The organism is Agrobacterium sp. V1 (genome assembly GCF_030518355.1).
Lineage (GTDB): Bacteria > Pseudomonadota > Alphaproteobacteria > Rhizobiales > Rhizobiaceae > Agrobacterium > Agrobacterium cucumeris.
Genome location: NZ_JAULSF010000001.1, coordinates 1,026,196 through 1,139,846, shown reverse-complemented (window position 1 = coordinate 1,139,846; position 113,651 = coordinate 1,026,196). Strand labels below are relative to the sequence as shown.

Genomic DNA, 113,651 nt, shown 5'->3' with positions numbered 1-113,651 from the left:
GCAATGCCTTTTGAGAGGTTTTGGTCTGCCAAGGCGGCGCGGACGTCGTCGGCATGGTCTCGAACACCCCGTGCAATGGAGCGCAGATCATTACAGTTGCGAACAACGGGCTCATCCACGATACCGCCACCGAAGAGATGAATCTTGACGCCAGCGAGCTTCGAAATCCGCTTCACGAAATCTACTTCTTCCTCATTCAATGCGAAATGAACGAGAACCTCTTTTCCCCTGCCTTTGGTTATTGCCAGATCAGGATGGAATACGCCTGCACGTTTGTCATCCTGCCACCGTAGCGCTTTCGGGAACGATCTGAACGAAACCACGTCGCCGCTGAGATCAAGAAAAGGGCTGATTTCAGCAAGGAGATATCGGAGCGGGACTGTCTTCCCCATCTTGGTCGATTGAGTGAACGCCATTCCGTCAGTTACATCACTGATCCAGTCCCGGTCAAAGTCCTCTTCAGCGAAGTCCTCGACCGATATCACCGTGACACCGTTACTTGGATAGCGGGATTGAATCGTGGGTCTTGGATATTCTTCCCGCAGATGCTGCGCCGTGATCTTGACGTTCTGGCGACGGTCCCACTCATCATGCCATGTTGCTGGAATATCAAAATCGGTGGAGAGCAGGGCCTCGTTTATCCCATCAATGTCGAGGGCATCAGGATCGAAGTTGCGGCCATATCCGCACTGTTGCAGCCAATCGAGTGTCTCAGCATCGGCTTTTCCTTTGCGTAGGGCAGTAGCAAGATCGTTCCAATGCTTGGAGCCTCCACTATTCTCCACGATGAAGCCACCGGAGCCATCTACGAGAACCGGCCGTACAGGTCGGTCAAGACGTGGAATTTTGTCGGCGACCTTTATCATGTGTTTCCAGTTATCTCCGAAGTCGTAGAGATATTGAAACTTTGGAAAGAGATCGTGGACCTGATTGAGGGCGATCAATCGTTCATCAATCGCTTGAGAGTCGGAAATCGACCCCCCACTAAGCTCTTTGATGTTCCCTATGGTAAGACCACAATGGAACTCATGGAGATGAGCCCATCGCCATCCGAATATTGTTTGGATGGTGCAATGAAGGTCCGCAAACGTTGCATTCTCCGGGATTAGTATCTCACGCCAGATCAAGGGCCGGGTCCCGGTCAACTCGATACGCAGCCTAAGCATTTCGGGAATGTGCGGATTCGAAGCCTGTTGCTTCATTTTGCCCATCACAATTTCAAAGGGGCTCTCGCCGTTCGGAAACCGTCGCTCACCAGGTTGGACATCCTGCACGTTGACAATGTGAACTCCCCAACGATCATTGCGCTCTAGGGTTATCTCAACGCCGCGTCGCGCTAGGCAGGAGACAATTGCATCCTGAACCGCTGTTGTTGATAAAACTGATCCAACTTCGGTGCCATTGATTGATCGCAAGGAAACGCCAGAGAAGGTCGCCAAATCAGCCTGACTGATCCCAGCACCCGCACGTGCGACAGAGATAACGTACCCGAAGTCATTTTCAGACTGTTTGGGAAAAGTAACAAGTTGGTCGTCTTCATAGACAGTCACAGATCGCGTTGCGAGCGTTCGCTGTACCGCGATCTTACTGTCTTGATCTTTTCCTGCTTCCAATGCACGGATTATGCTAACGGGCAGCGCGCACAGTCTCGCCATTTCAGCCTTATTGAGGCGAGCTGCAACACGCGCTGCGGCGTAAATTTTTCCTGAACTCATCTGAATACACCCAAACAAAAGCGCATGATCGTGTTTAATATACGCAGCATTGCGTATTTTGCAAACGCCGTGGTTCAGTCAGCTCGTTGCGGAGTCGCGCATGGGCTTCCGAATGCAATAGAACGCGGTCAATTCAGTTCTTCACCATTTTCAAAAGTATTAAGTCATACTGTTGTTGCCATCCCCCTCTGGTTGAATTAGCGTCCGCTACAGGGCTAAGAGGTTGGTTTTGCGAATTTTGTACATATTATTCATGCTGGCGTTTGTCAGTGCGACGCATGCGGATGTGAGTACCCGCGTTGTCGACGGTGACACTCTCAAGATCAATGGAATTACATACAGGTTGCATGGGATCGATGCACCTGAGGCAAGCCAATTGTGCGATTTGCCAAAAGGCGAAAAGTGGGCTTGCGGTCAAAAGTCGACGGAAGAATTGCAAGACCTTATCGCCGGACAAACAGTGAGATGCGAAGATCGAGGCCACGATATCTACGGTCGCATTCTCGCTGCATGCTGGGCTGGCAAGCAAGAAATCAATGCGCACATGGTCAATGTCGGCCTTGCATGGGCGTTCCGCAGATACTCCTTGGACTACGTTGAACACGAAGGTGCTGCGCGCGAAGCTGCGATTGGCATCTGGCAGTTCGAGACCGAAACCGCGTGGGATTTTCGTGCACAAAAATGGAATGTCTCTGTAAAGAGCGGAGACAATGAAGATTGCCCGATCAAGGGTAATATCAACCGGAAAAATGAGCGCATTTATCACGTCCCGTGGTCAAAGGACTACAACAAGACCAAAATTGATGCCTCAAAAGGCGAGAAATGGTTCTGCTCTGAAGCGGAAGCTATCGCTGCTGGATGGCGTGCTCCCTTTTGAGGAAGTCAGTAACGCAGTAAGACCCTCCACACCGACATTTCAACACCTACAATCGTGAAATAAATGGCAAAACGCTTCGAAGCACTAAATCGCCTGATGGACAGTGTACGTGATTCAAATCACGACTTTCGCATCACGACTGATCCATTTCCTCCGCTTGACGCCGAGAAGGTGGAGAAAACACTCGATATCTCACGAAAAGGCACTGAGAATGGCGTTGAAAACAAGCCTGTACCATCTGCTAAATCTCGCGACGAGGCTGAACAGAGCATCGTTGCGCGCGTGGAGGCGGAGCGTGACGCATCGTATCAGATACTTGAAGACCAACTTCACACCTACAGCTCACGCATGCGGAATCTTGACTTCGATGGGCATTTCGGGCGCATCCGCCAGGCAAATGTTTCCTCGTTGACAGATTTCAAAGCCGACGTCGCTGGCGGAACCGACGTGCTTTTCGGATTTCGTAAAAAGCTCCGCGAAGCTGACGATGAGTTAGTTCATTTCAAGGATCGGAATGGGCTTCGGCGGGTCGCGCAGACCAAATCGCAGTTTGCGACCATCGTAAAGTGGCTTGTTATCGTCGCGCTCTTGATTTTCGAGACCGTGGTGAATGGTCTTTACTTGGCTAAAGGCAGCGATGAGGGTGTGATCGGCGGTATCGCTATCGCGATGGGATTTGCAATCACCAATGTTTTAGGCACGGTAGTGATTGCCTGGACGATGATACCGAATATCGTCCACAGGTCTTTTTTCCGTAAAATATGGGGCTTTTTGGGAGTTCTCCTCTGGCTGGCTCTGGCTATCGGCATCAATTTAGCGATGGCTCATTACAGAGAGGCCTCGACAGGTGATGACGTTCAAATAAGTGCTCTTGTCATGGACCGGCTGAAGACAGCGACCTTCAACTTCCAAGAAATTGATTCTTGGATGCTGTTCGGCGCAGGCTTCATGTTTTCCGTGATTGCGATGCTCGACGTCCTCAGCATTCGCGATATCTACCCCGGATATGGCGGCGTCTATCAGCGTTACGTGGATGCCGAAGAGAACTATGCCTTTCAAAAAGAAGACTTGATCGGAGAGCTGAAACTCATCCGTGACGACCATAACGATAAAGTTGAAATGATCATCCGTGATCTTTCCATTCGGCGTCGAGAGAGTGCATCAATTATAGAGAACCGAGCCAGGATCATACGACTGTTCAACGAGCAGCAGGATCGCCTTGAAGAGGTAGCTCGCACCCTAATCGGGGCCTACCGCGAAGCCAATCGGCAAGCTCGTACGAAACCTGAACCGAAATACTTTTCAAACCAATTCAAACTTGATCGACGTAAAGCGGTGATCTCCTCAGTAAATGAGTGGACTGACCAAGAACTTGCTGACCGTATCAAGCATGCTGAAGCAGAACTTGCGGACCAGATGAAAAAGATCGGCGATGAATTCGAGGCCGCTGTATCCGCCTACCGTCAGTTGGATGACCTTTTCCCGGAGGCTAACAATGGCAAGGCATAGATCGAGAAAAAAAGGACCTTCAGCAGGTGCTATATTGGGCGCTGTCTCACTCGTCCTTTGCATTATAGGTGCTGGGGGAGGGTTGCTGTACCTATGGAGTAAATCCGGGACGGGGGCTTTGGATGCTGATCTATGCTCAGTGACAGACGGTCCAACTTCAGTCACGGCAGTCCTGTTGGATGTTACTGACCCAATCTCCGATATCACGAAGGTGGACTTACAGCGGAATTTCCAGCGCATTGTGTCCACTGTGGAAAAAGGTGGTCTTGTTGAGGTTTACTCTCTTTCCGATGACTCGGGCGCTCTGAAACGGACCTATCGGGGATGTAATCCAGGCGATGGCGCAAGTGCGGATCAGCTGACCTCTAATCCCAAACGCATTCAGGAGCGGTGGGATAAGGCGTTTAATAAACCTCTCAAAGAGATTGAAGACCAAATGGGTGCTGCTGCAGAAGGCAAGCAGTCTCCAATAATGGCGGGCGTCCAGCGAATTGTAATCGAGAGTTTCTCCGATCTCCGGAATGAGAATAAGCCGAAAACACTGATCGTTGCTTCCGATATGATCGAACACACGTCTTCGTTCTCAATATACAAAAACGGCGTCGATTACGCTGCCTTTGAAAAAAGTGACGCTAAAGAGCGGTTCAGAACGCCACTGGATGGAATCAGGTTTGATGTTTTGGCGTTTGATCGTGAAAGCCCGTTGGAATTGGCGCGGTTGCCAGAATTCTGGCTGCAATGGGTTCGATCAAATGGTGGCGAATGGGGCGTTTACAAACGCTTGGTGGGAACGAAGTAAATGAGCACGCGAAATTTTGTCCGTAAGAACGGCCCAATTATCCTGTTTGCCCTTATGACATTTATCGGTGCTGCGATCATATGGTTTGGCAAGCTGTACGGAGTTGATACCGTCACGATCACGCTGATCCCGCTGGGAATGATGGCTCTCTACTTTGTGATTTCATTTTTTGCAGCGGGGCTTTCGCTGCACAATGAACAGGCAGGCGATAACCTCTACTACATGGGTTTTTTGTTCACCCTGACCAGCCTTGGCGTATCTCTCTACCAGTTCAGTGGTGAAGCCTCGATTGAGGACGTCGTGCGCAATTTTGGTGTTGCGATCTCCTCGACCATTGCAGGTATTTCGCTCCGTATTCTCTTCAACCAGATGCGTCGTGATCCCGTCGACATTGAGCGGGCAGTTCGGCACGATCTTGCTGAAATGACGAGGCGAGTTCGTACGGAACTCGACACTTCTGCAATGGAGTTTTCGACCTATCGAAGAACAAGTCAGCAGATGCTGCTTGAAGGTTTCGACGAAATCGCGAAGCAGGCTGAAAAGAGTGGCGATGCCGTGCGCGCGTCTATCGAATCCATGTCGCTACAAGCAACCAAAACCATTCAAGAAGCAGCTGACAAATTGTCAGCAACCTTGAGTACGACACATCAGCAGATCATCGAATTCGCGGCCCTAAATGCTAAATCCGTTTCAGAGATGAGTGAGAAGCTCAACGCCTCTGTTGCGACGGTACATGAGGGAACGACAAAACTTGGCCAGGCTGTCGAGGATGTTGTTGAACGCCTGAAAAACTCGAAGTCGCCCGATGAGTTGTTCGCGGAACAAGTTGCGCCCGTTGTAACGTCGCTGCGATCTATCATCGAGGAGCAGAATCAGGTCGCCCACGAAACTGCTGCTGCAAACCTTGATGTGACGAAGAGGGTCCTAACTGCGATTACACCGTTCAAACAAACGAACGCCACGCTTACAGTTTTGGCGGCCAAACTGGAAAACGTAAACGCCTCAGCAATCGGTTCAACAGACGTGATCAAATCCATGCTGGAGCGATGGGAGACTATTTCCGCAAATACTCAGTCCGTTGCAGACGCATCAATGGCTCTCGTTTCCGACATAAAGAATTACAGCGCAGTTTCGCAGGATGCGTCCAAGGCGCAAGTGGAAGCTACCACCAAGTTGTCGGAATCCCTTACTTTCCTCGCTAACCAATCGGCATCGATTGCAACGATATCAACCAGTGTGAAAGAGTTGGGAGTGGCCTCGACACGGCAGTCCGCCATGATTGAGAGTGTATTAGCGACTGTCAAACGCCCCAACGCTCCGACGGATACAGGTGGTGAGGGAACTACACGTGAGATCCGTGCCGAAAGTGGTATCAATGTTGAAGGCATCCCCCCCGTCACGACGGTGACATCGCCTGCCGAGGCTGAAAAGGTCAAACGGGGTTGGTTTAGATGACCAATCAAGAAACGGCGACGAAGTTAGAGCACAAAGGCTACAATCGAGGGCTCATTCTTGGGTTCACGATGGCGGAATCCATGTTGCTGCTCGTGTTTTGTTTGCTTCTTGTCGCCGGTGCAATCATTTCCAATGAACGTCTTAAGGCCACATCAGCCGTTGAAGAAGCAAAACGGCTGCAGGCTCAGCTAACCGAGAAGATAACTCAGGAGGAGGTGTTCAAGGCGAAGCTTGAGGCGCTCTCAAGTCAGTTGTCACTGGTCGATAAGCGAAAATTGGATGAAGACTGGCGTGAACTCGTTGAGGCGAGGGCGGCCGTCAAACAATTGGCCGACACTGGAATCGAAACGACGCAAATTGAAGGATTTGTCTCCAGTATAAAAATACTGAAAAAGTTTGGTCTTGATCCAACAAAACCAGTCGAACTTGAGGAAAAACTCGCTGCCCTGGCGGATGCAGGCAAAGCCCTAGAGCTATTGGCTCGTTTGGAGGAAAAATTAAAGGCATCAGAAGCCTCGACTACCGACCTCGCTGCTCGGCTGGCGGAAGCCGAAAACAAACTCATTGAGAGTGGGGCGTCGAAGCCGCATGAATGGCCTCCAATCATCAGCCTAAGTGAAGCCAGCGGATATTATTTTCGATCCGGCAGCGCTGAGTTGACTGATACCTTCACGAGCAATCTTAATGGTCCGGTTGCGGCCCAGATCGCAGATAGTCTGAAGCGGTACGGCGTCGATATCGTGGAGGTGATTGGGCATACTGATGAGCAACCATTAGGTCGTGGGGTGTCCAACATGGACAACATCTCACTCGATGTATTGTCTGCGAAGGCTCCAGTTAAACAGCTGGCTCCGGCTGACAACGCAGGTCTTGGGTTAGCGAGAGCGATTTCCGTTTCGAACATCTTGCGCTCAAACCCTGATCTTGAAGGGGTGAAAATTCTACCTCTTTCCGCAGCGCAACTGGTGTTACCCGGAGACGTAATTAGCTCCGGGCAGGCAGGGAACGTCGAAACACGCAGACGAATTGAAATTAGAATTCGAAGGGGCGAAAATTCGACAATTACGCAAAATGGGGTGACTGCCGGACAGTAATGGCAACCGTCCGTGAATGATCAGTTTAAGCGGGGAAGGCGTCATTCATTATGAAGAAACGAAGGCAAAATATGCCCGCAGGATGATGTAACATCATTGATACGCCTCAATCATCGACTTTGTGACATCACCAGCAAAGCATATGGGCGCATATCCACCGGGTTTCGAATATGCGCTCCTGTTACCACATCGACGACCACCGCGATCTGTGCTGTACGGGCAAGCACATGAACCAGGATAGCTGGCAACGGACTCTGCAATTATCCTTTGAATAATGATCGAAGGCGAAATCGAGGGTGTCGACTTGACGGTTTTTTCCGCTGGTTGTGTGGCACGTTCCTTTTGAGGTTGTTTGTCACTCAAGAAGCGGCTTGCGATCCAGCCTTCTTTCTGTGTCAGGCTGTCCCTGATCCGAGACCATTGGCCATTCTGTTCAAGTAGACTGACCTCTTTTCCTGCGTCCAATCTATCTTTGATCCCGGCCTTTGGGTTTGGCGCATCGCGGAGTGCGATCCGATTACCACTGATGAATTTTTTCTCCGCCGTTCCGTTCGAGCGCGAACCCGAAGAGGGCTGTGGCGCAACATCCTTTGGAGTGGGAGTTTCGATGGATTTTTCGGCGTCTGGTGCCCTAGGTTTTGATGCTGGTGTCACGCTTGATGGATAGCTGGGCGAGGGCGTTGCCACATCGGATTTTGACGGTGCGTCTCCGAGTTTGGAAATGCCGAACAAGATCAGCCCGCAAAGCAACCAGTACCGTTTTTTCATAGAGAGCCCTCGCCGAGCGGAATATTGCCGAAGACTCGCGTAATCGGCAAGTAACGCTTGCCAATTTCTCAACTTAACCGTTAACTGAGTGTAGGCTCCAGGGAGGCAAGAATGGTGAGTAGATGGGACAAAAATCCGGGACCGGACAACCACTATGCTTCCAGCCCGCCGTCCCGTTCAGGAGCACTTAAAGCAATAGGTGTTCTACTCGTTATCGTAACCGGATTTTTTGCATATCAGTATTATAGCTAAACCCAACTAGCGAACAGATGCGTCTGTTCTGTCAATTTTTTGGGCTGCGGTCAGGCTTTAAAAGGAATTCCGCTTTTGAAGAGCCTGAGCGCCGTTGTAGCTTCTTCATGCATGCCACCGAATACGTCAACGATCCCTGACAGCCCTCAGGATAGCAATTGCTCGGTTTAACGCAGTTTCAGCAGCATCAATTTCGAGAGAAACACCGGAAACGTCGCGTTTCGCCAGCGTGAGAAAAGCTTGAAAAACAGCATCCGAATTTTTGGCGAGTAAAACGAGTTGCGGGCCGCTGATTGTTCGCGTTCCGGCAAGCCAGTATTTTGCTGCTCTCTCACTTGAACCTGTCCATCCCATTATTGTTTTCGCGGACCGTGCGCTCTGGCCCAATTCCAGTTTGAGGGCAGCAGCGATTTCATTTGTAAAACGCGATCTGAAGCGTGTGCCGGTATGGTGAACAATTGTGCCTTTCATCTGAACCATATTTCCATCCTCCACGGCGTATAGTTCGGGCGTCGGCAACATTACAGAGATTGTATGACAAGCTATGGTCATCGAGTGGAGCCAGAAGGACAGTGGCAGTCAGATGCCACCCGTTTGTCTTAAAATTCCAGCGGCGACCTATGTGAGGATGTCAACCGAGCATCAGAAATACTCGACTGATAACCAGATGACGATAATCCAAAAGTATGCGGAAAAGAACGGCTTCGAAATCATTCGCTCATACGCAGACGAAGGGAAAAGCGGATTACGACTTGTTGGCAGAGACGCACTGCAAATGCTGCTCTCGGATGTCGAAAGTGGCGTCGCAACATACAAAGTCATCCTCGTGTACGATGTCAGTCGATGGGGTCGGTTTCAGGACCCAGACGAGGCCGCTGAAGTCGAACTTCGATGCAAGCGCTGCGGCATAACAGTTCATTATTGCGCAGAGCAATTCCAGAACGATGGGAGCATGGGCTCGTCGATAATCAAAACCGTCAAGCGGGCGATGGCTGGAGAATATAGTCGCGAGCTATCCGTGAAGGTTTTTAACGGCCAGGCCAACTTGATCCGCTTAGGTTATCGGCAAGGCGGAGCGCCAGGCTTTGGTATCCGACGACAGTTGATCGACCACAACGGAAATCCCAAAGGAGAGTTGGTCCGTGGTGAACATAAGAGTATCGCCACTGATCGTGTAATCCTGGTGCCAGGGCCCGACCCGGAAGTGCGCGTGGTGCGGAGAATCTATTCCCTTTTTGTCGATGAAGGGAAAAACGAAAAAGAAATAGCTACGATTTTAAACTCGGAAGGAATTCCTACGGATTGGGATCGGCCGTGGTCACGCGGTACAATCCATCAGGTACTCATCAACGAAAAATACGTCGGTAATAATGTGTGGGGCCGTACGTCCTTTAAACTCAAGCAGGCGCACTTTCGCAATCCAGAAACTGAGTGGATAAGGGCTGACGGTGTTTTTTCAGGAATTGTCTCGAAAGAAGTGTTCCAAAAAGCGAATGTCATTATTGCCGCGAGAGCAGAGCGTTTGTCCGACGACGCTATGCTTGAGAAGCTGGCCAGTGTGCTGCAGCGAGAAGGCTATTTGTCCGGCCTGATCATCGACGAGACCGAGGATTGCCCGTCTAGTGGTTCTTATTTCAGCCGGTTCGGAAGCTTGCTGCGTGCCTATGCACTGGTTGGCTTTATTCCAGATCACGATTACCGTTACCTGGAAATCAATCGAGCGCTACGTCGCATGTATCCCGAGCTTATTGCGGATGTCATGCTCGGTATTCAAGGCGTGGGTGGCATTGTGTCACGCGACCAAACCACCGACCTGCTGACGATCAACCACGAATTCACGGCTGCAGTCATCGTCGTCCGCTGCCTGCAGACCTTATCGGGATCGTTACGATGGAAGGTTAGGCTCGATACCGCTCTGAAACCCGATCTTACGGTCGTCGTCAGAATGAGCCCCGATAACATCCAACCGTATGATTATTACCTACTACCGCTTTTGGACATGCGCGAGGCCGTATTGCGGTTGTGCGAATTCAACGGTCTCTCAATCGATTCCTACCGTTTTGAAACCCTGCAACATTTCTTTCAAATGACCAGAAGAAGGTCTTTCGCGGAGGTCGTGTGATGGCTGCTCTACCTGCTCAAAAAGTCGAGATGATACCGATTTCAAAAATTACGGTCGTCAATCCTCGCGTCCGGAACAAGAAATCATTCAAGGAAATAACCTCGAATATCGAACAGATTGGATTGAAAAGACCGATCACGGTAACGCGCCGCATGGAAGCAAATGGTCCGTTTTATGATCTCGTTTGCGGTCAGGGACGTTTGGAAGCTTTCCGGGCTTTAGGACAAACCGAGGTACCTGCACTGGTCGTAAACGCGAACAGGGAAGATTGCTTGATTGCAAGTCTTGTGGAGAATTGCGCCCGGCGGCAGCACCGGGCAATTGATCTTCTATATGACATTCGCGGAATGAAGGAACGCGGCCATAGCGTCGGCCAAATCGCAAAAATGACCGGGCTCACTCCTGAATACGTTTACGCAGTGGCCCGGCTTCTTGAAAAAGGGGAGGAAAGACTTCTCCGGTCGGTTGAAGCCGGGCAAATTCCGTTTAGCGTTGCCGTCGAAATTTCTGAAGCTGAAGATCACGATATTCAAGCAGCACTACAGTCGGCATATGAGCGGAAACTTCTGCGCGGCAAAAAGTTGATGGTAGCAAAGCGCTTGGTGGAACTGCGACGACAGAGAGGTAAATCACTCGGGTCCAGCGCAAGCAGATCAACACCGCGTCCAGTTTCATCGGACGCTTTACTTAAAGCTTTTCAGGAAGACGTCGACAGAAAACGGATATTGGTGCGCCGCGCTGAAACGGTAAAAGCAAACCTGACCTTTGTGACGCAGGCCATTCGCAAGCTGTTTGCGGACAAACAGTTCACCGCGATCTTGGGGGAGGAGAGGTTAGTCTCGCTCCCAGAGGAGTTAGCAAAGAGAATCGAGGTCACTGGGAGATCGGCACCATGAAGCCGCCAGTAAACCGGTCGTTCGAAGACACCAGCGTTCGTATTCCGATTAACGAAATAATTCCTCTGAAACAGCTGTCACCATCACTTCTCAAATCGTCGAAGTACGCTCAAATAGCAGCTTCCATCGAAGAAATCGGCATTATTGAACCACCTGTTGTTATCAGAGACCGTCTTCAGCCTGATAGGTTTCATTTACTGGACGGGCATATCAGGTTGGATGTGTTGTTAAAACGGGGCGACGAAGAGGTGGTATGTCTGGTCGCAACTGATGACGAGGCGTTCACGTATAATCGTAGGATCAGCCGTCTCGCTACTATCCAAGAACACACTATGATTTTGAAGGCGATTGACAAAGGTGTCCCTGAAGACCGTTTGGCCAGAGCGCTTAACATCAATATTTCGAGCCTGAGACAAAAGAAAAGCTTGCTGGACGGTGTGTGTCCAGAGGCCGTGGAACTGCTTAAAGACAAACATGTCCCTTTCAACACGATTGGCCAGTTGAAGAGGATGAAGCCGATGCGCCAGATCGAGGCTGCACAGCTCATGATCGCGATGAACAAATATACCGTCACGTATGCCCAGTCGTTGGTTGCAGCTACCCCGGACACCATGTTGGTGAAACCAAAAACAAAGATTGGCGGGCTAAGCCAAGACCAGCTTGCCCGTATGCAGCAAGAAGCAGCTACTCTTGAACGAGACTTCAAGACAATTGAGCAAGATTACGGTACCGACAACCTCGAACTTGTTCTAACAATCGGCTACATTGGGAAACTGCTTGGTAACGCCAGGATCGTGCGCTATCTGGCCCAGTTTCATCCAGACATTTTGGCCGAATTTCAGAAGGTCACTGAACTGCGAAAGGCTGCATGAAGTGCATAAGCAGGCCGAACTGTTTGCCAGCGCCATGTCGACAGAATGGTCCATCTACCCTCACGTTGGATAGCCGAACTAACACCACGGCTGCCGACGCCCAGTCCATGTACGTGCCAGTCCTTCGGACACAAGGATATCGCCGAGGCTTCGACCATCGCGAACGAAGACGCGAAGCTTTCGTCCATATCTGTCTTCGTCTCTTCCTTCCCAGGCCTTCATTTCAAAGGGACCAGCATTGACAAGTTGTAACAACCGCTTGGTCGCCTTCGCCCCGAGTGCGGCCTCTGCTCCACACTTCGGATCACCAACCTCGGGCGTATCAATGTCCGCTATCCGAATTTTTGTGCCGTCATGCCAAATTGTATCGCCGTCAACAACGCAGTGGCGTCTGACCGATCCCGAGCAGAGGGTGTACGGTTTGGAATTCCTCAAAGCTTCGGAGATTGAGATTTTCGCGGTTGTTTGCGAGGTCTGGACTGGGATGCTCATGGGTGTCTGTGAAAAGCGCATATCTTTGTAATAGCTCACCCCAGCTCCAACCGAGAATGCTGCGACCATTCCTATCGCTACCACTTTTACAAACGACATCCGTCAACCTCCATTTATGGCATTATAGAATGCAGAGGTTGAAATCGGCAGAACCGGTTGAATCCAATTTTATGCATTAATGGCCTTGCTGATCCCGTGTCGATTTTCCCAGCACACCCCCGACTAGCGCCAGGATAACGGCTGCTAGCACACCTTTTACCGTGGCCCCGATCAGCGACCACTTGGTTTCTGCAGGTCTGGTTCTAGCGGCAGCAGACAGATTTCGTGCTCCCTCATGCATCTCTCTTTCATATCAGCGCACTCCTGACAGCCGCATGCCGCTCTGGGTACATGCAATTTCCGCGACCTGTGTCGCCGACGAACCGCTGACAAGAGGTCCCCACGATGGATCACTCTTGGACTTCAACATCCCATCCACGGTTTCGCCGCTCCCAAGCGTTCTCATCTGTCCACTGCTGCATTTAACTGCACGTGTCGTATAGACCCACCCTGACGCGTTCGAGTACCTCGTGTTAATGGATACTACTGATCCTTCAGGACCTTTGCCGAGTGCGACAACCACGTATGTAGCACGCGGTTCGATTGGGCGATCAACGAGGATATCTACCGCTCTCAGTGCGTTGACGCCTGGAATATTAACGCTTTTAAGGTCGATTTCATCGGCATACGCAATTGTAGAAAAGGTTGTTGCGATGATGGTGATGCAAAGTGTGATCTTCAAATTTAAACCCAATCCCCAATGTTCAATTACCGTGATTAAAACCATAGCAGAACCGGCAAGTCGCCCCTAGAGTGCGCCAGCGATTTGATTTAGGCATTCCTTACATGGATACAGTTGCTTTAGCTTTAGAACAAAAACTCGGCGACTTGTTCGACGACGCGGATTTCAACACTGTTCACCGGCAAATGTCACCGTTCAACCTTTTCGAAGCAGTTGGAGCTGTCAGAGCTGAGCTTCGTCATTCAAATTTTCTCGCATATCTGCTGTCTCCGAGCCGTCCACACGGCCTTGGACCGTTGCCGTTGATCGCCGTACTACGTTCTATTCTGAGCCGCATTCCATCGAATGAGCGGCCGATCATGGCCTTGGAGCTTGTTGCAGGTGACCTTGATGACGCAATTGTCTATCGGGAGCGAGACGATATCGACATCATCGTTGAACTCCCGTCGCTCAATTTTGTGGTCGCGATAGAAAACAAAGTTGGCAGCAATGCAGGAGATGGACAACTGGAGCGATACGACGTCTGTCTCAAAAAACTCTACCCGGACCATCGACGACTGATGGTATTTCTTACACCGGATGGCACCACCCCAGACCATGCCGGATACGTTGCATATGACTACGGTGGGATCGTGGAAACGCTGGAGAGCATAATTACCAATCCGCTGGAGCCACTTCCATCGGAGACAGTGCTCATCATGAATCACTACATCGACCTCGTGAGGAAACACATCGTGACCGATGAAAGACTGCGATCACTTGCCGTCAGGCTCTACGAACGGCACAGAGAGGCTTTCGACTTCATATACAATTGCCGACCCGAGCCAAGAAATTTGCTTGCAGTGGTTCGTGAGCGAATTGAGTCCGTCGAGGGGCTAACCATTGAAAGCACAGGCAGCAATTTTCTTCGTTTCACTCCGGATGTCTGGGATGCCAAACTCCAGTTGATGAAAGGTGATCCCACGAAATGGACGAAGACCGGTAGGGGATTACTTTTCGAGGTGAAGACATATCCAAATGCTCCGGGCCGAGTAAACCTATCTCTTATTCTTGGGCCGGGCGACAGTGCCATGCGATCCTATGTTTATCAGGCTGCGATGGCAAATCCCAAGCTTTTCCAAGGCGTCGTGAAGCACATGGGAGCGCAGTTCGCAACGATATTCAGCCGCGATTTATTAACAGCCACTCAAGCGACGGGAACCTCTATCGAAGGTCAGGAAACGAATGTTTCTTTGGCTTGGTCGAGCTTTCAAAGCGATCAACTTCGCAGCCTCATACCCGCGATCCTGGAGATCGATCAACAGCTTCAGGAAAAACAAAGGTCGGAACTCGCATGAGAAGGCCGTAATCTGAGGATTCGATGCATGCAAATGGACGCAGAAAGATATTGACTCTCCTGCGGGTGTTCTTTATTTGTTCCAACCATGAAAAAGATAGCTCTGCGCCTCATACGAATATTCCGCTAATCCGCTGCCTCTTCTGGGGCTGTGATTAATTGCGTTTATTCGAGTGTTGCAGATGAGCATCCAGTTGCCTTCCCCAAACGGGGCTTCGCAAGTATTTCACCCAAATCAGTTTATTAGATGTGTCGGACCTATTCGATTCCGAAGCCAATTGGCACGAGACATTTCATGCCTTCTGGATTTTGAAGACACGGCCTCTGCCTGGGCGTGTCAATCGTTGGAATTCCGAGGTTGCTTTGATACCCACCGCCCTGACTTCGTCGTAGAGCGCGATCACGATATTCTGGTCATTGATGTAATCATCAGAGGCACTCCACCACCATGGGTCGCCAACGTCGTCCGCGCTGAAAACTACACTTATCAAACATGGTCGCGCGGAGATATCGATCCAATCCGCCTGAGAAATTGCAAAGACCTGCTTCGTTACGCAGGAACCGAGGTCCGTCTCGGTGATCGTATTAGGTTGCTCGCTGCTCTTGAAGAGCAGGGCAGACTCACGCTTTCAGAGTGCTTGCAGTTGGTGCGCGAGGGCCAACCGATATGCACGGTGGCAAATATGATTTTAGCCCGATTTATCGAGATCGATCTCGATACCGCGCTTCTCGGGCCTGAAACCAGCGTCCGCAAATTCTCCCGATAAATCTGTTTTCTCCGCGTTACATCGCCAAGGTGAACCGTTATGTCACGTAGCAAAAAGCAAACCCGTGCGCCCAAATCTATGCGCAAATACGTTTTCGATAGCATCATCATCCGAGCCCTCAGGGAGCACTCTCTGTTTGCAGCAGGAGGCCCTGGCTTTTTGGTCCTCGTGACTCCTGACGGCTATCTGCCGTCCGAGTTTAGATCGTCTGTTATTGACCAACTTTATGACGACGACAGATTCTACAGAAGCGATAGTGTAGGTTGTGTTCTAGTTGCCCTTAAAGACAAAACGTCGAAATTCGAAGATGAGTATTCTGAGTGCAGTAAGAGGGAACGCGTGATCGCTGTGATCGAAAAAGGCGTTGAGTTGCCTCCGACCATCCAGCTCGCTGCAGACTTGGTAATTCACATTCCTCCGATTACGCCAGACGATCTGAAGGCTGCAGCCAGAGCAGTGGTACGCCGTCCTATGACTGATGAAGAAGCCCACACTGCACTCAGTTATCCTCGGGAACATCTCTGGGCGGCTTTCCGTCCAATGCGCTCAATCAGTGAATCGATGCGACGTTTGGGGGAGGTCCGGGTGCCTCTACTGGCTGAAGAAGTGGATGAAGTTAAGATGCGGTCAGCGCCCGAAACTCCTTTGCTTGCAGACATGCACGGCTATGGTCCAGCAAAAGAATGGGGCACCCAGCTCGCAACCGATTTGGCTGATTGGAAGGCTGGTACAATTGATTGGAGTGATGTTGATAAAGGCATCGTACTCAGTGGCCCCCCGGGGGTTGGAAAAAGCATTTTTGCCAGAGCGTTGGCAAAACAGTGCGATGTTCTTCTCGTCGCTTCATCGCTTGGGCGTTGGCAAAGTAGAGGGCATTTGGGTGACCTGCTGAAGGCGATGCGCGCGGACTTTGACCGTGCCCGTAACAACGCGCCGTCTATCCTTTTCGTCGACGAAATCGATTCCTTTGGATCGAGGGAAAGTTTCTCCCATGACAATGCGAATTACAGCATCCAAGTTGTGAACGCGTTGCTCGAATGCTTGGATGGCTTAGATGGAAGAGAAGGCGTCGTGGTAGTCGGAGCGACCAACAACATTGATCGTATTGACCCAGCAATCACTCGCGCCGGTCGCCTTGACCGACATGTCGAAATTCCACTGCCGTCAGTTGCAGATAGGATTGCGATCCTTTCCCAACTGACAGCACATTCTATCCCGGTGTCGGACCTGCTGCCGCTGGGACCGCTTACTAGAGGTTTGACCGGTGCAGATTTGGCAAAAGCCGTCCGCGATGGACGTAGACTTGCGAGAAGGGAAAGGCGGCAGTTAACTTTAGAGGACTTGAAAACCGGACTGCCGGAAGGAACAAAAATTTCTGGTGAACATCGTTGGGGCATTGCCGTGCACGAGGCTGGGCACACCATCGTTGGTACTCACCTCGGATATGGTACGTACCTCGGCACCAACATCGCAGATGTCGTGCGGCCGGACGTGAAAAATCAGCCGGGAGGAGCTGCGTATTTTGACATTCCGCGCGTTGCTCGTCGCGACCGGCAATTCTATCTGAATTGCGTTGCAGTGATGCTGGCTGGCCTGGCTGCAGAAAAACTCTACCTTGGTGACTTTAGTGATGGGGCAGGAGGAGGTGAAGAATCCGATCTTGCCGTCGCAACACGTATTGCCACTTTCTCGGAAGCTAATTTGGGAATGGGAGCGTCATTTCTACACAGCAACGCACAAACCGATCAGGAACTCGAAAAGCTCAGACTGAGCGATGACCGTCTGAAAGACCGAGTAGAAAAAATCCTCACAGACCAATATGAGAGAGCGAAATGCATTCTGCAAAGTAGACGAGTGCTGCTTGAGATGCTGGCTACAGAATTGGACGCGACCGGTTTTCTCTCCCCTGACCGCTTTACCGAACTGGAGAAAAACCTCGCCGTTTCATCTCCTTTGGAATCTCAAATAGTTTGATTGCGGTGGCAGCTGCTCAATCGACAGCAACTATCTCGGGAAAAGCAACTGTTGGGCTAGCGACATGCCATGTGTCTGTCTGGGGATTGTATACTCCTGGGAGCGAGTAGCAGGCGTGAATCAGAAGGAAGTCTTTGGTATTGAAAGTTGCAATTGGTGTTCTATGTACCAACGCAGCTGCGGCAACATGGAGGTCCTGCCCATGCCTGAGACGTTTTGCACCGGGATGAGAAACGATGAGATTGCGTAGTCTTGGATCGGCCGCTAATGTTCCCCAAGCTTCAGCTACCTCTTTTCCTGTTTCCAGGATGGGTATGCCCAACGCGATTAGATTTTGGTACCAATGCGTTAGTCGTACCGCTCTCACCGGGTCACGGGAACAAAGCTGCGTAATGCCTTGTTGGAACTCCATGATCGCGGCGGCCGGGATAAATAGATTTGAGGCGGTCTCAATGAAGCGGACCACACCTGGATGAGGTTTGATCCTGCTTGTTTCGCTTAGGACGCATGTGTCGAGAATATATCCTGCAACCATGGAAGTACGCTCACCTGAAAATATGAGTACGCTCCATATTTACGGTTAATTTCAAGTAAACGAGCCTTGCTAATTTCAGTGACGATAGCGGCTTATCTGGGAAAGCAAAATGACGGAAGACGAGCATTTCTCGCCATCGGACGGCACCAAGGGCAACATAGCCGGTGAGGAAATCACTATTCCTGCCGAAGGAGACCTTCGACATTTTTTTGAACTACTGCGCGAAAAAGGTGAGGTTACCGTCATGGCGAATGGAGACCATTACACTGTCAGGATAGCGCAGAAGCGCATTTCTGGCGATGCCAGGAAATTTCTCGCGAGGGGAGGGCCTGCATACTAAGTTGTGAAAAGAGCGACTGCGGGAACATGTGTTTGCTGCTCTATCAATTTCCGAGGAATTTTTTATCGCACGGTGTTTTTCGCATAGAATAAATATGAGTGTCATCAACCTTACAGAAACTGAAACCCTCGCCATTAAATCAATTGATGAACGGCAATTGGACAAGAAAATTGACTTGGCGATACGCGAAGAGAATCTCGACGGTCTCCCTCGTGAGGTTTTACTAAAATCGGGTGACTATATCGTATCGCAGTTGCGCTCATTCCAGGATGCATTGTCTCGATACAGACAAGCTAAATCTGCGCAAAACAGAGAAAACAAGTTCTCTGAGGCCCACCGTTACGGTCATCGTTTATTGTCCGCCGTCAGACAAATGAAGGATCGGGTGGAGACAGAGGAAAAGCAGCGACAGCTCTTCTACATTCATGACAACGGTTACCCACCATTCCGCTTCACAAACGACCTCACAGCAACGGTTTCGTACCGGTGGCGACAAAGGGTGGAAGACGATTGGACATCGGGACAGACCACCTTCAGACATAGGGTTATCCGCGATCACTCGTACGTCCTTACGAAGCCTAGGCGGAAGCTGAGTGCTGCCAGGCAGGCGCAATTAGATGAGAATGAATTGGTCTCCACCTGGGAAGGCATGGTGAGCACCATACTCTGCACATTGCGCGATTATTTTGCCGATGGAGGAGATGGCAACGCCATACCCGAGAACTTTTTGCTCAAGGTGGACCGCTTCGGCCGATTAAACAACTTCAGTGCGCGGTTTTGGGATGATCAACACGGCAAAAAAACGGACCCTTAGGTGGAGTGCGGTAGCTTCCAGCTTTTGGCTTAAATCTCGTTCATTTGCTTGTCGAAACGGCGCACTTCACTCAAGCTTGCGGTGACTTGGCTGACAAAAAATCCATCCAGTTCATCATCGACGAAAATTGCAGCGGCGATTTTGTCAGTACGGTAAGACCCCACGTCGAGCGCTACGCGATTTTCATATATTTCGGGCAGGGTGCTTCCTGTGATCGTATGTCCGTGCACAACGATCTTCTCCAATACTTTTGTACTGTCCAGAAAACCTTTTCTGATCCACATCAGAACATGGTTGTCCTGTTCCGACAGAGGCACAGATGGGTCCACACCAGCATGCGTAAAAAAATACCTCTGGGTTTCGAAATGAGAGCGCGCACTTCTAAAGAGCGACATATGTCGTGGATGTGAGCCGTTGAATTTCTTTCCAGAATCGATCAGATCGGCAGGATCAAGACCGTAGGAATTGAGCGTGGTCTTTCCTCCTAAACACATCCAGGTGGCGGATTCGTCACGAGCAATCGAGAGGTTGGACATACAGTCCATGTACATGTCGTGATTTCCACGAATGCAAATTGATCCCGGGTAATGGTCGGTTATATCGCAAACTAGATCGACAGCTTGTAAGGAATTCGGCCCGCGATCAATGAGGTCGCCGAGGAATATGAAGCGCGTACTTTCCGGCTTAAATTCCATCGTCAGAGTAGAGAGAAGCAGTTCCAGTGTTTCTGCCATTCCATGGATGTCACCAATTGCGATCAGGTTTTTCTTCATTTAGGTCTGTTTTCCTTTTGGTAATCAAAGGTAGCGGTGGGCGGCCGTACCGTTACTCTCGCAACAACTGGTCATCGACGGATGATCGTGTTGCTAGAGTAACACAACCTATTTTTCAACCTGTGCTACTCGACGCCTGCTTTTGCGTCAGCCAAAGTACGCGAGAGGGGTGACTGGTTTCTCCAGTTGTCAGAGTCGGGGGACTTGACCGCTGAAGCAGATAACGTAGCGGTTGTATTATAAGGGTACTGTATTTATGACCGATATGAAGTTTAGCTCTCGCTACCTTGCATCGATCAGGGCGGGAGCCATCGAAGCCAAGTGGAATGCCGCCAATACCAGAATACTCCGTTACATGGTCGATTTCTGGCAAAAGGACCTTGGCCTTCATAAGCAGGTTAGTGCGCCAGAGATTTATCTCCTGAAGATAAAGGTCCAGGAGTTGATGAACCGCTGGGACAAGATGGCTGATGACCATTTCCACAAATCACGGCTCGCGGCTAGCAAGGAGGCGTGTGACGCTCTCACGGTCGAAGCCGTTTCAAAGTTGGACTCGCTTCGAAAAATCCTCGTCAAAACCCTTACTGTCGACGACAGGGTGGATTGGGAAACCCTAAAGGACAAGTCGCCTTATCAAGGGAACTCGAACTTCTCTGAACCTGCACCAAAACTCGCCTCGACAGCGAAACCGATTTACATCGAACCCGTAATTGGCTTCTGGGCGGGTTTGTTTGGGAAGAGGGCGGCAAAATTGGCGGAGGCCAGGCAGTTCCATGAAGGCAAAGTGCTTGAGTGGGAAAAGTCCGAAGGGAATAGTCTGAGTAAATACGGCCATGCTTTAACTGAATGGAACAATCGCAAAATCAAGTTCAAGCTGGAATATGAGGCTACAAAAGCTGGCTTCCTGGCTCAACAAGATGTGCAAAATTCGAAAATCGACGAACTCGCCCATGGTGTTAAAACTGGGGACGTTCGCTCAGTGATCGAACATGCCAATTTGGTGCTCGACGCCTCAGACTACGAGGGCCTGTTCGAGAAATCCTATGAGATCGACTACCAAGCCGATCCGAAGCTCCTGCTGGTGGAATACGAGCTGCCATCACCGAATACGATGCCAACCTTGAAAAGCGTTCGTTTCACCGCTTCGACGGGCGACGTGAAGGAAACGTGCATTTCTGAAAAGGAGCAAAAGAGTAATTTCGATTTGGCGTGCTACCAAATCGCCCTTCGAACGCTCCATGAACTGTTCGAGGCCGACGAAGCCGGAAATCTCGACGCCATTTTGTTCAACGGTTTCTCGACGGCCATCAACCCGGCCAACGGGAAAAACACGCGTAGTTGCATCATGTCCTTGCTGGCAAGGAAGGCTGAGTTCCTTGAAATCGATCTGTCTCGCGTCGATCCTAAGTCTTGTTTCAAATCATTAAAGGGTGTGTCAGCTTCGTCGCTCGCAGCACTAGCTCCTATCGCGCCGGTCATGGAGATGAACAAGCAGGACAAAAGGTTCATTGACGCCAGAGAGGTGATCGCGGGAATCGACACTGCGACGAACCTCGCATCCATGGACTGGAGCGACTTCGAACATCTCATTCGAGAACTCTTCGAAAAAGAATTTGCCGCGCGGGGAGGGGATGTAAAAATTACTCAAGCCAGCAGTGATGGTGGCGTTGATGCCGTGGCCTTCGACCCCGATCCAATCACAGGCGGCAAGATCGTCATTCAGGCGAAGCGGTATACGCGCACTGTCGGCGTTTCCGCAGTCCGCGATCTCTTTGGTACTGTCCAGCATGAAGGGGCTTCCAGAGGTATCCTGATCTCAACGGCCGACTACGGTCCGGACGCCCATCAGTTTGCGGCGGGGAAGCCTATTAGCCTCTTTTCTGGATCGCATCTGCTGCATCTGTTGGAAAAGCACGGTTACAATGCGAAAATCGATCTTCACGCAGCAAGGAAAGAGCTGAACCTAAGATGACCGAAATGAATTCTGTCGTCGATTCGCACTGAGTAATTAACGAGCATTTCCTCGAAGGGCAGGTGGTGCCCCAAGGGAATTGCTGCTGTGAAAACTCGAAACATACTCAGGTTTTGATCGATAATTTGAGGGTTCGCATATCACTCCTGTATGCGGTCGGCGATGTTCATGGCCGCGCCGATCTGCTTGAAAAGCTCATCGAGGCAATCATAAAGGATACTGCCACAGTCGGTTCGAGGCCTTCATTTCCTTTGATACTATCGACCGTGGACCTGATAGCCGACAAGCAATGGACCTCGTCTATTAGGCGGGGACCAGAAGTAAAAAACAACTTAGAGAGACATATGAAAGCGATTTGCAACTAATTTGAAATCCATTTGGGTTACATCGGCAGCCACTATCAACTTTCTTTCAAATTTGGAGAGACTTCGTGCAACTCAGTCCGATGCATCTAACGTCAGCAACGCTATTTTCTGGTCGCTTATTCAGGATACCTGAATATCAACGAGCGTATGCTTGGGGCAGCCGTCAGCGAGCTGATCTATTCGGAGACATCTTGGACATACATCGGTCCGGACGCGAACACTTTATGGCGACAGTGGTTGCATTAGCACGCGACGCACGAGTTATCGGCGCGGAAAAGTACACAGCCGTCGAGATCGTCGATGGCCAACAACGGATCACAACTCTTGTAATTCTTCTCAAGGCAATTGAGAAAAGTCTTGTTACTGGGAGCAAGGCACATCGTGACATCTCCGAACTGCTGGTGAAAGATGATGATCGAACCCTTTTGCTCCTTCAGACAAACCACGACAGCAGCAGTGTCTTTACGCGATACATTTTGACAGGTGATATTGCGGAAAATGAATCACAGACTGCAGCGGACCGCAATGTTCTAGACGCGGCAGTCGAGTGTGAAAAGTTTGTTGAGGACTGGAAGGTTCAATGTGATCTTATCGAGTTAGTTAGCATAATTCGAAATCAACTTTCATTCGTGTACCACGAGATTGCAGACGAAGCGACTGTTTACCGTGTGTTTGAAGTCCTCAACAGTCGCGGACTTGAAGTGAAATGGATAGACAAACTAAAGAGCCAGTTAATGGCGCTTCTTTTCGAGCATATTGAAGAAGGGTCACGCTCCGAAGCCGTCAAGGAGATGCAGAGAGTATGGGGTGATATTTACCGCACGCTGGGTCTGGATAGCAAGCTGGGCGACGACGCGTTGAAGTTTGCAGGAACGTGGGCGCAAAAGACACAACCAAATCGTGTTTCGTCGCAAGAAGATGCAGCGGTAGTCTTAACAGAACTAGCTGGCACTAAACTTAATACGATAATGGAGTCTGGGGAACGGCTCAAGTTAGTCGTCGGAGCAATCAAAGAGCTTGACGAAAACGTTCGCCTCAGGACCGTCACAAAAATTGCTCACGCACGGTTCGTTGCTACTGCGATATTGCTCCGCCGCTTTGACGCTACAACTCGTGAAAGGCTTCTCGGAGCATGGGAAAGGGTGACATTTAGAATTTTCGTGTTAGCCGAAGCCGACACGCGCCACAAGGTCGGAGAATACATTCGCCTTGGATACGCGATATTTTCGGCCAATCTTGATGCTGACGAAATTGAAAAGCGCCTTTTTAAACTAGGGAGCGATTACAACCTCGCTGAGAAGCTTAATCAACCTAATTACTGGAATAATTCCTACGAAGGTTGGGCGGAACCTCTCCGTTACATATTGTTCCGTTATGAAGAGCATCACGCAGAAACCATTGGACAGAAGCTAAACAAGTCGCAGTGGAATAAAATCTGGGCCGAAGAACCGTCGAAGTCAATTGAGCACATTGAGCCTCAGAGTAGTGGAGCTTCATACATACACCACCTCGGCAATCTCACTATGCTGCCGCCAGGAGTAAATTCCTCATTGAAAGACAAGCCTCCAGTTGAAAAAGCTGAACGCTATCTCACCAGTGGTTTGACTATTACAACGCTTGTCGGCAAAAATATCGCAGCGAAATCAGCGTGGACGGAGGAAGATATTCTTGCCCGAGGCAAGGATATTGACGCTTTTGTCCGCAAAGAGTGGGGCTAAAAATCCATTGATTAAAGAGCAAGGCAATACATAAACTGATAAACTTCGATTTTCGGGTGGATAAAGGTCCACCCGAAGGTGGGCATTTATCGACGAGACGTTGCTTGAGAGTTCGAACCAGTATGTTTGCATAATCAAAAAAGCCTTTTGGCCTTTGGAACGAAGCGTTCAAGCTGATCGTCATAAACGGAGCAGTTTTGATAATCTGACAGAACGTTGCCGATTATGGAGTGACCATAAACCACGATTCTGGTGATCTTGACGGGCGAAGTTTACACCACAATGCCAAACCTTGTGGACGGTATCATTCTACTAGAAAAGTCGTTTTTTCTTCCTCCATGAGGTTTGGGCCACGTTACGTTCAGTTTTGGGCCACGAAAGCCCGGTTTGGGCCATACTTGGTTCGGTTTTTACACCGGACCGCCGTCTCAATCGCAATTTAGTTCCATAATCTATCTTATGCGATCAACGTATGTAAGGCTCACCTTGTAAATGTGACACTCGGGCCGCCGAAATCCGGCCCTCTCCTTGCACGACGCTGGTCAATATCAACGTTGGAACTTGCCGGTACGCAATTCCGGTTGCCGGACGGATTTTATGACCGATCCGGAAATCATTGCAAGACGGCAAAAGTTCGTGTTTGCGAATACATATCAAAGCCGGTTTTACCGGGAATGTCGCAGGGCCAATCTGCGCATTTGTGCAGTATCGAATGGGCAGATTTAATGGTTTCTGTCGCGCCGCAGACATCCGGGCCTTTGGCGCTTCGCCGGTTGTCCGCCCCGATCCCGGCACAGCCCCTAGAATTCGACAGCAGAACAGCCTTGGAACAGAAAATCAATTCTCACTTGTCTCGCAGATCACTGCTCACCCTGGCCATCAGTTCATTTCTGGCTGCAGGTTGCGAGCAGGTTCCCAAGACGAAACTCGAAGTCGCCGCGGCTACCCTGCCCGAACATACGACGACAGCCGCGAAAACATCGAAGGATAACGGGCCAAAGCCTGCGGGTACCGGTTTCGCTTACGACGAGATTTATGCTGCGCTGACGGATGGTGGATTTGACGTTCCAGCTGTCAATTACCGCGCCATCGACCCACAATATCTCCGACAGGAGGTTGAATACATCACCGCAGAGCCCGCCTATTCAATTGTCGTAGATACAAATGAGAGGTTCCTTTACTGGGTTCTCCCCCGTGGCCGAGCCATACGTTACGGCGTAGGGCTTGGAACTCAGGGCCGATCATGGAAAGGGCGCGCTGTCGTTCAATGGAAGCAGAAATGGCCAAGGTGGAAGGCGCCGGACGATATGATCGCCCGTAATCCTGAACTCAAGCCATACGGTGTTGAAGCAGGCGGAATGGCCCCCGGCCCCCGGAATCCTCTCGGTGCGCGCGCCATGTACATTTTCCAGAACGGCAAGGATACGCTCTATCGTATTCATGGATCACCGAGCTGGAGAACCATAGGTAAGAATTCTTCCTCGGGTTGCGTCAGGATGCTGATGCATGATGCGATCGATCTTTATGACCGAGTGAAGGGAAAAACGCCGCTTTTGGTCATCTGATAGCGTCAATCTGAGCGCGCAATGACTAGGAATAAGCGCTGCGGGTCAAATTTACGCCATAAATGGCACCATATCTCGCGTCGTTCGGTTTAGCGGATCTAGGGCCTTTCGGTCTTGGAAACGCCAGATCACAGCGCTCCAAACCTCGCGACAGAGGCATGGGGCAACACATATCGAGCAGCGGGAGAGACCGATATCTCCCGACATCGGCGCCGACGGAGCAACCACCCCGGAAACTCTCAGGCAAAAGGACCGCTGCAAGATCATACAAACTCTGAAAAGCGAGCTGATGCTCGCGCCGATGGTGTAAGTTCGCCCAAACAAGGTGAGCGAATCTCTCAGGCCAATGACAGAGGGGGTGCCAAAAGCCCAGAAAAGGGGCAAGGAGCACCTATGGCTGGAAGTCACCCTTCCCTACCGACAGTCGATTGCGTTGACGCGTTTTCAAGACCATTTTCAGTGTCGATGACGGCAATGGCATTTGCCCTACACAGCCTTGACAGGCGTGGCGTATTCCGGCGCGCCGTCGCTCGTGTCAGCCGGCTTCAGCTGAGGCATTTCACCCCGGTCCCCTTCAAAATTTGAACAGCTCCACGCGGTTTCACCGGGCAACGGCGCTCGACAGGTGTGGTGCAAGCACCTCGCGACCCGCCTTCTCGCGGTGAGACCGCTAAGCGGTTCTTGTACGAACACTACCTAATTCAGGAAATTTAAAATGGTCGATTGGGAAGATTTGCGATTTTTCTCCGCCTTCGCTCACCACGGCTCCATCACGGCAACCGCCAAGGCGCTACGCGTCGATCATACGACTGTCAGTCGGCGCATCACATCGCTGGAAACTTCGCTTTCGGTGAAGCTCGTGGATCGCAGGCCACGATCATATGTACTGACCGATATGGGCCGCGACGTCGCGAACTTCGCCGAGGAAATGAGCAGGTCTGCATTTGCTCTGAGCCGTTGCGCCGGTTCCGGCCAGAACGGTATCGAAGGTGATATCGTGGTGTCCGCCCCGCCATCGTTGCTCTACAGCTTCATTGCACCGCAAATCTCCACGCTGCAATCTCAGCATCCTGACGTAAGGCTCCGTCTTGTCGGCACCACGGAGGCCATGTCCCTCTCCAAGGGAGAAGCGGATATTGCCATCAGCCTCAAGCGGCCGAGCGAAGCCACACTGGTTGCGCGCCGGCTTGGACAATTGTCCTATTTCCTCTATGCCGACCCTGCCTACCCAACGAGAAATGGCCCCCCTCTTTACATCAGTTACGACGATACCATGCGGGAGTCGGATCACTATCGATGGCTTGATGACAGGCTTTCGGCCGACGAAGTTTTCATGTGCAGCAACGATCTGCGCATACAGGCCGCCGCCGCCGCCGGCGGGTGTGGAGTGGCACTGCTGCCCGCCTACCTCGCCGCCGAACATGGTCTTGTGAGATTCGATCCACTCGATCCAGGCGTCAGGATCGACGTATGGCTGGTGATCCACGAAGACGTGCGCGACACGCCACGCATACGTGTTGCCATGGACTTCATAAGTGAAAGCCTCAAGCCCTTGTGGCGTTCCTGATTATGCGCAGATCAAGCCTGCGCCATTGCCGAATTTTCCGGGATTTGGCGCGGTGTAAAATGCCGCGTGACAGGGCCTGTCCTGCACGCGTGCAGTGACCGGTTGGACCTGCCCGCCTTCCCACCCTATTCCCGATGCGTGAGCGTGGAGTATTTTCATGTCTTTGATTGCTCGTTACAGGAAAGGTACCATTGGATACCTTGTTCTTCCTGCAAAAAAACGCAGCGTAAAGTCTTCCACTCGAAATCGTCAGCGGGTGGGACTGCTCATCGTGGCATTCGCGATCGGTTATGCCGCGATCGCAGTCCGCCTTTTGCAATATGGCTATTTTTCCGAGAGCGAAGCGACGGCGAGCATTCCACGATCACCCAGTATAGTCGCCTCCCGCCCCGACATTCTGGACCGCAACGGCCAGCTTATCGCAACGGATATCAATCTCATCTCGCTTTATGCGGAGCCTCGTCGCGTTGTTGATGCAAATGAGGCCATCGAAAAGCTCGCCTCTGTTGTTCCCGATCTGGACTGGGCTGATCTGCACAGAAAACTAACGTCTGACTCCGGTTTTCAGTGGATCAGGAGACAGCTTACGCCCCGCCAGGAGGCTGAGATCATGCGCCTTGGCATTCCGGGCATCGGATTCAGACCGGAAAAGCGGCGTTTTTATCCAGGCGGCCCGGTGGCGTCCCACATTGTCGGGCATGTCAATATCGACAATCAGGGGCTGGCGGGCATTGAGCGCTATCTCGACAGGCAAGGTCTGGCAGACCTGCGTGGCGTCGGCCTTACAGATCCCACCCAGCTTGAACCGGTCCGGCTGTCCATCGATTTGCGCGTTCAGAGCATCGTGCATAACGTCGTTGGCGATGCCGTGAGGAACTATCAGGCGGAAGCTGCAGGTGCCGTCATAATCGATGTCGACACAGGCGAGGTTCTCGCGATGGCATCCGTCCCCGACTATGACCCGAATGAACCTTCGCGCCGCCTTGCCGACGGCACGATCGACAGGGACTACGAAAAGGGATGGTTCAACCGCATGAGCAATTCAGCGGTTGAAATGGGCTCGACCTTCAAGGCGTTTACCCTTGCCATGGGGATTGATGCGGGCGTCGTCACTCTGAACTCGGTCGTGGATGCCTCCCGCCCCCTGAAAATGGGTGGTTTCATCATCCGGGATTTCCACGGCCGAGGAAGGCCGCTGACAATCCGGGAAGTCTTTCGCTACTCATCAAATATCGGCACGGCAAAGGTCGCTGATCTCGTTGGCCTGGAAAATCACCAGCAGTTTCTCTTCAGACTGGGCCTGTTGTCAAAGATGCAGACGGAGTTGCCGGAAATAGCTTCGCCCACGGCGCCAAGGAACTGGAAAAAGATCAATTCCGCAACGATTTCCTTCGGTCACGGTCTGGCCACGACGCCGCTACAGACGGCTGCGGCTGCGGCGGCCCTTGTCAACGGCGGCATGTTCCGGCAGCCGACTTTCATTGCCGACAGTGGGAGGCGTCACCAAATCACCGGCAGGCGTGTCCTGCAGGCCTCGACCAGCGCAAAGGTCCGCGAGCTGTTCTGGTACAACGGCACCCAAGGTTCGGGCCGAAACGCCCAGGTGGCCGGTTTTGATGTAGGCGGGAAAACCGGAACAGCGGAAAAGGTTATCAATGGCAAATACGCGAAGAACCTGAACTTCAATACATTCCTCGCGGCATTCCCCATGCACCGCCCCCGTTATTTGGTGCTGTCGATCATTGACGCCCCGCTTTCCGGTGAGCGCGGCGGGCGCCTGGCGGCCTTCAATGCCGCGCCGATGGTGCGCGATATCATCGAGCGCGCCGCACCGCTTCTCGGGGTTCGCCCGTCATTCGGGAACCCGCAGGCATCTCCTTTGATGAACTACTGAATAGACAATGAACCCATGTCATTCGCAGATACTGAATTTTCAGGTTATTCGATGATCTTTCCCCCGACGAGCGACATTATCCATATCCTCTATTTCGTTGCGATTGTCGCAGAAGCCATGACAGCCGCCCTCGCCGCCGGCCGTCGCGAAATGGATTGGATCGGCGTATTTCTGCTTGGATGTATTACCGCCCTCGGCGGTGGAACCGTGCGCGATGTTTTTCTGAACCACTATCCGCTGTCGTGGGTCGAAAATCCCAGCTATCTCCTCGTGACGGGATTATCGGCTCTGGCGACGATACCCATCGCCCGATATATGTATCACCTGCGCAAGATGTTCCTTTTTCTCGACGCGATAGGACTGGTCGTCTTCACCGTCATCGGCTGCCAGATTGCGTCAGGCCTCAACCTGCCGCTGGTTGTCGTGGTGGCGGCTGGCGTGCTGACCGGATGTCTGGGCGGCGTACTTCGGGATATCCTGTGCAACGAAGTACCGCTCCTATTTCGTTCGGAACTCTATGCAACCGTCTCAGTGTTTACGGGCCTGATCTACTTGCTCGTGCCCCTTCTAGGTGTCTCCCACGCGGTATCCTCGCTCGTCGCAATGGCCCTCGGCTTGATGCTCCGGCTCCTTGCAATACGCTTCAACTGGTGTGTACCGACATTCGTTTACACGAAAGATCCTCATTGAGGAGCGAGTGCGCTCTTCCTTCAGGGGTGGACGCGCGCGATTGTTCATGATTGGCGTATCGGTCTCGCCCGGCAGGATGGTAGTCGCCCGGATACCCTGGATAAGTCCGGTTCAGAATCGACACATATGGATGTAGAACCACTCTCGGGCGCCAGGCGACACTGTCGTGGCGCGACGATGAGGAGATGTCGATGAACCACCCCGCCTATTCAGTCGTGGCAAGAAGCCCTTCCGTCGAGGAGTATCTGCATCTGCGCGCCGTGGCAGGGCTTAGCCCGTTCTCGCGGGAGGCGGCAGAGAAAGGCTTGCGGGGCACCGTTTTTTCCGTGCTGGTTCTGCACGAGGATTCCGCCATCGGCATGGGCAGGATTATCGGTGACGGCGGCTGCTTTTTTCAGGTGGTGGACATCGCCGTCAAGCCCGAGCATCAGGGCCGCGGGCTGGGCAAGGCGATCATGAATACGCTGATGGAGCATGTGAAGAGCGAGTTTCCCGCATCAGCCTATGTCAGCCTGATCGCCGATGTGCCGGCTAATAAATTATATGAAAAATTCGGCTTCAAGGAGACCGCGCCCCGGTCGCTTGGAATGGCATATCGCGTCAATGTATCGGAGTGAGACGGTCAAGCATTCTGCGCCGCTTTGAAAACCGCCAGCTGATCGGCGAAAGCCCGCTTATAGGCGGGACGCGCTTCACCTCTGGCCACATAAGCTGAAAGGTTCGGATATTCGTCAAGAATGCCTGAACTTATGATCCTTTGCAGGACCGACACCATCAGCAGATCGCCGGCGCTGAACGCGCCATCGAGCCAGTCGGCGGCGCCCAGGCGGCGGGACAATTCACCGAGCCGCCTGCGAATGCGTTCATCCACCATTCGAAGGCGTTCATCATGCCAGCTTTTGTCCCTTTCGAGAAAGCCGGTGACAAAGTGCTCGACGATTGGCGGCTCCATGGTGCTGAGGGCCGCGAACATCCAGCTTATCGCCCGCGCCCGGGCTCCCGCTTCTTCTGGCAGCAAGCCGGCATGGCTCTCGGCTATATGAAAGATGATGGCGCCGGATTCGAACAGGACGAGGCCGCCTTCTTCATAGGTCGGAATCTGTCCGAAGGGCTGAAGCATGAGATGTTCCGGTTCCTTCATCGCCTTGAAGGAGAGAAGGCGCACATCATATGGCTGGCCCACTTCTTCCAGTGCCCAACGAACACGCATGTCACGGGCGAGACCCTTGCCGCCATCGGGTGAGCGTTCAAAGGCGGTAATCGTGATCGTCATCGGTATTCTCCATCACATCGGGTTTGGAGACGGCGTGGTGATGCCGCGCCAGAATAGGCGTTTCAAATAGTGAAAACAATCTTTTCGCGCCTTATCGGGCTAAGGCGCTTCCCCGGCGGGATATCCAGATCAACACCGGCAATGCCGCGCAAGACAGCGCTGCGCCCAGGATGAAGGTGCCGAACGATCCGTGGATATCCCACACCAATCCGGCGATGACATTGCCGAGGAGCACCGCCACACCCATCATCAGGTTAAAGACACCGAAGGCGGTGCCCTTGAGATTTGACGGCGCCGTTTCTGCGATGAGGGTGGCGAGCAAACCCTGCGACAGGCCCATATGCAGGCCCCAGAGAAGAATGCCGATCAGGAACAGCGGAATGGAGTTGGCATAAGCAAGCACGAGATAGGAGGCTGCCAGCACCACCACGCTTGAAGCGAGAATGCCCGACTGGCCGATGCGGTCTGAAAGCCGGCCAGCTGGATACGCCGTCAGGCCGTAAACGGCATGCATGATGACCATGGTGATGGGTATCCAGGCCGGCCTGAACCCCGCCTCCTCCGATTTCAGCAACAGGAACGCCTCGCTAAACCGAGCAAAGGTCAAAAGCGACGCCCCAAGGATCACCACCCAGACCGCAGGATTGAGCTTTGCAAAATCGGCGATCCGGAACGGCTTGTCCGATTTCGTTTTCGCCGGCGCATCCGGCTCTTTCACGCCGATCATGAGGATGAAAACGGCAAGGAATGCGGGAATGACCGCGATCCAGAAAATGGCGAGAACATTTTCGCTCAGTGCAAACATCAGCGCGATCGCCGCCAGCGGCCCGATGAAACCGCCGACCGTATCAAGCGACTTTCTGAGCCCGAATGCCGCTCCCCGGATTTCGGTGGGCGTCACATCGGCAATCAGCGCGTCACGCGGTGTTCCGCGAATGCCCTTGCCGACGCGATCCACCGCCTTGGCGGCGACAATCCAGCCTAGCGAGGTGGCGAAGGGAAAAGCGAGTTTGGAGATCGCCCCAAGACCATATCCGATCACCGCAAGCATCTTCCGTCGTCGCGTCCAGTCCGCGATAATCCCGGAAAACAGCTTGGTGGTGGTCGCGATGGCAACCGACAGGCCTTCGATGAAACCGACGGTGACGGCAGAAGCGCCAAGGCCCGATACGAGATAATAGGGCAACAGCGTCTGTACCATCTCCGAGGAGATATCCATGAGCAGGCTGACGAAACCAAGGACCCAGACTGTGGGCGGTATGCGCGCCCGAACGGCCGCTGAAACCGGCGCAGAAGATGTTGTCATGAATGGCCCCCGATCCACTCTGGAATAATGGCGGCACCTGCGACATTCAACCGGTCTCGCCAATGATTTTCGCTCTCCTGCCGCCGCCTTAGGGGATGAAACGTCATCTGCATTCGGCTCTCCTGACCTATATCAGTGTGGAAAAACAACCGATGGCACCTCCCTGCCCGTTCCCCTAGTCGCGCCCCACGGCGCTTTTGGCGGCGTGGCCAAAGGTCGCATAAGCTTGCCGCAAATTCAGCAGATTCTCCTGTCCGTATCACGCGTGTCAGAAATTGTCGGACTGGCCATAGCCGCCATGGAGCGTCATCAAGCTTTTGCGGGAATTTTGCAAACTTCTGCTGCTCGGCAACGTTACCGCGGCGCGATGAAAAGGCTGGCCATTTCGCGCAGACACACTAAGCTTCGGCGCCGGATACGGATTGCCGAAAATCATCAGAATTTCAGTTCAAATCATTAGGGAGAAACTATCAGATGAGCCTGCGTATCAACGACATAGCACCTGATTTCACCGCCGAGACCACCCATGGGCCGGTAAGCTTTCACGACTGGATCGGCGACGGCTGGGCGGTGCTGTTTTCGCATCCGAAGAATTTCACGCCGGTTTGCACCACGGAACTCGGCGCGATGGGCGGCCTGCAGCCGGAATTTGAAAAACGCGGCGTCAAGATCATCGGCATTTCGGTCGATCCGGTCGAAAGCCATGAAAAATGGAAAAACGACATCCGCACCGCGACAGGTTTCAATGTCGATTATCCGCTGATCGGCGACAAGGACCTGAAGGTCGCCAAGCTCTACGACATGCTGCCGGCCGGTGCTGGCGACAGCTCCGAAGGCCGCACCCCGGCTGACAACGCCACCGTGCGTTCCGTTTTCGTCATCGGCCCCGACAAGAAGATCAAGCTGGTCCTCACCTACCCGATGACCACCGGCCGCAACTTCGAGGAAATTCTTCGCGCCATCGATTCCATCCAGCTGACGTCCAAGCACCAGGTGGCAACGCCCGCCAACTGGAAACAGGGCGAGGATGTCATTATTACCGCCGCCGTCTCCAACGAAGATGCGATTGCCCGTTTCGGCTCCTACGACACGGTTCTTCCCTATCTTCGCAAGACGAAGCAGCCCGGCTGATTTGAAATCTCAATGGAGGCGATGAACCTTCATCGCCTCTCTTTTTCAGCCCCTCGCAGCGGCGACCTCTGCCAACCCTAGGGCTTTATCGTTCCACCATGATAGTCGAGCCGATAAACCTCGATATCTTCGCGATAAATCCTCTCCACCCCGGTAAAAGATCGGAATTCGCCTTCATTGGCGTCCACATAAATCAGCTCCTCAAGCTGATGGGTGAAACCACCGAGAAACCGCCCTTCCTTATAAAGCCTTGAGAGGGAGTGCTGGATGACCCTGCCCGCCATCCCGGCGTCGATCATATCCGGCCTCAGGATGCGACCATAATAATTCATCGCCCATAGCGCGACACCCTGATGCCAGACCACCTCCTGCCCGATGAAATCGGTTCCGCCGAAGTAGCTGTCGATATAGTGCCAGTCGCCTTGCCGATAGGTGAGATCATGCGATCCCTTTCGGGTGGAAATCGCGGATTTATCGCCGCCGCCGACATAGGTGGCAGACTTGGCCTGAACGATGAATTCTTCCAGCATCCGACATCTCCAAACAACAGAACATAAAGAGAACATACGGAAGTCTCGGCGTTGTCGCAAGCCCATTCCCGTGCCTTGTCAAGCCAGCATTTCGGCGACGACGGTCTTGGTAATCGCTGCATTTGCCCGTAAAAGCATCGCAAGAATTATCTGCGAAGAGTGCCCATGTCGAAAAACCCACAAATCTATGTCGATGCCGATGCCTGCCCGGTGAAACCGGAGATCCTCAAGGTGGCCGAGCGGCATGGGTTGGAGGTGACCTTCGTCGCCAATTCCGGCCTGCGCCCCTCGCGGGATCCGATGGTGAAGAATGTCATCGTGTCGGCCGGTTTCGATGCGGCTGACGACTGGATTGCCGAACATGCTGACGAAAACGATATCGTCATCACTGCCGATGTGCCGCTGGCCGGGCGCTGTGTTGCCAAGGGCGCGCTGGTGACGGGACCGACGGGCCGTGTTTTTGACCAGGCCAATATCGGCATGGCCACGGCAATGCGTGATCTTGGCGCGCATCTGCGCGAAACCGGTGAGAGCAAGGGATATAACGCAGCTTTTTCGCCGCGCGACCGCTCCGCCTTTCTGGAGACGCTTGACCGCTTCTGCCGCCGTGTCAAAAAATGATGCTGCAAACAGAAAGGTGCCGCTCATGACCACGGCCAAACCAAAAAGCTCCGCGACGACCGGCAGCAATGCCTTTCGCCGACATCAGCCTTTCGTCTTCGCTTTTTTCGCCGGTGCTCTTGGTCTTGGTCTGGCATTGGCCTTGGCGCCATCGCTTGCCATAGAAATCGCAGCCGTTCTGTTTTTCCTGACCTATCTGACGCTGGTTGCCTTTCGGCTGCCGGGATTGACGGCGCAGCATCTGAAGGCCCATGCCGATAGCGACGATCTGCCGGCAATCGCCATCATCGCCGTCACGCTGCTTGCGGTGGCGGTTGCCGTTGTCTCGTTGTTTCAGGCGCTCAATCATACGGGCGAAACAGTGTGGACCCTGCTCATCGCCTTCGCCTCGGTGATTTTCGGCTGGCTGACGATCCACACCATGACGGCCCTGCACTATGCGCATTTATACTGGCGGCCGGCCACGGTGGATGGCAAGCGCCAGCATCGCGGCGGCATGGATTTTCCGGCGACGAAGGAACCCTGCGGTTACGACTTCCTCTATTTTGCCGTGGTGATCGGCATGACGGCGCAGACATCTGATGTGGGGGTGACAACGACCGCCATGCGCAAGGTCACGCTGCTTCACTCCATCGTTTCTTTCTTTTTCAACACCGTTCTGGTGGCGGCGGCGGTGAATGCCGCTGTCTCGCTTGCGGGCTGAACCGGAAAACTTTTCTCAAAGGAATGGCTTCATGAACATCATTTCACAAAATACGGCTTTTGACGGCATGCAGGGCGTATTTTCGCACACATCCGAAACCCTGAAGTCCGAGATGACCTTTGCGGTCTATGTGCCGCCGAAAGCGGTCCATGAGCGCTGCCCGGTTGTCTGGTATCTCTCCGGCCTCACCTGCACCCATGCCAATGTCATGGAAAAGGGCGAATATCGCCGCATGGCTTCCGAACTGGGCCTGATCATCGTCTGCCCCGATACCAGCCCGCGCGGCAATGACGTACCGGATGAGCTGACCAACTGGCAGATGGGCAAGGGTGCCGGCTTTTACCTCGATGCCACCGAGGCACCGTGGTCTGAGCACTACCATATGTACAGCTACGTGACGGAAGAGCTGCCTGCCCTCATCGGTCAGCATTTCCGCGCGGATATGAGCCGTCAGGGCATTTTCGGCCATTCGATGGGCGGCCATGGTGCGATGACCATTGCGCTCAAGAACCCCGAGCGTTTCAAGAGCTGCTCCGCCTTTGCACCGATCGTGGCGCCCTCCTCCGCCGACTGGTCCGAACCGGCGCTGGAAAAATATCTCGGTGCGGATCGGGCCGCCTGGCGTCAATATGACGCCTGCTCACTGGTTGAAGATGGCGCCCGCTTTCCCGAGTTCCTGATCGACCAGGGCAAGGCCGATAGCTTCCTTGAGAAAGGCCTGCGCCCATGGTTGTTCGAAGAGGCGATCAAGGGCACGGATATCGGCCTGACATTGCGCATGCACGATCGCTACGACCATTCCTATTATTTCATCTCCACCTTCATGGATGACCACCTGAAGTGGCACGCCGAGCGGCTGAAATAAGAACGAAGACAGGGCTGGCGGCGCCCTGAGAGCGCCGCCATTTCAGGCCCGGCCCGACATCATGGGATTCGGGCTATGACCTTGATCTCGAAATCGAAACCGGCGAGCCAGTTGACACCGACGGCAGTCCAGTTCGGGTAAGGCGATTTGCTGAAAATCTCCTGTTTGACCTTCATGATGGTTCCAAACTGGTTTTCCGGATCCGTGTGGAACGTCGTCACGTCGACTATGTCGTCAAAGGTGCAGCCTGCCGCCTCAAGCGTGGCTTTCAGGTTCTCGAAGGCGAGCCGGACCTGCTGTTCAAAGTCCGGTTCAGGCGTTCCGTCGGCACGGCTGCCAACCTGCCCGGAAACGAACAGAAGGTCACCGGAGCGAATGGCTGCGGAATAACCATGTTCCTCGTAAAGCGCGTGCCTGTTGGCAGGGAAAATCGCTTCGCGTTCGGTCATTTGCATCTCTCTTTTTGGTTGAGTGGCAATGGACGTCGAAGCACTGTTTTCAAAGCTTCGAACGTCACTTCACATACGTTACGTATGCGAGATAGTGACGTACGCAGCGTATGTCAATTAAGATACGCAACGTATGTGAAACTCAGAACGCTGAGGCTCATTTTTTGAAGCAGTGGATCCACAGCAAAGGGACCAACGGCTTTCGTATGCCCGCCTCGCGTCCTGTTTATGGAAAAAGCGCCGTTGCCAGTGTCGTCGGGCCGGAGCGGTTCAGCCGGAATTCGCGGATCACTCGTTCAGCGACGCCATAGGCAAGTTCCTGCTCGATGGACTGATTGTCGAAGCTGACGACGGTGGCGGTGAATTTGGCCTCGGCGATCACCTCGCCGGTTGCCACGGCCGCGGCACGGACGATCACCTTGGCCGAGGCCCGCTCCCCGAACAGGAACGGCGCGCGCGTGACGGATGTGAGACGGATGGTCAGCACAACGCGTGGTCTGGTCTCGCCACGCGCCGTCGTCCTGATAGCACTCTGTACCTGAGCATGGATGGATTGCATCAGCGCCGGTGCGACATCCGGGCGTGCGGCCACGAATGCGCCGCGCACATCGTAAAGCAACCGGTCGGCATTGGTCGCTTCCGGTTCCAGCCTGAAAGACATGAGCGTGAAACACGCCAGCAAAACAATGCCAAGGCGTTTCAGCGTGGTGTTCATGATCAGCGGCTCCCCTAACGTGAGGTAACCGCATATTCGATCATCAGGGTTAGAAAACCGTTAAGAGACGCTCTTCAGCAACTCCAGAACATGGAGTGCCGCGCGCATATCGATGAGCCTGACGGCGCGGCGTTCCAGCGCCTCCTCATCCTCACCCCATTGTTCGGCGGTCCAGTCCTCGTCGAGATGGGCGAGCGCCCAGGTCTCCTCAAGAGTCAGCTCGCCTTCCGCCAGTGCAAGGGCCAGAATGGCGGAGCCGGTCAATGACGTCATGGTGTGAAGAGCAGCAAGTGCGATCGGCGCATCGTATTTCCGCAGCGTCACCGCGAAGGCAGCGATGGCTTCGCGCGGCTGGTCACGGTGCATGACACCTTCGACGAGAATAAAGCGGGCGCCAAGCACATTGGCGGCCCAGTCGAGCACCGGATCCCAATGGTCAGTCTGACGTTGAACCAGCGCTTCGGGATCGCCGGCGCGATAACACAGGAGATCGGAGGACGAGAAACGCAGGATGTCTTCGAAAACCGCCTGGGTATCGCTGGCGATGCCATCGATGGCGGTGTTCACGTGCCGAGACACCGGCATGACCACCGGGTTCACCACTTCCTTCTGCGCATCCCATTCGTCGCGAAGCAGGCCTGCGAGCGCCTTCGTCGGCACGATCAGCGGCTTCTTGGCGGGTGTGCGCAGCGGCTTGCCATCAAGATGGATGGTAAATCCGCCCTCCTCCACATCAGCGACGGTCACGTCCTTGTAGAACCGCTTCGGCAAAGGCTTTTGCATCTGGATTTGCGCACGCAGGATCGGGTCGGGGTGGCTCAGGCCCTCCGAAAGGTCGTTCAGGAGATCACGCATGGCACGTCCTCATCAGTCAGGTAGAAGATTATTCAAATATCGGCCGGAACATAGGCCGGGATTTCACGCGGGTGGCTGACGACTGCATCGGCGCCGGCCTTCCAGAGATCGTCGACCGAGGCATAACCCCAGGCAACACCGATGGCTTTCGCGCCGGCGGCCTTGGCCATCTGCATGTCATAGATCGCATCGCCGATGACGACAGTGTCGGCCGGAACCATGCCGGTTTCATGGCAGCATTCCATCACCATGGCCGGATGCGGCTTGGAGGGGCAATCATCCGCCGTGCGCGAAACGATGAAGTGATCCGTAAAACCGTGGGTTTCGAGAATATGGGTCAGCCCGCGCCGACCCTTGCCGGTGACGGCGCCGATCAGCACGTCATCCCGTTTCGAAAGCGTGTCAATCAAAGGCGCGATGCCGTCGAAAAGCGGTTCGATCATGCCCGGGCGCTCCCGGATCGGGTGATAGATTTCACGATAACGCGCCGTCATCGCAAGCGCCTCGTCATCCACGTGCGTCTTGCCGAGCATGCGGGCTATGGCGATATCGAGCGTCAGGCCGATGATCGCCTTGGTCTGCGAGATATCCGGACGCGGCTTTCCGAAATCGGCAAACGTGTCGGCCATCACGGCATGGATAAGGCCGGCGCTGTCCACCAGCGTGCCGTCGCAATCGAAAAGAACCAGTTTCATCTGATATCAATCTTCCCTATCGCCATCGGCCACGTCGAGGCCGAGCAGGTTCCAAGTCTGCACCATATGCGGCGGCAAAGGCGCGCTGACCCGAAGCCGGCCGCCATTAGGGTGCGGTATGTCGATATGGCGCGCATGCAGGTGCAGGCGCTTCTGGATACCGCCCGGGAAATCCCAGTTCGGATCGTCGATGTAATATTTGGGATCGCCGATGATCGGATGTCCCATATGCAGCGCATGAACGCGAAGCTGGTGGGTACGGCCGGTATAGGGTTCCATTTCCAGCCAGGCGAGGTTCTGCGCGGCGGTATCAATGACACGATAATAGGAAATGGCGTGATCGGCCCCCTCCTCGCCGTGTTTGGCGATGCGCATGCGGTCGCCATCCATCGTCTGCTCTTTAACCAGCCAGGTGGAAATCTTGTCCTGATGTTTGCGCGGCACGCCCTTGACCAGCGCCCAGTAAGTTTTCTTGGTATCGCGCTCACGGAAGGCGGCCGTCAGCTTCTGCGCCGCACCTCTTGTGCGGGCAACCACCAGCACGCCTGACGTATCGCGGTCCAGACGGTGCACCAGGCGCGGCTTTTCACCCTTCGGGCTCGTCCATGCTTCCAGAAGCCCGTCAATATGACGGTTGACGCCGGAGCCGCCCTGCACGGCAATGCCGGCCGGCTTGTTGAAAACGAAAACCTTGTCGTCTTCATGCAGCAGCATGCGCGCCAGAAGTTCGGCGTCTTCCGAATGTTTGAGGTCCCTGGAGCCAATCGGGCCGGTTTTGACCTTCAGGTCGGAATCAACAGGCGGCACACGCACCATCTGCCCCGGCTGCACCCGCGCATCCGTCTTCACCCGGCCGCCATCCACGCGCACCTGGCCGGAACGCAGCAGCTTCTGCAATTGGCCGAAACCAAGGCCCGGATAATGAATCTTGAACCAGCGATCCAGGCGCATACCGGCCTCGTCGGCCTCGACCTTGATATGCTCGATACCTGCCATGAAATTTCCAGTCTTTCTGTCTTGATCGCGCGCTCTGTTCGTCGACGCGCCGTTTGGATCAAGCCTTTAGAACAAACTGCGGCCCAAGGCCAGCCCGGCAAAAACCGCAGCGATGGAAACCACAAGGCTTGCAAGGATGTAAACGGCCGAAAGGCCGAGCGCGCCGCGTTCGAAAAGTGTTACCGCATCAAGCGAGAAGGACGAAAATGTCGTGAAGCCGCCAAGCACGCCGGTGACGAGAAACAGGCGCATTTCCATCGAGGCATTCAATCGCCGCGCCACCAGTTCGACCAGAAGACCGATCAGGAACGATCCGACCACATTGACCGCCAGCGTTCCCCAGGGAAAATTCACCCCCGCCAGCCGAACGCTCCAGACGCCGACCAGATAACGAAAAACGGAACCGATTGCGCCGCCGGCGGCGACAAGAGCGATATTCACCATGGGGATTATGTCTCCGGAGGAAATGGCCGGACCGGGCAGTCCGACGCAGTTTTAGACCATCATAATCGCGGGCGAAAGTCCTCTGCCCGCCGCTTGCGTCCACTAAAATACGATTAAATTGCAGCCCCGCGATTTAGCCTTCCAACAAGACGCGGATGGTATTCTCCAATTTTCAAGGGTCGCGAAGATGGCCGGAGGTTGAATGACACAGGTTCTTTCCGTTTCTGCGAATACGGCAGCCTATGCGCTGGAAGCCGTCAAGCCGTCGCAGCGCGTGCCGCGCAAGAGCGAGGTCGAAGAGGCCATTCACGAACTGGCGCGCAAGGCCGAACATGGCGACGACTTTCAGCTGCGAGCCCTGATGACGGCCATCAAGCCGCCGGCGCTCACCCTCTATTTTCTGACCGCCGCCAGCCAGCGCCACGAACCGCAGGCGACGCTCGAACAGGCCGTGGAAGCCTATGAGGAAAACAACGCCAAAACTCGATCTGAAAATAACAATATAAATCAGACTGATATCTGAATATTTTAATTTTATGTCTGAATAAAGGTACGCGATCGGCAGGCCTTCGGCATTCAGGCTGGCGTCAGGATGATTTTCTAAATATTTACAACCGAATGCCGGAAAAATCACGGAGGCGATGGCCATCACGCCTTTTCCGCCACGGCGCTAGAAACGAGATACAATAATAAAAAAGCTTGCGGCTACCGGACCTGTCACGCGTTCCGGTAGCCGCTCTTTATTGATCAATTGTGCTGGTGGTCGCCACCGTTGCCCTTGGCCGCGCTGGCGGCGGAGAGTACGATCTCGACCTTGCCGGCCTTTTCGAAGATCAACGTTACCGGCACTTTGTCGCCTTCGGCAAAGGGCTTCTTCACGTCGAAGAACATCATGTGCAGGCCGCCGGGTTTCAGTTCCACCGTCTGGCCGGCGGGAATGACGATGCCGTCATCCAGCTTGCGCATCTTCATGACGTCGTTGACCATAGCCATCTCGTGGATTTCGGCACGACCGGAAGTGGAGGATTCGACGCCGATCAGCTTGTCGTCGCTGGTGCCGGCGTTCTTGATCGTCACGTAGCCGCCGCCCACTGGCTGGCCCGGCAGCATGGCCTTGGTCGCACCGCCGGAAACCTCAAGGCTGCCGGCCTTCACGACATCCATATCCATGGCGCCATGATCATGGCCGCCGGCAGCATGGGCCGCCTTTGCGGCAACGCGAATGGTTGGGGCGGGGCTTTTCAGCGAGTGCGGATCGACACCGGCTGCCGCCACCTCATCCCAGGAAACCTTTCCCTTGTCGCCACAAAGCTGCGTTACCTTGAAGGGCAGGTCCTGTCCGGCTTCAATGCCGGAGATTTTGCCCTGTACCGCGAAGGTGTCGTAAAATTCATCCGGCAGATTGCCACCCTTCCAGCGGATTTCGACCGGGCCGCTTTTGATTTCCTTGCCGTGGTTCTTGTAGGCCTTCTGGTAGTCACCCTTGATGACTTCCAGTTCCCAGCCGGCCTTGGGCTGCGGCTTGGCGGAAATGAAGCCTTCCGGCAGCTTGATCTGCACTTCTGTCGTGGCAAGTCCGCCGTCGCAGCCATGCGGCACCTGCAGCGCGGCGACGACGGTGCTTTCCTGTTCGGCCGAGCCGTCAACAAAAGTGGCGTGGGCGAAAGCCTGCGCTGTCGAAACCGAGGCGACGAACAATGTGCAGGTGATGATTTTGGTGGTCTTCATGTCTCTTGTCCCTTCGACTGCATCCCTTAAGGGCCGTGGCAGTCGCTCCGTGCCGCCAGCAGGCGGCGATGATTCCGTAAAACGAAAAATCAGGCGGACGGGGATGGAGGCCCACGCGCTGCGGGTTTCTCAATCGTCAGGACAGAGCGGAAGCTCCAATTTGCGCTCAGGCGATTGTCGAGCCAGGAGAATTCGGTCTTCAGCCAGCCTTCGGTATCGGGTATCGGCAGAAGAATGGATGAGGCCAGCAGGCAGGCCTCGCAAAACAGCATGGCATCGCCGGAATGGGCCGGATCGTCCTTGCCATGGGAAACATTGACGCCATCGCCGTGGCCAAGGCAGATTTCCGCAAAGGTGCCGTCCGGCAGCCGGTAGCTCTCGTCCAGAGACACCGTCGGCGCTGCGGCCAGCACGGGCTTGTGGGCAAAACCGAGCGACAACATCAAGGCCGCGCAGAAAATGCGAAGCATTCTCTCCATCCCTGTCAGTCGTCGGTTTCGATTTGCATCCATGACCTCATGCGATATCCCGCTTTCCTGCCGATTTCAAAGGGGAATTTTGCCGCATGCTTGACGTCTCGCAAGGGAACAATCGTCGCAAGGCGGCATTTCCCTGCTGAAACCATCGTTTCAAAGGAGGCAGACATGCCAGCCAAATCAAAAGCCCAGCAGAAAGCGGCGGGTGCAGCACTGGCCGCCAAACGCGGCGACATCAAGAAATCCAGTTTACAAGGTGCTTCAAAAAGCATGGAGAAGTCCATGACAGAAAAGGAACTTGAGGATTTCGCCTCGACGAAACGCAAGGGCTTGCCGGAGAAAAAATCTGACTAATATTGCCTGACATTCCGACTGTTGAACGCATCTTGCGCTGCCGATGGCGCAGATGGAGCAAGAATCTGTTCAGATGCGTCATTTGGTCCTTGCCAACAGCGGGGCTTCGAAGATAATGAGCGTCGCATCATCGTTGGGAGAAGCCGCTTCACTGCGGTGCCGAAGGAGCAACCGCCCCGGAAACTCTCAGGCAAAAGGACCAGCGGTGACGACGGAACTCTGGAGAGAAGCCACCTTGATCTAAAGGACGGCTCGCCGAAGGGATAACAATCTCAGGCGACAAGGACAGAGGGGGCTCTTGAACCGGCGCGTCTGCGCCATGACCTGAGCCCGCGCGATATTTCGCGCAACCCTGGAGGCGTCCTTGGACGATACCGTCGAGCTTAAAACCACGCCGCTCCATTCCCTGCATGCTTCGCTCGGCGCCCGCATGGTGCCGTTTGCCGGTTACGACATGCCGGTGCAATATCCGGCCGGTGTGCTGAAGGAACATCTTCAGACGCGCACCTCCGCCGGTCTGTTCGACGTCTCCCATATGGGACAGGTGATTGTGAAGGCTAAGTCCGGCGACAATGCCGATGCCGCACGCGCGCTTGAGACGCTTGTGCCGGTCGATATTCTTGGCCTCAAGGAAGGCCGTCAGCGTTATGGCTTCTTCACCGATGACAACGGCCACATCCTCGATGACCTGATGATCACCAATCGCGGCGACCATCTTTTCGTCGTCGTCAATGCGGCCTGCAAGGATGCGGATGTCGCCCATATGAAGGCGCATCTTTCCGACGCCTGCGATATCACCCTTCTTGACAACCGCGCGCTGATCGCGCTGCAGGGACCACGCGCCGAAGAGGTGCTGGCGGAACTGTGGGCTGGCGTGTCCGAAATGAAGTTCATGGACGTGCAGGAAGTGCCGCTGCATGACGTGCCCTGCATCGTTTCCCGTTCCGGCTATTCCGGTGAGGACGGTTTTGAAATCTCCGTACCCGCCGGCAAGGCGGAGGAAATCGCCAAAGCCCTGCTCGAACATCCCGATTGCGAAGCCATCGGGCTTGGCGCGCGCGACAGTCTGCGTCTCGAAGCCGGCCTTTGTCTTTATGGCAACGACATCGATACCACGACGTCACCCATCGAAGCCTCGCTTGAATGGGCAATCCAGAAGGCGCGCCGCACCGGTGGTGATCGCGAAGGCGGTTTTCCGGGGGCTGAGCGCATTCTCGGCGAACTCAAGGATGGCACCTCGCGCCGCCGCGTCGGTCTGAAGCCCGAGGGCAAGGCGCCGGTGCGTGGCCATTCGAAGCTTTTCGCGGATGCCGAAGGCAAGACGGAGATCGGCGAAGTCACCTCTGGCGGTTTTGGCCCTTCGGTCGAAGGCCCTGTTGCCATGGGGTATGTGCCCGTGCCCTACGCGGCTCCCGGTACGGCGATCTTCGCCGAAGTGCGCGGCAAATACCTGCCCGTTGCCGTCGCTGCCCTGCCCTTCATCAAGCCCACCTATAAACGATAATTTCATCCCATCTCCGGAGAGAACACGATGCTGAAATTTACCGCAGAACACGAATGGCTGAAGTTCGAAGGCGATATCGCCACCGTTGGCATTACCAGCCACGCCGCTGAACAGCTCGGCGATCTCGTCTTCGTCGAACTGCCGGAAGTGGGCGCAACCTTTGCCAAGGATGGCGACGCTGCAACCGTTGAATCCGTCAAGGCCGCCTCCGACGTCTATTGTCCGCTGGATGGCGAAGTGGTCGAAATCAACCAGGCGATCGTTGACGATCCCTCGCTGGTCAATTCCGATCCGCAGGGTGCCGGCTGGTTCTTCAAGCTGAAGCTTTCCAACGTGGCGGATGCCGATACGCTGCTCGACGAAGCAGCCTACAAGGAGCTGATCGCGTAATGACGACGCCCACCGAATTCCATTTCACCGACTATCAGCCCTATGATTTCGCCAACCGGCGTCACATCGGGCCGTCGCCGTCGGAAATGGCAGAGATGCTGAAGGTCGTCGGCTATAAGAGCCTCGACGCGCTCATCGATGCCACCGTTCCCGCCTCCATCCGCCAGAAGGTGCCGCTCACCTGGGGTGCGGCGCTGACCGAACGCGAGGCGCTGGATCGTCTTCGCGAGACGGCCAACAAGAACCAGGTCCTGACCTCGCTGATCGGCCAGGGCTATTATGGCACCATCACGCCGCCGGTCATCCAGCGCAATATTCTGGAAAACCCTGCTTGGTACACGGCCTATACGCCCTACCAGCCGGAAATCAGCCAGGGCCGCCTTGAGGCGCTGCTGAACTACCAGACCATGGTCTGCGATCTCACCGGCCTTGATGTCGCCAATGCATCACTGCTCGATGAAGCGACTGCCGCTGCCGAAGCCATGGCCATGTGCCAGCGCGTTGCCAAGTCCAAGGCAACCGCCTTCTTCGTGGACGCCAATTGCCATCCGCAGACCATCGCGCTGATCGAGACCCGCGCGGCCCCGCTCGGCTGGAAGGTGATTGTCGGCAACCCGTTCACCGATCTCGATCCGGTAGACGTGTTCGGCGCGATCTTCCAGTATCCCGGCACCCACGGTCATGTCAGCGATTTCTCCGGCCTGATTTCCCGTCTGCACCAGACAGGCGCGATTGCCGCCGTCGCTGCCGATCTTCTGGCGCTGACGCTTCTGAAATCTCCCGGCGAAATGGGCGCTGACATCGCCATCGGCACCTCGCAACGTTTCGGCGTTCCGGTCGGTTATGGCGGTCCGCATGCGGCCTACATGGCGGTCAAGGACGCGCATAAGCGCTCCATGCCCGGCCGTCTGGTCGGCGTTTCCGTCGATGCGCGCGGCAACCGCGCCTACCGCCTGTCGCTGCAGACCCGCGAACAGCACATCCGCCGCGAAAAGGCGACGTCCAACATCTGCACCGCGCAGGTGCTGCTTGCCGTCATGGCTTCGATGTATGGCGTCTTCCACGGCCCGCAGGGCATCAAGGCGATTGCCCAGCAGACCCACCAGAAGGCCGTGCTGATGGCCAAAGGACTGGAAAAGCTTGGCTACACCATCGAACCGGAAACCTTCTTCGACACGATCACCGTCGAAGTCGGCCACATGCAGGGCGTTATCCTGCGCTCGGCCGTGGCGGAAGGTGTCAATCTGCGCAAGGTCGGCGCCACCAAGATCGGCATGAGCCTTGACGAGCGTACCCGCCCGGCAACGCTCGAGGCCGTCTGGCGTGCTTTTGGAGGCAATTTCTCGATCTCGGATTTCGAGCCGGACTATCGTCTACCGAAGGAATTGCTGCGCACCAGCCAGTACATGACGCATCCGATCTTCCACATGAACCGTGCCGAAAGCGAGATGACCCGTTACATCCGCCGTCTTTCGGACCGCGATCTGGCGCTCGACCGTTCGATGATCCCGCTCGGTTCCTGCACCATGAAACTGAACGCCACGGCGGAAATGCTGCCGATCACCTGGCCGGAATTTTCCGACATCCATCCCTTCGTACCGGCCAATCAGGCGCTCGGTTACAAGGAGATGATCGATGATCTCTCGGAAAAGCTGTGCTCGGTCACCGGTTACGATGCCTTCTCCATGCAGCCGAATTCCGGTGCGCAGGGCGAGTATGCCGGGCTTTTGACCATCCGCAACTACCACCTTGCCAATGGCGACACACATCGCGATGTCTGCCTCATTCCAACCTCGGCGCATGGCACAAACCCTGCCTCGGCGCAGATGGTCGGCATGAAGGTAGTGCCGGTGAAGGTGCGGGATAACGGTGACATCGATGTCGATGATTTCCGTGCAAAAGCAGAGCAGTATGCGGAAAACCTCTCGTGCTGCATGATCACCTATCCCTCCACTCACGGCGTGTTCGAAGAGACGGTTCGCGAGATTTGCGAGATCACCCACAAGCATGGTGGACAGGTCTATCTCGACGGTGCCAACATGAACGCCATGGTTGGCCTTGCCCGTCCCGGCGATATCGGTTCTGATGTTTCGCATCTCAACCTGCACAAGACCTTCTGCATTCCGCATGGCGGCGGCGGTCCGGGCATGGGGCCGATCGGCGTCAAGGCGCATCTTGCTCCTTACCTGCCTGGCCATCCGGCGACGGACGGTCGTGAGGGTGCGGTGTCTGCAGCTCCTTTCGGTTCGCCGTCGATCCTGCCGATTTCCTGGAGCTACTGCCTGATGATGGGCGGTGAAGGGCTGACGCAGGCGACCAAGGTGGCGATCCTCAACGCCAACTACATCGCCGAACGGCTGAAGGGCGCTTACGACGTGCTCTACAAGTCCGAGACCGGTCGCGTGGCGCATGAATGCATCATCGACACCCGCCCGCTCGCCGACAGCTGCGGTGTGACGGTGGACGATGTGGCAAAGCGCCTCGTCGATTGCGGTTTCCACGCTCCGACCATGAGCTGGCCGGTAGCCGGCACGCTGATGATCGAGCCGACGGAATCCGAGACCAAGGCGGAAATCGACCGTTTCTGCGATGCCATGCTGGCGATCCGCGAGGAAGCCCGCGATATCGAGGAAGGCCGCGCGGACAAGCTCAACAATCCGCTAAAGAACGCGCCGCACACGGTGGAAGACCTCGTCGGCGAGTGGGACCGTCCCTATAGCCGCGAAAAGGGCTGCTTCCCGCCCGGCGCCTTCCGCATCGACAAATACTGGTCGCCGGTCAACCGCATCGACAATGTCTATGGTGACCGTAACCTCATCTGCACATGCCCGCCGATGGAGGATTATGCCGAAGCGGCAGAGTAAACTTCGTTTCACTCAAGACAAAAGCCCGGATCGCTCCGGGCTTTTTTTATGTCGGCGCATAGATAATCAGTCTTGAAATCAATTATTTATCATTTTTCCTGGTTCGCCTCGAAACTTCGGGGAAACGGCTTTCGTCTCTTTAATCGCTACGGATGACCGATAGCGGCCGCCGGAAGAACTGCCTTTCGGGGTTTGGAAGTCACCAAGGAGGAATAACGATGTACAACGTTTCTGTTCGTGCCCTGACGCTGGCCGCAGCTCTTTCCATCGGCATGGTTTCCGCTTACGCGGCGAACCCCAAAGTTGGCGGCGCCGCAATGTTCGAGGACAAGAATATCGTTGAAAATGCGATGAACTCGAAAGACCACACAACGCTTGTCGCAGCGGTGAAGGCAGCCGGGCTTGTCGAAACGCTGCAAGGAAAAGGTCCGTTCACGGTGTTTGCGCCGACCAACGAAGCTTTCGCTGCCCTCCCGAAGGGTGCGGTCGACGATCTTCTGAAGCCCGAGAACAAGGCGAAGCTGGTCAAGGTACTGACCTGCCACGTCGTCGCCGCCAATGCACTGTCACCGGCCATCGAAAAGATGATCAAGGACGACAAGGGGGAGCATGACGTGAAGACCGTCGGTGGCTGCGTGCTCAAGGCCAAGGAAAGCATGGGCAAAATCACATTGACAGACGAGAATGGTACGGTTGCCCATGTAACCATCACCGACGTCAAGCAATCCAATGGCGTCATTCATGTCATCGACAAGGTGTTGCTGCCGAAGATGTAGTCAGCGCTGCCTGACACAAAATCTCCGAGTAAGGCATTCGGCTTGAACCTGCATCAAAGGCCCGGAAACATCCGGGCCTTTGTCATCAGGGCGACGACACCCCCACACACCGAAATCGCGGTACGGATTGATCGCCAGCGGTTCCATGCTAAACGGGATCATGCAATTCCGCGGCGATGGAGTGTGAATGCGTCTGATCTGCCTGAACGGCTGGGGCGGGAAGCTCCATGACGAGCTTGTTCCCTATCTCTCCTTTTCCGATCCCGATATCCTGTGTCTGCAGGAAGTGGTGCATACACCTGCTGCCACGCAGGACTGGCTGTCCTATCGCGATCACGGCATCGACCTGCCGCAGAGGGCGAATTTCCTGCGGGATGTCGCAGACGCCCTGCCCGATCACTTGGCGGTTTTCTGCCCGGCAGCGCAGGGTGATCTCTGGGACGGTGACATACGATATCCGTCGCAATGGGGGCTGGCGACCTTCGTGCGTAAATCCATTGCCATTGTCGCGCAGGCGCAGGGTTTCGTTCACGGCACCTTTTCAGCCGATGGATATGGCGACCACCCGAGATCGCGGACCGCCCATGCCATTCGTATTTTCGATTTCACGACCGGCCAGCCCGCCGTCATTGCCCACATGCACGGCCTGCGAGACCCCGAAGGCAAACACGACAGCCCCGCGCGTCTGGCCCAGGGGAAGCGCCTCGTCCAGCTGGTCAGAAATATCGCGGAGGCTGGTGACCGGATCATCGTCTGCGGCGATTTCAATGTTTTGCCCGACAGCGAGACTTTTGCCGTTCTGAGAGAACTTGACCTCACCGAGTTGGTCACAACGCGCGGCTTTAACGACACGCGGACTTCGCATTACATCAAGCAGAACCGTTATGCGGATTACATGCTGGTCAATCCGACTGTGAAGATCGACCATTTCGACGTTGTGGCGCAGCCGGAGGTTTCGGATCATTGCCCGCTGCTGCTTGAATTCAGATAGACAAGCTGGCGCTACATTATCGCTGCTCGTCAGCGCACCAGCCGGATGTCGCTCGTCACCACCGTCTTGCCGGTTCTGCCGTCCTTATCAGTGGTGCGCAGCCGCAGTCCGTTGGCTCCAATCTTTTCGATGGTCATGGCGGCAACCCGGTCGCCGTTTATGTCGCGGTTCCAGCGGACCGTCAGGTTGATTGCGTTTCCTCGCCTCGTGCCGGAAAGGGCCGATGGTCGGCCAGACGGGCCAGTATAGGCCCCGCTGTAGCGTCCGCCCTTTTCTGAAAGATCGGCCGCTATAGCGCGCCTTACCACAAGAAGGCCGCGGCACGTGCCAGACATGTTGAGCGACGATGCCCCCGCATTGGAATTCAGCGTACAGCTTACATTGATCGGCGGAGTACCGATCCGCGTAATCACGGTCCCCTTGCCGGCCCATGTGCCTTTCAGCGATGAGAGGAATGCGCGTTCATCCGCATGTGCGGGCTGGCCACCGAGCAATACAGCCGAAAATAGAAGTGCTAAAGCATGGGTTTTCATGGCGAGTAATCCGTTTTTCCACGGAGACTAACTCGACAGTACGGTCAAACGTTCCCTCAGCCTATTCTGCGGCGATCAAAAATGTCGAGAGTTTTATGTTTATCTCTCGCCGATGCAACCAAATGCAGACACAGCTGTTTCTCGCCAGCCTTGATCAATTTCCCATTACTCGCGCATGTTTTTCGGAGCGTATTTCATGACGACTATTGGCGTTTCGACTCCGCATGGTGGTCTTCCTTCGGGCGGTCTGCCGCGCAGCGGTGGCATCCCAGACCGCACGCTTTTTGCCCTTGCAGCGTTGAATTTTTTCCTCGCCGATGCCCGCGACGGTCTCGGTCCGTTTCTGGATGCATTTCTGGCGACAAAGGGCTGGTCTTCGCTCTCGCTGGGCATGATCGCCACGGTGGGTGGCCTTGTCGGTCTGCTTGCGACACCGCTCTGCGGTGCCCTTGTCGATGGCACAACATGGAAGAGGATGCTGATTGCCATCCCTGTCGTTCTCGTGACCATCGGCGCGCTGATCACGCTGATCTTTCCGGATGCCTGGATCGTCTGGACCGGGCAGATCATGACGGCGGTCGTCGGCGCCGTGGTCGGCCCAGCACTTGCCGGCCTCACACTGGGTCTTGTCGGCGAGCGCCTGTTTTCCCATCAGATCTCGCGCAACGAATTCTGGAACCACGGCGGCAATTTCGCGTCGCTTTTTGCGACCTATGTGGTCGTCACCTTCTTCGGCATGAATGGGATTATTGGCCTGATGCTGCTGACCGCTGCAGGCGCTCTGGTCGCGACGGCGGCGATTGATCCTGACAGGATAGATCACAAGGCTGCGCGTGGTCTTGCCGAAGACAAGGGAGAGCCCGGGCCATCCGGAATAAGGGTTCTGCTGCACGAACGCGGGCTGATCTTTCTCGCCATCATTCTGCTCGTCTTCCATTTTGGCAACGCGCCCATGGGTCGATTGATCGCACAGGATTTCGCCATCGAATTGCAAACGCCCTTCCGCACCACAGCCATCATCACCGGCGTCGCGCAATTCGCGATGATTTTCGTCGCTGCGATGGCGCCGTGGTTGATACGCCGTTTCGGTCTTTCGACGGTGTTTATCATCGCTCTCGTCGCCCTGCCCATACGTGGCCTTCTCGCTTCGGCCTTTACGGATTTCTGGGTCGTCTTTCCGGTGCAGTTTCTTGACGGGGTTGGCGCCGGTCTGCTCGGCATCGTCACACCTGTCGCAGTGGAAAGAATCTTGAAGGGGACCGGCCGTTTTAATGTCGGCCTTGCCAGCGTCATGATGGTTCAGGGCATTGGCGCATCATTTAGCAATGTCGTTGCAGGCTGGCTGGTGACGAAGGGTGGTTATTCGCTGTCGCATCTCGTCGGCGGCGGCATCGCGGCGATCGCTATCGGACTTTTCGTTCTCTATCGCAACGAAATCGCGCCGAAACAGGATGATGACAGCGTTTCTCGATAGCTAACACTGAAGGTGCAAATAAAAAGGAGGCCTGACGGCCTCCTGAAATCTCGTCGTCTTATGCGTTCAGCCGACGAAAGCGCGCTCGATCACAAATTCGGCGGGCTTGTTGTTGGCGCCTTCATTCAAGCCGGCCTTTTCAAGCAATTCCTTGGTGTCCTTCAGCATGGCCGAGGAACCGCAGATCATGCCGCGATCAATTTCCGGATCAAGCGCCGGCACGCCAAGATCAGCAAACAGCTTGCCGCTCTCGATCAGCGTGGTGATACGGCCCTTGAAGGGGTAATCCTCACGGGTCACCGTCGCATAATGCTTGAGCTTGTCGCCGACGATTTCGTTCAGGAATTCGTGGTTGCGGATTTCCTCAACCAGATCGAAGCCGTATTTCAGCTCGGCAACATCACGGCAGGTATGGGTGAGGATGACCTCTTCAAACTTCTCATAGGTCTCGGGGTCACGGATCAGGCTTGCGAAGGGCGCAATGCCGGTGCCGGTCGAGAACATGTAGAGCCGTTTGCCGGGTGTCAGCGCATCCAGAACCAGCGTGCCTGTCGGCTTCTTGCGCATCAGAACCGTGTCACCGGGCTTGATTGCCTGAAGATGGGAGGTCAGCGGACCGTCTGGAACCTTGATCGAGAAGAATTCCAGTTCCTCATCCCAGGCGGGGCTGGCGATCGAATAAGCGCGGTAGATCGGCTTTTCTCCGACCATCAGGCCGATCATGGCGAACTCACCGGAGCGGAAACGGAAACCAGCAGGACGTGTCATGCGGAAACGGAACAGGTGATCCGTATAGTGCTCCACAGATAAAACCGTCTCGGCGTAAACACCATCAGGTATCTTGATCGCGAAATCTTCCGTCTTGGCTGGCGCGTTCATTTCAGGTTCCGTCCATTCTTATTCGATAAGCGACATTCTCCAACCGGGCAATTATACCATTTTTGCCGAGGTTTGAAGGCATGAGAATATCACAACTGCTATGTGCTCAGGAAATATGTATCAAAAAATCATATTTCCGCGCAACGTGTCACAGGGACGCACGCCGACGCCAGCTATAAGCCTCGCCGCCCGCCGCCGGCCGGGCCGTCGGCTGGTAATAAACCGGGATTTCCGGCAGGCGATTTTCGGACAGGCGGCGGATCGCCGTGCCGTTCGTCACTGCAAAACTGGTAAAGCCAGTGCGCAGCATCGGCGGCACCTGGTCGATCAGCACGTCGCCGACCGCCCTCACCTCGCCTCTAAAACCGAGGCGGTTGCGCAGCAGCGAAGCGTGGCTGAACCCCCGGCCATCGTTGAAGGCCGGAAAACTCACGGCCACGAGGTCGATACGGTCAAGGTAGGGCTCAAGGCGGGTGACATCGTCAGCCGGCGCAATCAGCACGCCCAGGCCTACATCGTTGCTTTCCGCCGCACGGATGAGGAAATCGGCGAGCGGCAGCAGCGGCTTTTGCGCGGCTGTCGCTTTCACCTCTTCCGTTTCGATCACCCAGGGATCGTTTTCCACGAAGCCGTCGCGGTTCCAGATTTTCGTCATGACACTCTCCTCAGGCGGCTTCGGCGGCGGAACCGTAGAGCGCATCCTTGAAAGGCTGCGGTCCGACACGGCGATAGGCATCGAGGAAGATTTCCTCTTTCGACAGACGAAGCCGCAGATAGGTATCGACGATGGTTTCAATGGCGTCGGTTACCCTGTCCGGCTCGAAACCACGGCCGATGATCTCACCGATCGAGGTATTTTCGTCACCCGATCCACCGAGCGTGATCTGGTAAAGCTCGGCTCCCTTTTTCTCCACGCCCAGCAGGCCGATATGGCCGACATGGTGATGGCCGCAGGCATTGATGCAGCCGGAAATCTTGATCTTCAGCTCACCAATTTCCGCCTGACGCTCCGGAGCGCCGAAACGGGTAGAGATTTCCTGCGCCACTGGAATGGAGCGCGCATTGGCAAGCGCGCAATAGTCCAGCCCGGGACAGGCAATGATATCGGTGATCAGCCCGGCATTGGCGGTCGCAAGGCCAGCACCCACCAGTGCACGATAGACCGGTTCCAGATCGGCCAGCGCTACATGCGGCAGGATGATGTTCTGCTCGTGGCTGATGCGGATTTCGTCGAACGCGTATTCCTGGGCGATATCAGCGACGAGTTCCATCTGCTCGTCGGTCGCATCACCCGGAATGCCGCCGATCGGTTTCAGCGAAATCGTCACCATGCCGTAATCGGGGTGCTTGTGCGGCTGGACGTTCTGGTCAACGAAACGGGCAAAACCCTCATCCGCCTTCTTCCAACGCGCCAGGCTTTCCCAGCCTTCTGGGCGGTTCCTCAGTTCCGGCGGCGCGAAATAAGCGGAAATCGCCGCGATATCGGCATCCGGCAGCTTCAATTCGGTGTTTTTCAGCTCGGCGAACTCGACTTCGACCTGGCGGGCCAGTTCTTCCGCACCGGTTTCATGCACGAGGATCTTGATGCGCGCCTTGTATTTATTGTCGCGGCGGCCGTGCAGGTTATAAACGCGCATGATTGCCGTGGTGTAGGACAACAGGTCCTCTTCCGGCAGGAAATCGCGGATTTTCTTGGCGATCATCGGCGTGCGGCCCTGCCCGCCACCGACATAAACGGCAAAACCGACCTCGCCCTTGTCGTTCTTTTTCAGATGCAGGCCGATATCATGGACCTGAATGGCGGCGCGATCGCGCTCGGCACCCGTTACCGCGATCTTGAACTTGCGCGGCAGGAACGAGAATTCCGGGTGCACGGAAGACCATTGGCGCAGGATTTCCGCATAGGGGCGTGGATCGGCGACCTCATCGGCAGCCGCACCGGCGAAATGATCGGCGGTGACATTGCGAATGCAGTTGCCCGACGTCTGCAGCGCGTGCATTTCCACGCTTGCCAGTTCAGACAGGATATCCGGCGTATCTGATAGCTTCGGCCAGTTATACTGGATGTTCTGGCGCGTAGTGAAGTGGCCGTAACCCCGGTCATATTTGCGGGCGATATGGGCCAGCATCCGCATCTGTTGCGAATTCAGCGTACCGTAGGGAATGGCGACGCGCAGCATATAGGCATGCAACTGAAGATAAACGCCGTTCATCAGGCGCAGCGGCTTGAATGCGTCCTCGGCCAGTTCGCCGGACAGCCGGCGCTCGACCTGATCGCGAAACTGCGCCACGCGGCCTTCAACAAATGCGTGATCGAACTCGTCGTAACGGTACATATTCTTCCTCAGACTGCGATAAATGCTGCATCGGCCGGCTTGAAGCCGGTGGCATAGTGCACGGTGGGGCCGGCAGCGCGGATACGCTCGCGAAGCCGGGTCGGCCAGAGCTTGCCATTCTCCTCCACCACGTCAACGATGGCCACATCGACCACCTTGTTGGCGGAAAAATCACGCTTGCCGATTTCCTCGAACGAAGCGACGGCCTCCGGATGGCGGGCAACGATGGCGCCCTGCAGGTTCTCCGTCCAGTCACCATTGGCGTCGAGCCAGACGGCGATACCATCGCCCAGACGATTGGCGGTCAAAACCTTGTCAACCATTTACGTACTCCCGTTTGAAATCCGCCGACTGCACTGACAGTGCAAGCGCCTCGGACCTGTCGAAATTGGCGCCCGCCACCGCATCACCGATGATGACCATGACCGGGCCGGTCAGTTCATCGCGATGTTCGAGGTCGGGCAGATCGTTCAATGTGCCATGCAGCAGGCGACGATCCGCGCGGCTGGCGTTTTCAATAACGGCAACGGTGGTTTCCACACCCAGCCCCGCTTCGATCAGCCGCGTCGCCACCGAGGCGGCAACGCTGCGGCCCATGTAAACGGCGATTGTTGCGCCGGAAACGGCAAGACGGGCCCAATCGGGCAGGACATCGCCGGTCAGATCGTGGCCGGTGGTGAAAATCAGCGACGAAGCCACACCGCGTAGCGTCAGCGGCAATTCGAAATCCGCAGCGGCGGCGAAGGCGGAGGTGATGCCAGGCACGATCTCGTAACCGATGCCGGCATTGCGCAGCGCCGCCATTTCCTCGCCTGCGCGGCCATAGACCAGCGGATCGCCGGATTTGAGGCGCACGACGCGTTTACCATCCCGGCCAAGACGCACCAGCAGACGGTTGATCTCCTCCTGCGACTTGCTGTGGCAGCCCTTGCGCTTGCCGACAGACAGCCTTTCGGCATCGCGGCGGCCCATATCGACAATCGCCTGCGGCACCAGCGCGTCGTAAACGATCACATCGGCTTCCATCAGCACGCGCTGTGCACGCAGCGTCAACAAATCTTCCGCACCGGGACCGGCGCCAACAAGCCAGACGCGACCTTCGCTGCGTTCCGGCGATTGCAGCAGGCGATCTGCGGCATGACGGGCGGAAGAGGTGTCCCCGAGAGCGACAGCATCCGCAACCGCACCCGAAAAGAACCGCCGCCAGAAATTGCGCCGCAACGCGCCCCTGGGCACATTCTCCTCAGCCGCATCACGATACTGCACCGCAAGACGTGCGAGTTTCCCAAGCGACGGCGACAGCATCTGGTCGATGCGGGCGCGGATCATCTGGGCAAGCACCGGCCCTGCCCCTTCCGTGCCAATGGCGATGGCGACGGGCGCGCGCGCGACAATCGCCGGGGTGAAGAAATCGCAAAATTCCGGTTGATCCACCGCATTTGCGGGGATTTTCTTCGCACGCGCGGCGGATACGATTTCGCGGTCGAGCGCCTCGTTTCCAGTGGCGGCAAAAACCAGCGTCGCGCCTTCGATCAGCTCAGCGGCGAAAGCCAAAGCACGATGATCGATGCCATTTTCGCCGATATAGCGGGCAAAATCCGCCTCCGGCTGATCGGCGTAAGCAACGATATGCGCATTGGTGTTGGCGAGAAGCCTTACCTTGGCGAAAGCCTCGTCTCCATTTCCAAAGACGGCGACCAGCCGCCCCTCAACCCGGAAGAAAGCGGGGAAGGTCGAAAGGCGATCGCCAGCTGCGGAAAAATCATGTTCGTTGTGCATTGGACATATATCCCGCATTGCGGCGCAAGATTGAAGAAACAGAAATTCAAGCCTTTCCAGCGCTTGGATTTTTATTTCTCGAACACCCCTGTTTTTGAGGAAAACAAACCGGCACCCCCGTTTTGCACCGGTCACGACGCCCTCAAACCCATGAGAATCCCTTGACAAACCGGGTCCTCGCGCCGAACAAGGTAGGATCATTTTCTGTCGTTTTCTCCACGCGAATACCGCTTTCTTTAAAGCGGCACGAAGGATCAGACCCTTGACCAGCCACAGCCTCGCTTCCCGCCTTCTCGCCGTCATCGAGCATGATATCCTGCCCTTGACGGCCCGCGGTGTGAGCTTGGGCAACAAGGTTTTCGGTGCGGCTATCCTGCGCAAATCCGACCTGTCACTGGTGGTCGCCGAGACGAATAACGAACTCGAAAATCCCCTCTGGCACGGCGAAGTGCATACGCTGAAGCGGTTTTACGAGCTGGGAGAAAAGCCAAATACCAAGGATCTGATTTTCCTTTCCACCCATGAACCCTGCACCATGTGCATGTCGGCCATCACCTGGGCCGGATTCGACAATTTCTATTCCTTCTTCAGCCATGAGGATTCACGCGATGCTTTTGCGATCCCGCATGATCTGAAAATCCTGAAGGAGGTATTCGGGCTGGAGCCGGGCGGTTATCGCCGCAACAACGCGTTCTGGAACTCTTTCTTCATCGCCGATCTGGTTGAGGGCGAGGACGATCCGTTGAAAACCACGTTGAAGGCTCAGACGGCCCGTATCAAGGCAACTTACGATGATCTCTCCACCAGCTATCAGTCATCGAAGAGCGACAACGATATTCCGCTGAACTAGGGCATTTTCGTTGAGGGTGCAGTGCGGATTTCCGCGCGGAAAATGCGTAAAAACAAAGGTTTGAGACATATGGAAGCCTCGAAGGATATTTCCCGCCTGATCGAGATCATGGAGGCGCTCCGCCAGCCGGAAACCGGTTGCCCGTGGGATATCGTTCAGACCTTCGAGACGATCAAGCCTTACACCATCGAAGAGGCCTATGAAGTTGCCGATGCCATCGAGCGCAAGGATACGGACGATCTGTGCGACGAGCTGGGCGATCTTCTCCTGCAGGTGGTTTTCCATGCCCGCATCGCAGAGGAAATGGGCGAATTCGCTTTCGGTGACGTGGTGCATGCCGTCACTTCGAAGATGATCCGTCGTCACCCGCATGTTTTCGCCGTCTCCAGTGCCGACACACCGGAAACGGTCAAGCTGCAATGGGACCAGATAAAGGCTGAAGAAAAACGTGAGCGTGCGGAGCGCCGTGCGCGCCGGGGTATTACCGAGGATTTCAAGGCCGGCTTTCTGGGCGGCGTACAGCGCAGCCAGCCGGCGCTGACCGAGGCTTTGAAGTTGCAGGAACAGGCGGCGCGCGTTGGTTTCGACTGGTCGGACCCGGCGCCCATTCTCGACAAGATCGAAGAGGAAATCGCCGAGCTGCGCGAGGCGCTGGCGGAAGGCAGGCCGGAGAAGGTTGCGGACGAGCTTGGCGACCTGATCTTCGCGCTGGTCAATATCGGGCGCCACGTCAAGGCTGATCCGGAAAATGCTCTGCGCGGCACCAACACGAAATTCCGAAGACGTTTCAATCACATAGAAACATCGCTCCACGATAATGGCGAGACGCTTCAAGCGGCGAGCCTCGAGAGGATGGAAGACCTCTGGCAGGCGGCAAAACGCATCGAGCGGTCGCTTGATGTGGTTCCGTCCTGATTACGACGAACCTCGCCAAACACTCTGCCGTCATCCTCGGGCCTGTCCCGAGGATCTGCCAACGTCTTGATTTTATTCGACGTGTTTAGATCCTCGGGACAAGCCCAAGGATAACGTCGAATGTGAGGGAATGCCGGCTTTCTTACAGACCGTTCAGCGCTCCCAGTCCTCGCGCTCGCGAATGGTTGCTTTTCCAAGCTTCCGCTCCAGTTCCACAGCCTGCGCTTCCGACAGGCGCACATCAAGCGCAACCGATCCGTCCTCATGGTCTTCGCGGTTATCGACGATGGAGTTGCTGTAGACCCAGGAAATCAGCGGCAATTGCTCGACAGACAAGACAACAGTCGTTTCCGTCAGTACACCGGACAGGCGCTTTGAAATCTCTTCCATCAGGGCATCGACGCCCTCACCCGTGATCGCCGAAACGGCACGGATATCAGAGCGGCCTTCGGCGCGCTGCATGATGGCGTCATGCGCTTCCGGCTCCAGACGGTCGACCTTGTTCCAGACCTCGATAATGCGCTTTTCGGCTTCTTTCTCGTCGATGCCGAGATCGCTGAGAATGCGCAGCACATCCGCAGACTGGGCGGCATTGTCCGGATCGGACATATCACGCACATGCAGAACGAGATCGGCTTCAAGCACTTCTTCCAGCGTCGCACGGAAAGCCGCGACGAGATGGGTCGGCAGGTCGGAAATGAAACCGACGGTATCGGACAGGATAACCGTGCGGCCATGCGGCAGTTTCATGCGCCGCAATGTCGGGTCGAGCGTGGCGAACAGCATGTCCTCTGCCAGAACGCCTGCCCCGGTGATGCGGTTGAACAGCGTGGATTTTCCGGCATTGGTGTAACCGACGAGCGCAACGATCGGATGCGGCACCTTGCGGCGCTTGGCGCGGTGAAGCTGGCGGGTACGCACCACCTGCTCCAATTCCTTCTCAAGCTTGACGATGCGATCCTGCAGCAGGCGTCTGTCGGCCTCGATCTGGGTTTCACCCGGACCGCCCATGAAGCCCGCACCACCACGCTGGCGTTCAAGGTGGGTCCAGCTTCTGACGAGGCGACCCTTCTGGTAATTCAGATGCGCAAGATCAACCTGCAGCGTGCCTTCCTTGGTGGAAGCGCGACGGCCGAAGATTTCAAGGATCAGGCCCGTCCGGTCGATGACCTTGGCATTCCATTGCTTTTCGAGATTGCGTTGCTGCACCGGTGTCAGCGGATGATCGACGATCACCAGGCCGGAATTGGTTTCATCCAGAAGATGACCGATTTCCTCGATCTTGCCGGTTCCGAACAGGGTGGCGGGGCGCGGTTGATTGACGGAAACGATGAGACCCTGTGTTACCTCGAGCTCGATGGCAAGCGCCAGACCCTTTGCTTCCTCAAGCTTGGCTTCGACGGAGCGGCCGGGAGCAACTGGTGCCGCCGCATCGCGATTTTCGCGCTGTTGCTTGAGGACCGGCACGAGGACCACGGCGCGCATGTCGTCGCGGCGCTTCTCCTGCTCCGGAATGATCGATTCGTTCGAGGTGTCGCGCGTCGAAATGGGCTCAGCCTTATCAAGAAAGAACATTGCGGCCGACCGCATCCGCGCGGACGGCCATGGAGATTAACCTGACGAGACCGGAAATGTTCCGATCCGGGTCAGTTTATATCGAAGATACCGTCAGAGGGAGCCTGATCAGGCTGCGCCTTCTTCGCTTTCGAACATCTGCATCGGCTGGCCGGGCATGATGGTCGAGATCGCATGCTTGTAGACCAGCTGCGAATGACCGTCACGGCGCAGAAGCACGCAGAAATTGTCGAAGGAAGTGACAACGCCCGTCAGCTTGACGCCGTTGATCAGAAAAATCGTGAGCGAAATCTTTTGCTTACGAACGGTATTGAGGAAAAGATCCTGAAGATTTTGAGAACGTTCCGCCATGGCGCCGCTTCTTTCTTTATTGCCGGCAGGGACACCGGAAAATAATCAATCAATAATAAACCGGCCGAGTCTAGTCCCCCGCTTGGCCAGCCTGCAACTCTGGTATCAAATCATGTCCCATTCCGCAACGGCGAAAACGGCCTGACGAGTACGAGTATTGACCCGCTTTTTCGATTCGAAACAGTCAGAAATATTGTATCGAAACCCGGAAAAGCTGCTCCACGTCGCGCACCGCATCCGCCGAGGCAAACAGCACGACGCGGTCCTTCGCCTTGATCTTCGTGCTGCCATCCGGGCGGATCACCACGCCGTCGCGATAGATCGCGCCGATGCGTACGCCGTCGGGCATGTCGATATCACGGAAGGACTGGCCCACCAGCGGCGAGGTTTCCAGCGCTTCAGCTTCAATCACCTCCGCCGACCCGCGTTGCACGGCATAAACCGAGCGGATGCGGCCTTTGCGCACATGCTGGAGAACGCGGGAGATGGTGACGGCGCGAGGGTTGATATAGGCATCGAGACCGAGCGAACCCGCCACATCGTGAAAGGACGAACTGTTCAGCAGCGCAAGATTGGACTTGCAACCCAGCTGCTTTGCCATCACGGCAGCCAGAATATTCGTCTGGTCGTTATTGGTCAGCGTTACGATCAGATCCGCATCCTGAATATCGGCCTGCATCAGAATTTTCTGATCAAGCGCCGAACCATGCATGACGATGGTGTTGCTGAGCTGCTCCGATGCGGCAACAGCCCTGTCGCGATCCGCCTCGACGATCTTCAGCCGGGTTTTCGGCTGCATCTCCTCGATCTTGCGGGCAACGAAGTGGCCGATATTGCCGGCGCCGGCAATCACGATGCGCTGCGCTTCCTGCTCCTCATGGCCAAACAGGCTTAAGGTACGGCGGGCGTGCTGGCGCTGACAGATGACATAGGCAAGGTCGCCGACCCTCAACTGTTCGGAGGAATGCGCCACCTTGAGGATGCCGTTACGGAAAACACCGACAACCGTGGCGATGAGGTCCGGAAAAAGGTTGGAAAGCTGGTGTAGCGGCGTATTGATTACCGGGCAGTCCTCCATACATTCAATCGCCAGCATGTATATCGTGTCATCCGCGAACCGCACGACGTCGGTGGCGCCTGGAAAGGCGATGCGGCGCAACACCATCTTGCCGACTTCCACTTCCGGGGAAATCGTCACGTCGATCGACATGTTCTCGCGGCTGAAGAGATCGGCATATTCCGGCTTCAGATAACTCTGGTCGCGGATGCGGGCGATCTTGGTCGGCACACTGAACAAGGCATGCGCCACCTCGCAGGCAACGATGTTGATCTCGTCATGCAGTGTGACGGCGATGATCATGTCCGCCTGATCGGCACCCGCTTTCGCCAGCATGTCCGGATGCGCGCCATGGCCGACATAACCGCGCACATCGAGCGTCTCGGTGATGGCGGAGATGAGCGGCGCGGCGGTATCGATCACCGATACCTCGTTATCCTCGCGCGACAATTGTTCGGCTATGCCGTAACCCACCTGCCCTGCGCCGCAAATGATGACTCTCATGCTGTCTCTCTGACGGAATATCGGTTACGGCAATGCGCCTTCTGTCCTTATACGCCGAGAGATTTCAGTTTGCGATGCAGTGCCGATCTTTCCATGCCAACAAATTCTGCCGTGCGCGAAATATTGCCGCCGAAACGGTTTATCTGGGCTACCAGATAATCCCGTTCAAACATTTCACGGGCTTCACGCAGCGGCAGGGTCATGATGTGCTGGTCTCCCTGCGCCGAAATCTTCGGCAGCATGTCGCCGATATCTGATGGCAGCATGTCGGCCGAGATCGGTGCTTCGCCGCCTTCGGGACGCGCGAGAATCATCAGTCGCTCGATATTGTTGCGTAGCTGGCGGATATTTCCCGGCCAGTCGTGCGTCTGCAGGACTGCCATGGCGTCGTCGCCGATCTTGCGCGGACGAATGCCGGCCTGCTCGGAAATCTGCCGCATGAACATGTCGACGAGGAAAGGAATATCCTCGCGCCGTTCGGACAGCGCCGGCACCTTCACGGGCACGACGGCAAGGCGATGGTAAAGATCCTCGCGGAACTGGCCTTCCGCGATCAGGCTTTCGAGGTGATGGGCGGTTGAGGAAATGATGCGCACATCCACCTTCACCCGCTTGCCGCCGCCGACACGCTCGAACTGCTGGTCAACCAGCACACGCAGGATCTTGTTCTGGGTTTCGCGCGGCATTTCACCGACTTCGTCGAGATAAAGAACACCGCGATGGGCCTCTTCCAGCGCGCCGACCTTGCGCGGCTGACCCGGCAGCCCTTCGGTACCGAAGAGCGCGATTTCCATGCGGTCCGGCGTGATCGTCGCGGCATTCAACGCCACGAAAGGCCCGGTGGCGCGTGAGGATTTCTTGTGCACCATGCGCGCCACCAGTTCCTTGCCGGAACCCGAGGGGCCAAGGATCATGATGCGGCTGTTGGTGGGGGCTACCCTGTCGATGGTCTGACGCAGCTGCGAGACCGCAAGGGAAGCGCCGACGAGTTCAACCGCGTCACCCGTGCGCTTCTTGAGTTCCTGAACCTCGCGCTTCAGCTTGGAGTTCTCCAGCGCCCGCTCGGCGATCAGGATAAGGCGGTCAGCCTTGAACGGTTTCTCGATGAAATCGAAAGCGCCGCGCTTGATAGCGTTGACGGCGGTTTCAATATTGCCGTGACCGGAAATCATGACAACCGGAATTTCAGGATGGCGGCTCTTGATCTCGTCTAACAGCGCCAGACCGTCGAGCTTCGAGCCCTGCATCCAGATATCGAGGAAGATCAGGCGCGGCACGCGCTCCGAAATCGCGGCCAGCGCACTGTCGCTGTCGAAGGCCATGCGGGTTTCGTGGCCCTCGTCGGACAAAATGCCCGCCACGATTTCGCGAATATCCGCCTCGTCATCCACGACCAGAATATCAGACGCCATATGCTGCTTCCTTGTTATTTTCGCCGCCGACCGCCTCGATATAGGGCAGCAGCACTCTGATCATGGCGCCGTGGCCGTGATCGAACTCCGGCGGGGCATCGTGGAGTTCCAGATACCCGCCATGCTCTTCGATGATCTTCTTGACGATGGCGAGGCCGAGACCGGTGCCCTTGTCGCGCATCGTCATATAGGGTTCGAGAATGCGATGACGGTTCTCGACGGGAAGGCCGCGGCCATTGTCGATGATGTCAGCCACGAAACGGGAGTTGGCCTCGTCGAAAGAGGCGCGCACGAGGATTTTCCCCGGCCGCTTTTCGCCTTCCACCGCCTCGATGGCTTCCGTCGCATTCTTGATGAGATTGCCGAACGCCTGTCCCAGCATGCGGGCATCAAACATGCCCTCCAGCGCGACATCGCCCAGTTCGGTGGAGAATTTCGTGTCGGCGGCGCTGATTTCCCGCAGGAACGCCGCGTCCTTCAGGATCGAACGCAGGTCCGACTTCTCCTTCGTCGGCTTCGGCATGCGCGCGAAAGCCGAGAATTCATCCACCATCCGGCCGATATCACCGACCTGCCGGACGATGGTGTCCGTACACTGGTCAAAAACGGCGCGGTCGCTTTCGTCGATCTGCTTGCCGAAACGACGCTTGATGCGCTCGGCGGAAAGCTGGATCGGCGTCAGCGGGTTCTTGATTTCATGGGCGATGCGGCGCGCGACATCCGACCATGCGGTGGAGCGCTGGGCGATGACGAGATCGGTGATGTCGTCGAGAGTAATGACGTAGCTGTCGCGGCTGTCGCGGGCATCCTCACGGGTCACCTGCACATTGAGCGTACGCTCCTTGCCACGTCGCATGATGTTGATCTGTTTGCGGAAATTGCCGCGCGACCAGGTGTTGGCCTCAGTCACCACCTGTTCGATCTCAGGCGCGATCTCCGACAATTGCGCGCCGATGAGCTGCTCGGAGGTCTGCGCCAGGAATTCTTCACCCGACGGATTGACGATGGTGATCTTGCGGTTCTCGTCAACACCGATGACGGCGGCTGTAACGCCCGACAATACGGCCTCGATGAAGCGGCGGCGATCGTCGATATCGTCCTTGGCCTCGATGATCTGCTCCTGCTGGCTGCGCAGTTCCGAGACCATCTTGTTGAAAGTGCGCGACAGGCGCCCGACGTCGCCATCGACGGCGCGGACGGGCACCAGAACATGCATGTTGCCGGTGGCGACACTGTCTGCGGCACTGATGAGCAGGCGGATCGGCCGCACGATACGGTCGGCCACCGCAATAGCGGTCCAGATGGCGGCCAGAAGCACGATCAACGCAAAACCGAGATAGAGGATGGCAAAGGCGATCTGCAGCGGCGCGCGGCCTGCCTCCATCGCCTTGTATTCAGCGCGGTTCTCCTCCATCAGCCGCATCGCACCCATCACCTTGGGATCGACGGCGCGAACGGTGTAGAGGAAAGTGCCTTCGATGCCTTCGAGCTTGATGATGGCGCCGACAAGGTTGGTAATGCCGGGCGGGATCAGGGTCGGCTGGCCGGCGGCGGCCTTTTCCAGCGCATCGTGCGGAATGGCGGGAAGCGGTTTCTCCGTCTTGATGTTGGCCTGGGCGACGGCGTCGCCATCTTCCTGCACCAGAAACGCGCCAAGCAGGCCGCGGCCCTTGGCCTGACGGGTCATCAGATCGACGAAGCCCGTGCGGTCGAGATAAAAAAGCGCGCGGTTGCGATCAAGGTCGGTGGCCATCGACAGGGTCTGTCCCTGAAGGTAGCCGGCATTTTCCATCATATAGGCCTGAGCGATATTGCTGGAGGAATCGACGATCGACTGGGTTCTAAGCGAAAACCAGCGATCGAGACCGACATTCAGCGTCAGACTGGCGAAGATGGCGACAAGCACGGCCGGCGTGATTGCCACTATGGAGAAAAGCACGACGATGCGCACATGCAGACGGGCCGCCGCCCTGCCCTTTTTGCGCGCTTTCAGCAGACGGTTGATTTCGCGGCCGATCAAAAAGATCAGGCCGATCACGAAGATCGAATTGATGACGACGGAGGCAATGACGACATTGGATGTCGGTGCAATCGGCGTGACGCCGAGAAGCACGAAGAGTGTGATGATGGCGCAAACGAGGGCGACGCCAGCGAGCACCAGCCCCGGCAGAGCGAAAGACATCCTGCGATCGGCAACCACCATGCCCGCTGCCTCATCGGCAACGGCGTGTTCAGCGGCGGGTTTCCGCATGCACTACTCCCAATCGCTGGCCAGCCAGCACCACATTCCTGAAGTCAGGCGAGAAACGCTTGAGACCAGCGAATCTCTCTCCCTCCTAGTGTTTTCCAAGCAACACAATGTGGCGAAAATGCAACGACAAGTGCGGCCTTGTCAACATTCTCAGGTCGGGCGGGAGCTGCGATAGACCGAAACGCCAAGCTCGCGGATCTTTTTGCGCAGCGTATTGCGGTTGAGGCCGAGGAGATCGGCGGCCTTGATCTGGTTGCCACGCGTCGCCGTCAGGGCAGCGAGAATCAGCGGATATTCGAGTTCGCGCAGCACGCGGTCGTAAAGGCCTGGAGGAGGCAGGCCGTCGCCGAAGCTCGCAAAATAATCCCGCATGTTCTCCTCTACCGCCTGCGAAATGCTCAGCGTGCCGGTGCGGACCGCCATCTTGTCGAGCGGGCTGTCAGGAACATCCGACTGCAATTCCTGCTCGATGATCTCGCGAGTGATGACTTCCTGCGGATAAAGCGCCATCAGCCGGCGGATAAGGTTTTCCAGCTCGCGCACGTTGCCCGGCCAGGCATAGGCCTTCATGACCTCAAGGGCTTCGCTCTCGAAACGCTTGCCTTCCAGGCCTTCCTTCTCGCCTGTCTGGATGAAATGACGCACCAGATCGGGAATATCCTCGGCGCGGTCACGCAGCGGCGGCAGGCGCAGCGGCACGACATTCAGGCGATAATAAAGGTCTTCGCGGAAGAGGCCCTGATTGATCGACTGTTTCAAATCCTTGTTGGTGGCGGCAACGATGCGCACATCGGTGCGGATCGGCGTGCGACCACCCACCGTCGTATATTCGCCCTGTTGCAGCACACGCAGCAGGCGCGTCTGGGCATCCATGGGCATATCGCCGATTTCATCGAGGAACAGCGTGCCACCCTCGGCCTGTTCGAAACGGCCGGTCGAGCGGTTCTGCGCGCCGGTGAAGGCGCCTTTCTCATGGCCGAACAGTTCCGATTCGATGAGATCACGTGGGATCGCTGCCATGTTGATGGCGACGAAGGGACCGTTGCGGCGCTTGCCATAATCATGCAGTGCCCGCGCCACGAGTTCCTTACCGGTGCCGGACTCACCCGTAATCATCAGCGTCAGGTCGGTCTGCATCAGGCGGGCGAGAACACGGTAGATTTCCTGCATCGCTGCCGAGCGGCCAACCAGCGGCATGCCGTCCTGCATGTCGTCATCCAGCTTGGCCGGCTTGCGCTTGGGCTCAGAAAGCGCGCGGCCGATGATGGCGATCAGCTCCGTCAGATCGAAGGGCTTGGGCAGATAATCATAAGCGCCCTTTTCCGAGGCCTTGATGGCGGTCATGAAAGTGTTCTGGGCGCTCATGACCAGAACCGGCAGGTCCGGCCGGGCCTTCTTGATGCGTGGCAGAAGATCAAAGGCGTTTTCGTCCGGCATCACGACATCGGTCACGACAAGATCGCCCTCACCTGCCGAAACCCAGCGCCAGAGCGTTGCGGCATTGGAAGTGATGCGCACATCGTAACCGGCGCGGCTGAGCGCCTGGTTCAGAACCGTGCGGATCGCGGCATCATCATCGGCGACGAGGATCGTAGCTGTCATGGGTCATTTCCTGTCGTGTTCGGCAAAGAGCTGTCGTCGAGCGCCATTTCCGGCGAGACGGGCAACAATACGCGGAAAGTCGTGCGGTGGTTCTGGCTGTCACATTCGACGATGCCGCCATGCGCGCCGATCAGCTTGGCAACAAGTGCCAGGCCGAGGCCCGAACCATTCGTCTTGGTGGTAATGAAAGGATCGAAAAGATGCGGCAAAAGATCGGCCGGGACGCCCGGACCATTATCATGCACGCAGAATTCGAGCGGCAGCGAGATGCGCTCACGGCTGCCGGCGACTGAAAGGCGCATGCCGGGACGGTAAGCGGTGGTCAGCAATATCTCGCCATCCGGCTGGTTGCCCACTGCTTCCGCCGCATTCTTCACCAGATTGAGAAACACCTGCACAAGCTGGTCGCGATTGGCATAGACCGGCGGCAGCGAAGGGTCGTAGTTTTCGGAAATCTTGATGTTGCGGGCAAAGCCGGCCTTGGCGATGGCCTTCACATGATCGAGCACCGAATGGATGTTGACCGGCACGCGGTCCACCGGCCGCTCGTCGGAAAATACCTCCATGCGATCGACCAGCGAGACAATGCGGTCGGTCTCATCGCAGATCAGCCGCGTCAGCGCCCGGTCCTCGTCGGCAACCGATGTTTCCAGCAGCTGGGCGGCGCCACGAATACCGGAAAGCGGATTCTTGATCTCATGCGCCAGCATCGAGGCGAGCCCTGTGACGGAACGAGCCGCCGCGCGATGGGTCAATTGCCGATCGATCTTGTCGGCCATCGACCGTTCCTGAAAGACGACGACGACCGATCCCGGCTCACTGACGACAGGCGCGACGTAGAGGTCGACCAACTTGTCCTGTCCGAGACGCGGAGAACTCAGGTCAACACGATATTCATTGACCGGCGCACGACGTTCCCGCACCTGATCGATCAGCGCCAGAAGCGGGCTACCGAAGGGAATGAAGGTGGAGACGCGGTAGCGGGCAAGATGGGAGGCGCTCGCCCCGAAAAAGGCTTCGGCTTCCCAATTGGCGAATGCGATAAAGCCTTCGGCATCCACCAGAATGACGGGGTTCTGCACCGCGTTCAGAACCGCCATGGCGAGCGGGTTTGCATCTGCCGGGCTGTGTTTGTCAGCGCTCATGCGGCCTTCCTTGCGGCTTCTTCGCCCGCATTTTCGCAAAGGGCGGAGCGCAGCAGATCCGCCACTTCCGCCGTGTCACGCGATGTCATGATTTTAGCCTTGTCGGGCGCGGTAAAATCCGGTGCAAAACGGTCGAGATACCAGCCCAGATGTTTGCGGGCATGCCGCAGACCGGCTTCCCTTCCGTAAAATTCCAGCATCATCTCGTAATGCTCGACGGCAATATCAGCGATTTTGGCGCGTTGCGGTGCTGAATGTCCGGCCAGCACCGCCGGCAGCCAGGGCTGCCCCTGCGCACCGCGACCAACCATGACGGCATCAGCACCGGAACGACGCAGGATTTCCCGCGCATTATCAGCGGTCTCGACATCGCCATTGGCGATCAGCGGCACGGAAATCACCTTGCGCACGGCGCGGATGGCATCCCAGTCCGCGCGGCCTTCGTAAAACTGCATGCGGGTACGGCCGTGAATGGTGATGAGCTGAACCCCTGCCGCTTCGGCGCGGCGGGCAATCTCGGGCGCGTTGATGGTGTTTTCGTCCCAGCCAAGCCGCATCTTCAGCGTGACGGGCACATCGACTGCGCCAACCGTCGCCTCGATAAGCGAGAGCGCATGATCGGGATCGCGCATCAGCGCCGAACCGGAATAACCACCCGTCACCTTCTTGGCCGGGCAACCCATGTTGATATCGATGATGCCGGCGCCGTTATCCGCGGCAATCCTGGCGGCTTCCGCCATGAAATGCGCCTCGCGCCCGGCAAGCTGCACCATATGCGGAACCATGCCGGCATTTTTCAGCCGTGCCCAGGATTCACCCCTGTTAGCCACGAGTTCGCGGCTGGCGACCATTTCCGTCACGACTAGACCCGCGCCATAACGCCAGGCAAGCTGCCGGAACGGCAGATCCGTCACGCCAGACATGGGCGCCAGCACCGCACGATTACGGATCGTTACTGAGCCGATGCTGAACGGTTCTGACAATTCCGGAAGGGACAACTGATGATCTTTCATGCAGAAGGGTTATTTGCATTATTTTTAGACAGTGTTTGCGCAGTTGCCAAGCACTTTTAGAAGGTTGCACCTTTTATTTGCGGGGCGGCTGCCTGCCTGTTTTGCGGTCGGTGGCAATTTGTGCAGGTTGCGACGCGCAATGACAGACGATCCTGCGGCGTGCAGGATGAATGCGCGTCTTATCGGGCTGGCCATCCCGGTTTTGAAACGCTAGAGCAGGACTGTCAACCGCTAAGGGTTGCGCGCAAAGCATATGACCAATGCAGGAAAGTACTATGAAACTCGGCATCGTCATCGTCGCCGCCGGACGCGGTGAAAGGGCAGGCTCCCCCGAGGAGGGGCCAAAACAATATCGCCCGATCGGCGGCAAGGCCGTGATCGAGCATACATTGTCGACCTTTCTTGACTGGGACGGCACCTGCCCGATCGTGATCGTCAGCCATGCCGACGATGCCGCACTGTTGTCACCGATCCTTGAGCGGGTTGATGCCGGCGAGCGGATCATCACGGTGACCGGCGGCGCAACGCGCCAGCAATCGGTGCTGGCCGGGCTTGAGGTGCTTTCCTCGCACGATCTGAGCCATGTCATGATCCATGATGCGGTGCGGCCTTTCGTCGCCGCCGAGATGCTGGAGCGTATCGTGACGCTGCACCGGGAAGGTGCTGTCGGCGTTCTGCCCGCCCTGCCCGTCACCGATACGCTGAAGCGCGGGTCAGATGATCGTGTCGTGGAAACGGTTTCCCGGCAGGGGCTTTATGCGGCGCAGACCCCGCAAAGCTTCGGCTTTGGCGATATTCTCACCGCACACCGCGCCGCTGCCGCTTCCGGAAAGACCGATTTTACCGACGATGCGTCGATTGCCGAATGGGCGGGACTGCCGGTGACGCTGACCGAAGGTTCGGTCGACAATGTCAAACTCACTCTCAAGCGGGATATCACCATGGCTGATGAAAAGCTCTCTCATGCATTGCCCGACGTGCGCACCGGCAATGGCTACGACGTGCACCAGCTGGAGGCCGGGGATGGCGTGACGCTTTGCGGCGTGTTCATCGAACACGACCAGAAACTCAAAGGCCATTCGGATGCCGATGTGGCGCTGCATGCGTTGACGGACGCGCTGCTCGCCACCTGTGGTGCGGGCGATATCGGCGATCACTTCCCGCCATCCGATCCGCAATGGAAGGGTGCAGCCTCACGCATCTTCCTCGAACATGCGGCCAAGGTGGTGCGCGACAATGGCGGCACGATCATGAATGCCGATGTTTCACTGATCGCCGAAGCGCCGCGCATCGGCCCGCACCGCCAGGCCATGCGCGAAGCGCTCTCGGATATGCTCGGCATTGCGCTGGAGCGCTGCTCGGTGAAAGCGACAACCAATGAAACCATCGGCTTTGTCGGCCGCCGGGAAGGCATTGCGGCCATCGCCACCGCTACCGTCGTTTACAGGGGCAGACCACAATGAGCCTTTTTCCCGCTGACATAGAAGAACTGGCGCAGCGGATCATCTCCGATTTCACCGCGCGTGGCTTCATGGTCTCGACCGCCGAAAGCTGCACGGGCGGCCTGATCGCCGGTTCGCTGACCGAAATTGCCGGCTCTTCCGCCGTCGTTGATCGCGGTTTCGTCACCTATACGAACCAGGCCAAGATGGACATGCTGGGGGTTGGCGCCGAGACGCTGACGACCTTCGGCGCGGTATCCCGGCAGACGGCGCTGCAGATGGCGCATGGCGCACTGTTCCGCTCGCGCGCAGATTTTGCCGTGGCCGTGACCGGCATTGCCGGCCCTGGAGGCGGTTCCCCCGACAAACCCGTTGGCCTGGTGCATCTGGCCGCCAAGGCACGCAGCGGCAAAATCCTGCATCATGAAATGCGTTACGGCGAGATCGGCCGCACCGAAATCCGGCTGGCAACCGTCAGAACCGCACTTGAGATGCTTGTCGCCCTCAGTCAGGTCGGGTCGGCGTAAATCTTGTCCGCGCGGGTCTCGAAGGCTTCGGCGAACATGCGGAAGGCCCGATCAAACATCGACCCCATGACGGCGCCGAGCAACCGGCTCTTGAATTCATAATCGATGAAGAAATGAATGGCCGAGCCACCATCTTTCGATTCTTCGAAACGCCAGCGATTGTCGAGATATTTAAACGGCCCATCAATATATTTTACATCGATGGCGCGCTCGGCCGGGTTCAGCAGCACCTGCGTGGTGAAGGTCTCGCGAATGGCCTTGTAGCCCACCGTCATATCCGCCACCAGCAGCACCTTGCCATCCCGCTCCTTGCGCGAGCGAACGGTAAGCCCTTCGCAAAGGGGCAGAAACTCCGGATATTTCTCCACATCGGCGACAAGGTCGTACATGCGGTCGGGTGAGTGTTTGACGTGGCGATGCGTTTCGAACTGGGGCATAAGCGGCAGTTAATCGCCGATAACAAGAAGATCAAGAAGGCGGCGAAACTGTTTTCGGCTTTTCAGCTGGAATACCGGCACATCCTGACCATAAAGAGCGAAATTCTGCTCGAAAATCGGAGTATGGCGGCGCTCGAAGTTCCAGATATAACGCAGGAAATCGGCGTCTATCCTTTCCGGACATCCCTCCGCCATTTCCGGCCGTGCCTTGCCATAACCCCTGATCGCCCGGCTGATGGCGCCCCACAGGCAGAGCCAGCGCGGCATTCTCACCCAGAGCACGATGTGAGAGCGCGGCATGCGCATATCAAACGACGACGGATTGCTGCCATCCATCAACCAGCGCTCCTCCATGACCATGGCGGCTATCCTCCGCCGCTGTTCTTCGCGCGGGCGCAACTGCCAGCCGGGCAGCCAGAAAATTTCGCGATCCATGGAGATATAACGAAGCCCGAACTTGCGCGCGAGTTTCTGCGAGAGCGTCGACTTGCCGCCCCCGGAGCAGCCAACGACCATGATGCGTTGCGCCCGAACGATGATTGCAGCCGCGTCTTCCACTGTCTCGAGATAGTTCGGCATCCTATACCCTCGTCATGACCGGAAAATTGCCTGACGCAAGAACACCCGCATTCAAGCGATATTGTCGTCGCGCATGGCAGTTACGGAAAATTGACTATTGCAACCCCCTCACAGGGATTGCTATTTATTTGCCACTAATATTACACCCACTGGATGCAAACGCGCCGGGCGCTCCCGTTTTTCCCACGCGTATTCATCTTTGGGTTCAGACCCGATACATAACCGCTTTGAGCCACTGAGTGAGCCGATGGACGATTTTTCCAACATCATCAACCTTCTCGAATCCGCCAAGCAACTCGCATCGATGAACGGCATGCCCGTGCTTGCCTACCTTATCGACGTTGCAAAATGCGAGGCGAGAGAGAACAAGCCGGTTCTGCGCAAGCGCAAACGCGGCGAATCGACCGCCAAGGAAGACTGTTAATTGCCGTTTCGTATGGCCCACCGATAAAGCCGGCTGGCCCAACCTTCAAGACAATGTCATAATCAGACAATGAAACTGGCCGCTTTTTTTCGAGGCGGCCATTTCTTTGCACAATGGAAACGACAGCGTCATGACAGTCGCATCGGCAGATATCAGAACCTACCGGCAGGAAAGACCTAGGGAACGGCACGGTTTCGTGCAGATCGTTCTTCCAGTCTCCGGCTGCCTGCGGATTGATGTGGGCGGACGGCAGGACGAACTGTCGATCGGGCGCGGCGTCTTCATCCACCGTGATGCGCCACATACGCAGGAAGCGACGGTAATCAACCATTCGCTGGTGGTCGATATCGATGAAAGTGCCGTTTCCGAACAGACGCTGGAGAGATTCTCCCGCGTGCCGTTTCTCGATATTGCGCCTGATACACGGCAATTGATCGCCTATATGCGCAGCCTCATCAAAACCGATGGCCGGCGCGACGATATCGCCGCTCTCTGGGCGCCCCTGCTGGTGGACAGCCTCGCGCCTGAAAAAGCCGATATTCGCCAGCGCCTGCGCAAACTCAGCGCAGTTGTCGGGGCGGAGCCGTTCTTTCCCTGGACGATCGACATGCTGGCGGCCTGCGTGACGATCAGCGACAGCCGCCTGCACGCGTTGTTTCTCGAAGAATTCGGTTTCCCGCCTCACCGCTGGCTTGCCGGGTTGCGGATGGACAAGGTTTGCACGCTCCTCAACCAATCCAGCCTGCCGATTGCCGAAATCGCGCTCAGGGCCGGTTTTTCCGACCAGACGGCGCTGACCCGCGCCATGCGCAATGCGGTGGGTGAAACGCCGGCCACCTATCGCCGGAACCGCGGCATCCATTAGATTTGAGCTTTCAGGAGGTTGTGCGGTCATAGTGGATCGAGGTGGGTGTGGTTTACCCCCTCTGCCCTGCCGGGCATCTCCCCCACAAGGGGGGAGATCGGCAAGACGTACTCCCGCCGCCTCATTCTCGAACGTCAAGATGGGCGAGACGTTGCCACAGATCGATCTCCCCCCTTGTGGGGGAGATGCCCGGCAGGGCAGAGGGGGGTAAACCACACGCGCCCTCCGCCCGCTATAAACAGACAACCCTCTGCCCCCCAATCATTGCGGCGGACAAATCCTCAGGAGTTTTTGTCAAGACAGCCGCAAAGGCCTGTGGCACATCGCAGGCAAATGTGAATGCGGATGTGACATGACATGAACAACAAAACGGGTCTCGGTGTTTTTTACGGCGTGCTGGCGGGCGCGCTCTGGGGTGGCATCTTTCTCGCTCCGAAACTCGTGCCTGATTTTTCGGCCCTGCAATTATCGACGGCGCGTTATCTCACCTATGGGCTGATTTCCCTCATCATCATCGGGCCGCGCCTGAAACGGGTATCGGCGCATTTCGGCGCGCGGGAATGGTTTGCGCTCGGCTGGCTGAGCATGATCGGCAATATCGCCTATTATGTCTTCATATCAACGGCGGTGAAGCTGAGCGGCGTTGCTTTCACTTCGATCATCATCGGCTTCCTGCCCGTCGCCGTTACCATTATCGGCAGTCGTGACCATGGCGCGGTGTCGCTGAAGCGGCTGTGGCCATCGCTTGTCTTCGGCGCAATCGGCATTATCGGCATTTCCTGGCAGTCGCTGACGGAAAATGATGCGGGGCTGGATGTCTCCCGCGTCATCGGTCTTGCCTGTGCTCTGGGCGCGCTGGCCTCCTGGACGGCCTTTGCTGTCGGCAATGCCCGCTGGCTGTCTAGTCTTCACGATGTCAGCGCCGATGACTGGAACATGATGACCGGGGTCGTGACCGGCGGGCTTGCGCTGCTACTCGCCATTCCGGCCTTCGGCTTTGGCGGAGAAAGCCACAATACGGGAGACTGGCTGCATTTCGCCGCCATCGCCGCTGGCCTCGGTTTCACCGCCTCCATTCTCGGCAATGCATTCTGGAACCGCATGAGCCGCATGCTGCCACTCACCCTGGTCGGACAGATGATCCTGTTCGAGACGCTGTTTGCGCTGCTTTACGGGTTTTTATGGGAAGGACGCGGGCCGACCATTGTCGAGATCGTGGCGATCTGTTCGGTGGTGTTGAGCGTCGTGCTGTGCATGCGGGCGCACCGGCCTGAGAAAGTTGTGGCCTAAGTGGGATGGTGGGGCTTTCTGGACATTCTTCTTCCGTCATACCGGCCCTGAGCCGGTATCCAGCCAGCCCAAGTCCTTGGGCTGAAAAGACTCTCCCAGCCGCGCAGACGCGCGTCGGCTGGCAACTGTATTAATGCATGTTGTTTTAAGCTGCTTCGAATGTGGTTTTATCCCTGAGAATGGCATTTGCAATGACGAGCAGTTTGCGGGCGATGGCGATGATCATGACCTTGAACGGTTTGCCTTTGGCCTGCATGGCTTGAACCATGCGGGCGAAGGGCGACTTTAGCCGGTAGGCCACCAGCGCCGCCATATAGAGGGCATCGCGCACGCGCTTTCGTCCGGCGCGGATATGGCGCTGGCCGCGATGAATGCCGCTATCGGCATTGAAGGGGGCAAGGCCTGCAAGCGCCGCCATGCTGCCTGGCGAACTGTCGCCCAGTTCCGGCATGTGGGCCATCAGGGTGAACGCCGTGATCTGGCCGATGCCGGGGATCGAGCGAAGTCTGGTGCTTTGCTCGTTCAGCGTCACATTTGTCCGTACAAGCAACTGGCACTGTTGTTCGATCGCGGCGATTTCCGTATCGAGCCAGCCGAGGTGGCGCGCGATGCTGTCGCGCTCCGACGGATCGGCCGTATGAAGGCGCGCACGTTCCTGCTGGCGCATGGCAACAAGCTGATCACGCCTTGTATGCAGGCTTTCCAGCTGCTGACGGACCGGGTCGGGTGGTGTCGTAACGGGTGGTGAAAGTGTTTCGCCCATGCGCGCCAAAAGTCGCGCATCGATGGTATCGGTTTTGGCAAGCTGGCCGGTGGCTCTTGCAAAGTCGCGGGCCCTGGCCGGATTGACCCGACAATAGGGCCGCCGCCACCTTTCGAGCGCCGAGCACAACAGCCGGTCATAACGTCCGGTCGCCTCCAGAACGACCTGCGCCTCGCGTCCATCAAGGGTGGCAAGCCATTCATCGATGGCGGTGCCGGTATTGGCGATGCGGACGGCTTTTTGTGTTGCGGCATCGAAAAGATCCAGATGTGCCTTTGAGACGTCGCATCCGATGTAAACAGGGTGTACCATGGCAAGCCTCATCCTGTGCTACGAGGTCCGCGCTCACGGCCTCCATCAACTGTTCAGGTTGGGATTATCAGAGCGGGCGGAGGTCCAAAAGCCAGCAGGCGGTCTCTAACGACCAGGATTCCGACGGCCTTCCGCCCGCACTCTACATAGCACAAATCCAATACACAGGATTCCGGCTCAAGGCCGGAATGACGGAGGTAGGTAGATTGCACCACGTGGGCGCAATTCAATCGTCCTAACGCCTACTTACTCCGCAGCCGCCAGCAGCTTCTTCTCACGGGCAGCACGCAGGCGCTCGAAATCGTCGCCGGCATGATGCGACGACCGCGTCAGCGGGCTGGAGGAGACCATCAGGAAGCCCTTGGTATAGGCAACGGTTTCGTAGGACTTGAACTCTTCCGGCGTCACGAAGGCCTCGACCTTGTGGTGCTTGCGGGTCGGCTGCAGGTACTGGCCGATGGTCAGGAAGTCCACGTCGGCGCTGCGCAGATCGTCCATCAGCTGCAGCACTTCGTTACGCTCTTCACCGAGGCCAACCATGATTCCCGACTTGGTGAACATGGTGGGGTCCAGTTCCTTGACGCGCTGCAGGAGGCGCACGGAATGGAAGTAGCGCGCACCGGGACGGACCGTCAGATAATTGCCCGGAACGGTTTCCATATTGTGGTTGAAGACATCGGGCTTGGCGGCCACGACACGCTCCAGCGCACCGGGCTTCTTCAGGAAGTCGGGCGTGAGGATTTCGATGGTCGTGTTGGGAGACGCAGCACGGATCGCCCAGATGACCTTTTCGAAATGTTCAGCACCACCATCGGCGAGATCGTCGCGGTCCACCGAGGTGATGACGACGTGCGAAAGGCCCATCTGCTTGACGGCCTTGGCGACATTCTCGGGCTCGTCCATATCAAGCGCGTTGGGCTTGCCGGTCGCGACGTTGCAGAAAGCGCAGGCGCGGGTGCAGATTTCACCCATGATCATGAAGGTCGCGTGTTTCTTGTCCCAGCATTCGCCGATATTCGGACAGCCGGCTTCCTCGCACACCGTTACCAGCTTGTGGCTGCGCACCAGTTCGCGCGTCTCGTGATAGCCCTTGGAGGTCGGCGCCTTGACGCGGATCCATTCCGGCTTGCGCATGACCTCGGTATCGGGCCGATGCGCCTTTTCCGGATGGCGGATACGCTTTTCGTCGGACGACGTTCTGTCGAGAATAGTGACCATTTAAAACCTGCTTCCATCGCCTGTGGCGATCTAAACACCTGTTGGCCGGATGCTTTAGAACAATTCCAGAAAAAGCGTAAGCCCTTTCCGGTCACGAAGCATTTTCAGCGCCGTACCAGCTTTGCCAGGAACAGCAAAAGGCTGGCACCGAGGAAAGACGTGACGAAATAACCGAGCCTGCTGTCCTGCACGAAGACATCAAGAGTGCGAAGGACGGCGACGGCGACAACCGAGCCGACAATGCCGAGAATGATGTTCATGAAGATGCCGAAGCGCATATCCATGAGCTTGCCCGCAAGCCAGCCGGCGAGACCGCCGATGATGATTGCTGCAATCCAGCCTACACTTTCCATTCCCACGCTCCCTGAAGAACAGTTCCCTTGGGGAACCGGCGTTGAGACATATGGGACACCCGGCAAGATTAGACAATGCCGGGCATCACGCGGCACTTATGCGTTCAGCACACGCCCATAGGCGTCGAGCACGCTTTCCTTCATCGATTCCGAAATGGTCGGATGCGGGAAGATCGTGTGCATCAAATCTTCCTCGGTCGTCTCGAGATTCATGGCGACGACGAAGCCCTGAATGAGTTCGGTGACTTCCGCACCGACCATATGCGCACCAAGCAGCTCACCGGTCTTCTTGTCGAAGATGGTCTTGACCATGCCCTGGTCCTCGCCAAGCGCAACGGCCTTGCCGTTTGCCGCAAAGGAGAAGCGGCCGACGCGGATGTCGCGGCCCTGTTCCTTGGCCTTGGCTTCGGTGAGGCCGACCGAGGCAACCTGTGGATTGCAATAGGTGCAGCCGGGGATCTTGAGCTTGTCCATCGGGTGGACATTCGGCAGACCGGCGATCTTTTCGACGCAGATGACGGCCTCATGCTCGGCCTTGTGGGCGAGCAGCGGCGGGCCGGCGACATCACCGATGGCGTAGATGCCAGGCACGTTGGTCTTGCCGTAACCGTCGATGACGATGAAGCCGCGATCGGTCTTCACGCCAACGGCCTCAAGGCCGATGCCTTCGACATTCGCCACGACGCCAACGGCGGAAATCATCCGGTCGGCGGTGATCTTCTCGGAAGAACCGTCCTTCTTCTCAAGCGTCGCAGTGACGGAGTTTGCAGCCTTCTCGACCTTGGAAACCTTGGTTTCCAGATGAATCTTGATGCCCTGCTTTTCCAGCTGCTTCTTGGCGAAGGCGGAGATTTCCGCATCTTCGACCGGCATGACCTGGCTCATGATTTCGACGACGGTGACGTCAACGCCCATGGTGCGGTAGAAGCTGGCGAATTCGATGCCGATGGCGCCCGAACCCATGACGAGCAGCGACTTCGGCAGCTCTTCCGGCTTCATCGCCTCGAAATAAGTCCAGATCAGCTTGCCATCCGGCTCGATGCCGGGCAGCGCGCGCGGACGGGCGCCGGTGGCGACGATGATGTGCTTGGCAGTGTAAGTGCCCTCACCCAGCGTGTTCTTCGGAACCGGACCCTGCGGCTGAACCACCGGCTTGGTGGATTTGCCAACGACGATTTCGCCCGGCTTGGTGATCTTGGCTTCACCCCAGATGATATCGACCTTGTTCTTCTTGAACAAGAAACCGACGCCGTTGTTCATGCGAGCGGCAATGCCGCGCGAGCGGGCGACGATTGCCTTCACATCCGGCTTGATCGAACCTTCCAGCGTCAGGCCATAATCCTTGGCGTGGGTGGCGGTGTGCATGACATCGGCGGTACGCAGCAGAGCCTTGGTGGGAATGCAGCCCCAGTTGGAGCAGATACCGGCAAGGTGCTCGCGCTCGACAACGGCGACCTTCATGCCGAGCTGGGCGGCGCGGATCGCGGCAATATAACCGCCCGGTCCCGAACCGATGATGATGACGTCATAAGATTGAGCCATTGGAAATCCTGCCTTGTCTTAATTCGGATGACGGCACGCCGTTCCGAAACGGAATTATTGTCAAAGTCCGAGCATCATACGGACGACGGGCTCCAGCCCACGCCCGATGGCCCGCGTGTTTTCAGCATCGAGATGAACGCCATCCACCGGCGTCGTGCGGGCAACGGACCCGGCATCGAAAAAGCCGCAATCGAGTTCGTCGGCCAAATCCCTGTAGACGGAAGCCAGCATCGCCGATTCATCGATAGCATCACGAAAGATCGCGCCCATGAACGGATTGGCCGTTTCGCATAATTGCGGCGGCGCGACGATCAGAACGTCAGGCGCTTCCCAGTCCGGCACCTGCCAGACGTGGTTGCGCGTGAGTTTCACCAGCCGCTCGACACCCTTCATGGCGACAATGGCCGAACCATGGATCGCCGGTTTCATGTCGTTGGTGCCGAGCATGATGATGACCAGATCCAGCGGCGCGTGGCTGTGCAGCAGCGTCGGCAGCAATCTGGCGCCATTGCGGTCACAATCGGCGGTGTGGTCGTCATAGGCGGTGGTGCGACCGCCCAGCCCTTCGTGGATCACATGCACGTCAGGCCCGAGCGCCTTTTGCAAGACGCTCGGCCAAAGATCGTCATGGCTGTGCCGGCCACCCGTTTCCGCATTTGATCCCCATGTGAGGGAATCGCCAAAGCAGAGGACCGACTTCACCATGTCACTCTCCGATCAAACCAGCATGCCCATCGGGTTTTCGATGTAGCGCTTGAAGGCGCCGATCAGCTCGGCTCCCAGCGCGCCATCGACGCAGCGGTGGTCGGTGGAAAGCGTGACCGTCATGACGTTGGCGATCTTGATCTCGCCGTTCTTCACGACTGCCCGCTGTTCGCCCGCGCCGACCGCCAGGATGGTGGCATGCGGCGGGTTGATAACGGCGGAGAAGCTCTTGACGCCCATCATGCCCATATTGGACACGGCGGTCGTGCCGCCCTGATACTCTTCAGGCTTCAGCTTGCGCTCTTTCGCACGCTTGCCGTAGTCCTTCATCTCGTTGGAGATGGTGGAGAGCGACTTTTCTTCCGCCTTGCGGATGATCGGCGTGATCAGGCCACCCGGAATGGAAACGGCAACGCCGACATCCGAATGCTTGTGCTTGACCATGGCGCTTTCCGTCCAGGAGACGTTGGCATCAGGTACATCACGCAGCGAAAGAGCCAGCGCCTTGATGACCATGTCGTTGACCGACAGCTTGTAGGCGGGCTTGCCGTCCTTTTCGGGGGCAGCCGCGTTCAGCTGGGCGCGCAGTGCCAGAAGCGTATCCAGTTCGCAATCCACGGAGACGTAGAAGTGCGGAACCGTCTGCTTGGATTCGACCAGACGCTTGGCGATGACCTTGCGCATGCCGTCATGCGGCACAAGCTCGTAGGAGCCCTGTTCGAACAGCTTGAGAACCGCTTCGTCCGACTGACCCTTGGCAAGGGCCGGAGCCGGTGTGCCTGCGGATGCCGCGGCGGCGCTCGGCGCAGCCTTTGCACCGCCGGAAGCGGCAGCCTTTTCCACGTCGGTCTTGATGATGCGGCCATGTGGGCCGGAACCGGAGACGGCCGAGAGGTCGAGACCAGCTTCCTTGGCGAGACGGCGAGCAAGCGGCGAAGCAAAGATACGCTCACCGGACTTTGCAACCGGCGCCGGCGTGGAAGACGCGGGCGCCTGATCGGCGGCCGGCTTTTCAGCCTTGGCAGGTACTGCTTCTTCCTTCGGCGCTTCGGTCTTAACGGCTTCCTGCTTCGGTGCTTCGGCCTTTGCTTCCGCCTTGGCAGGAGCGGCATCGCCGCCCTTTGCCGCCTCGGCCACGTCCTCGCCTTCGGCGGCGAGGATGGCGATCAGGGCGTTGACCTTGACGGCTTCGGTGCCGGCCGGCACAACCAGCTTGGCAACCGTGCCTTCGTCCACGGCTTCCACTTCCATGGTCGCCTTGTCGGTCTCGATCTCGGCGATCACGTCACCGGGTGCGACCTTGTCGCCTTCCTTGACCAGCCACTTGGCCAGATTGCCCTCTTCCATGGTGGGAGAAAGGGCAGGCATGGTGATGTTGATAGGCATGACTAGGCCTCCCCCCAAACGAGATTAAAATCTTCCAGGTCTTCAGGATGTTCCATGAGCCAATCCACCTGTGACGGTGTAATCTCGATGTATCCGGCAACGTCGACGAGCCATTCGCCGACTGCACCGATAACGCCGATATCCTCACGCGGAACACCGGCGACAACATCGCCATCACCGTCGTTGACGACGGCCCAGAAGATTACCCGCTCGAACAAAGGCGCGTCTTTGGTACCTAAAACACGGTACCAATTTTCGGTTGCCGGGAGGATTTGTTTTATGACACTCAAAATCATCTCCCCTTATTTGTAGCAGACGGTTTTGACGGCCTGAACAACTTCATCGACGTTGGGCAGAGCCAGTTTTTCGAGGTTTGCCGCGTAAGGCATCGGAACGTCCTTGCCGGCAATCGTCAGGATTGGCGCATCGAGATAATCGAAAGCGGCGCGCATGACCTGGTTGGCAATGAAGTCACCGACCGATGACTGCGGGAAGCCCTCTTCCACCGTGACCAGACGGCCGGTCTTCTTGACCGATTCGATGACGGTGGGCAGATCCATCGGACGGATGGTGCGCAGGTCGATCAGTTCGACATCGATGCCGAGCTTTTCGAGTTCCGCAACCGCCTTGATCGCATAGGTCATGCCGATGCCGAAGGAAACGATGGTCGCATCCTTGCCCTTGCGGTGAATGCGCGCCTTGCCGATCGGCAGCACGAAATCATCGAGCTTCGGCACTTCGAAGCTCTGACCGTAGAGAATTTCATTTTCCAGGAAAATGACCGGGTTCGGATCGCGGATCGCTGCCTTCAGCAGGCCCTTGGCGTCGGCTGCCGTGTAGGGCATGACGACCTTGAGGCCCGGAATATGGCTGTACCATGCGGCGTAACATTGCGAATGCTGCGCGCCAACGCGGGCAGCAGCACCGGACGGACCACGGAACACCATCGGAGCGCCCATCTGGCCACCCGACATGTAAAGCGTCTTGGCCGCCGAGTTGACGATCTGGTCGATCGCCTGCATGGCGAAGTTGAAGGTCATGAATTCGACGATGGGGCGCAGGCCAGTCATGGCCGCGCCGACGCCGATACCGGCAAAACCATGCTCGGTGATCGGGGTGTCGATGACGCGGCGCTCGCCGAATTCCTGCAGCAACCCTTGCGTGATCTTGTAGGCGCCCTGATATTCGGCGACTTCTTCACCCATGACGAAAACTTTTTCGTCGGCGCGCATCTCTTCGGCCATGGCGTCGCGCAGTGCTTCACGCACCGTCGTCATCACCATTTCCGTACCTTCCGGGATATCCGGATCGGCTGCGACATCGATCTTCGGGGCTGCCGGAACCTTGGCGGCTTCCTTGGCAGCGCTCGGCTCTTCGGCAGCTTCGCGGGTCTTGCCGCCTGCGGCATCAGAACCGGAATTTGCGGCTTCAGCCTTCGGCTCTTCTTTCTTGGCGGAAGAAGAGATGTCGTCGGCGCTTTCGCCTTCCTGAAGGAGTACGGCAATCGCCGTGTTGACCTTGACGCCTTCGGTGCCGGCATCGATCAGCAACTTGCCGATGACGCCTTCATCGACGGCTTCCACTTCCATGGTCGCCTTGTCGGTCTCGATTTCGGCAATCACGTCGCCTGATGTGACCTTGTCGCCTTCCTTTTTAAGCCATTTGGAAAGCGTGCCTTCCTCCATGGTCGGGGAAAGGGCGGGCATAAGAATTTCTACTGGCATGGGGTTCCCTTTCCCGATCAGAGCAGAATGTCGGTGTAAAGCTCGGACGCATCCGGCTCTGGGTCGTTCTGGGCAAAGTCGGCGCTGTCGGCGACGATATCACGGACATCCTTGTCGATGGCCTTGAGTTCGTCTTCGCTTGCCCAGCCCTGCTCCAGAAGCCGTGCCTTGACCTGCTCGATCGGGTCGTGTTCGGAGCGCATCTTCTGCACTTCGTCCTTGGAACGGTATTTCGCCGGGTCGGACATGGAGTGACCACGGTAACGGTAGGTCAGCATTTCAAGAATGATCGGACCCTTGCCGGAACGGCAATATTCCAGTGCCTGGTCGGCGGCGGCCTTGACGGCGCGCACATCCATGCCATCCACCTGGATGCCGGGAATGCCGAAAGACTGGCCGCGCAGCGAATAATTCGACTGTGCGGTGGCGCGGGCGGTCGAGGTGCCCATCGCATAACGGTTGTTTTCAACGATATAGATGATCGGCAGTTTCCAGAGAGCAGCCATGTTGAAGCTCTCATAGACCTGGCCCTGGTTGGCAGCGCCATCACCGAAATAGGTCACGGAAACATTGTCGTTGCCACGATAACGGTTGGCGAAGGCAAGACCGGTTCCAAGCGAAACCTGTGCGCCGACGATGCCGTGGCCGCCATAGAAATGTTTCTCCTTGGAGAACATATGCATGGAGCCGCCCTTGCCCTTCGACAGGCCGCCCTTGCGGCCGGTCAGCTCGGCCATGACGCCACGGGCGCTCATGCCGAGAGCCAGCATGTGGCCATGGTCACGATAGGCGGTGATGACCTGATCACCTTCCTTCTGCGACATCTGCATGCCGACCACGACGGCCTCCTGGCCAATGTAGAGGTGACAGAAACCACCGATGAAGCCCATGCCATAGAGCTGGCCGGCCTTTTCCTCGAAACGGCGGATGAGCAGCATTTCACGATAGGCGTGAAGTTCGTCTTCCTTCGAGAAGTCCGGGCTGTTCTTGCCGGTGAATTCGGTTGCAGCCTTTGCCGTGGTCTTGCGGCCGGATACGGTCGCTGGTTTTCGCGGCGCCATTCATCCCTCCCTGAGTTGCCGTTTGAATGGATAGATTGGCGCGTACCATATGCAAGAAAATGCCATGCAGCAATGCTTTAAACGCATGGCACATATTCACGCTAAGATGCTGTGAATAAATCACAAATGTTAAATTAACCAGATTTCGGTTAATCAGAAATATGTGTTCATGATGACAATTTCGTCCGTACGGGACATATTCAGCTGGTAACGGGAAATTTCATCAATCATGTCCCGCTCCAGCGAGCCGTCGCTCAGCAATTCCACCTGCCGCTCCAGCGCTACACGCGCCTGCGTCAGCTTTGCAAGCTCCGCTGTTCTGGCAATACGCTGCCGCTCCAGCCGCTCCGTTGCCTGAAGACCGAAGTCGCCATGGATGGAATGATAGCCGAAATAGGAAAGAAAAGCGATCGTGATGGCCGGAACGATCAAACGGCCGAATCGTCTCTTTTTATGATGTCTGGTCCACATGCCGCAGAGAAGCCTTAAAACGCATAACCTTTGAGTCTCGAGACTAAGCCGGATTGTTTAACTATCCGTTGACCTTAAATTGCGATCGGCAAATGGGCATGAAAAAAGCCCGCCGGAGGGCGGGCTAAGAACGGCAGCGACGTCAAAAGAACCCTCGTCATGCCGGACTTGATCCGGCATCCAGCCACAGCGCGTCTGCGCTGTGGGGAGAGTCTTTCGCGATCAAGGACTTGATCGCGCTAGACCCCGGATCAGGTCCGGGGTGACGGAATGCGGATGCTACCGCTCGCCTCTGAATGAGCCCGCCAAGGCGGCGGGCCGCATCACAAACCAATACTGCCGGAATTAGCCGCGCAGTATCGAACGGCCGGCGTAGGCAGCCTGCGGACCCAGCATTTCTTCGATGCGGATCAGCTGGTTGTACTTTGCGAGCCGGTCGGAACGGGCAAGCGAGCCGGTCTTGATCTGACCGCAGTTCGTCGCAACAGCGAGATCGGCGATGGTGGAGTCTTCCGTCTCGCCCGAACGGTGCGACATGACGGCGGTGTAACCAGCCTTGTGCGCGGTCTCAACCGCATCAAGCGTCTCAGAGAGCGAGCCGATCTGGTTGACCTTGACGAGGATGGAGTTTGCGACACCCATCTTGATACCATCGCGAAGGCGGGCGGAGTTGGTGACGAAAAGATCGTCGCCGACCAGCTGGCACTTGTTGCCGATGAGATCGGTCAGAGCCTTCCAGCCATCCCAGTCGTCTTCCGCCATGCCGTCTTCGACGGAGATGATCGGATACTTGGCAACGAGCTCAGCCAGATATTCGGCCTGCTCGATCGGCGAACGGGTCTTGCCTTCGCCTTCATAAACGTAGTTGCCGTTCTTGAAGAATTCGGTCGCGGCACAGTCAAGACCGATGAACATGTCGTCGCCCGGACGGTAGCCAGCCTTTTCGATCGACTTCATGATGAAATCGAGTGCTGCCGGCGCGCTTTCGAGACCCGGTGCAAAACCGCCCTCATCGCCGACATTGGTGTTGTGGCCCTGTGCGGACAGTTCTTTTTTGAGCGTATGGAACACTTCCGAGCCCATGCGCACGGCTTCACGGATGTTTTCCGCGCCAACCGGCAGGATCATGAATTCCTGGAAATCGATCGGGTTGTCGGCATGCGCGCCGCCATTGATGATGTTCATCATCGGAACCGGCAGCAGATGCGCGTTCGGGCCACCGACATAACGGTAAAGCGGCAGGCCGGAGGCTTCGGCTGCAGCCTTGGCGACAGCGAGCGACACACCGAGGATGGCGTTGGCGCCGATGCGCGACTTGTTCGGCGTACCGTCAAGCGCAATCATCATCTGGTCGATCTGGATCTGGTTTTCAGCGTCAAAACCGCCGATCGCGTCGAAGATTTCCGTATTGACGGCTTCAACCGCCTTTTCCACGCCCTTGCCGAGATAACGCTTGCCGCCATCGCGCAGCTCAACCGCTTCATGCGCGCCGGTCGAGGCGCCGGAGGGAACGGCCGCACGGCCCATGGAGCCGTCTTCGAGGTAAACATCGACTTCAACAGTCGGGTTGCCGCGGCTGTCGAGAATTTCGCGCGCGATGATATCGGTAATGGCAGTCATGGTCTCTCCCTTGGGAATGGAACAGATATTTTCCGTCGCCTGTCTTAGACGATGACGAAGAAATTACAATGACGGCGGGCGGCAGAAACGGAGCGCCCGCCATTTAAAATCGATTGGCACAAACGAAACGCATTGCCTCAGGCTTTGGTGATCGCGTCGAAGGCCAGAAGCTTTTCCAGCAGTTTCGGCATGTCCTTCAGGTGCACCATGTTGGGACCGTCGGACGGTGCATTGTCCGGGTCCTCATGGGTCTCGATGAAGAGGCCGGCGACACCGACCGCCACCGCCGCACGCGAAAGCGTCTCGACGAATTCGCGCTGGCCGCCGGTGGAACCGCCCTGCCCGCCCGGCTGCTGCACCGAATGGGTGGCGTCGAAGACAACGGGCGCGCCAAGCGAAGCCATGATCGGCAGCGAGCGCATGTCGGAGACCAGCGTGTTGTAACCGAAGGAGGCGCCGCGCTCGCACAGGAGCACATTCGGGTTGCCGCTTTCATTCAGCTTGGCCAGCACGTTCTTCATGTCCCAGGGCGCCAGAAACTGGCCCTTCTTGACGTTGATGACGCGGCCGGTCCTGGCGGCGGCGACGAGAAGATCGGTCTGGCGGCTGAGGAAGGCAGGAATCTGCAACACATCCACCACTTCAGATACGACGGCGCATTGTTCCTCGGTGTGAATGTCGGTCAGAACAGGAAAACCATATTCCTTCTTCAGATCGGCAAAAACCTGCATCGCGCTGTCAAGGCCGATGCCGCGCTTGCCGGAAAGCGACGTGCGGTTCGCCTTGTCGAAGGAGGATTTATAAACGAGGCCGATGCCCAGGCTGTCGCAAAGTTCCTTCAGCACGCCGGCAATCATGAAGGCATGTTCGCGGCTTTCCATCTGGCAGGGGCCGGCAATCAGCGAAAAACGCTCGGTATTGGAAAAGGAAACCTTGCTGGCGCCATCGCCGGCGGTGACTTTGAGATTGTTCGTAACGCTCATCATTTTTCCTCGAAGGCGAAGGCAACGCCCTGACCGGGTGCTGCGGGCACCACCAGCCGGCCGGCCGCTTCTGTGCTGGACACGCCATTAGCAGCAAGTACCGCTTCTGTCACGGCAAGATCGCGAACGGAAAAGACAATGCCTGCGCCGCGCAATCCACCGCCGCCCTCTTCGGGAATATTAAAGGCATGTCCGCCGAAGATCGGCTTTCCCGTCAATCTTATGCGGGCATTGCCGGTTGCGAAAAGCACATCACCATCCGGGGACATTTTGCCATCACAGCCAAAAACAGTCTCAATCAGCCGCGCCGCATTTGCATCATCACCGGAAGACAGGGCGATCTCGCTGAGACCGGAAACGCCGTTGGCATGGCGCTCCAGCACTGAGCGGTCGCCCGGCAGGGCCTGCAGCCGCTGGCAACTGAACAGAAAGAAATCCTCCGCGGAACCGCCTGCTGCAAAAGCCAGCCGGAAGGCCGCCTCGCTCTGCGAACCATCCGGCATTTTGACCGGCCGCGAAAATTCAAAGCCATTGCCGGCCGAGAGGCCTGCGGCTGCGAATCGGTCGTGATCGCCACGAGCGTCCTGTGTCGCAGCGACCAGAGCGGAAAATCCCTCGCCTGCAACCTGTTTCCGGAAGGCCTGATCTCGCCCGGTAAACACATCTCCGCGACCAATAGAGGCATTATAGTTAGCCGGGTTAGCAATTGCGAGAGGCTCCAGATATGTGCCGTCAGCGAAAAAAACGCAGGCATTCTGCGTGCCGAACGGATGAAGAGCCACTGGAGCTACCGTAAATCCCAGGTTTCCAAGGCGATTTGCCGCGATGTCGATGTGCTCGACAGGCAGTACAAGATGGTCGATGTGATATGGTTTCGTCATTTCCCTGCTTCCTACTGTCGCATGCGGCATGGCCATGCCGGAACAGTCCGGACGGCAGAAAAGCACAATTTCGTGCTTTCAGGCAAATCATCAAAACAACAGATAGCAGCTTCACGAAATTTTAGGGGATTGCGGAACACATATGGAACATATAGTGTTCGTTCTGTATTTGTTTCGCGACCTCCACTACGATTCTCAAGGGTGTTTTCCTCATGCTCACGCGCAAACAGCAGGAATTGCTTCTCTTCATTCATGAACGAATGAAAGAGTCCGGCGTGCCGCCCTCCTTCGATGAAATGAAGGACGCACTCGATCTTGCTTCCAAATCCGGCATCCACCGGCTGATAACCGCCCTCGAAGAGCGCGGCTTTATTCGCCGGCTACCTAACAGGGCACGGGCGCTGGAAGTAATCAAGCTACCGGAGGCCTATGCGCCGGGTGCGAGGCCGCAGCGCGGCTTTTCGCCAAGCGTCATCGAAGGCAGCCTCGGCAAACCGAAGACACCGGAACCCGCACCTGCGCCCAAGGCGCCCGCCAACGATCTCGGTGGTGCTGCCACGGTGCCGGTCATGGGCCGCATCGCCGCAGGCGTGCCGATTTCCGCCATCCAGAACAACACCCATGATGTTGCCGTACCGGTGGACATGCTGGGTTCGGGTGAACATTACGCGCTCGAAGTTAAGGGCGATTCGATGATCGAGGCGGGGATTTTCGACGGCGATACCGTCATCATCCGCAACAGCAATACCGCCAATCCGGGCGATATCGTCGTGGCACTGGTGGATGACGAGGAAGCGACGCTGAAGCGGTTCCGCCGCAAGGGCGCTTCCATCGCGCTGGAAGCCGCCAACCCCGCTTATGAAACCCGTATCTTCGGGCCTGATCGGGTAAAAATTCAGGGCAAGCTGGTCGGGCTTATACGCCGTTACCATTGATTTGACTTGGCCGTCATCCTCTCGAGACAGGTGTCGTCATGCGGCGGCGCCTGTCGAAGATGACGGCAATTCCGTAGTTCGATTGGCTACGTGAGGCTCGGGCAATCTTATTCTTCCCGCAGACGGATACGTCTCGTCTGGTAAAGATCAGTTCCAGTTTCATATGGATATCTTTGTCGCGCTCTTCTCGCCGGCCTGTTGTCACCACTGCGTCATACGCCGTGGACTTCTGATCGCGTGAAGTCGTTGACGCTTGCGGGATGTGCCCGGCCTGACGCTGCCACCGAATGGTGATACTCGATGCAAAGCCCCTGCCATTCATCAACGCGATTTATGAGTGCCATGGATTATTTTCGATATTCCATCATGCCCCGACAGGTATAGAAATGCGCGTCATATCCGGGAGATAAGCCATGTACGATCTTTACATCGCCAACAAGAACTACTCTTCATGGTCACTGCGGCCGTGGGTGTTGATGCGCACTCTCGGTATCGCCTTTGATGAAAAACTTGTTCCGTTTGGCGAAGGTGTCGCCTTTTCCAGCTTCTCGCCAACCGGCAAGGTGCCCTGCCTTGTCGATGATGGCGTGACGATATGGGAAACGCTGTCGATCGCCGAATATCTCGCAGAACGGCACAAGGGCGTCTGGGCAGGCGACAAGCAGGCGCGGGCATGGTCACGTTCGGCGGCGAGTGAAATGCACGCCGGCTTTTCCTCGCTGCGCAATCTTTATCCCATGTCGGTCGGTATTCGGGTCAAGCCGAAGGGTGGCGATGCCGGGCTTGCGGCAGACATAAAGCGCATCGATGCGTTGTGGAGCGAAGGTCTGACAAAATTCGGCGGTCCTTATCTTGCCGGTCAGAAATTCACGGCGGTCGATGCTTTCTTCTGCCCGGTCGCGTTCCGTTTCCAGACCTATGGCGCTGATCTTTCACCTGCGGCAAAAGCCTATTGCGACCGGCTGCTGGCCCTGCCCGCCATGCGTGAATGGTATGAGGCCGGATTGAAGGAGATCTGGCGCGATGCGGCGCATGAGCAGGAAATCGGCGGCATTGGTGAAATGACTGCCGATCTGCGCGTGAAGGTCTGAATATCCATGCTGGCGGCGTTCATTGCGATGTCGCCAGCAACTGCCTGACCGGTTCCGGCACCTCGTATTCGAAACGGTCGGTTTTCCAGTCGTAATAGCGGTGCTCGCCCCATGGCCTGTCCGCCCCGGCAATCGCCGCGCGCAGCCGTCCGACGACCGCGGATTGGTCGCTCCCGGCAAAGTTTATTTCCACCGAACCAATGCGCCGCAATATATCGCGGTTGAGCAGAAGCGCACCCGAGCGGCATTGTGAAAACGAGGTCCTGCGGGAAACGACGACAATATCGGCGATGTCGCAGGCTTTTCCGGCAAACCGGCCGTCTTCCAGAACGACGATCCACTCCCCGCTCCCGGCGCGCGCCACGCACCATATGCCTTTGCTGCAGGTGAAGACGCCGGGTTCCGCATCTTTCAGCGCTGCCGTCATCTGCCGTGTCACCTCCCTCATCTCCTCCGGCGTAAGTTTTGATTTTGTGGTCAAGCCTACACTGGTTATTGCGGCCTCCGCTTTGAGATTGACCGGTGGAACGGGCTGTTCCGGCAACAGGAGTGCTCTTTGCCACTGGCCGTATACGAAGCCCTGTGGTCGCGTTTTTGTCGTATAGGCCTTGCCGTCTTCCAGCAGCGCCACCAACTCACCGTCCTCGTGAATGAGCAGATCCGGGACATCGCGATAGGCCGTGGCCGCCGACAGGCCGAAGGCGAAGACAAGAAGCGGAATACCAAGCAATGCAAGCGGGCTGCGCAGCAAGGTGAGCAGCAGGAAACCGGCGGAGCCGAGACCAATGAACCACTCATGCGGCCGCCCCGTTGCCGCGCTGCCGCCCCAGGACGCCACTTCATTGGCGACTTCGATGACGAGCGCCATGCCATAACCCATGATCTTCAGGAACGGCCCATCAAGCCCGAACGGCATCAGCAGCATGGCCAGGAGGCCGAACGGCATGACGATCAGCGACATCAGCGGCATGGCAGCCAGATTGGCGAAAAGTCCATAGGTGGTGACACGATGGAAATGCTCGGCCGAATAGATCGCCGTCGAAACTCCGCCAATCAGCGACGTGGTGATGACCCCGCCAATGATGGTTCCTGCCGTTTGCGCCGCCGTCATCCATACCGGTCTGCGTCCGATCAACAGTCGCTCGTGATCGCCGCGCCGGCGGCCCCACCAGGCATAGGTGGATACGAGCGCGATGGTCGCGGCAAACGACATCTGGAAACTCGGCCCCATGATTTCCGATGGCGAAAAGACAAGGATGATGAGAGCCGAAATAGCGACATTCCGGAGGCTGAGCGACGGCTGATCGAAAAGAACCGCGATCAGCATCACCGACATCATCAGCCAGGCGCGCTCGGCGGAGACGGCGAAACCGGAAATCAGGTAATAAGCGAGCGTCATCAAGAGTGCCGCGAAAGCCGAAATCTTCTTGACGGGCCAGCGCTGCGCAAAAGCGGGAAACAGGCTGAAGCTCAGCCTCAGCCCCACAAAAAAAATGCCTGCGGCAAGTGCCATGTTCAGCCCGGATATGGCAACGATATGGGCAAGGCCGGAAAGCCTCAATGCCTCCATCGTATCGGCCGAGATCGCCTGTCTCTCATTGGTGACGATGGACGCGGCGAAGGCTCCGGCGTCACCACCAATGACATTGCGGATACGCTCCGCAATGGCGCTGCGCAGGCCATAGAGCCGCATATCCGCCCATTCCAGCCAGCCCGTCTCGACCTTGATGTCGCCCCTTGGTGATATGAGTGCCTGCGGCGGCTTGTAGAAAAATCCGGTCGCACCAATACCTTTGAAATAGGAAGCGAAGGCGAAGTCGTTCAGACCCGGCAAAGCAGGGCCGGAAGGCGGCGAGAGCCGTGCCTTGCCTTGAATGGTCGCGCCAAGCGCAACGGGGTCGCCTCCGCCACGGGACAGCAGCGAGATTCTCGCCGGCGGGCGCGACAATGCTGGCGCTTCGGTCGCAGCCAGCTGAATGACATATCGCCAGGAGCCGCGCGCATCCACTTCCCGGCGCACCACCGTGCCGGTGATGGTGGTTGTAACCGGGGTATCCAGTACCACGGTTCCCGCTCGCCGGGTTTCAATATCCGCCAGAAGCATGCCCAGCAGAAGAAAAGCGGCAGCGCTGCAGGTCGCCGCCGACAGGCCGTTATTGTATCGGCTAAACAGCGCCAGACCGGCAGCAAGCAGGAACATGATGGCGAGAGCAGGCAAGGACGGCGTGACATCAAGGGAAAACCACAGGATCGCGCCGCAGCCGATAAAGACGGGAACGAAAAGGAAATCATGGCCGAATGCGCGTTCCTCGGCGACGCAGCCGGCAACTTTTTCGGTGATGACAGCCTTGAGATTGCGCCTGACAACACGGGTGGGCAGATCATAAGCCACAAGATCGCCGGCGCGGTGGACGGGAAACAGGATTTCATGCGCGCCGGGCAAGTCACCCTGCAACGTTTCGGCATATTCGAGATGCTTTTTTTCCCCTTGACCAAGCAATCCGCGCCGCGCCCCTACCGCACCGGAAACAGGTTTGCAGGGCGGCGGGAAGGATTGCAATCCTTTCCTTTAACCGAGCGTTGACCGAGATTGAATTGCCATGGCCGATAATGCCGCAAGCAACGTAATTGCGTTTGCCGCAATGCACAATTTGACCTTCGAATAGCTTGGCATCGGCGCAAGGATCATATAGCTAATCGGTAGACGCTTAACCGCGAGGCGTGTCTCAACGCCTCCACCCGCATGTTCTCGGAGGATCAGTATGACGGAAAAAAGCGCTACAGTGACACTTGGCGAAAAGCAGGTGGAACTCCCGGTAAGGGAAGGCACGATTGGACCAAGCGTCGTCGATATCGCCACGCTCTACAAGCACACGGGCTCCTTCACTTACGACCCGGGTTTCACGTCGACGGCCTCCTGCGAATCCAAGATCACCTATATCGACGGTGACGAAGGCGTTCTCCTTCACCGCGGCTTCCCGATCGAGCAGCTTGCCGAACAGGGCGACTTCCTGGAAACCTGCTATCTGCTGCTTTACGGCGAACTGCCGACGGCTGCGCAGAAGAAGGACTTCGACACCCGCGTTACGCGCCACACCATGGTGCACGAGCAGATGAGCCGTTTCTTCACCGGCTATCGTCGCGATGCGCATCCTATGGCCGTCATGTGCGGCACGGTCGGTGCTCTCTCAGCCTTCTACCACGACTCGACCGACATTACCGATCCGCACCAGCGCATGGTCGCTTCGCTGCGCATGATCGCGAAAATGCCGACGATCGCCGCCATGGCCTATAAGTACCATATCGGCCAGCCCTTCGTTTATCCGAAGAACGATCTGGATTACGCTTCCAACTTCCTGCACATGTGCTTTGCGGTGCCGTGCGAGGATTACAAGGTCGATCCGGTTCTGGCCCGCGCCATGGACCGCATCTTCATCCTGCATGCCGACCACGAGCAGAACGCCTCCACCTCCACGGTGCGTCTTGCCGGTTCTTCGGGTGCAAACCCGTTCGCCTGTATTGCGGCGGGCATCGCCTGCCTCTGGGGTCCTGCACATGGCGGCGCCAACGAAGCGGCGCTCAACATGCTGAACGAAATCGGCTCTGTTGACCGTATTCCGGAATACATCGCCCGCGCCAAGGACAAGAACGATCCGTTCCGCCTGATGGGCTTTGGCCACCGCGTGTACAAGAACTACGACCCGCGCGCCAAGATCATGCAGAAGACGATGTATGAAGTGCTGGAAGCCACCGGCAATTCTGACGATCCGATCATGCAGGTTGCGCTGGAACTGGAAAAGATCGCCCTTTCCGACCCCTACTTCGTTGAAAAGAAGCTCTACCCGAATGTCGACTTCTATTCCGGCATCACGCTGAAGGCGCTGGGCTTCCCCACCACCATGTTCACCGTTCTCTTCGCGCTCGCCCGCACCGTCGGCTGGATCGCACAGTGGAACGAAATGATCGAAGATCCGCAGCAGCGCATCGGCCGTCCGCGCCAGCTCTACACGGGCGCCGGCAAGCGCGATTACGTTCCGGTTTCCAAGCGCTAAACCGGCAATCAAAACATCAAAGGCCGGCGGGTGAAAATCCACCGGCCTTTTTTATTGGGTATTTCGGTAAGATAAACACGTTCGACCGGTGGCCAAGACGGCCAAGCCTGTATCAGCCTTGCTGTCTGCGGCCGTTCAGCACATCGAGCAGAATGGCAGCACCGGTTTCGCCCGGAGGCACATCGGTGTGCAGACGCTGCTGCACCAAAGCATAACCGTCAAGCATGGCCCGCCGCTCTGTTGTGTCAGATGCAAGCCGCTCTGCCCAGCGCAGCATGGACCCTGGCCGCACCACCTCGTTGAGATATTCCGGCACAACCGGGTAGTCGGCAATCAGGTTCGGAAGTGCGCCCGTCCAGGTTTTTACCCGCTTGCTCAGCATGGTGAAAATCCAGTCGGTCTTATAAACAGAAACGGTCGGCACGCCGGCAAGCGCCAGTTCGAGAATGACAGTGCCGGAGGCGGCGATTGCCGCATCGGCAAGCGCAAACGCGTTCCATTTGAAGGCGGAATCGATGCCGATTTCAGGCCTTATATCTTCCGGCCATGTTGCCGCCAGCTCGCGAATACGGTTTTCCTGACGCGGCACGGTGGGCAGCACGAAACGGGTTGGGCCGTTGCGTTCCACAAAGGCCTTTGCGGCCTCCCGAAATGGCTCCATCAACCGCGTGGTTTCCGTGGAGCGCGACCCGGGCAGCAGAAGAATGGTCTTGGCTTCGCCCTTGGCCGGAAGGGGGCGTTCCGCCCGCTTTTGCCGCACCGCCAGCACATCGGGATCGACGCTGAGACGATGGCCGACAAAGGTGGTCGGCGGGCCGCCCAGACGCCGCATCGCCTCCGGCTCAAAAGGCAGCAAGGCAAGAACGTGATCGACATAGGACAACATCGCGGTGGCGCGATATTCCTTCCACGCCCAGACACTGGGGCAGACATAGTTGACGACCGGCAGATGCGGCAATTGCTTGCGGACTTTTTTCGCAACACGATGCGTGAAATCCGGGCTGTCAATGATCAGCAGAATATCCGGCTTTGCGGCGATGATCGCCTGCGCAGTCTGGTTGATGCGTGCAATGAGTTTCGGCAGCTTTTTCAGGACTTGCGTGAAGCCCATGATGGAAAGTTCGGAATAATCGAACAGCGAGGTCAGCCCCTGCGCCTCCAGCGCCTCGCCGCCGACGCCCATCAGCTCAACGGAGCCCGGATATCGGGCTTTGAGGGAGCGGATCAGATCTGCGCCCAGAAGATCGCCGGACACTTCCCCGGCAATAACCGCCACTTTTAATGTCGCCGTCATCCGATCATCTCTCCCCGATCATATCACCACCGAGTGACGTATCGATGCCGCAGACAAATATGCCCGCCTGATCGGCGGCTTTCAACATCTCGTCGCGATCCAGCACCAGCGCTCGTCCCGCTTCGACGGCGATGCCCGCCAGTCCGGCTTTCTGCGCATTTTCCACGGTTTCGATACCGATGGTCGGCAGGTCGGCGCGGATATCCTGCTGCGGCTTGCACAGCTTCACCAATACACCCCTGCGGCGGGGCGATATGCGGCCTTCGGCACGCAGTGCCGCAACACGTGCCAGCATGGCATCGGTGCCCTCAACACCTTCCAGCGCAACGATGCGGCCGCCGACCGAGACCGCCCCCTGCCCGACATCAAGCGTGCCGAGCGCAAGTGCCGCCTCGGCCGCCTTGCGAATATCGCGCAAATCTTCATCCGTAGGTTTCTGCGTGCCCAAAGTACCTGTCGTGGCAAGCAGGCCGGGCGCAATCTCGTGGGCGCCGATGACCTTTGCGCCGAGCGTGCCGATGACCTTGATCACCATCTGCAACACGGCGTCATCACCGCCCGACAAAAGCGTGCGGACGATGGAGGGCAGTTTCAGCACGATGCCGACCGTCGGGCGGATTTCCCGCCATTCCGGCCGTCGCGCCACGGCGCCGGAAAGCACGACGCGGTCCACCCGGTTTTCACGCAGCAAACGGCCGAGCCCTGCGACGTCGCCCACGCTGATGACAGCATTGTCGAAGCCGCTCCAGTCGAAGCTGGAATCATCGCGCAGGCGCACGATGAAAGGGTTTTCCCCCATCTCGCGGGCGGCGGCCGCCACATAAAGCGGCAGCTGGCCGCTGCCGGCCACGATGGCGAGACGCCCGCCGCCTGTCACGGCTCACTTGCCCCGATTGGGCGAAGAGATCGCGCGGTCGCTGCCCGCGCCGATGAAATCGATGACTTCGAGAGCCTGAGGGCAATCCAGATATTCATTGCGATCGATTGCCGCCGCGTTGCCACGGATCGTGCCTTCAGCCTCGAAAATCTGCTTGTAGACGCGCCGGACCTTGTGAATATCCGCCCGTTCAATACCGGCACGCGTCATGCCGACCACATTGAGGCCGCCAAGAATGCCGGGATTGCCGTTCAGCATGCCATAGGGAATGACATCGTAGTTAACCGCCGACAGCCCGCCGATAAAGGCTTGACGGCCAATGCGGGTGAACTGGTGCACGGCACAGCCGCCGCCCAGGATGGCGCGGTCTTCGATGGTCACATGGCCCGCCAGCATCACATTGTTCGACAGGATGATGTGATTGCCGAGGCGGCAATCATGCGCCACATGCGAATTGGCCAGGAACAGATTATCGTCACCGACAATGGTCTTGCCGCTGCCATCGGAACTGCCGGCGTTCATCGTCACGCCTTCGCGCATGATACAGCGTTCGCCGATCTCGAGCGTCGTTTCCGATCCATCATGGCGAACCGCCTGCGGGGTGCCGCCAATGACAGCCATGGGATGGATCACCGATCCACGGCCGATGACGGTTACGCCAGAAACGATGGCATGATTGTGCAATATGACATCATCATGCAGCGTGACCTTTGCGCCGACATAGCTGAGCGCGCCGATGACGACATTTTCACCGATAACCGCACCGTCTTCGACAATGGCGGTCGGGTGAATTTTGGCCGAGGCGGCGATCCTGCTCATTGCTGGTCCTCGGGGATCATCATCGCACCGACATCAGCCTCCGCAACCAGCGCTCCATCCACCTTCGCCTCGCAATGGAATTTGAACACGTTGCCGCGCTGACGCTGCTTGACGACGTGGATTTCCAGACGGTCGCCGGGGATAACTGGTTTGCGGAAACGCGCATTGTCGATTGTCATGAAGTAGACCAGGTGACCGCCCTCGCCCTGACTGCGAGCGCATATCGCACCTGCCGTCTGGGCCATGGCTTCGACGATCAGAACGCCTGGCATGATCGGCCGATCCGGAAAATGGCCGGTGAAATGCGGTTCGTTGACCGTGACGTTCTTAATGCCGGTCGCCGAGTTGTTACCATCGATATCGATGATCTTGTCGATCAGCAAGAACGGGTAACGATGCGGCAGAAGCTTCATGACTTCCAGAATGTCAGCCGCGCCGAGCGTCGTCTTCGTTTCTTCAGTCATTGTTTTTTTCTCCTGTTTTTTTATCACGCGCTTCAGCGCGTGCCAGAATTTCGGCCATGTCGCGCAGGAAATATTTCATCGGGCGTGCAGGCGTTCCGCCATAACGGGCGCCGGCCGGAACATCGGCGACCACACCACTCATGGCTGCGATCTGCACACCGTCACCAATGGTGATATGGCCATTAACGCCCGCCGCACCGCCGATCATCACGCCATCGCCAATGCGGGTGCTGCCCGCAATGCCGACCTTGCTGACGATGCCACAATGGCGGCCGATGCGCACGTTGTGACCAATCTGGACCTGATTGTCGATCTTTGTGCCTTCACCGATGACGGTGTCATCCATGGTGCCGCGATCGATCGTGGTATTGGCGCCGATCTCGACATTGTCCTGAATAATGACGCGGCCGATCTGCACGATTTTCAGCATGCCGCGGGGACCGGGAGCGTAACCGAACCCATCCTGACCGATGCGCGCGCCATTATGGATAATCACATTGTTGCCGATGAGGGCGACAAGAATGCTCGCACCGCCGGAAATGGTGCAATCACGCCCAACCTGCACATGCGGCCCGATGATGACACCCGGGCCAATCCTTGTGCCCGCACCAATATGAGCGCCGGCACCGATCACGGCGAGCGGCTCAACGATCACGCCCGCTTCCAGCTTCGCCGACGGATCGACATGGGCAGCCGGAGAAATCTCGGCTTCCATCGGCGCAATCGTCGCAGGACGCATGGCGGAGGGATGCAGCAAGGCACCCACCTGCGCAAAAAGCGTATGCGGATTTTTCGATATCAGTGCGGGAATGTGAGACGGCACCATATTTTCCAGCGCAGCGTCGCAGATGACGGCACCAGCCTCGCAGCTTACCAGCTCATCGCGGTTCTTGCGGGAGAGAATATAGCAGAGCTGATCGGGTTTTGCCCGGTAGACCGGCGCGACGGACCTGATAATCCGTTCACCCGCCGCCTCATCAGACAGTTCCGCCCCAAAACGGTCTGCGATATCTTTCAATCGCAATCCATCGTGGGGCGGAAAAAAGGCGTTGTATTCCATTAGCCGGAAACTCCAGAACGTTCAAAGTTGCAGTTCTGGACTGCCGATATCAGAAAGTGTTGGACATGCCAAACCGGAAACGCTGTTCCTCGTCGTAGTCTTCCTTGGCGATCGGTACAGCATAGTCAACACGGATCGGACCGAAGGGCGATGCCCACATCACGCCGATACCAGCGGATGCGCGGATGGAGTTGTCATCCTTTACACCTGCACTGTTGGCGACCTTGTTGCCGTAAAGCGTACCGGCATCGACGAAACCAGCCAGACGCAGGCCGAAATCTTCCGGAACACCAGGCATCGGGGCAGTGACTTCAGCAGAAGCTGCGAAGTAGGTCGTGCCGCCGATGGAGTCGTTACCGATGCGCGGGCCAATACCGTCGTTCTTGAAGCCGCGAACCTGACGGCCGCCGAACTTGAACTGATCGAATACCAGCAGATTGTCGCCGGTGGGCACCACATGACCCGCCTGACCGGTGATCGAGCCGATGACATCGTACTCGTCCGACAGCGTGTAATAGAAGCGCGCCTTGGCGTAGATCTTGTAATATTCGGAATCGCCGCCGAGGCCTGCAAATTCGTTCGTCAGGGCAGCCTGCCAGCCTTCGCGCGGCATGTTGCGGTCGTCGAGCGTATTGTAGTTAAGCGTGTTGGAGATGATGGACTGCGTCCAGTCACCGCCACGGATCAGAGCCTTATAGGGTTCGGCAAGGTTGCTGCCGGTTTCCCAATCGCCCTCGCCGTCATAGTTGAGCTGCTTGTAGGTATATTTGAACGTCGTCGAGAGATCTTCGGTGATCGGCGCGGTCACACGCAGCGCGAAGCCCTGTTCGTCGTAATCGTAATAGTCTTCGCTGCGGCTCTGGCTCTTGAACAGATCGAAACCTGCGGCCAGACGGTAGCCAAGGAAATACGGCTCGGTGAAGGACAGCGTGTAGCTGCGCGCATCGTCTTCGCCCGCACCGGCGGCAAGACGGATGTACTGGCCGCGGCCGAGGAAGTTCTTTTCTTCGATGGATGCTTCAAGCAGAACGCCGTCGTTCTGCGAATAACCAGCACCGATGCCGAACGAACCCGTCGACTGATCCTCAACGTCGACAACGATGACAACGCGGTCAGGCGCGCTGCCGCCGGCGGTCGAGATGTTGACCTTGGAGAAATAACCGAGCGCTTCAAGACGACGCTTTGCCGCCGTGATGACCGTCTGGTTGAATGCATCGCCTTCGGAAATATCGAATTCGCGGCGGATGACATAGTCACGCGTGCGGGTGTTGCCGCGGATTTCGATACGCTCGACATAGGCGCGTTCGCCCTGGTCGACGATATAGGTCACGCCAATGGTGTTGCCGGACATGTCGCGGTCACCGCGCGGCGTTACGCGGGCAAAGGGATAACCTTCGCCGGCAACGCGCTTGGAAATCGCTTCCATGCTTTGCTGAACTTCCTTGGCGCTGTAGCTGGCGCCCTGGCGGGTTTCAACGAGACCCTGCAGTTCAGAACCATCGACACCCGGAACGGTCGATTCGACAGCGACGTTGCCGAAGTCGTATTTCTTGCCTTCATCCACCGTGATGGAGATGGTGTATTCGTTCTTGGACTCGTCCAGTACAGCGTCGGACGACACGACCCGGAAGTCGGCATAACCGCGGTTGTAATAGAACTGGCGCAGCGCCTCTTCGTCGGCGCGCAGCTTGTCCTCGTTATAGACGTCCTTACGTGTCAGGAACGACAACATGTTGGACTTCTTGGTATTGATGACGGCGGCCAGACGACCGTCGCTATAGGAATTGTTGCCGACGAAATCGATGCGGCCGATCTTGGTGCGCTCACCTTCGTTGATGACGAAAGCGATGTTCACACGGCCCTGACCGACGGAAACGGTCTGCGTGGTGATTTCGACGTCGCTGCGGCCGATTGCGGCATATGCTTCCTTGATGCGGGCGATATCCGCAGTCACGATCGCCTGATTGAACGGGCCGAGCGACTGGGTCTGCACGATGCCAACGAGCTTGTCGTCCTTGATCTTGCGGTTACCGTTGAAGACAACCTGGTTGACCAGCTGGTTCTCGTTGACGGTCACGACCAGCGTGCTGCCGGAAACGCGCATGGAGACATTCGAGAAGTAACCGGTGGCGTAAAGACGCTTCACCGATTCATCGATATCCGAATTGGAAAAGTTTTTACCCGGCGCAATGGTGATGTTGGAACGCACGGAGTCCGCACCGGACCTCTCGGCCCCGCGAACATCGATCTTGCTGATAACGGCTGCATTTGCAGCACCAGCAGAGGCAAGCACGCCAAGGCCCGCAACCGAAGAAACACCAGCAGACAGCGCAACCGCCGACACAGCGTTCAAAAATCTTGAACCAGCCTTCATTTCAAATCTTACCTTTTTACGTTGTCCCTCAGCGGGCGGAACCCGACTCCGGCCATGTGCGTCGTTTTACCTGCTTTTCCCCTACAAGCAAGTCAGAACGTTAAATTCTGTTTACTTCGTGATCCAGAGTGGCTCATTCGCCACTTCGGCATAAAAACAAGGTAAACAAGCCCCTAACAAAACCGTTAAAACACAATCCTCAGCCGATCAAGCTGCTGATATCATTCCATGTTGCAAAAACCATAAGTCCCAGAATCATCGCCATGCCGATACGGAAGGCAACTTCCTGCGCTCCGGCGCCAAGCGGCCTGCCGCGAATGGCCTCGATGGCATAAAACACCAGGTGTCCACCGTCCAGAACCGGAACAGGCATCAGGTTGAGAAGTCCGATCGACACTGAAAGCACGGCGGCGAGCTGGATGACGGCGGCGATGCCGAGCGTTGCCATCTGGCCGGATGCCTGCGCAACGCGGACCGGACCACCCAGCTGATCGGCATTCATGCGGCCGGTCACGAGATTGCCGATATAGTTGAAGGTGCCGGTGATGACGTGGCCCGTCTCACGCACGCCCTCAAGCAGGGCCTCAGACGTCGAATATTCAATATGGCGGAAGTTGCCACTGGTCTGGTCGGTGACGATGCCGATGATGCCCATTTCCAGCTTGTTGCCAAACTGGTCCGTCGTCTCGGTGCGGGTCGGCACCATCGGCAGCTTCAGCTCCTCGCCTGCCCTTTCGACAGTCACGGTGATCGGCGTGCCCGGCCGGATGCCGACGTAACGACGGACATCCTCGAAAGTCATTACCTTTTCACCGTCGATCGCCACCAGACGGTCACCGGGGCGCACGCCTGCCGCTGCGGCAGCGCTGTTTTCACGCACCTCGGCCACGACAGGATCGGCAATCATCCGGCCATAAACACCGAACAGAACCGCAAAGATGAGAATCGCCAGGATGAAGTTCGCAATGGGCCCCGCCGCAACCGTCGCTGCCCGCTTCCACAATTTTGCGCCAGCAAGTGTCTGCGCCCTCTCCTCGAGCGACATATGCGACATGCCGGAACTGTCCGGCTTGCTCGCGGCATCTTCGTCGCCGAAGAACTTGACGTAGCCGCCGAGAGGGATCGCGGAAATCTTCCAGCGCGTGCCATGCCGGTCGGTAAAGCCGATCAGTTCCGGGCCGAAGCCGATGGAGAATGCGGTGGAGCGAATGCCGCTCCAGCGGCCGACGAGATAATGGCCCATTTCATGGACGAAAACGAGCAGGGAAAGCACCAGGATGAAGGGCACGATGTAGCCGGTCAAAAAACCGGTCGCCGCCATTACTGTGTTCATGACAATCTGCCCTTTATGTCGTGACCTTTCGTGCTGCTTAAAAGCCCGGCAGGAGACCGCCGCCCGATCCGGGCACGTCGCCGGTTGCCGCCGCATGCACGAAAGCAATGAGGAATACCGTAAAGCAGGCGAAAACAAGACCGTCAACACGGTCCATGAAGCCACCATGGCCCGGGATGAGATGGCTGGAATCCTTGACCTGGAAACGCCGTTTCACGAAGGATTCGAAAAGATCGCCAATCTGGCTGAAGACGGAGAGGATAAGCGCGAGCCCAAGCACCAGCAGACTGATCCTGCCGTGATAGGCGAGCGATACCACGCCGCCGCCGATCAGCGCGGCCACGGCGCCACCAATCGCTCCGGACCAGGTCTTGCCGGGAGAAATCGCCGGCGCGAGCTTTGGCCCGCCAATGGCGCGTCCGACGAAATAAGCAAGAATATCCGTCGACCAGACAACGGCGAAAATGAACAGGATGGAGACGAAGCCGGTCAATTCGTCGCCACGAATGGCAGCCAGCGAAATGCCGCTGAGACCGGCATAGATGATGCCGCCCACCAGCCACCAGTTCCTGCCGCGCAGAACGGGGAAAAGTGCTGCCGTCAGCGTAAAGCCCGACAGCAGCGGCAGATCAAGCGAAGGTTCGCCAAAAATCGTGTTGCCGGCGATGACGGCAACCGCAAACCAGCCCCAGGCATTGCCGGTGGAATTGGTTTCGGACAGCCGGGTAATCGTCGACCACTCATAATAGATGAGGATCGCCAGAAGACCGGCCACGATGCGAAACAGAATGCCGCCATACCAGGTGGCGGCCAATATGACCGCCGCCATGACGATTGCGGACACGATCCGCAGTCTGAGTTCACGGCTCATCAGGCGCCTGCCACGGCAACCGGCTCGGCGATGGCGCCGAAACGGCGATTACGCGTTGCATATTGCTCGATTGCAGAAAAGAACAGCTGCCGGTCGAAGTCGGGCCAATATTCCGGAACGAACAGGAACTCGGAATAGGCCGCCTGCCAGAGCAGGAAATTCGACAGGCGTTCTTCGCCGCTGGTGCGGATGATGAGATCGGGATCCGGCATTCCGCACGTATCAAGTCTCGCCGAGATCATCTCCGGTGTGATCGATGCCGCATCCAGCCGGCCTTCGGCGACATCGCGGGCAATCGCCATGGTGGCGCGGGTAATCTCGTCACGGCTGCCGTAATTGAAGGCGATCACCAGCGTCAGCTTGGTGTTGTCAGCCGTCATCTGTTCGGCCTCTTCGAGAAGGCAGCGGATGTCGTTTTTCAGGCCCTGCCGGTCGCCGATGATGCGCACACGGACGTTTTCACGATGCAGTTCCGCAAGGTCGCGCCGGATGAAGGCCTTCAGAAGCCCCATAAGATCGCTCACCTCGGATTCCGGCCTGCGCCAGTTTTCCGAGGAGAAAGCAAACAGCGTGAGATAACGGATGCCGCAGTCGCCGGCCGCACGCACGGTTTCGCGCACGGCCTCAACCCCGCGGCGATGCCCCATTACGCGCGGAAGACCGCGCTGTTTTGCCCAACGCCCATTTCCATCCATGATGATGGCGACGTGCTCGGGTATTGAGGAACGTGTCGTCGTCGGCATATCGATCCAGTAACAGGCAGTGCGAAATTAAAACGAATAAAATACAGGTCTATCACAAGGGATATTAGACCTGCATGATTTCCCTTTCCTTCTCGCCAAGCAAGCGTTCAATCTCGGAAATCGTGTCGTCGGTCATTTTCTGGACCTTTTCGGACTGTCCGCGGCTTTCGTCCTGACCGATGTCACCGTCCTTTTCGGCTTTTTTCAGGCCATCCATGCCGTCGCGGCGCACATGGCGAATCGCCACCTTGGCTTTTTCGGCGTAGTCGTGGGCCACCTTGACGAGCGATTTGCGGCGCTCTTCGTTGAGTTCAGGCAGCGGAATTCGCAGGTTCTGGCCGTCGACGATCGGGTTCAGGCCGAGATTGGATTCGCGAATGGCGCGGTCAACGGCATTGACCATCGACTTGTCCCAGATGTTGACGCCAAGCATGCGCGGCTCGGGAACGGTGATGTTTGCCACCTGGTTGAGAGGCACACGCGAGCCATAGGCCTCGATGGTCACCGGGTCGAGAATGTTGGCCGAAGCACGACCGGTGCGCAGCGATGCTATATCGCTCTTGAACGCATTGATGGCGCCATCCATGCGGCGCTTGATATCGTTGAGGTCAATACCACTCATCTAGATACTCCATCTCTGTCGGCCATAATGGCCGGAATTCGCCCCGGGGGCGGCATGTTTTTTTGATTACTTGTCGTGCACGATGGTCTTGCGGCCGCCGCCGGTCAATATCTGTGCGAAACCGCCCTTCTCGTGGATCGAGAAGACAATGATCGGGATATGGTTTTCGCGGGCAAGTGCCACAGCCGCGATATCCATCACCGCAAGGCCCTTGCCGAGCACTTCGCTATGGGTCAGCTCGTCGAAACGGGTGGCCGTCGGGTCCTTCTTCGGGTCGGCGGAATAGATGCCGTCCACCTGCGTGCCCTTGAAGATCGCCTCGGCGCCCATTTCGGCGGCGCGCAGCGCCGCGGCGGAATCGGTGGTGAAGAAGGGGTTGCCGGTGCCGCCGGCAAAAATCACCACGCGACCCTGCGCGAGATGGTGAAGAGCAGCACGCTGCGAGAAGCTCTCACAGATTTCAGGCATGGCGATTGCGGAGAGAACGACGGTGTCGATGCTGAGCTTGCGAAGCGAGGTTGCGAGCGCCAGTGCATTGATGACGGTCGCCAGCATGCCCATATGGTCGCCGGTGACACGATCGCCACCCTTGGAGGCCACGGCGACGCCGCGGAAAATATTGCCGCCGCCGACGACGACGCCGACTTCAACGCCCATCGCCCTTGCCTCGGCAATATCGGAGGCGATCCGGTCGGCCACCGCCACATCGATACCGAAACCCTGATCACCCATGAGGGCTTCACCGGAAGCCTTGAGAAGAACACGTTTGTAGATCGGCTTGGAAGACATCATGACTCCTCGGAAATGTAACCGAAACGCGGATACACGAAGGGCACCGCGTTGTCACGCGATGCCCTCCCGTTTTCCCAAGATTGGGTAAATATAATCAGCCCTTGGCGACTGCGGCGACTTCTGCTGCGAAATCGCTTTCTTCCTTCTCGACACCTTCGCCGAGCAGCAGGCGAACCATGCCGGTCACTTCGATAGAAGCGCCAGCTTCCTTTTCGGCTTCCTTGACGGCAGCGCCGACAGTGATGTCGGGGTTGATGACGAAAGCCTGCGACAGAAGGGCGACTTCTTCGAAGAACTTGCGCATGCGGCCATCAACCATCTTTTCGATGATGGCTTCCGGCTTGCCGGATTCGCGGGCCTGTTCGATGAAGACGTTGCGTTCGCGTTCAGCAACAGCGGCGTCAACTTCTTCAGCGCGGATGGCGAGCGGGTTGGTTGCAGCGATGTGCATGGCAACCTGACGGCCGATCGAGTTCAGGACAGCCTTGTCACCTTCCGACTTCAGGGCAACGAGAACGCCGAGCTTGCCGATGCCGTCGCCGGCAGCGTTGTGGACGTAGGTCGCGACAACGCCGTGCGGAACTTCAAGCGCTGCGGAACGGCGCAGCGTCATGTTTTCACCGATGGTGGCGATGGCGTCCTTGATGCTGTCGGAAACGTTCTTGCCGGTCGCCGGGTAGTTGGCGGCGGAAACAGCCTCAACGGTGCCGTCGGTGGTCAGGGCAACCTGGGCGATACCGCGGATGAGATCCTGGAACGCGTCGTTACGGGCAACGAAGTCGGTCTCGGAGTTGAGTTCGACAACAACAGCCTTGTGACCCATGGTGGCGACGCCGATCAGACCTTCGGCAGCCGTGCGGCCGGACTTCTTGTCGGCCTTTGCGATGCCCTTGGCGCGCAGCCAGTCGATCGCCGCTTCCATGTCGCCATTGGTTTCAGCAAGAGCCTTCTTGCAGTCCATCATGCCTGCGCCGGATTTCTCGCGCAGTTCCTTCACCATTGCGGCTGTGATTTCGGTCATTGTTTGCCTCTTATCGGTTCGATCGGTCAGCCGGCTGAATTTGCCGTGCCGAATTTCTGGGTGATGAGTGTACCCGGCCGCACACCCTTTGAAACCGGAGAGGATTTCAGGAAAGGGGTATGCGCATTCCCAAGTGCTGCGGCGTCTCCATACATCGAAATGATGGGTGCCGCCGAAGTGTGACAGCGTTATGAAGACTGCTTTCCGTTTCAACCACATCAGACGCCGACAGCTTCGTAAAAACCGAGACGGAGCGGTATGAAACGAACAAGGCCGTCAACCCATTGAAGGTCTTTGACGGCCTTGTCATATCCTGGTCGAGGAGACGGCGATCAAGAAATCGCCGCCAGACAGGGCCTAAATCAGGCGCCAGCCTCGTCTTCGAGAGCGGGCTCGATCGGAGCTTCTTCAGCAGCGCCGATGTCGCGGCCGGAAGCGCCCTGCTGACGTGCGATACCGTCGATGGCAGCGCGGGCGATCAGGTCGCAATAAAGCGAGATGGCGCGCGATGCGTCGTCGTTACCGGGGATCGGGTAGTCGATGTGATCCGGGTCGCAGTTGCTGTCGATGATCGCAACGACCGGAATGCCAAGACGCTTGGCTTCTTCGATCGCGATCTTTTCCTTGTTGGTGTCGATGATGAACATCAGGTCCGGAACGCCGCCCATATCGCGGATACCGCCGAGAGCCTTTTCAAGCTTTTCGCGCTCGCGCTCAAGGTTCAGGCGTTCCTTCTTGGAATAACCGGAGCCTTCCGAGTTGAGGATTTCGTCAACCTTGCGCAGACGCTGGATCGAGTTCGAAATGGTCTTCCAGTTGGTCATCATGCCGCCGAGCCAGCGGGAGTTGACGTAATACTGGGCCGAACGCTTTGCGCTGTCGGCGATGATTTCCGACGCCTGGCGCTTGGTGCCAACGAACAGAACGCGGCCGCCACGGGCAACGGTGTCGGACACGACCTGAAGGGCGCGCGACAGCATCGGAACGGTCTGAGCCAGATCGATGATGTGGATGTTGTTACGGTCGCCGAAGATGTACGGCTTCATCTTCGGGTTCCAGCGGTGCGTCTGGTGGCCGAAGTGAACACCAGCTTCCAGAAGCTGGCGCATAGAAAAATCGGGCAATGCCATGCCTTGTTACTCCTTTTCCGGTTTAACCCCCGCGAAGCGAACAGCACCGATTTTCATCGATACCACCGGGCGGAACGGACCGGATTTCTCCCGGAACATCCCAAGCTTCGCGTGTGGAATGGTGAGCCGCATACAGTCGCCTGCATGAAAATGCAAGCATTTATGCGAAAAAATCGCTCAAATAGCCGCGTTTCAGCGGACTGGCTTGCTTTCGCAGGTTTCGGGCTTGAGAATATCAAGCTTCGCAAGCTTCCCCGTCAGAACGAAATCGCCGTAATCCATCGTCAGATCGCGGGTGATTCCGTTTTCGTAAAGCTTGAATGACATGCGGTAGATCGGCAGGGCGTCGGTGCCGGTCTTGTCGTTGTAATAGGCGATCGTTACCGGCCAGAATGCCGCCTTGGCGAAATCACCCGCCTTGCCGGCGTCCGCGTCGCCATCCTTCGGGGTCTGTGACTTGCCGACCAGCGTCGAGGTGATCAGGCTCTCATCGCCATCATCGGAACCGTCGAAAATCCGCGATTCGAAGATGCGCTTTCCCTGCCTGGCATGTTCGATGACCTGAAACATATGCTGCGTCGGGAACTCGCTGGCGACAAGACTGACCTGACGGGCATCAGGCCTCGTCAAATCGACCTTCACGCCGTCGGTGCCGTCGATTGCCGCCCCCTGCACTTCCTTGTCCAGCTTGTCGTCGGTGTAGGACTTGGTCTCGAAGGTGAATTTCTTTGCGGCCAGATCCTCGAAGGTGGTGGTCTGCTGGTCCGTCATGCGAACCGCATCGCCGGTGTTGATCTGCGTCACGAAGCGGAAATCCGTCTTGTAACCCTGACAGGCCGAGCCGGTGAATTCATAGACCATGCGGCCGGTCATGCCCTCGATGCCGGAGCGGTCGGACGCATCCTTGAGTTCGAGATCATAGACTGCGCGGTGCGCGACAAGGTCCGGAACCGCCACCGGCAAGGCATTGGCGGCGTTTGACAGGCCGGTCATAAGCCCTGTTGCGGCAACGAAACCAAGCGTCCTGACAAACATGCAATATCTCCTGTTGGAAGAGCCGCTCATATTGTACAAGCAACCGCCCGGCTTTTGGATCAACATCTTCTGAATGCCGGATTCTTGAAGGATTTACAACAAAACCGGAGACGAAAATGTCTGATGTCATCGAAGGCCGCCTCAAGGAACTTGGCTTTACGCTTCCCGTAGCCGCAGCACCAGCCGCAAACTACGTTCCCTTCACCATCAGCGGCAATCTGCTTTATGTATCGGGTCAACTGCCGATGGAATCTGGCAAGATTGCGGTGACCGGCCTGGTTGGCCGCGATGTAGACGTGCCAGGCGCCCAGCGCGCCGCCGAATTATGCGCCGTCAACATTCTCGCACAGGTCAAGGCCGCGTTGAATGGCGACCTCTCGAAAATCCGCCGTGTCATCAAACTGAATGGCTTTGTTGCCTCCGTTCCGGAATTCGTCGAACAGCACCTCGTCATCAACGGCGCCTCCAATCTTCTCGCCAATGTTCTCGGTGATGCCGGCAAGCATGCCCGCGCCGCCGTTGGCATGGCCTGCCTGCCCTTCAATGCCGCCGTCGAGATCGACGCCATCGTGGAAATCGACGCATGACACTGAAACTTTCCTGGCTGACGGCGCAGCCCGTCGCCCATCGCGGTTATCATGATCTCAACAAGGCGGTCTGGGAAAACACGCTATCGGCCTTTTCCCGCGCCATCGAGGCCGGGTTCGCCATCGAATGCGACGTGCAGCTGGCGGCCGACAGCGTGCCGGTGATCTTTCACGACGACGACATGGCGCGCCTGACCGGCATCAAGGGCGACGTGCGCGAACGCACCTCCGGCGAACTATCGATGCTTTCCATCGGCCAGACGAAGGATCGTGTTCCGACGCTGAAGCAGCTTCTGGCGCTCTGCGCCGGCAAGGTGCCGCTGGTGATCGAGCTGAAAGGCCGGGAAGGCGAAGGCGTAGATGACGGTTTTGCCGAGGCGGTTCTGGAGGACCTCGAGGGTTACAAGGGCCATGTGGCGCTGATGAGTTTCGACCATCATCTGCTGAAAGACCTGAAAGCTGCGGGTTCTCCCTGGCCGCTGGGTCTGACGGCCGAAGGCAACAAGCCGGAAGACTTCTTCAAACACGACGAAGCGATGCAGCTTGGGCTTGATTTCATCTCCTATCATTGGGGTCATCTGCCCAACAGCTTCATCGAGGCGCAAAGAAAACTCGGGCTTCCGGTAATTACCTGGACAGTCAGGGATGAAAATGCGCGCGAGACCACCTATAAATATGCGGACCAGATGACATTCGAAGGTTTCGACCCGAGAGAGAACCCCTCCGCCACGGCATGACAGAAGACTATTCCATTCGCGTTGCGCAATCCCTGGGGGATATCGATCCGGAAAGCTGGAAACGGCTTTCCGGAACTTCTCGCAACACGTCAGGAAAACCGTATAATCCTTTTATTTCCCACGCATTTCTATCATCGATGGAAGCGTCCGGATCGGCGACGGCCAAGACCGGCTGGCTTGGAAACCATCTGCTGCTCGAAAACGCGTCCGGTGATCTGGTCGGGGCAATACCGGCCTATCTGAAGAACCACAGCAAGGGCGAATATGTGTTCGACCATGGCTGGGCGGATGCTTTCGAGCGGGCCGGCGGGCACTATTATCCGAAACTGCAATGTTCGGTGCCCTTCACGCCCGCAACCGGGCCGAGGCTGCTCACTTCCGAAACAGTGGACGAAACGCGCTTCAAGCCGCTTCTGGCCTCCGGCCTTGCCCAGGTGACGGAAAAGATCGGCGTTTCGTCCGCACACGTGACGTTTCTGTCCGAAGACGACCTGTCAGCCCTTTTGCCCCGTGATTTCCTGCACAGGACAGACCAGCAATTCCATTTCATCAATAACGGCTATCGCGACCATGATGATTTTCTCGACGCCCTTTCCTCGCGCAAGCGCAAGGGGCTGAAAAAGGAACGTCGTGCAGCGCTGGAAAATGGCATCGAAATCGACTGGCTGACCGGAAGCGATCTGACCGAGGATATCTGGGACCAGTTCTTCGCCTTCTACCTCGATACCGGCGGCCGCAAATGGGGCCGGCCTTATCTGACGCGAGAGTTTTATTCGCTGATCGGCGAGCGTATGGCCGACGATGTGCTGCTGGTGATGGCGAAACGCGATGGGCGTTACATTGCGGGTGCGATCAACTTCATCGGCTCGGATGCGCTTTATGGCCGCCACTGGGGTTGCATCGAGGACCATCCCTTTCTGCATTTCGAGGTCTGTTATCATCAGGCAATCGATTTCGCGCTGGCGAAGGGATTGAAACGGGTGGAAGCCGGCGCCCAGGGAGAACACAAGCTGGCGCGCGGTTATGTGCCGGTCACCACCCATTCGGCACATTTCATCGTCCATCCGGGCTTGCGCCGCGCCATCGCCGACTATCTTCGGCGCGAGCGCGAAGAGGTAGAGCATATCGGCGACTATCTTGATGAACGCACGCCCTTCCGCAAGGGCGAGAGACAGGAACCGGACGTTTAGTCCGCCATGAGGAGAGATCACGATGACGGCCAGCACCTATGACGACAACAATATCTTCGCAAAAATCCTGCGTGGCGAAATTCCGAGCCACAAGCTTTACGAGGACGAGCATACGCTGGCCTTCATGGATGTGATGCCGCAGGCCCCAGGCCACCTGCTGGTCGTTCCGAAAACCGGTTCGCGCAACCTGCTCGATGCCGACCCGGAAGTGCTGGCGAAAACCATTCCCGTGGTGCAGAAACTCGCCGTGGCGGCCAAGGAAGCCTTCGATGCCGATGGCGTCTTCATCGCGCAGTTCAACGAGCCGGCGGCTGGCCAGACCGTTTTTCACCTGCATTTCCACGTCATTCCGCGCAAGGAAGGCGAGCCGCTGAAGCCGCATTCCGGCACCATGGCCGATGGCGAGGTGCTGAAGGCCCATGCAGAGAAGATTAGAGCGGCGCTCGCTTCGTGACGGGTGCTGAAATACCTACGCGTTTGGCGGAACAGAGGCATCCGCATACCGTCACCCCGGACTTGATCCGGGGTCCAGTGTGATCAAGTCCTTGATCGCGGAAGATTTCTTTCACGGCGCAGACGCGCCGTGGCTGGATGCCGAATCTGGTCCGGCATGACGACAGTGATGTTTACCATCACTCCACGGGGCGATAGGCATTCCTTTCCGGCCACGGCCAGCCATCAAGCACAGCCATATCCGGCCGGAATATCTCCACCTTCAGCGGGTAACACGCAGCCGCATCGCTGGAATGGGCGGAGCCACAATCGCCACCCGGGCAGGCGGAGAGCGCGCCGATGAGATCGATTTCCGCAAAGAGCTCCAGATAGTCACCCGGTCGCACGGGGCTCGCCTTCATGAAATATTGGTGTGTGTCGCGGGTAAAGCCCGTGCACATGAAGACGTTCAATACATCATGCACATGCGGCTCCGCCTCCCGAAATGACAGGCCGCTCGCCGAAGCAAGCGCGTTTGTCAGGTTCGAATGGCAACAATGGTGGTAATCGCCCCCGCTCAGCAGCTTGTGGGTATAGGGATCGCAGCGGGTGCCGATCACGTCATGCACACCGCCGCCATCCTCATCCCAGCCGTACCATGACAGCGTGTCGTGGGCGATGGTCGCCATGGGCCGAAGAGACGGCAGGTTGCTCCACAGCCGGTTGCCGACGGAAACATGGGTGGCATGCAGGGCACGGGTCTTGCCGCTGAAAAAACGCTCGTTCAGATCATGGGCGTTCCAGAGGTTCAAATCCCCGACCTGCGGACCTTCGATGCTGACGATGCGGAAAAAATGCCCCTTCGGCACATTGAAAGTACGACCGTCGCGCGGCGGCACGATCACTTCGTCGATCTTTTCCATGCCCTCTCTTGCCTTTTCCAGACGCGAAAGGTCCGGCGCCTCAAGCGTACCATTGGGATAAACGACGACGGGACGGATAGCGCGGCGCGCGGCGGCATCGACGGGTTCGGCGGCAGGCACAGGGGTCATGAAATCCTCGAAGCGATGAAATGTCGACGTGAAATTGCGGCATGAACGCCCGGCTGACAAGGCAGGTTTTTCTTGCGCTCAGCCCAAGCGTAACTTACCCTCATCAATTATGAAACTGCCGCCGCTTGCCACTCTCCGCGCTTTCGAATCCGCCGCCAGAAAACAGAGCTTTTCTCTGGCCGCACAGGAACTTGGCATGACGGCGACCGCGGTCAGTCAGCATGTGCGCAATCTGGAAGCCTGGCTTGGCGTGGCTCTGTTCGACCGGCATGCGAGAGGCGTGAGGCTTACCCCGGCGGGCCGGGAATTCGGCATCACGGTTTCAGGCGGTCTGCGGCAGATCGCCTCCGGTGCGGAACGTATCCGCCGGGGTCGCGATCGCATGACTGTGCACCTTGCCAGCCTGCCCTCGGTGGTGGCGCATTTTCTGACGCCCCGCCTGCCGCGCTTCCGGGCCTTGCATCCGGAGATACAGGTGTCGATCAGTTATGCTGGAGGGGATCACACCGTGGAGGCCGATCTCAGCATCATACATGGCGCGACCCCTGCGCAGAAAGCCGTGGCGCTCTTCAGCGCCGAGACGCGACCGACATGCGCGCCGGCTTACATTGCGAAATCCGGTCCCTTTGATGACGCATCGAGCCTATGTCAGGCGGAGTTACTCCATGACGACGGCGAGACGGCATGGCGGGACTGGCTGGCAACGGCTCATCTACCCCTGCCACACAGTGCCGGGCTGATCTTTGCGGATTTCAACCTGCTGGTGACCGCGCTGAAGGCTGGTCAGGGCATCGGTCTGTGCCCGACTGCGCTTCTGCGCGACGAGATCACCGAGGGGCAATTGACCGTGCTTTTTGACCGAGCGTCCGATACGGAAAAATACTATTGGCTGATAGAAGCCGAAGAGATGAGCGCATCGGCCCGGCTGCTATCCGACTGGCTTCTCAAGGAAGCCCGCGAGAGCGAAACCCGCGGCAATTATTCTGCCGCGGCAAGTTGAGCCGGAGCGGTTATCGTCTCACGGGTCTGCTCCCTTGCCGACATCCAGTTGAGCAGGCGGGCTGAGGCGGCGCAGACGATGACAAAAGCGATGAGACCGCCGAAAACATCGGCAAGATGGTGTCCGCCCTGAACGAGAACGGCCAGTAGCATCACGAAATTCAATGGCAGGATCACCGCCATCGCCAGCCAGTGACGCGGCACAAACCAGACGGACATAGCCGCCATGAAGATGTGGAATGACGGAAAGCCGATCAGCCCCAGCACATTTCTG

Annotated in this window: 110 protein-coding genes, 1 pseudogene and 2 riboswitches (2 of these 113 only partly in view); of the genes and pseudogenes, 47 read left to right on the top strand and 64 right to left on the bottom strand. The window is 56.9% G+C overall.

Features of this window, described 5'->3' with window-relative positions:
• Positions 1–1,715 carry the 5' portion of a plasmid pRiA4b ORF-3 family protein gene (locus QSV77_RS05575; protein ID WP_302732782.1) on the bottom strand. Its footprint begins 229 nt before the window's first position, so the window shows 1,715 of its 1,944 coding nt (coding positions 1–1,715); the start codon lies at positions 1,713–1,715; its stop codon lies off the left edge, out of view.
• Between the two features lie 253 nt (positions 1,716–1,968).
• On the opposite strand from QSV77_RS05575, the gene QSV77_RS05570 reads away from it, so the two are divergent.
• The 5 genes from QSV77_RS05570 to QSV77_RS05550 all read left to right on the top strand — a co-directional run bounded on the left by QSV77_RS05570 (position 1,969) and on the right by QSV77_RS05550 (position 7,449).
• A complete protein-coding gene (locus QSV77_RS05570; protein ID WP_302732781.1) occupies positions 1,969–2,592 on the top strand; it encodes a thermonuclease family protein in 624 nt (207 codons plus the stop codon).
• A gap of 63 nt (positions 2,593–2,655) precedes the next feature.
• Positions 2,656–4,101 carry a hypothetical protein gene (locus QSV77_RS05565; RefSeq protein WP_302732780.1) on the top strand — a complete coding sequence of 482 codons (1,446 nt, stop codon included), beginning with the start codon at positions 2,656–2,658 and terminating at the stop codon, positions 4,099–4,101.
• Between the two features lie 175 nt (positions 4,102–4,276).
• Positions 4,277–4,900 carry a hypothetical protein gene (locus tag QSV77_RS05560; RefSeq protein WP_302732778.1) on the top strand — a complete coding sequence of 208 codons (624 nt, stop codon included), beginning with the start codon at positions 4,277–4,279 and terminating at the stop codon, positions 4,898–4,900.
• Positions 4,901–6,355: a methyl-accepting chemotaxis protein gene (locus QSV77_RS05555; protein WP_302732777.1), complete on the top strand. Its 1,455-nt coding sequence runs from the start codon at positions 4,901–4,903 to the stop codon at positions 6,353–6,355.
• Positions 6,352–7,449 carry a hypothetical protein gene (locus QSV77_RS05550; RefSeq protein WP_302732776.1) on the top strand — a complete coding sequence of 366 codons (1,098 nt, stop codon included), beginning with the start codon at positions 6,352–6,354 and terminating at the stop codon, positions 7,447–7,449. The genes QSV77_RS05555 and QSV77_RS05550 overlap by 4 nt, the downstream gene beginning before the upstream one ends.
• A 93-nt stretch (positions 7,450–7,542) precedes the next feature.
• On the opposite strand, the gene QSV77_RS05545 is transcribed toward QSV77_RS05550, so the two are convergent.
• Positions 7,543–8,217, bottom strand: a complete 675-nt coding sequence (locus QSV77_RS05545) for an SH3 domain-containing protein (protein ID WP_302732775.1) — start codon at positions 8,215–8,217, stop codon at positions 7,543–7,545.
• Between the two features lie 378 nt (positions 8,218–8,595).
• On the bottom strand, positions 8,596–8,949 hold the full coding sequence (locus QSV77_RS05540) for a hypothetical protein (RefSeq protein WP_302732774.1): 354 nt from the start codon (positions 8,947–8,949) through the stop codon (positions 8,596–8,598).
• Between the two features lie 64 nt (positions 8,950–9,013).
• Here QSV77_RS05540 and QSV77_RS05535 point away from each other — a divergent pair, with 64 nt between their 5' ends.
• The 3 genes from QSV77_RS05535 to QSV77_RS05525 are packed head-to-tail and all read left to right on the top strand — an operon-like array spanning position 9,014 to position 12,359.
• Positions 9,014–10,591: a recombinase family protein gene (locus QSV77_RS05535; protein ID WP_302732773.1), complete on the top strand. Its 1,578-nt coding sequence runs from the start codon at positions 9,014–9,016 to the stop codon at positions 10,589–10,591.
• Positions 10,591–11,487: a plasmid partitioning protein RepB C-terminal domain-containing protein gene (locus QSV77_RS05530; protein WP_302732772.1), complete on the top strand. Its 897-nt coding sequence runs from the start codon at positions 10,591–10,593 to the stop codon at positions 11,485–11,487. The genes QSV77_RS05535 and QSV77_RS05530 overlap by 1 nt, the downstream gene beginning before the upstream one ends.
• Positions 11,484–12,359 (top strand): plasmid partitioning protein RepB C-terminal domain-containing protein, encoded by an 876-nt coding sequence (locus tag QSV77_RS05525; protein WP_302732771.1) that lies wholly within the window; start codon positions 11,484–11,486, stop codon positions 12,357–12,359. The genes QSV77_RS05530 and QSV77_RS05525 overlap by 4 nt, the downstream gene beginning before the upstream one ends.
• Before the next feature lie 78 nt (positions 12,360–12,437).
• Here the strand turns inward: QSV77_RS05525 and QSV77_RS05520 are convergent, their stop codons facing one another.
• Entirely contained in the window at positions 12,438–12,950 is a 513-nt protein-coding gene (locus QSV77_RS05520) for a thermonuclease family protein (protein WP_302732770.1), read from the bottom strand.
• Positions 12,951–13,736: 786 nt separating this feature from the next.
• Between QSV77_RS05520 and QSV77_RS05515 the strand changes: the two genes are divergently transcribed.
• From QSV77_RS05515 to QSV77_RS05505, 3 genes are all read left to right on the top strand, one after another.
• Complete coding sequence (locus tag QSV77_RS05515) at positions 13,737–14,969, top strand: PD-(D/E)XK nuclease family protein (protein WP_302732769.1); 1,233 nt, start codon at positions 13,737–13,739, stop codon at positions 14,967–14,969.
• 181 nt (positions 14,970–15,150) lie between these two features.
• Positions 15,151–15,735 carry a hypothetical protein gene (locus QSV77_RS05510; RefSeq protein WP_302732768.1) on the top strand — a complete coding sequence of 195 codons (585 nt, stop codon included), beginning with the start codon at positions 15,151–15,153 and terminating at the stop codon, positions 15,733–15,735.
• A 39-nt stretch (positions 15,736–15,774) separates the two neighbouring features.
• Entirely contained in the window at positions 15,775–17,709 is a 1,935-nt protein-coding gene (locus QSV77_RS05505) for an AAA family ATPase (protein WP_302732767.1), read from the top strand.
• Positions 17,710–17,725: 16 nt separating this feature from the next.
• Here QSV77_RS05505 and QSV77_RS25830 read toward each other — a convergent pair whose 3' ends face one another.
• On the bottom strand, positions 17,726–18,244 hold the full coding sequence (locus QSV77_RS25830) for a PIN domain-containing protein (RefSeq protein ID WP_368045849.1): 519 nt from the start codon (positions 18,242–18,244) through the stop codon (positions 17,726–17,728).
• Between the two features lie 109 nt (positions 18,245–18,353).
• Between QSV77_RS25830 and QSV77_RS05500 the strand changes: the two genes are divergently transcribed.
• Positions 18,354–18,584, top strand: coding sequence for a hypothetical protein (locus tag QSV77_RS05500; RefSeq protein ID WP_302732766.1), 231 nt, complete (start codon positions 18,354–18,356; stop codon positions 18,582–18,584).
• A gap of 94 nt (positions 18,585–18,678) precedes the next feature.
• Positions 18,679–19,398, top strand: coding sequence for a hypothetical protein (locus QSV77_RS05495; RefSeq protein ID WP_302732765.1), 720 nt, complete (start codon positions 18,679–18,681; stop codon positions 19,396–19,398).
• Positions 19,399–19,427: 29 nt separating this feature from the next.
• On the opposite strand, the gene QSV77_RS05490 is transcribed toward QSV77_RS05495, so the two are convergent.
• The gene (locus QSV77_RS05490) at positions 19,428–20,171 is read right to left on the bottom strand and encodes a metallophosphoesterase (protein ID WP_302732764.1); all 744 of its coding nucleotides are present in this window, start codon (positions 20,169–20,171) and stop codon (positions 19,428–19,430) included.
• A 256-nt stretch (positions 20,172–20,427) separates the two neighbouring features.
• On the opposite strand from QSV77_RS05490, the gene QSV77_RS05485 reads away from it, so the two are divergent.
• The 6 genes from QSV77_RS05485 to QSV77_RS05460 all read left to right on the top strand — a co-directional run bounded on the left by QSV77_RS05485 (position 20,428) and on the right by QSV77_RS05460 (position 29,942).
• Positions 20,428–22,143, top strand: coding sequence for a restriction endonuclease (locus tag QSV77_RS05485; protein WP_302732763.1), 1,716 nt, complete (start codon positions 20,428–20,430; stop codon positions 22,141–22,143).
• Positions 22,144–22,588: 445 nt separating this feature from the next.
• On the top strand, positions 22,589–24,226 hold the full coding sequence (locus tag QSV77_RS05480; RefSeq protein WP_302733890.1) for a DUF262 domain-containing HNH endonuclease family protein: 1,638 nt from the start codon (positions 22,589–22,591) through the stop codon (positions 24,224–24,226).
• Between the two features lie 824 nt (positions 24,227–25,050).
• Positions 25,051–25,791, top strand: coding sequence for a L,D-transpeptidase (locus QSV77_RS05475; RefSeq protein WP_302732762.1), 741 nt, complete (start codon positions 25,051–25,053; stop codon positions 25,789–25,791).
• Positions 25,792–25,962: 171 nt separating this feature from the next.
• Positions 25,963–26,056, top strand: a riboswitch (glycine riboswitch).
• Between the two features lie 450 nt (positions 26,057–26,506).
• Entirely contained in the window at positions 26,507–27,358 is an 852-nt protein-coding gene (locus tag QSV77_RS05470; RefSeq protein WP_302732761.1) for a LysR family transcriptional regulator, read from the top strand.
• Positions 27,359–27,614: 256 nt separating this feature from the next.
• Complete coding sequence (locus tag QSV77_RS05465; protein WP_302732759.1) at positions 27,615–29,252, top strand: penicillin-binding protein 2; 1,638 nt, start codon at positions 27,615–27,617, stop codon at positions 29,250–29,252.
• Positions 29,253–29,267: 15 nt separating this feature from the next.
• Entirely contained in the window at positions 29,268–29,942 is a 675-nt protein-coding gene (locus QSV77_RS05460) for a trimeric intracellular cation channel family protein (RefSeq protein ID WP_302732757.1), read from the top strand.
• A gap of 9 nt (positions 29,943–29,951) precedes the next feature.
• On the opposite strand, the pseudogene QSV77_RS05455 reads toward QSV77_RS05460, so the two are convergent.
• Positions 29,952–30,041: pseudogene (locus QSV77_RS05455) on the bottom strand (3-oxoacyl-ACP reductase); the annotation flags it as partial.
• 92 nt (positions 30,042–30,133) lie between these two features.
• On the opposite strand from QSV77_RS05455, the gene QSV77_RS05450 reads away from it, so the two are divergent.
• Positions 30,134–30,559: a GNAT family N-acetyltransferase gene (locus tag QSV77_RS05450; protein ID WP_302732756.1), complete on the top strand. Its 426-nt coding sequence runs from the start codon at positions 30,134–30,136 to the stop codon at positions 30,557–30,559.
• A 5-nt stretch (positions 30,560–30,564) separates the two neighbouring features.
• Here QSV77_RS05450 and QSV77_RS05445 read toward each other — a convergent pair whose 3' ends face one another.
• Positions 30,565–31,215 (bottom strand): glutathione S-transferase family protein, encoded by a 651-nt coding sequence (locus tag QSV77_RS05445; RefSeq protein ID WP_271361183.1) that lies wholly within the window; start codon positions 31,213–31,215, stop codon positions 30,565–30,567.
• A 91-nt stretch (positions 31,216–31,306) separates the two neighbouring features.
• Complete coding sequence (locus QSV77_RS05440) at positions 31,307–32,521, bottom strand: MFS transporter (RefSeq protein ID WP_302732755.1); 1,215 nt, start codon at positions 32,519–32,521, stop codon at positions 31,307–31,309.
• 474 nt (positions 32,522–32,995) lie between these two features.
• On the opposite strand from QSV77_RS05440, the gene QSV77_RS05435 reads away from it, so the two are divergent.
• Complete coding sequence (locus QSV77_RS05435; RefSeq protein ID WP_035217366.1) at positions 32,996–33,652, top strand: peroxiredoxin; 657 nt, start codon at positions 32,996–32,998, stop codon at positions 33,650–33,652.
• 77 nt (positions 33,653–33,729) lie between these two features.
• Here QSV77_RS05435 and QSV77_RS05430 read toward each other — a convergent pair whose 3' ends face one another.
• Positions 33,730–34,182, bottom strand: a complete 453-nt coding sequence (locus QSV77_RS05430) for a DUF5680 domain-containing protein (RefSeq protein WP_142839738.1) — start codon at positions 34,180–34,182, stop codon at positions 33,730–33,732.
• A gap of 165 nt (positions 34,183–34,347) precedes the next feature.
• Between QSV77_RS05430 and QSV77_RS05425 the strand changes: the two genes are divergently transcribed.
• Genes QSV77_RS05425 through fghA form a run of 3 tightly spaced genes read left to right on the top strand, consistent with a single transcriptional unit; the run spans position 34,348 to position 36,371 of the window.
• A complete protein-coding gene (locus tag QSV77_RS05425) occupies positions 34,348–34,803 on the top strand; it encodes a YaiI/YqxD family protein (RefSeq protein ID WP_302732754.1) in 456 nt (151 codons plus the stop codon).
• A gap of 25 nt (positions 34,804–34,828) precedes the next feature.
• Positions 34,829–35,506 (top strand): DUF1345 domain-containing protein, encoded by a 678-nt coding sequence (locus tag QSV77_RS05420; RefSeq protein WP_302732753.1) that lies wholly within the window; start codon positions 34,829–34,831, stop codon positions 35,504–35,506.
• Positions 35,507–35,537: 31 nt separating this feature from the next.
• Positions 35,538–36,371, top strand: coding sequence for an S-formylglutathione hydrolase (gene fghA, locus QSV77_RS05415; RefSeq protein ID WP_302732752.1), 834 nt, complete (start codon positions 35,538–35,540; stop codon positions 36,369–36,371).
• Between the two features lie 59 nt (positions 36,372–36,430).
• Here fghA and QSV77_RS05410 read toward each other — a convergent pair whose 3' ends face one another.
• From QSV77_RS05410 to crcB, 6 genes are all read right to left on the bottom strand, one after another.
• A complete protein-coding gene (locus QSV77_RS05410) occupies positions 36,431–36,820 on the bottom strand; it encodes a RidA family protein (RefSeq protein WP_269699555.1) in 390 nt (129 codons plus the stop codon).
• 226 nt (positions 36,821–37,046) lie between these two features.
• A complete protein-coding gene (locus QSV77_RS05405; RefSeq protein ID WP_142839733.1) occupies positions 37,047–37,535 on the bottom strand; it encodes a hypothetical protein in 489 nt (162 codons plus the stop codon).
• A gap of 60 nt (positions 37,536–37,595) precedes the next feature.
• Positions 37,596–38,390, bottom strand: a complete 795-nt coding sequence (locus tag QSV77_RS05400) for an ATP12 family chaperone protein (protein WP_302732751.1) — start codon at positions 38,388–38,390, stop codon at positions 37,596–37,598.
• Between the two features lie 32 nt (positions 38,391–38,422).
• Entirely contained in the window at positions 38,423–39,085 is a 663-nt protein-coding gene (locus QSV77_RS05395) for an HAD family hydrolase (protein ID WP_142839731.1), read from the bottom strand.
• Between the two features lie 6 nt (positions 39,086–39,091).
• Entirely contained in the window at positions 39,092–40,081 is a 990-nt protein-coding gene (locus QSV77_RS05390) for an RluA family pseudouridine synthase (protein WP_142839730.1), read from the bottom strand.
• A gap of 66 nt (positions 40,082–40,147) precedes the next feature.
• Positions 40,148–40,525, bottom strand: a complete 378-nt coding sequence (gene crcB, locus QSV77_RS05385) for a fluoride efflux transporter CrcB (RefSeq protein WP_302732750.1) — start codon at positions 40,523–40,525, stop codon at positions 40,148–40,150.
• A gap of 202 nt (positions 40,526–40,727) precedes the next feature.
• On the opposite strand from crcB, the gene QSV77_RS05380 reads away from it, so the two are divergent.
• Positions 40,728–41,048 carry a hypothetical protein gene (locus tag QSV77_RS05380; protein ID WP_302732748.1) on the top strand — a complete coding sequence of 107 codons (321 nt, stop codon included), beginning with the start codon at positions 40,728–40,730 and terminating at the stop codon, positions 41,046–41,048.
• 224 nt (positions 41,049–41,272) lie between these two features.
• On the opposite strand, the gene QSV77_RS05375 is transcribed toward QSV77_RS05380, so the two are convergent.
• Positions 41,273–42,253: a copper chaperone PCu(A)C gene (locus tag QSV77_RS05375; RefSeq protein WP_142839727.1), complete on the bottom strand. Its 981-nt coding sequence runs from the start codon at positions 42,251–42,253 to the stop codon at positions 41,273–41,275.
• An 89-nt stretch (positions 42,254–42,342) separates the two neighbouring features.
• Positions 42,343–42,723: a hypothetical protein gene (locus tag QSV77_RS05370; protein WP_302732747.1), complete on the bottom strand. Its 381-nt coding sequence runs from the start codon at positions 42,721–42,723 to the stop codon at positions 42,343–42,345.
• 174 nt (positions 42,724–42,897) lie between these two features.
• On the opposite strand from QSV77_RS05370, the gene QSV77_RS05365 reads away from it, so the two are divergent.
• The 6 genes from QSV77_RS05365 to QSV77_RS05340 all read left to right on the top strand — a co-directional run bounded on the left by QSV77_RS05365 (position 42,898) and on the right by QSV77_RS05340 (position 49,608).
• Positions 42,898–43,083: a DUF3008 family protein gene (locus QSV77_RS05365; RefSeq protein WP_142839725.1), complete on the top strand. Its 186-nt coding sequence runs from the start codon at positions 42,898–42,900 to the stop codon at positions 43,081–43,083.
• Positions 43,084–43,207: 124 nt separating this feature from the next.
• Positions 43,208–43,295: riboswitch (glycine riboswitch) on the top strand.
• A gap of 152 nt (positions 43,296–43,447) precedes the next feature.
• A complete protein-coding gene (gcvT, locus tag QSV77_RS05360) occupies positions 43,448–44,587 on the top strand; it encodes a glycine cleavage system aminomethyltransferase GcvT (RefSeq protein WP_302732746.1) in 1,140 nt (379 codons plus the stop codon).
• A gap of 27 nt (positions 44,588–44,614) precedes the next feature.
• Positions 44,615–44,977 carry a glycine cleavage system protein GcvH gene (gene gcvH / locus QSV77_RS05355; protein ID WP_006315335.1) on the top strand — a complete coding sequence of 121 codons (363 nt, stop codon included), beginning with the start codon at positions 44,615–44,617 and terminating at the stop codon, positions 44,975–44,977.
• Positions 44,977–47,841, top strand: coding sequence for an aminomethyl-transferring glycine dehydrogenase (gene gcvP / locus QSV77_RS05350; RefSeq protein ID WP_302732745.1), 2,865 nt, complete (start codon positions 44,977–44,979; stop codon positions 47,839–47,841). Before gcvH ends, gcvP begins: the two co-directional genes overlap by 1 nt.
• A gap of 218 nt (positions 47,842–48,059) precedes the next feature.
• A complete protein-coding gene (locus tag QSV77_RS05345) occupies positions 48,060–48,617 on the top strand; it encodes a fasciclin domain-containing protein (protein ID WP_302732744.1) in 558 nt (185 codons plus the stop codon).
• Positions 48,618–48,804: 187 nt separating this feature from the next.
• Complete coding sequence (locus QSV77_RS05340) at positions 48,805–49,608, top strand: endonuclease/exonuclease/phosphatase family protein (RefSeq protein WP_302732743.1); 804 nt, start codon at positions 48,805–48,807, stop codon at positions 49,606–49,608.
• Between the two features lie 29 nt (positions 49,609–49,637).
• On the opposite strand, the gene QSV77_RS05335 is transcribed toward QSV77_RS05340, so the two are convergent.
• The gene (locus tag QSV77_RS05335; RefSeq protein ID WP_142839721.1) at positions 49,638–50,141 is read right to left on the bottom strand and encodes a hypothetical protein; all 504 of its coding nucleotides are present in this window, start codon (positions 50,139–50,141) and stop codon (positions 49,638–49,640) included.
• A 196-nt stretch (positions 50,142–50,337) separates the two neighbouring features.
• Here QSV77_RS05335 and QSV77_RS05330 point away from each other — a divergent pair, with 196 nt between their 5' ends.
• Positions 50,338–51,615: an MFS transporter gene (locus QSV77_RS05330; RefSeq protein WP_302732741.1), complete on the top strand. Its 1,278-nt coding sequence runs from the start codon at positions 50,338–50,340 to the stop codon at positions 51,613–51,615.
• 66 nt (positions 51,616–51,681) lie between these two features.
• On the opposite strand, the gene QSV77_RS05325 is transcribed toward QSV77_RS05330, so the two are convergent.
• The 5 genes from QSV77_RS05325 to cysG form a co-directional block, all read right to left on the bottom strand.
• Positions 51,682–52,494, bottom strand: a complete 813-nt coding sequence (locus tag QSV77_RS05325; RefSeq protein WP_302732740.1) for a ferredoxin--NADP reductase — start codon at positions 52,492–52,494, stop codon at positions 51,682–51,684.
• A gap of 148 nt (positions 52,495–52,642) precedes the next feature.
• Positions 52,643–53,149 (bottom strand): DUF934 domain-containing protein, encoded by a 507-nt coding sequence (locus tag QSV77_RS05320; protein ID WP_142839718.1) that lies wholly within the window; start codon positions 53,147–53,149, stop codon positions 52,643–52,645.
• 10 nt (positions 53,150–53,159) lie between these two features.
• Positions 53,160–54,830, bottom strand: a complete 1,671-nt coding sequence (locus QSV77_RS05315; protein WP_302732739.1) for a nitrite/sulfite reductase — start codon at positions 54,828–54,830, stop codon at positions 53,160–53,162.
• Between the two features lie 8 nt (positions 54,831–54,838).
• A complete protein-coding gene (locus QSV77_RS05310) occupies positions 54,839–55,153 on the bottom strand; it encodes a DUF2849 domain-containing protein (protein ID WP_302732738.1) in 315 nt (104 codons plus the stop codon).
• The gene (gene cysG / locus QSV77_RS05305; RefSeq protein ID WP_302732737.1) at positions 55,146–56,609 is read right to left on the bottom strand and encodes a siroheme synthase CysG; all 1,464 of its coding nucleotides are present in this window, start codon (positions 56,607–56,609) and stop codon (positions 55,146–55,148) included. The genes QSV77_RS05310 and cysG overlap by 8 nt, the downstream gene beginning before the upstream one ends.
• A 262-nt stretch (positions 56,610–56,871) precedes the next feature.
• Here cysG and QSV77_RS05300 point away from each other — a divergent pair, with 262 nt between their 5' ends.
• Together QSV77_RS05300 and mazG are read left to right on the top strand one after the other, a co-directional pair.
• The gene (locus QSV77_RS05300; RefSeq protein WP_302732736.1) at positions 56,872–57,459 is read left to right on the top strand and encodes a deaminase; all 588 of its coding nucleotides are present in this window, start codon (positions 56,872–56,874) and stop codon (positions 57,457–57,459) included.
• A 69-nt stretch (positions 57,460–57,528) separates the two neighbouring features.
• Positions 57,529–58,374 carry a nucleoside triphosphate pyrophosphohydrolase gene (gene mazG, locus QSV77_RS05295; RefSeq protein ID WP_302732735.1) on the top strand — a complete coding sequence of 282 codons (846 nt, stop codon included), beginning with the start codon at positions 57,529–57,531 and terminating at the stop codon, positions 58,372–58,374.
• A 153-nt stretch (positions 58,375–58,527) separates the two neighbouring features.
• On the opposite strand, the gene hflX is transcribed toward mazG, so the two are convergent.
• The 8 genes from hflX to dusB all read right to left on the bottom strand — a co-directional run bounded on the left by hflX (position 58,528) and on the right by dusB (position 69,284).
• Complete coding sequence (gene hflX, locus QSV77_RS05290) at positions 58,528–59,949, bottom strand: GTPase HflX (protein WP_193559495.1); 1,422 nt, start codon at positions 59,947–59,949, stop codon at positions 58,528–58,530.
• A gap of 108 nt (positions 59,950–60,057) precedes the next feature.
• The gene (gene hfq, locus QSV77_RS05285; protein WP_003496145.1) at positions 60,058–60,300 is read right to left on the bottom strand and encodes an RNA chaperone Hfq; all 243 of its coding nucleotides are present in this window, start codon (positions 60,298–60,300) and stop codon (positions 60,058–60,060) included.
• 184 nt (positions 60,301–60,484) lie between these two features.
• A complete protein-coding gene (gene trkA / locus QSV77_RS05280; RefSeq protein ID WP_302733889.1) occupies positions 60,485–61,882 on the bottom strand; it encodes a Trk system potassium transporter TrkA in 1,398 nt (465 codons plus the stop codon).
• A gap of 26 nt (positions 61,883–61,908) precedes the next feature.
• Positions 61,909–63,273, bottom strand: a complete 1,365-nt coding sequence (locus tag QSV77_RS05275) for a sigma-54 dependent transcriptional regulator (protein WP_035217431.1) — start codon at positions 63,271–63,273, stop codon at positions 61,909–61,911.
• Positions 63,263–65,524 carry a PAS domain-containing sensor histidine kinase gene (locus QSV77_RS05270; protein ID WP_142839711.1) on the bottom strand — a complete coding sequence of 754 codons (2,262 nt, stop codon included), beginning with the start codon at positions 65,522–65,524 and terminating at the stop codon, positions 63,263–63,265. Before QSV77_RS05270 ends, QSV77_RS05275 begins: the two co-directional genes overlap by 11 nt.
• Positions 65,525–65,674: 150 nt before the next feature.
• Entirely contained in the window at positions 65,675–67,126 is a 1,452-nt protein-coding gene (ntrC, locus tag QSV77_RS05265; protein WP_046800205.1) for a nitrogen regulation protein NR(I), read from the bottom strand.
• Positions 67,123–68,271: a nitrogen regulation protein NR(II) gene (locus QSV77_RS05260; protein WP_046800206.1), complete on the bottom strand. Its 1,149-nt coding sequence runs from the start codon at positions 68,269–68,271 to the stop codon at positions 67,123–67,125. Before QSV77_RS05260 ends, ntrC begins: the two co-directional genes overlap by 4 nt.
• Positions 68,268–69,284: a tRNA dihydrouridine synthase DusB gene (dusB, locus tag QSV77_RS05255; protein WP_302732734.1), complete on the bottom strand. Its 1,017-nt coding sequence runs from the start codon at positions 69,282–69,284 to the stop codon at positions 68,268–68,270. Before dusB ends, QSV77_RS05260 begins: the two co-directional genes overlap by 4 nt.
• A 275-nt stretch (positions 69,285–69,559) precedes the next feature.
• Here dusB and QSV77_RS05250 point away from each other — a divergent pair, with 275 nt between their 5' ends.
• On the top strand, positions 69,560–70,747 hold the full coding sequence (locus tag QSV77_RS05250) for a bifunctional 2-C-methyl-D-erythritol 4-phosphate cytidylyltransferase/2-C-methyl-D-erythritol 2,4-cyclodiphosphate synthase (RefSeq protein WP_302733888.1): 1,188 nt from the start codon (positions 69,560–69,562) through the stop codon (positions 70,745–70,747).
• Positions 70,744–71,253, top strand: a complete 510-nt coding sequence (locus QSV77_RS05245) for a CinA family protein (RefSeq protein WP_302732733.1) — start codon at positions 70,744–70,746, stop codon at positions 71,251–71,253. The genes QSV77_RS05250 and QSV77_RS05245 overlap by 4 nt, the downstream gene beginning before the upstream one ends.
• On the opposite strand, the gene QSV77_RS05240 is transcribed toward QSV77_RS05245, so the two are convergent.
• Together QSV77_RS05240 and QSV77_RS05235 are read right to left on the bottom strand one after the other, a co-directional pair.
• On the bottom strand, positions 71,235–71,690 hold the full coding sequence (locus QSV77_RS05240; protein ID WP_142839707.1) for a type II toxin-antitoxin system RatA family toxin: 456 nt from the start codon (positions 71,688–71,690) through the stop codon (positions 71,235–71,237). The two genes, QSV77_RS05245 and QSV77_RS05240, sit on opposite strands and share 19 nt — an antisense overlap.
• Before the next feature lie 9 nt (positions 71,691–71,699).
• Positions 71,700–72,269, bottom strand: coding sequence for an AAA family ATPase (locus tag QSV77_RS05235; RefSeq protein ID WP_302732732.1), 570 nt, complete (start codon positions 72,267–72,269; stop codon positions 71,700–71,702).
• A gap of 247 nt (positions 72,270–72,516) precedes the next feature.
• Between QSV77_RS05235 and QSV77_RS05230 the strand changes: the two genes are divergently transcribed.
• From QSV77_RS05230 to QSV77_RS05220, 3 genes are all read left to right on the top strand, one after another.
• On the top strand, positions 72,517–72,693 hold the full coding sequence (locus tag QSV77_RS05230) for a hypothetical protein (RefSeq protein WP_003496171.1): 177 nt from the start codon (positions 72,517–72,519) through the stop codon (positions 72,691–72,693).
• A gap of 130 nt (positions 72,694–72,823) precedes the next feature.
• Positions 72,824–73,558 (top strand): AraC family transcriptional regulator, encoded by a 735-nt coding sequence (locus tag QSV77_RS05225; RefSeq protein WP_302732731.1) that lies wholly within the window; start codon positions 72,824–72,826, stop codon positions 73,556–73,558.
• A 357-nt stretch (positions 73,559–73,915) separates the two neighbouring features.
• Entirely contained in the window at positions 73,916–74,848 is a 933-nt protein-coding gene (locus QSV77_RS05220) for a DMT family transporter (RefSeq protein WP_302732730.1), read from the top strand.
• A 145-nt stretch (positions 74,849–74,993) separates the two neighbouring features.
• Here the strand turns inward: QSV77_RS05220 and QSV77_RS05215 are convergent, their stop codons facing one another.
• The 13 genes from QSV77_RS05215 to QSV77_RS05155 form a co-directional block, all read right to left on the bottom strand.
• Positions 74,994–75,923 (bottom strand): IS110 family transposase, encoded by a 930-nt coding sequence (locus QSV77_RS05215; RefSeq protein ID WP_302732404.1) that lies wholly within the window; start codon positions 75,921–75,923, stop codon positions 74,994–74,996.
• 246 nt (positions 75,924–76,169) lie between these two features.
• The gene (gene lipA / locus QSV77_RS05210; protein ID WP_142839703.1) at positions 76,170–77,141 is read right to left on the bottom strand and encodes a lipoyl synthase; all 972 of its coding nucleotides are present in this window, start codon (positions 77,139–77,141) and stop codon (positions 76,170–76,172) included.
• 104 nt (positions 77,142–77,245) lie between these two features.
• Positions 77,246–77,494 carry a GlsB/YeaQ/YmgE family stress response membrane protein gene (locus QSV77_RS05205; RefSeq protein WP_065115534.1) on the bottom strand — a complete coding sequence of 83 codons (249 nt, stop codon included), beginning with the start codon at positions 77,492–77,494 and terminating at the stop codon, positions 77,246–77,248.
• Positions 77,495–77,590: 96 nt separating this feature from the next.
• Positions 77,591–79,036 carry a dihydrolipoyl dehydrogenase gene (gene lpdA / locus QSV77_RS05200; RefSeq protein WP_046800216.1) on the bottom strand — a complete coding sequence of 482 codons (1,446 nt, stop codon included), beginning with the start codon at positions 79,034–79,036 and terminating at the stop codon, positions 77,591–77,593.
• Between the two features lie 60 nt (positions 79,037–79,096).
• Positions 79,097–79,741: an SGNH/GDSL hydrolase family protein gene (locus tag QSV77_RS05195; RefSeq protein WP_052818476.1), complete on the bottom strand. Its 645-nt coding sequence runs from the start codon at positions 79,739–79,741 to the stop codon at positions 79,097–79,099.
• Positions 79,742–79,753: 12 nt separating this feature from the next.
• Positions 79,754–81,127 (bottom strand): pyruvate dehydrogenase complex dihydrolipoamide acetyltransferase, encoded by a 1,374-nt coding sequence (locus QSV77_RS05190; protein ID WP_302732729.1) that lies wholly within the window; start codon positions 81,125–81,127, stop codon positions 79,754–79,756.
• A gap of 2 nt (positions 81,128–81,129) precedes the next feature.
• The gene (locus tag QSV77_RS05185; protein ID WP_161991186.1) at positions 81,130–81,417 is read right to left on the bottom strand and encodes a hypothetical protein; all 288 of its coding nucleotides are present in this window, start codon (positions 81,415–81,417) and stop codon (positions 81,130–81,132) included.
• 12 nt (positions 81,418–81,429) lie between these two features.
• Positions 81,430–82,851, bottom strand: a complete 1,422-nt coding sequence (locus QSV77_RS05180; RefSeq protein WP_302732728.1) for a pyruvate dehydrogenase complex E1 component subunit beta — start codon at positions 82,849–82,851, stop codon at positions 81,430–81,432.
• 17 nt (positions 82,852–82,868) lie between these two features.
• Positions 82,869–83,912, bottom strand: a complete 1,044-nt coding sequence (pdhA, locus tag QSV77_RS05175; protein ID WP_046800221.1) for a pyruvate dehydrogenase (acetyl-transferring) E1 component subunit alpha — start codon at positions 83,910–83,912, stop codon at positions 82,869–82,871.
• Between the two features lie 153 nt (positions 83,913–84,065).
• Positions 84,066–84,383, bottom strand: coding sequence for a septum formation initiator family protein (locus tag QSV77_RS05170; protein WP_003512872.1), 318 nt, complete (start codon positions 84,381–84,383; stop codon positions 84,066–84,068).
• Positions 84,384–84,728: 345 nt separating this feature from the next.
• Entirely contained in the window at positions 84,729–86,003 is a 1,275-nt protein-coding gene (gene eno / locus QSV77_RS05165; protein ID WP_003512870.1) for a phosphopyruvate hydratase, read from the bottom strand.
• Positions 86,004–86,140: 137 nt separating this feature from the next.
• Entirely contained in the window at positions 86,141–86,986 is an 846-nt protein-coding gene (gene kdsA / locus QSV77_RS05160) for a 3-deoxy-8-phosphooctulonate synthase (protein ID WP_302732727.1), read from the bottom strand.
• Positions 86,986–87,867: a VOC family protein gene (locus QSV77_RS05155; protein WP_302732726.1), complete on the bottom strand. Its 882-nt coding sequence runs from the start codon at positions 87,865–87,867 to the stop codon at positions 86,986–86,988. Before QSV77_RS05155 ends, kdsA begins: the two co-directional genes overlap by 1 nt.
• Before the next feature lie 212 nt (positions 87,868–88,079).
• On the opposite strand from QSV77_RS05155, the gene lexA reads away from it, so the two are divergent.
• Both lexA and QSV77_RS05145 read left to right on the top strand, forming a co-directional pair.
• Positions 88,080–88,802, top strand: coding sequence for a transcriptional repressor LexA (lexA, locus tag QSV77_RS05150; RefSeq protein ID WP_302732725.1), 723 nt, complete (start codon positions 88,080–88,082; stop codon positions 88,800–88,802).
• A gap of 413 nt (positions 88,803–89,215) precedes the next feature.
• Positions 89,216–89,893 (top strand): glutathione S-transferase family protein, encoded by a 678-nt coding sequence (locus QSV77_RS05145; RefSeq protein ID WP_302732723.1) that lies wholly within the window; start codon positions 89,216–89,218, stop codon positions 89,891–89,893.
• Positions 89,894–89,912: 19 nt separating this feature from the next.
• On the opposite strand, the gene QSV77_RS05140 is transcribed toward QSV77_RS05145, so the two are convergent.
• A complete protein-coding gene (locus QSV77_RS05140) occupies positions 89,913–92,393 on the bottom strand; it encodes a ComEC/Rec2 family competence protein (protein WP_302732722.1) in 2,481 nt (826 codons plus the stop codon).
• Positions 92,394–92,655: 262 nt separating this feature from the next.
• On the opposite strand from QSV77_RS05140, the gene gltA reads away from it, so the two are divergent.
• Positions 92,656–93,945 (top strand): citrate synthase, encoded by a 1,290-nt coding sequence (gene gltA / locus QSV77_RS05135; RefSeq protein WP_006312523.1) that lies wholly within the window; start codon positions 92,656–92,658, stop codon positions 93,943–93,945.
• Positions 93,946–94,057: 112 nt separating this feature from the next.
• On the opposite strand, the gene lpxB is transcribed toward gltA, so the two are convergent.
• From lpxB to QSV77_RS05065, 14 genes are all read right to left on the bottom strand, one after another.
• The gene (gene lpxB, locus QSV77_RS05130; RefSeq protein ID WP_269697886.1) at positions 94,058–95,239 is read right to left on the bottom strand and encodes a lipid-A-disaccharide synthase; all 1,182 of its coding nucleotides are present in this window, start codon (positions 95,237–95,239) and stop codon (positions 94,058–94,060) included.
• A 4-nt stretch (positions 95,240–95,243) separates the two neighbouring features.
• Complete coding sequence (locus tag QSV77_RS05125) at positions 95,244–96,116, bottom strand: LpxI family protein (RefSeq protein WP_271361146.1); 873 nt, start codon at positions 96,114–96,116, stop codon at positions 95,244–95,246.
• Between the two features lie 3 nt (positions 96,117–96,119).
• Positions 96,120–96,935 (bottom strand): acyl-ACP--UDP-N-acetylglucosamine O-acyltransferase, encoded by an 816-nt coding sequence (gene lpxA / locus QSV77_RS05120; protein WP_271361145.1) that lies wholly within the window; start codon positions 96,933–96,935, stop codon positions 96,120–96,122.
• Positions 96,932–97,399, bottom strand: coding sequence for a 3-hydroxyacyl-ACP dehydratase FabZ (gene fabZ / locus QSV77_RS05115; RefSeq protein ID WP_004441570.1), 468 nt, complete (start codon positions 97,397–97,399; stop codon positions 96,932–96,934). The genes lpxA and fabZ overlap by 4 nt, the downstream gene beginning before the upstream one ends.
• A complete protein-coding gene (gene lpxD, locus QSV77_RS05110; protein ID WP_302732721.1) occupies positions 97,392–98,459 on the bottom strand; it encodes a UDP-3-O-(3-hydroxymyristoyl)glucosamine N-acyltransferase in 1,068 nt (355 codons plus the stop codon). The genes fabZ and lpxD overlap by 8 nt, the downstream gene beginning before the upstream one ends.
• 49 nt (positions 98,460–98,508) lie before the next feature.
• Complete coding sequence (gene bamA, locus QSV77_RS05105) at positions 98,509–100,833, bottom strand: outer membrane protein assembly factor BamA (protein WP_302732720.1); 2,325 nt, start codon at positions 100,831–100,833, stop codon at positions 98,509–98,511.
• 199 nt (positions 100,834–101,032) lie between these two features.
• Entirely contained in the window at positions 101,033–102,154 is a 1,122-nt protein-coding gene (gene rseP / locus QSV77_RS05100) for an RIP metalloprotease RseP (protein ID WP_161991216.1), read from the bottom strand.
• Positions 102,155–102,203: 49 nt separating this feature from the next.
• Complete coding sequence (locus QSV77_RS05095; protein WP_302732718.1) at positions 102,204–103,037, bottom strand: phosphatidate cytidylyltransferase; 834 nt, start codon at positions 103,035–103,037, stop codon at positions 102,204–102,206.
• Positions 103,037–103,780 (bottom strand): isoprenyl transferase, encoded by a 744-nt coding sequence (locus tag QSV77_RS05090; RefSeq protein WP_269697892.1) that lies wholly within the window; start codon positions 103,778–103,780, stop codon positions 103,037–103,039. Before QSV77_RS05090 ends, QSV77_RS05095 begins: the two co-directional genes overlap by 1 nt.
• Before the next feature lie 64 nt (positions 103,781–103,844).
• On the bottom strand, positions 103,845–104,402 hold the full coding sequence (gene frr / locus QSV77_RS05085; protein ID WP_046800234.1) for a ribosome recycling factor: 558 nt from the start codon (positions 104,400–104,402) through the stop codon (positions 103,845–103,847).
• 66 nt (positions 104,403–104,468) lie between these two features.
• Positions 104,469–105,191 carry a UMP kinase gene (gene pyrH, locus QSV77_RS05080; protein WP_003502561.1) on the bottom strand — a complete coding sequence of 241 codons (723 nt, stop codon included), beginning with the start codon at positions 105,189–105,191 and terminating at the stop codon, positions 104,469–104,471.
• A gap of 97 nt (positions 105,192–105,288) precedes the next feature.
• On the bottom strand, positions 105,289–106,215 hold the full coding sequence (tsf, locus tag QSV77_RS05075; protein WP_142839686.1) for a translation elongation factor Ts: 927 nt from the start codon (positions 106,213–106,215) through the stop codon (positions 105,289–105,291).
• 362 nt (positions 106,216–106,577) lie between these two features.
• Positions 106,578–107,345 carry a 30S ribosomal protein S2 gene (gene rpsB / locus QSV77_RS05070; protein ID WP_046800236.1) on the bottom strand — a complete coding sequence of 256 codons (768 nt, stop codon included), beginning with the start codon at positions 107,343–107,345 and terminating at the stop codon, positions 106,578–106,580.
• A gap of 192 nt (positions 107,346–107,537) precedes the next feature.
• The gene (locus QSV77_RS05065) at positions 107,538–108,380 is read right to left on the bottom strand and encodes a cell envelope integrity EipB family protein (RefSeq protein ID WP_142839685.1); all 843 of its coding nucleotides are present in this window, start codon (positions 108,378–108,380) and stop codon (positions 107,538–107,540) included.
• Between the two features lie 116 nt (positions 108,381–108,496).
• On the opposite strand from QSV77_RS05065, the gene QSV77_RS05060 reads away from it, so the two are divergent.
• The 4 genes from QSV77_RS05060 to QSV77_RS05045 are packed head-to-tail and all read left to right on the top strand — an operon-like array spanning position 108,497 to position 111,348.
• Positions 108,497–108,967: a RidA family protein gene (locus QSV77_RS05060; RefSeq protein WP_065115506.1), complete on the top strand. Its 471-nt coding sequence runs from the start codon at positions 108,497–108,499 to the stop codon at positions 108,965–108,967.
• Positions 108,964–109,704 carry a glycerophosphodiester phosphodiesterase gene (locus tag QSV77_RS05055; protein WP_302732714.1) on the top strand — a complete coding sequence of 247 codons (741 nt, stop codon included), beginning with the start codon at positions 108,964–108,966 and terminating at the stop codon, positions 109,702–109,704. Before QSV77_RS05060 ends, QSV77_RS05055 begins: the two co-directional genes overlap by 4 nt.
• The gene (locus tag QSV77_RS05050) at positions 109,701–110,894 is read left to right on the top strand and encodes a GNAT family N-acetyltransferase (protein ID WP_302732713.1); all 1,194 of its coding nucleotides are present in this window, start codon (positions 109,701–109,703) and stop codon (positions 110,892–110,894) included. The genes QSV77_RS05055 and QSV77_RS05050 overlap by 4 nt, the downstream gene beginning before the upstream one ends.
• A 22-nt stretch (positions 110,895–110,916) precedes the next feature.
• Positions 110,917–111,348 carry an HIT family protein gene (locus tag QSV77_RS05045; RefSeq protein ID WP_271361138.1) on the top strand — a complete coding sequence of 144 codons (432 nt, stop codon included), beginning with the start codon at positions 110,917–110,919 and terminating at the stop codon, positions 111,346–111,348.
• Between the two features lie 178 nt (positions 111,349–111,526).
• Here the strand turns inward: QSV77_RS05045 and QSV77_RS05040 are convergent, their stop codons facing one another.
• Positions 111,527–112,378 (bottom strand): urea carboxylase-associated family protein, encoded by an 852-nt coding sequence (locus tag QSV77_RS05040; RefSeq protein WP_302732712.1) that lies wholly within the window; start codon positions 112,376–112,378, stop codon positions 111,527–111,529.
• A 109-nt stretch (positions 112,379–112,487) separates the two neighbouring features.
• On the opposite strand from QSV77_RS05040, the gene QSV77_RS05035 reads away from it, so the two are divergent.
• Complete coding sequence (locus tag QSV77_RS05035; RefSeq protein WP_302732711.1) at positions 112,488–113,378, top strand: LysR family transcriptional regulator; 891 nt, start codon at positions 112,488–112,490, stop codon at positions 113,376–113,378.
• Here QSV77_RS05035 and QSV77_RS05030 read toward each other — a convergent pair.
• On the bottom strand, positions 113,357–113,651 hold the final stretch of the coding sequence (locus QSV77_RS05030) for a phosphatase PAP2 family protein (protein WP_302732709.1). The gene runs 656 nt beyond the window's last position; 295 of the gene's 951 nt are visible here — the last part of the coding sequence; the start codon falls outside the window, past its right edge; its stop codon occupies positions 113,357–113,359. The genes QSV77_RS05035 and QSV77_RS05030 overlap by 22 nt on opposite strands.

Excerpts from the sequence above, each read along its gene's own strand:
- QSV77_RS05090 (WP_269697892.1), bottom strand. The coding sequence starts at position 103,780 with ATGCCGACGACGACACGTTCCTCAATACCCGAGCACGTCGCCATCATC.
- QSV77_RS05410 (WP_269699555.1), bottom strand. The coding sequence starts at position 36,820 with ATGACCGAACGCGAAGCGATTTTCCCTGCCAACAGGCACGCGCTTTAC.
- QSV77_RS05250 (WP_302733888.1), top strand. The coding sequence starts at position 69,560 with ATGAAACTCGGCATCGTCATCGTCGCCGCCGGACGCGGTGAAAGGGCA.
- QSV77_RS05445 (WP_271361183.1), bottom strand. The coding sequence starts at position 31,215 with ATGACGATCACGATTACCGCCTTTGAACGCTCACCCGATGGCGGCAAG.
- QSV77_RS05380 (WP_302732748.1), top strand. The coding sequence starts at position 40,728 with ATGACACAGGTTCTTTCCGTTTCTGCGAATACGGCAGCCTATGCGCTG.
- QSV77_RS05260 (WP_046800206.1), bottom strand. The coding sequence starts at position 68,271 with ATGAGCGCTGACAAACACAGCCCGGCAGATGCAAACCCGCTCGCCATG.
- QSV77_RS05310 (WP_302732738.1), bottom strand. The coding sequence starts at position 55,153 with ATGGTTGACAAGGTTTTGACCGCCAATCGTCTGGGCGATGGTATCGCC.
- QSV77_RS05520 (WP_302732770.1), bottom strand. The coding sequence starts at position 12,950 with ATGTCGTTTGTAAAAGTGGTAGCGATAGGAATGGTCGCAGCATTCTCG.
- kdsA (WP_302732727.1), bottom strand. The coding sequence starts at position 86,986 with ATGAGCGTTACGAACAATCTCAAAGTCACCGCCGGCGATGGCGCCAGC.
- eno (WP_003512870.1), bottom strand. The coding sequence starts at position 86,003 with ATGACTGCCATTACCGATATCATCGCGCGCGAAATTCTCGACAGCCGC.
- QSV77_RS05335 (WP_142839721.1), bottom strand. The coding sequence starts at position 50,141 with ATGAAAACCCATGCTTTAGCACTTCTATTTTCGGCTGTATTGCTCGGT.
- QSV77_RS05405 (WP_142839733.1), bottom strand. The coding sequence starts at position 37,535 with ATGAACACCACGCTGAAACGCCTTGGCATTGTTTTGCTGGCGTGTTTC.
- rpsB (WP_046800236.1), bottom strand. The coding sequence starts at position 107,345 with ATGGCATTGCCCGATTTTTCTATGCGCCAGCTTCTGGAAGCTGGTGTT.
- rseP (WP_161991216.1), bottom strand. The coding sequence starts at position 102,154 with ATGGCGGCGACCGGTTTTTTGACCGGCTACATCGTGCCCTTCATCCTG.
- QSV77_RS05530 (WP_302732772.1), top strand. The coding sequence starts at position 10,591 with ATGGCTGCTCTACCTGCTCAAAAAGTCGAGATGATACCGATTTCAAAA.
- QSV77_RS05170 (WP_003512872.1), bottom strand. The coding sequence starts at position 84,383 with ATGTGGACCAGACATCATAAAAAGAGACGATTCGGCCGTTTGATCGTT.
- tsf (WP_142839686.1), bottom strand. The coding sequence starts at position 106,215 with ATGACCGAAATCACAGCCGCAATGGTGAAGGAACTGCGCGAGAAATCC.
- QSV77_RS05190 (WP_302732729.1), bottom strand. The coding sequence starts at position 81,127 with ATGCCTATCAACATCACCATGCCTGCCCTTTCTCCCACCATGGAAGAG.
- QSV77_RS05205 (WP_065115534.1), bottom strand. The coding sequence starts at position 77,494 with ATGGAAAGTGTAGGCTGGATTGCAGCAATCATCATCGGCGGTCTCGCC.
- QSV77_RS05480 (WP_302733890.1), top strand. The coding sequence starts at position 22,589 with ATGCATCTAACGTCAGCAACGCTATTTTCTGGTCGCTTATTCAGGATA.
- QSV77_RS05095 (WP_302732718.1), bottom strand. The coding sequence starts at position 103,037 with ATGAGCCGTGAACTCAGACTGCGGATCGTGTCCGCAATCGTCATGGCG.
- lpxB (WP_269697886.1), bottom strand. The coding sequence starts at position 95,239 with ATGACGGCGACATTAAAAGTGGCGGTTATTGCCGGGGAAGTGTCCGGC.
- QSV77_RS05440 (WP_302732755.1), bottom strand. The coding sequence starts at position 32,521 with ATGACAACATCTTCTGCGCCGGTTTCAGCGGCCGTTCGGGCGCGCATA.
- QSV77_RS05315 (WP_302732739.1), bottom strand. The coding sequence starts at position 54,830 with ATGTACCGTTACGACGAGTTCGATCACGCATTTGTTGAAGGCCGCGTG.
- QSV77_RS05565 (WP_302732780.1), top strand. The coding sequence starts at position 2,656 with ATGGCAAAACGCTTCGAAGCACTAAATCGCCTGATGGACAGTGTACGT.
- QSV77_RS05050 (WP_302732713.1), top strand. The coding sequence starts at position 109,701 with ATGACAGAAGACTATTCCATTCGCGTTGCGCAATCCCTGGGGGATATC.
- QSV77_RS05515 (WP_302732769.1), top strand. The coding sequence starts at position 13,737 with ATGGATACAGTTGCTTTAGCTTTAGAACAAAAACTCGGCGACTTGTTC.
- QSV77_RS05365 (WP_142839725.1), top strand. The coding sequence starts at position 42,898 with ATGCCAGCCAAATCAAAAGCCCAGCAGAAAGCGGCGGGTGCAGCACTG.
- QSV77_RS05225 (WP_302732731.1), top strand. The coding sequence starts at position 72,824 with ATGACAGTCGCATCGGCAGATATCAGAACCTACCGGCAGGAAAGACCT.
- QSV77_RS05470 (WP_302732761.1), top strand. The coding sequence starts at position 26,507 with ATGGTCGATTGGGAAGATTTGCGATTTTTCTCCGCCTTCGCTCACCAC.
- fghA (WP_302732752.1), top strand. The coding sequence starts at position 35,538 with ATGAACATCATTTCACAAAATACGGCTTTTGACGGCATGCAGGGCGTA.
- QSV77_RS05390 (WP_142839730.1), bottom strand. The coding sequence starts at position 40,081 with ATGGCAGGTATCGAGCATATCAAGGTCGAGGCCGACGAGGCCGGTATG.
- dusB (WP_302732734.1), bottom strand. The coding sequence starts at position 69,284 with ATGAAAGATCATCAGTTGTCCCTTCCGGAATTGTCAGAACCGTTCAGC.
- QSV77_RS05490 (WP_302732764.1), bottom strand. The coding sequence starts at position 20,171 with ATGAAGAAAAACCTGATCGCAATTGGTGACATCCATGGAATGGCAGAA.
- hfq (WP_003496145.1), bottom strand. The coding sequence starts at position 60,300 with ATGGCGGAACGTTCTCAAAATCTTCAGGATCTTTTCCTCAATACCGTT.
- QSV77_RS05500 (WP_302732766.1), top strand. The coding sequence starts at position 18,354 with ATGACGGAAGACGAGCATTTCTCGCCATCGGACGGCACCAAGGGCAAC.
- QSV77_RS05195 (WP_052818476.1), bottom strand. The coding sequence starts at position 79,741 with ATGGTGAAGTCGGTCCTCTGCTTTGGCGATTCCCTCACATGGGGATCA.
- QSV77_RS05400 (WP_302732751.1), bottom strand. The coding sequence starts at position 38,390 with ATGCGTGATCTCCTGAACGACCTTTCGGAGGGCCTGAGCCACCCCGAC.
- mazG (WP_302732735.1), top strand. The coding sequence starts at position 57,529 with ATGGAAGCCTCGAAGGATATTTCCCGCCTGATCGAGATCATGGAGGCG.
- QSV77_RS05340 (WP_302732743.1), top strand. The coding sequence starts at position 48,805 with ATGCGTCTGATCTGCCTGAACGGCTGGGGCGGGAAGCTCCATGACGAG.
- QSV77_RS05345 (WP_302732744.1), top strand. The coding sequence starts at position 48,060 with ATGTACAACGTTTCTGTTCGTGCCCTGACGCTGGCCGCAGCTCTTTCC.
- lipA (WP_142839703.1), bottom strand. The coding sequence starts at position 77,141 with ATGGTCACTATTCTCGACAGAACGTCGTCCGACGAAAAGCGTATCCGC.
- QSV77_RS05270 (WP_142839711.1), bottom strand. The coding sequence starts at position 65,524 with ATGCGGAAACCCGCCGCTGAACACGCCGTTGCCGATGAGGCAGCGGGC.
- lexA (WP_302732725.1), top strand. The coding sequence starts at position 88,080 with ATGCTCACGCGCAAACAGCAGGAATTGCTTCTCTTCATTCATGAACGA.
- QSV77_RS05325 (WP_302732740.1), bottom strand. The coding sequence starts at position 52,494 with ATGAACGCGCCAGCCAAGACGGAAGATTTCGCGATCAAGATACCTGAT.
- QSV77_RS05235 (WP_302732732.1), bottom strand. The coding sequence starts at position 72,269 with ATGCCGAACTATCTCGAGACAGTGGAAGACGCGGCTGCAATCATCGTT.
- QSV77_RS05540 (WP_302732774.1), bottom strand. The coding sequence starts at position 8,949 with ATGGTTCAGATGAAAGGCACAATTGTTCACCATACCGGCACACGCTTC.
- lpdA (WP_046800216.1), bottom strand. The coding sequence starts at position 79,036 with ATGGCTCAATCTTATGACGTCATCATCATCGGTTCGGGACCGGGCGGT.
- QSV77_RS05425 (WP_302732754.1), top strand. The coding sequence starts at position 34,348 with ATGTCGAAAAACCCACAAATCTATGTCGATGCCGATGCCTGCCCGGTG.
- QSV77_RS05555 (WP_302732777.1), top strand. The coding sequence starts at position 4,901 with ATGAGCACGCGAAATTTTGTCCGTAAGAACGGCCCAATTATCCTGTTT.
- QSV77_RS05505 (WP_302732767.1), top strand. The coding sequence starts at position 15,775 with ATGTCACGTAGCAAAAAGCAAACCCGTGCGCCCAAATCTATGCGCAAA.
- QSV77_RS05055 (WP_302732714.1), top strand. The coding sequence starts at position 108,964 with ATGACACTGAAACTTTCCTGGCTGACGGCGCAGCCCGTCGCCCATCGC.
- QSV77_RS05485 (WP_302732763.1), top strand. The coding sequence starts at position 20,428 with ATGACCGATATGAAGTTTAGCTCTCGCTACCTTGCATCGATCAGGGCG.
- QSV77_RS05510 (WP_302732768.1), top strand. The coding sequence starts at position 15,151 with ATGAGCATCCAGTTGCCTTCCCCAAACGGGGCTTCGCAAGTATTTCAC.
- QSV77_RS05370 (WP_302732747.1), bottom strand. The coding sequence starts at position 42,723 with ATGCTTCGCATTTTCTGCGCGGCCTTGATGTTGTCGCTCGGTTTTGCC.
- fabZ (WP_004441570.1), bottom strand. The coding sequence starts at position 97,399 with ATGACTGAAGAAACGAAGACGACGCTCGGCGCGGCTGACATTCTGGAA.
- QSV77_RS05155 (WP_302732726.1), bottom strand. The coding sequence starts at position 87,867 with ATGACGAAACCATATCACATCGACCATCTTGTACTGCCTGTCGAGCAC.
- QSV77_RS05240 (WP_142839707.1), bottom strand. The coding sequence starts at position 71,690 with ATGCCCCAGTTCGAAACGCATCGCCACGTCAAACACTCACCCGACCGC.
- QSV77_RS05145 (WP_302732723.1), top strand. The coding sequence starts at position 89,216 with ATGTACGATCTTTACATCGCCAACAAGAACTACTCTTCATGGTCACTG.
- gcvP (WP_302732745.1), top strand. The coding sequence starts at position 44,977 with ATGACGACGCCCACCGAATTCCATTTCACCGACTATCAGCCCTATGAT.
- pyrH (WP_003502561.1), bottom strand. The coding sequence starts at position 105,191 with ATGTCTTCCAAGCCGATCTACAAACGTGTTCTTCTCAAGGCTTCCGGT.
- QSV77_RS05180 (WP_302732728.1), bottom strand. The coding sequence starts at position 82,851 with ATGCCAGTAGAAATTCTTATGCCCGCCCTTTCCCCGACCATGGAGGAA.
- gcvH (WP_006315335.1), top strand. The coding sequence starts at position 44,615 with ATGCTGAAATTTACCGCAGAACACGAATGGCTGAAGTTCGAAGGCGAT.
- QSV77_RS05460 (WP_302732757.1), top strand. The coding sequence starts at position 29,268 with ATGTCATTCGCAGATACTGAATTTTCAGGTTATTCGATGATCTTTCCC.
- lpxD (WP_302732721.1), bottom strand. The coding sequence starts at position 98,459 with ATGGAATACAACGCCTTTTTTCCGCCCCACGATGGATTGCGATTGAAA.
- QSV77_RS05065 (WP_142839685.1), bottom strand. The coding sequence starts at position 108,380 with ATGTTTGTCAGGACGCTTGGTTTCGTTGCCGCAACAGGGCTTATGACC.
- QSV77_RS05045 (WP_271361138.1), top strand. The coding sequence starts at position 110,917 with ATGACGGCCAGCACCTATGACGACAACAATATCTTCGCAAAAATCCTG.
- ntrC (WP_046800205.1), bottom strand. The coding sequence starts at position 67,126 with ATGACAGCTACGATCCTCGTCGCCGATGATGATGCCGCGATCCGCACG.
- QSV77_RS05420 (WP_302732753.1), top strand. The coding sequence starts at position 34,829 with ATGACCACGGCCAAACCAAAAAGCTCCGCGACGACCGGCAGCAATGCC.
- QSV77_RS05330 (WP_302732741.1), top strand. The coding sequence starts at position 50,338 with ATGACGACTATTGGCGTTTCGACTCCGCATGGTGGTCTTCCTTCGGGC.
- QSV77_RS05430 (WP_142839738.1), bottom strand. The coding sequence starts at position 34,182 with ATGCTGGAAGAATTCATCGTTCAGGCCAAGTCTGCCACCTATGTCGGC.
- QSV77_RS05545 (WP_302732775.1), bottom strand. The coding sequence starts at position 8,217 with ATGAAAAAACGGTACTGGTTGCTTTGCGGGCTGATCTTGTTCGGCATT.
- QSV77_RS05535 (WP_302732773.1), top strand. The coding sequence starts at position 9,014 with ATGGTCATCGAGTGGAGCCAGAAGGACAGTGGCAGTCAGATGCCACCC.
- QSV77_RS05395 (WP_142839731.1), bottom strand. The coding sequence starts at position 39,085 with ATGAAACTGGTTCTTTTCGATTGCGACGGCACGCTGGTGGACAGCGCC.
- QSV77_RS05495 (WP_302732765.1), top strand. The coding sequence starts at position 18,679 with ATGAGTGTCATCAACCTTACAGAAACTGAAACCCTCGCCATTAAATCA.
- QSV77_RS05275 (WP_035217431.1), bottom strand. The coding sequence starts at position 63,273 with ATGGCGTCTGATATTCTGGTCGTGGATGACGAGGCGGATATTCGCGAA.
- QSV77_RS05215 (WP_302732404.1), bottom strand. The coding sequence starts at position 75,923 with ATGGTACACCCTGTTTACATCGGATGCGACGTCTCAAAGGCACATCTG.
- bamA (WP_302732720.1), bottom strand. The coding sequence starts at position 100,833 with ATGAAGGCTGGTTCAAGATTTTTGAACGCTGTGTCGGCGGTTGCGCTG.
- QSV77_RS05320 (WP_142839718.1), bottom strand. The coding sequence starts at position 53,149 with ATGACGAAAATCTGGAACCGCGACGGCTTCGTGGAAAACGATCCCTGG.
- QSV77_RS05435 (WP_035217366.1), top strand. The coding sequence starts at position 32,996 with ATGAGCCTGCGTATCAACGACATAGCACCTGATTTCACCGCCGAGACC.
- lpxA (WP_271361145.1), bottom strand. The coding sequence starts at position 96,935 with ATGAGCAGGATCGCCGCCTCGGCCAAAATTCACCCGACCGCCATTGTC.
- QSV77_RS05570 (WP_302732781.1), top strand. The coding sequence starts at position 1,969 with ATGCTGGCGTTTGTCAGTGCGACGCATGCGGATGTGAGTACCCGCGTT.
- frr (WP_046800234.1), bottom strand. The coding sequence starts at position 104,402 with ATGAGTGGTATTGACCTCAACGATATCAAGCGCCGCATGGATGGCGCC.
- cysG (WP_302732737.1), bottom strand. The coding sequence starts at position 56,609 with ATGCACAACGAACATGATTTTTCCGCAGCTGGCGATCGCCTTTCGACC.
- QSV77_RS25830 (WP_368045849.1), bottom strand. The coding sequence starts at position 18,244 with ATGGTTGCAGGATATATTCTCGACACATGCGTCCTAAGCGAAACAAGC.
- QSV77_RS05245 (WP_302732733.1), top strand. The coding sequence starts at position 70,744 with ATGAGCCTTTTTCCCGCTGACATAGAAGAACTGGCGCAGCGGATCATC.
- QSV77_RS05525 (WP_302732771.1), top strand. The coding sequence starts at position 11,484 with ATGAAGCCGCCAGTAAACCGGTCGTTCGAAGACACCAGCGTTCGTATT.
- QSV77_RS05060 (WP_065115506.1), top strand. The coding sequence starts at position 108,497 with ATGTCTGATGTCATCGAAGGCCGCCTCAAGGAACTTGGCTTTACGCTT.
- QSV77_RS05035 (WP_302732711.1), top strand. The coding sequence starts at position 112,488 with ATGAAACTGCCGCCGCTTGCCACTCTCCGCGCTTTCGAATCCGCCGCC.
- QSV77_RS05220 (WP_302732730.1), top strand. The coding sequence starts at position 73,916 with ATGAACAACAAAACGGGTCTCGGTGTTTTTTACGGCGTGCTGGCGGGC.
- QSV77_RS05230 (WP_003496171.1), top strand. The coding sequence starts at position 72,517 with ATGGACGATTTTTCCAACATCATCAACCTTCTCGAATCCGCCAAGCAA.
- crcB (WP_302732750.1), bottom strand. The coding sequence starts at position 40,525 with ATGGTGAATATCGCTCTTGTCGCCGCCGGCGGCGCAATCGGTTCCGTT.
- hflX (WP_193559495.1), bottom strand. The coding sequence starts at position 59,949 with ATGTTCTTTCTTGATAAGGCTGAGCCCATTTCGACGCGCGACACCTCG.
- QSV77_RS05550 (WP_302732776.1), top strand. The coding sequence starts at position 6,352 with ATGACCAATCAAGAAACGGCGACGAAGTTAGAGCACAAAGGCTACAAT.
- QSV77_RS05450 (WP_302732756.1), top strand. The coding sequence starts at position 30,134 with ATGAACCACCCCGCCTATTCAGTCGTGGCAAGAAGCCCTTCCGTCGAG.
- QSV77_RS05375 (WP_142839727.1), bottom strand. The coding sequence starts at position 42,253 with ATGAAGACCACCAAAATCATCACCTGCACATTGTTCGTCGCCTCGGTT.
- pdhA (WP_046800221.1), bottom strand. The coding sequence starts at position 83,912 with ATGGCGCCGCGAAAACCAGCGACCGTATCCGGCCGCAAGACCACGGCA.
- gltA (WP_006312523.1), top strand. The coding sequence starts at position 92,656 with ATGACGGAAAAAAGCGCTACAGTGACACTTGGCGAAAAGCAGGTGGAA.
- QSV77_RS05040 (WP_302732712.1), bottom strand. The coding sequence starts at position 112,378 with ATGACCCCTGTGCCTGCCGCCGAACCCGTCGATGCCGCCGCGCGCCGC.